This window comes from Xylanibacter muris, assembly GCF_013166605.1.
In the GTDB taxonomy this organism is placed as follows: domain Bacteria; phylum Bacteroidota; class Bacteroidia; order Bacteroidales; family Bacteroidaceae; genus Prevotella; species Prevotella muris.
The window spans coordinates 1-92,804 of the sequence record NZ_JABKKF010000012.1 but is presented as its reverse complement, the minus strand read 5'-3'; the positions used below and the strand labels follow the sequence as shown (position 1 = coordinate 92,804).

The window sequence follows — 92,804 nt, the reverse complement described above, 5'->3', positions numbered from 1 at the left end:
TGCTGACGCTTCCGGTGGGAATTGGACACCGACATAGTGCCGAAGAGCCTGTAGAGGAAAGTAATAATCTTTAATCAGAAAGCCATAGCATCGCCGTGGCTTAGAATGTTATACCTCTTAAGGAAATGTCACCAAATATTTTACTCTGGTAATCAGCCCTTTAACTTGGAAGAGATTTTGGGAAATCTTGACTTTTTAGAGGAAAGTTAGCAAAACTTTATGTAGCCAAAGATTGTAGAAATTTATCAGAAGTTTGGATTTGTTCAAAGACACACAATGTGTATTGTCCATTTGAGTTTTCTGGAAATTCCCGTAACACAGCAATTGCCCATGAATTTTACGATGGAACATTTTCACTAAAAAAAACTTATTTAATCATTATAGTATATTTCGCAAGATTTTCCTTTTGGTTCAAATACTTGGCAGGTTATAATAATCAAAATAATAAAAAGGTGAAAAATCAAAGAGCGTTAAGTAAGGAGGACTTTAATTTTTTAAATTCATAAGAAAATGAATAAAAAAGAATTATTTAAGAAGCTTATTAAGATAATCGATAAAAACAATATTCCTTATGCTTTGGTTGGCAGAACAGAATGTTATCCTGAAAACATTGGAAGTGATATTGATATTATTATACCACGAAGTGAGATTAAGACCTTCAAACAAGTAATTTGGCAGATAGAGGATAACCAAACAAAAATAGTTCAGATGCTTCAGCATGAAATAGTGGCATTTTATTATGTACTGTTTCATTTTGACAATGGGGACATTGTCAGTATACAGCCTGATGTCTGTACGGATTATTATAGGAAAGGCAGAAAATTATTAAGTGCTGATTATCTCTTGGAAGGGAGAAAGGATGCAGTGCAAGGTGGCTTTCACGTCTTGACTCCTGAAAAAGAATTTATATATTATCTTCTGAAAAAGGTTGATAAGAGAAATCTTTCAGAGGAACAATATGAGCATATTCGGACATCATATTTGATTAATAAGGATAAAGCTCTATTGGAAGCAAAAGAGTTTTGGAAAGGTGAGAATCTATTGGTTATTCAAAAATCAATGGATGAAAATAACTTCCTTTTGCTACATAATAATTTGAGAAAATTGCAGCAAGGAATACATTCTTCACATAGTAGAAAGACAACAGATATTCTGAAGAATATTGCACTAAAAATCAAACGTATATTGAATCCTACTGGTTATATAATAACAGTTCTAGGACCAGACGGAAGCGGTAAAACAACAGTTATGGAACAGTTCAAAAAAGATATTAAACCAGCTTTCCGACGTTTGCAACAATTTCATCTTTTCCCAAAACCACATAAGGGAGCAACTAAAGTTGTAGAAGATCCACATGGACAGAAAAAACGAAATCTCATACTCTCGCTGTTAAAACTTATTTACTTACTTTATATTTATATCGGAGGACATCTAAGATATGTTCTACCTATGAAAATAAAAAGTACCTTAACTATTTTTGACAGGTATTACGATGATATTTTAGTGGATCCTATACGATATAGAAATGATACGCCTTGTTGGATTGTTAGGTTCATAAGATGTTTTATTCCAAAGCCTGAACTTTGGGTTATATTGGATTGTCCAACAGAGGTTATTCAAGCTCGCAAAGCTGAAGTTACACCCGCTGAAACAGAACGCCAACGCCAAGCTTATCTATCTTTAGCAAAATCAAAGAAAAATTGCATTGTACTGAATACAAATAGAGATGTCAAAGAAATATCTTACGAACTATGTTTGTTTATTTGTAAGTCTCTTAATGAAAGATCTATTAAAAGATATAAATAATGAAAATTCTTTTTTTAGCTTATGCGTGTGAACCGAATCGAGGTTCTGAGTTGGGAGTTGGTTGGAAATGGCCGCTTTATTTGTCAGAAGATAAAGATAAAGAAATTTTTGTCATTACCAGAACTAATAACAAATCAAAAATAGAAGATTATTGGAAGGATAATATTTGTCCAGAAAATTTACACTTCTTTTATTATGACTTATCTAAAGGAATACTATGGGCAAAGAAGTATGGGATGCCTATAAATATCTATTATGCCTTATGGTTGCAAGGTAGTAGTAGATTTGCACAGAAACTGCATCAACAATTTCATTTTGATATGGCTCATCATATTACATTTGGAGTGTTTCGTGATGCATGTGCTTTATATAAGTTGCATATCCCATACATAATAGGACCTGTAGGAGGAGGAGAAACAACTCCTATAAGTCTATTACCTTTGCTCACTCTTAAAGAACGATTAAAAGAGGCTGTAAGAAGCTTGGCAAACAGTCTCTCATTGACAAGCCCACTTTTACACAAAAACTTCAACAAAGCTTCACTCATTCTTTCAAAAACTAAAGAAACAAAGCGTATTTTAAGAAAATGGAATGATAAAATACTTGTTAGATTAGAGATTGGTATAAATAATGTTTCGGATGAGTTATTTAGAAAAAAAACAAATTCTTTTCTTTATGTTGGCCGTTTTACCTATTGGAAAGGTTATAAATTAGCACTGATGGCTTTCCAACAGTATGCAGAAAAGCATCCCTGTTCAACTTTTACAATGATAGGAAGAGGGAATACAGACGATATTAAGAGTTTTGCAAGTAATAATAATTTAGAAAAACAGATAAAGATTATCCCTTGGATAGAACAATCAGAACTAAAAAAATATTATACTTCAAGTAGTGCCATGCTGTTTCCAAGTATGCATGACAGCAGTGGTAATGTTGTATTGGAAGCCTTATCTTTCGGAATGCCTGTAATTTGTTTAGATTGTGGCGGTCCGTCAAGTATACTTGGCGAGGAACTTGTAGAATTAACTGTGCAAACAAAAGGGAAAAATTACAAAAATATTATAGATGACATTGTTTCTAAAATGGAGAAGTTGACTACAAATAATGATTTCGCTATTAATGTTGGAAATAAATGTATAGACCGCGCAAAGAAAATGCTATGGAAAGAAACAATTTCCAATACTTATAAAGAAATAATAAATAGGCTTTTTGAAATAAAAAAATGACATTGTACAAATTTAAGACTTTCACCACAAGTTATTACTTTCCTAAAATAAAAAAAGAAGAAGAATGGCTATACGGTTTATATTCAACCTACGGAGGGAAACTCTCTCGGGTTTATTGGCTTTTATTTAAAAATATCGCATTTGTAAGATGGCTGAATGTTGTTGATGTAAACAAACTTTCTTTCCCATATAAAGATATTTGCAAACTAATAGGTAAAGATTGTATTATGTCATTTAATATGGGCAGTCCAGGACCATTGCAAAAGATTTCAATAATCGGATATGAATGTTTTTCAGGAAATAAATTCTTTGCTAAATATAGTCAAAAACCCAAGGCTATAGAATTGACAAAAAATGAAATACAGATTTATAAGTTATTGGAAAATAGCGGTTTGGTACCAGTCTTACTTGATAGTAAACTTGATAAGAATTTTGCTTTTCTGAAAGCGGAGTTCTTGAATGGTCATCGACCTCCTCAGACATTTTTCAATGAAGAAATTTTTAAGTTATGCATAAAATTAAAAGAATTTCGTATAGGAAAAGAAAAATATTCAAAGGACAATTTGAAATTGTCTCTAAGTCATGGAGATTTCTGCCCATGGAATATGTTAGAAGAAGGTGATAGGATTAGATTGATTGATTGGGAACAAGCAAAAGACAGACCTTTAGGGTTTGATTTGTTTACTTATATTGCACAAGTAACAAACTTAATTAACCCTAATGTGAATTTGCTTGAAGCGATAGAAAACCATAGACAATATATCGAAAGATATTTTATAAGTTGTGGAATTTCCAATTGGAAACCATATTTGATTGCCTTTGCTGTAGAATCAAAAGCCTTTAAGCTTATGAAAGGGAGTATTGATATAGCACAAAGGTATGATTGTTTAATCAATTTTGAAGACAAGAAGTGAATAAAATAGGTATTTGGGCACCACTTAGATATGCTAATGTGGGTGATGATATGCAAGCGATTGCTTTTGCAAAACATATCCAGAAACAAGGATATGAAGTAAAATTATTTCAGTTAGACGAAGAACTGGCTAAGTTATATCAGTTGGAATCCGTTTCTACAGTTAATGAATTATGTAAAGATGTCAACTTAGTTGTGATTGCAGGTGGGGCTTTGTTGACTCCTTTCAAATGGTATAAACGCATTTTGAATAAGGCAGCACGTGAATATGAAACTGATTTCAAAAATCTATTTCTTGCTACTAATAAATATCCTAATGTAAAATTTTGCGCTATTTCAATGGGAGGCGACGGTCAGGTAAAAAAACCTGAGACCTGGTTTTCTCGTTGGCGTATAAAATTCTTTAGATCTCCTGCTTTTGTAGATGGAACAGTTCGTTTGGTTGGTGATGTAGTACAGATGAAACAGGCGTTTGGAAAAAACTTTATTTACCATGCAGATATGCTTTTCCGTACTCCAGATTTCTTCGAACCTAAACCATTGCCTCCCACTAATAAAATCAGAGTCTGTCTTCAACTAAAGAAAGGCCGTTATTTGGACAAACAATTATTGGCTGATATCCACAGATATGCAGAGGAACATGATGATATGGAATTCCACTTCATTACTACACACATGCTAAAAATCGGTTTGACTTATCAATATATGCCAAATAAAACATCAAAAAATATTTTTTTAGATGCCTATAAAAGTCCTAATCAATTATTAGGTGTGTTAGCATCTTGTGATATAATAATGACGTCTATGCTTCATGTTGGTTTGATGGGATTGACTGTGAAAACACCATTTGTCAGCTATCGCGGGCCAGGTAAGACCAAGAGTTTTTTGAAGTCTATTGGAGGTGAATGGGCTATTCTTCCTGAAAACATCTCTTTTGATGAATTGCGTATGAAGGTTTTCACGAAGAAAAAGGATGATTTATTCGCTCAATATAATATAAAGGTCATAAACGATATGATTAATGACAGTTTGAATCAATATGATTTTTGCAAGAACACTGTAATTAAACTTGGCTAATGAAGAATAACGTTGGTAAAGTGGTTGATGCAGGTCTTTGCATGGGATGTGGGGTGTGTCAAGATGCTTGTGCAAAGAAATGTATTAAAATTCATCATGGCAACGATGTGAATCATCCTGTTGTGGATGAAAGCAATTGTAATGAATGTGGTTTGTGTCTGAAAGTTTGTGCAGGAAAGGGTATTGACATTGACGATTATAGTCGCAAACTTTTTGAGGAGAAAGCTGCGGGCAAAGAGAAATATATTGGATACTATGACAAATGTTTTTCTGGCTATAGTAACAATTATGACATTCGTTTTCATTCAGCATCAGGCGGTTGCCTGAGTCAATTTCTGATTTATCTTTTAGATAAAGGGTATGTTGACGGTGCCGTTGTAGTAGGGTATAAAAAAAATCAGCCTATGACACCTCGTACTTATATCGCGCGCACAAGGGAAGATGTATTGGATGGAAGAAGTTCTAAATATTGTGTTACAAGCTATGAAGGCATTTTAAGTCAAATAAAGCAAGATGGTGGAAAATATGTGATTGTAGGTTTACCTTGTCATATACAATCTTTGCGTAAATTTGTCCATACATTTAAAAAAGTTGGTGAGCAAATAATTGGTTACTTTGCTATTTATTGTTCAAGCAATCGTACTATGCGCTCACAGGACTTTTTACTATATAAATATGGAGTTAACAGAAAGAATGTTGCTCGTTTTGCCTACCGTGATAATGGATGTCTTGGAGAATTGGTTTTTGAGGATAAAAATAGAAAAATTTTGAAATCTATTCCTTATCAAAATTATTGGATTGGCATGAGAGGTTTTTTTAATGTACCTCGTTGCTCAACCTGTATAGATCATTTTGGTGAATTGGCAGATGTTTGTTTTGGCGATATTCATATTGGAGAATATATTAATGACCATATAGGAATTAATTCCTTAATTTCTCGTTCTTCAGACTGGACTTGTATATTAATGAATGCAGTAAAGGATGGCTATTTACATCTTAATGAAATTTCTTACACAATAGTAAAAGATTCGCAAGATTATGCTATACGTCAAAAAAAGGGTTCTGGCGTAACTGCTTCTTTCAAACTTCGTAGTCTTTTAGGCAAGAAAAATCCAAAATACGATCAACCTCTTGTTGTTCCTAATGTAGGATTTAAAGAGATTGTAAAGGTTATAATAAAATGCGGTATGCGATGGATGGGAAGAAAAAAATGGCTATGGCCTATAATTTGTAAAATATAATCTTTATATCTATGAAGATTTTAAAGACATATTGAAAGTATTGGATAATTTCTCCCATAAAGATGGGACTTCATGTATCTTTTTCAAGAGTTATATATCATTGTAGATGAATAGTAATAAAATGAATAGCAATGAAAACGAAGATATTATTTGTCCTGCACATGCCTCCCCCTGTTCATGGGGCTGCTATGGTAGGGAAATACATTCATGACAGTGAACTTGTGAACAATAAGTATATTTGTGAGTATATTAATCTTACTACTGCAAAAGATTTACAAGACATTGGTAAAGGCAGTTGGCGAAAACTATGGAAGTTTATAAAGCTTCTATATCATGTTATAACTGGAATATTGAGATTCAAGCCGACATTGGTCTATATCACGCCCAGTGCTTGTGGAATCGCTTTTTACAAAGACTTCATTATTGTTCAACTTGTCAAAAGCTTAGGATGTAAAGTTGTGATGCATTATCATAACAAAGGAGTGGCAACTCGGCAGGAAAAGAAAATTGATGATTTGTTGTACCGTATGTTTTTCAAAAACATCAAAGTAATTTTACTTGCTGAAGCATTATATCAAGATGTGAAGAAATATGTAAAGCATGATAATGTTTACATTTGTCCGAATGGCATTCCTGATATTGAAGGAGATAAAAGAATAGAGCGACATAATGATATACCGCATTTATTGTTTCTTTCCAATTTGATTGAAAGTAAAGGAGTGTTTGTTTTGCTTGATGCCTTAAAGATATTGAAGGATAGAGGTTTCTCGTTTGTTTGTGATTTTGTTGGTGGAGAAACAGCAGAAATAGATAAAACACGTTTTGAAGAAGAGGTGCATAACCGTTGCTTGGATGAAGTGGCTGTTTATAATGGCAGGAAATACGGAAAAGATAAGGAAGCGTTTTTCAAAAATGCGGATATCTTTGTTTTCCCGACTTTTTATTCGAACGAGTGTTTCCCATTGGTTTTATTGGAGGCAATGCAGTATAGTTTACCATGCGTCTCAACAAAAGAGGGTGGTATTTCCTGTATAGTAGAAAATGGCAATACAGGATGGTTGGTAAACAGACAGTCGGCAGAAGAGTTGGCGGAACGATTATATTGTATGTTGTGCAATGCAGACAAATCCCGTTCTATGGGTAAATATGGAAGAGAAAAGTTTGAGAAAGAGTTTTCTCTGTCCGAATTTGAAATAAGATTAGTTGACATCATTCAAAAAATACTGTCATAGTCTTTTGTTTACGGATAGTAATACTGTCATTGCCGTTTATATTCCAAAACAAGGAAAATAATTTCCGATAGTTCTTTTATATAAGGAGTTTTTATCATGATAGATTGGATTATAGACACTATCGTATATCCTGTTTTTACATGGTTGGGAATATCGAAATAGTTTATACATCGTTTTCGCTATTGTCAAACGAAATAAATATAGATTATAATTTTAATAAAATCATTATAACATGTTACGGTTAAAGAATTTGACCATACTGAAAAGCCATGCAATGTTGAAGCGGCTGCCGGATGGTAAATTGCTGATAAATACAATCAATGCACATTCTTACAACACTGCGCAGAATGACCGTCTGTTTGCCGAGGCACTGATGAATGGCGATGTGCTCATTCCTGACGGGGTGAGCATTGTGAAGGCATGTCAGTGGATAAAGGCGAAGTCGCAGCCCGTGGAGCGTGTTGCCGGATGGGATCTCTTTGCTTTCGAGATGGACAGGCTTGAAAAAAGAAGTGCGGAGCTGATAGAGAAGGACAAGGATGCTTCAAGGCTGAAAGTGATGTTCATGGGAAGCTCACAGAAGGTACTCGGTCTGATAGAAAAGCGCATGACCGTTGAGTATCCTCATCTTGATGTCGCCACTTATTCACCTCCATATAAACCAGAGTTCTCGGTGGAGGACAATGATGCTATAATCAGGGCTATAAACGATGCCAACCCTGATTTGTTATGGATTGGCATGACGGCTCCAAAGCAAGAAAAGTGGACATATTCGCATTGGCATGACCTAAAGATTCATTGCCATGTGGGTACTGTCGGTGCTGTGTTTGACTTCTTTGCAGGAACAGTAGAACGGGCTCCGGCATGGTGGCAAAAGAACGGGCTTGAATGGCTTTACCGTCTGATAAAGGAGCCACAACGCATGTGGCGGAGATATATCATAGGCAACGTGAAGTTTCTGTGGAATGTCTTTACTATAGGATGAGGCTGTATCATAATAAAGATTGTAAGTACTCAAATTATGACTTAAATTAGAAAGGTATACTTTCGCTGCTGAACAAAAATATCAGATTTATGTACAGTAGCGAAGATTTGGAAAATTTTCGATAAGCGAACGTAATGAAAGCTTGCTTTCAAATTGCTGAGCACAGAAAACTTATATAAAGATTCTATTTCCAGTACCAGACTGAGGCAATGCCGAACGGCATCTCCGTAGAGCAGTTTTGCTCACGTAACAAAGTACCTTATAACATATTCAACAAATGGTACAAGGATACACATGGCAAGGTTACTTCCTACATATATATAATAACGTGAAAACCAATGTTCACAAGACTGTATTTTGAAAGGACTGCAAATCCACATTTATTGAATAGAATGTTCTTCATAGTATTATATTGCAGATTTTATGTTTTCCAATAAAAACTCCCGTCTCTTCCTACTTTTATATAGAGTATCAATAAAATAACAGTTTAATATCAATGAAAGGAATTGTATTGGCTGGTGGTAGCGGTACTCGTTTGTATCCTATCACCAAGGGTATCAGTAAGCAACTGATACCTGTTTTCGATAAGCCGATGATTTATTACCCTATTTCGGTGCTAATGCTTGCTGGTATACGTGAGATACTGATAATATCTACACCGGCAGATCTCCCAGGATTCGAGCGTTTACTTGGTGATGGAAGCCGGTTCGGTGTCAGTTTTGAATACGCAGAACAACCGTCACCGGATGGTTTGGCGCAGGCTTTTATCATAGGTGAAAAGTTCATCGGTGACGAATGCGCCTGCCTCGTACTGGGTGATAATATCTTCTATGGTGCTGGCCTGAATCAGATGCTTTCAAAGGCTGTGGAAGATGCCGAGAAAAATCATAAGGCTACGGTGTTCGGCTACCGTGTGAGTGATCCTGAGAGATATGGGGTGGCAGAGTTTGATAGTAAGGGAAACTGCTTGAGTATCGAGGAAAAGCCTGAGCGTCCGAGGAGCAGCTATGCTGTTGTGGGTTTATATTTTTATCCTAATAAGGTAGTGGAAATAGCGAAGAATATCAAACCATCTGCCCGTGGTGAACTGGAAATAACAACAGTCAACCAGGAGTTTTTGAAGTGCAGGGAACTGAGGGTGCAGACCATGGCCCGTGGATTTGCCTGGCTCGATACAGGTACGCACGACTCGCTTTCTGAGGCCTCTACCTTTATTGAGGTACTGGAGAAGCGTCAGGGACTGAAGGTAGCCTGTCTGGAAGGTATTGCTTATCGCCAGGGATGGATTACTGCGGAGGAACTTCGTGAAGCGGCTATGCCAATGATGAAAAATGATTATGGCAGATATCTTATTTCTATCCTTGACGAGGGTATAGATACTTTGAAAAGAAATCTGGAATATTAATAAAAAGGGATGTATAATGGAAGTAATAAAGACAGATATTAATGGGGTGCTGATTGTTGTCCCCCGTATCTTTAAGGATGCCCGTGGGTATTTTTTCGAGAGTTTTTCAGAGAGAGAATTTGAAGAGAAAGCAGCTCCTGTCCTGGGGTATAAGGTGAACTTCTGTCAGGATAATGAAAGCATGAGTTGCTATGGGGTAATGCGCGGGCTACATTTCCAGCGTCCGCCTTTCACTCAAAGTAAGTTGGTGCGCTGTGTGAAGGGTGCGGTGCTTGATGTGGCTGTAGACATACGCAAAGGTTCATCCACATACGGCAGGCATGTTGCCGTGGAGCTGACGGAGGATAATCATCATCAGTTTTTTATCCCACGTGGATTTGCACATGGGTTTGCCGTACTAAGCGAGACGGCAGTATTCCAATACAAATGTGACAATTTCTATCATCCTGAGGCAGACGGAGGAATTTCCATTACAGATGACAGCCTTGGCATTGACTGGAAAATACCTATGGAACATGCCATTCTTTCCGAGAAAGACACCATGCATGATAAACTGGAGGATTTTGTCAGCCCTTTTGACATAAACGTTAATCTATATAAATAATCAGAAATATGAATATACTGGTAACAGGTGCTAACGGCCAGCTTGGCAACGAAATGCGTATCGTCAGCAAGCATACTGCAGACCGTTATATCTTCACGGATGTCAGTCAGGCAGAAGGGGTCGAGACAACATATCTTGACATTACCGACATGGATGCTGTCCGAGGAGCGGTGAGGGAATATGGTGTGAACGTCATCATAAACTGTGCTGCATGGACTAATGTGGATGCCTGTGAGACGGATGAGAAGCTGGCAGCAGTTGCAGAAAGACTGAATGCCGTGGCTCCAGAGAACCTTGCCATGGCAATGAAGGAAGTTGACGGCGTGCTGATCCAAATATCTACAGACTATGTATTCGGCAAGGAGCCTTATAATGTGCCGTGCAGTCCGGACCAGAAGGGTACGCCTACAGGGGTATATGGCGCTACAAAGCTTCGTGGCGAGCTGAATGTAATTGCTACGGGCTGCAAGTATGTCATTATCCGTACTGCATGGCTGTATTCCGAATTTGGCAAGAACTTCTGCAAGACGATGCTCGACCTTACAGCTACCAAGCCTCAGCTGAAAGTGGTGTTAGACCAATGTGGGACTCCTACTTATGCCCTTGACCTTGCGAATGCTATTGTGACTATATTGGATAAGGTGAAGAATGCAACCGGCAGGGATGCGTATGAGGGAATATATCACTATTCAAACGAAGGCGTATGTTCTTGGTATGACTTTACACAGATGATAGTAAGGATTGCCGGCAATACGGCCTGTGATATCCAGCCTTGTTACAGTTCGGAATATCCCTCTCCAGTGACACGTCCCGCATATTCGGTACTTGATAAGCGCACTATCAAGGAAACATTCGGGGTGAAGGTTCCATACTGGGTTGACTCTTTGAAAAAGTGCATTGCAAATCTCAGGCAACAGTGAAAATAAATCAAAATATAGACTTTATGACAAAGAAAAATATAGTAATCACCGGAGGAGCCGGCTTCATAGGCTCACACGTAGTCCGTCTTTTCGTGAACAAATATCCGGAGTACAAGATCATTAACCTTGACAAGCTGACTTACGCAGGCAATCTGGCCAATCTAAAAGATATCGAGGACAGGCCTAACTACAAGTTTGTGAGGATGGATATATGCGACTTTGAGGCGTTCTTCCGGCTGATGCAGGACGAGCATATTGACAGCATCATTCACTTGGCTGCGGAATCACATGTTGATCGGAGCATAAGAGATCCGTTTACTTTTGCACGTACTAATGTGATGGGTACCCTGTCATTGCTCCAGGCTGCCAGGACTTATTGGGAGGGCCTTTCCGAAGGATACGAGGGCAAGCTTTTCTATCATATATCTACCGATGAGGTATATGGAGCACTGCGTATGACACATCCGGATGGAATTTCCGCACCTTTTACCACCAAGGCATCGAGTGACAGCAACCATGAGGCTTATGGGGAAGACTTCTTTCTGGAGACCACCAAGTATAGTCCTCATTCTCCATACTCGGCATCAAAGGCAAGTTCTGACCATTTCGTCCGTGCCTTTCACGACACCTACGGCATGCCTACAATAGTGACGAATTGTTCGAACAACTACGGTCCTTATCAGTTCCCGGAAAAATTGATTCCGCTTTTCATCAACAATATTATCCATCGCAAGTCTTTGCCTGTATACGGTAAGGGTGAAAATGTACGTGACTGGTTGTATGTGGAAGACCATGCAAGAGCCATTGACATTATTTTCCACAAAGGGAAAGTGGCGGAGACTTACAACATCGGTGGCTTCAACGAATGGAAGAACATCGACATCATAAAGGTTGTCATCAAGACTGTAGACCGTTTACTCGGCCGGAAAGAAGGCGAAGACCTCGATCTCATCACATACGTTACAGACCGGAAAGGGCATGATATGCGCTATGCCATTGATTCACGAAAACTCCAAAAAGAACTGGGTTGGGAGCCAAGCCTGCAATTTGAGGAAGGCATAGAGAAGACAGTAAGATGGTATCTTGATAACAAAGAGTGGATGGATAATGTAACATCAGGAGATTATCGGAAATACTATGACGCTATGTATAAGGACAGATAATAGAAGTATACTGTTAATACCCAACTTTCATGCAGAAATTCACTGCATAAAGCGGCACATTAATCATCCAACCCTGATTGGAATAAGGCAACATTGAAAGACGCATACCTTTCAGATTCGGGTACTTCCCAATATATGTCTTCAAGGATTTTGACTTCACATTCTCTTCTGCTTTCACTTCAAGAGGCATTATCTCTGCACCGTTTTGTATCAGAAAATCTATCTCTACACGCGAATCATTAGAACTGTAATAATATATGGGAAGAGACGAAGGAACAATCTGGCTATAAACAAACTGTTCGGTAAACGCACCTTTATATTCACGGAAAATGTTCTCTCCTATAATCACGCTTTCCGCAGGAGCATCAACCATTGCTCCCATTAATCCTACATCAAGAGAAAAAAGTTTAAAAACAGAAAGCTCTTCATAAAACTTCAACGGTAGAACTGGAGTAGTAGCCCTATGAACGCGATAAACCAAACCGGCATCTATCAGCCATTGTATTGCCATCTCAAACTCTGAAGCACGCGCACCTTTTTTTACCGCACCATAAATAAACTTTTTATTCTCTTTTGCCAACTGTGAAGGAATTGAATCCCAAACCATATTGATACGAGGAACTTCTGATGATGGAGCATGTTTTAAGAAATCACGGCGATAATCAAATAACAGCTGTTTCTGAATATCACGTACTGCCTGAAGATTGCCTGAATCAGAATATTCCTTGACCGCAGCAGGCATTCCCCCTACAAAATAATACTGGCGCAAACAATCTATCAGTTTCACAGAAAGAGAATCAATAACAGGATAATCACCGGAACGCAACAACTCAACCAACGGTTCCTCTCCTATTGCATAAAGAAACTCATCGAATGTCATGGGATACATACGTATCATATCCACTTTACCCACAGGAAAAGAGATATTGTCATGCAGCGATACTCCCAAAAGCGAACCGGCCACGGCAATATGGTATTCAGGTGCATTCTCGCAGAAATATTTCAAGGAATTCAATATCACAGGATTTTCCTGTACCTCATCCAAAACAATAAGCGTATCCTCAGGCACTATATGGATATGAAGCAATGCCGATAAAGAACGGACTATACGGGATATATCATAATCTTGCTCAAATATTTTATCCACAAGTATATTCCTGTCACAATTCACATAAGCCACATTTTTATAATTTTCCATTCCAAACTTTTGTAGAATGTATGTCTTACCTACCTGGCGGGCACCATTCAGTATAAGTGGTTTACGATTAGGAGAGTTTTTCCATTCTATCAGGTTTTTCAATACGTTCCTTTTCATTGCTTGCATTTTTTTGCACGAATACTAAGTGCAAATATACATTTTTCTGCACGAATACCAGCACAACAACAACACTTTTTTGCACGAATATTTATATACACCATACATTTTTCCGCACAAACAAGTGATTTATCCGCATGCCTTCTATTTCAATTTCCTGCCGTCGCTGAAGGCATTGCCCACCTTCCGGCCCAACTGTATGTATGAATTATGGACAGGATCAAACGTTATGAGGTTCATACGCTCAACATCCGGCTTACCGTCTTCAGCCAAGAAAGCTTCATCGCATAAGACGGATATTATCTCAGCAATGATAAAGTATCCGGTTTCCGACTCGTCTATCTTCTGCTTGATGCGGCATTCGAGCGTCATCGGAAAATCCGTGAATACGGGTGCGTTCACATTTTCCGATTTTACAACCGTCCATCCGGTTTTCTCCATCTTATCGGGTGTGTTTCTCGCACTCACAATCCCCACGTAGTCAGAAGCCACAAGGGTGTCTGCCGTTGCAAACGCCACTGTGAACTCGCAGTTTATATCCAAATTCTCAGTTGTGGCATGGTTGCCCATTGAAATCATTATCTCGTGCATGTCCCACTGTCCGCCCCATGCCGCATTCATTGCATTAGGACGGCCCTCTTTGTCGTAAGTACCTAAAATCAGTACAGGCTGAGGCAACAGCCACGCCTTTGGTCCGAAACTTTTCATCAGTTTTCCCTTTTTATTATATTCAACAAAATTCATGCCGTAACCGGATTAGCCACAGACTGCCCGATACATCATACGCTTTATGTCATACTTGAAATAACATGCACCAATCAGCATCCAGAACCGTCAATGCTGCATGAAGAGCCGTCGGATCCTGAACGCGGTTTCAGTCCTGCCTCTTCCGGTCTGAAAGTCACAGTGCCGTCTTCAAGCACAAAACACGGAATGCCTATTGTTCCCAAGCGTTTCATTACATCAAACTGCGGTTCGCGGTCGCGGAGCTTAAGAAAAGCCTTAAGGTTTCTTACATGCTCTCCAATATCAATAAGTTCATATTGGCTGTTTCCCCTTACCTGTTCATAAATATATGTGCAATCCTTGCACGTATTCATTACATAAATCTTTACCATAACAATTTATTATTGTTTTAAACTTCGTTTTGAATAAACGCATCGCCTCAGCATAATCAAAATAAATCTTACTTCAGTATACGACTTGCAGTTTATTTTATGCTATTCCCAACAATTCTATCTCAAACACCAGCACCGAGCCTCCGGGTATTCCCGGCTGTGAAACCTTTCCATATCCCATTTCGGCCGGAATGTATACCTCCCACTTGTCGCCCACGCACATCTCTTGAATTGCCACAATCCATCCATCTATAAGCCCGTCCAGGCGAAATGCAGCCGGAGCGCCTCCTCTACTGCTGTCGAACTGCCTCAACAGTGCATCTCCTGCAAGTTCATCTGCGGTCTTGCCGGCTACAGACAGCGATGGAGAAGACAACTCACCGGCACATACCGTCCATCCGGTATAATGCACCGTGACAATGCTCCGCGGTGCCGGATGTCTGCCATTGTCACATCCCTCTGCCAGCACCTTATAGAATATGCCTCCTGACAAAGCCCTGACGCCCTCCTCCAGGGATTTCTTTTCCAGCCAGTGTTTATTGACCTGAATATATTCTCTTTTATTCATAAACGTCCGTATTTACCTTTATCATAATAGAAATACCGGCTGTTTCCTTACACTGAAATTCTCTGCCAGCACCGGCGCGAACGGTGACTGCAACACACGTGCTCCCTGCGGGCATCCTTTCACGCAAGCACAACATTTTATGCAGCGTACCGCATCTGTATTCTCCTCAACTCCAACCTCTATCGCCTCTACAGGACACAATGCCACACACTTGCCGCAATGCACACACGATGCCACATCAGTTACAGGTATTAATTTGCGCGGTTTTTCGGTCTGTTGCTGCCGGTATTCTTGTACAAATACCATGAAATTGGCAAGCGATGCCGCATCTGCCGGACGGTCATGCAATGCAGAAGCGTCAACTGCCGTAAAATCTCCTCTACCGACCTTCTCTCCTGCCGCCACGCCAAACTTATATGCAATGTCAATGTCTTCCCTGTCCGGACGGCCCACGGCAATAGGAGTTGTCTCCGTGCTGTATGAATGCTCACCTACAAACGCTGCTACGGCAACAGGCACAAAGCCATGGCTCACAGCAAAGTTTTCCATGTCCGACAATGACTTTTCAAAAGCCCTGTTTCCATATACGGCAATAAGAACGGCAGGCGTGCCGTCCGCTCTCAGCATGTCCATACGCGCTGCGGCAATCTTCGGCAGACGACCACCGTACACCGGTGCTGCAATGACCACGACATCATCCTTACCGAATGTAATGAAAGGTATCTGATGGTGAGTCGCGTCAAGCACCTCTATATTCGAACCGTCAGAATCGCTTATGCCCAAAGCAACAGCCTCTGCCACTTTGGCCGATGTGCCCGTAGGTGAAAAACACACTATCTTTATTTTTCTTTTCATCCGTATTTTGTAATAAGTATTATAAAATTATACATCAGACACATCGCAAAGCGATGTCCCTACACAGTGTAAGATATGATATGCCACATTGCTCATCTGGCTTATCGAAGATGTCCATCTAATATCATTTCTGTACAAACGTGTTAAGAGAATGCGGTTTCAAAACTGCGCTCAGGTATTTCTTTCCTACCTTTACCGTCATCTTCCTTTCTTCATCATTGAAATTACCTGCCATCACAAGATACTTGTTCTCCGGTGTAAGCAATACCAATACCGGCACATTTGCCTCACCGGCCCCGACATGTGCCACCACCTTGTCACCCTTTTCCACATAATGGCTGTAATGTTTCACAGCATAATATTCATGTGTATATTTAAACGTGGATGACGCGGCATCAACGCGTATCAAAGCATTTTGCTTCCATCCCCATGTACTCATTCCGTCACCGGCAAGCACAGCATTCCAAAAAGTATAGTCCTCACATCCGTTTCCAAGATAATGGCTGATCCGTTCAAAGGTGTGCTCGGCAGCCTTCCAGTCAAACGAACCCCATCCGCATTCACCTTCAGTCTGCACATACTTGTATCCAGGATAATTCTCGCGCAGACGCTGCAGAATCTGTCCGCCTTCCCATTGCAGGCCTATGCCCTTCACGGCATCCGCCATACGGCCGTCAGTCAACACCTTGTCTATCACATCATAACGGTTGGTGTTTATCGTGCCGAAATAAACATCCACGCCCGGGTGTTCCTTCTTCATGAGCGGAGCAAGATATTCGACATTAAACCTCACAATGCCTTCAGGCGTCCATGCGCATCCGGGATACGGAGTATAGCTCCAGGCCTCGTTCTGATACATCACTGCCCCGATGTCTATTCCCTGTTCCGCGTATGCTGATATAAATCGGCTGAAGTATCGGGCGTATGTGGCCAGATAGCGGTCATCCATAATAAAATAGTCGGTGAGCGACAGTTTCGGAGGAAATATTCCCTTGGGAGCCTTATAGTCGTCACGGTTGCCGTCCGGTCCCTCAAACAGGATATAGTCCTTGCGCACATCCATTGTATTATGCTCACTGCTGCGCACCGGATAATCTCCGTTTATTTTCATCCAGCTTGGAGGCGACCACGGTGATGCCCAAAACGTAAGGTCCGGATTGTAGCTTTGCGCCTTATGTATATATGGTATAAGAGTTGTCTTGTCTCTGTCTATATTAAAATACTTCAATCCGAAATCTCCCGCCACCTCGTCACAACTATACCACCCACGGGCGTAATCATTCGCATTCATAGGAATGCGCCCCATAGTAAACCTGAGGTCACCGGATGGAGAGAAAAGATTTCTCATTATCTCTTCACGCCCGGCCTCAGGCAGCATGTTTATCGCATCCCATCCCAACTCGTTGAAACACGTCCCCCAACGGTTGAATGTGACAACGGGCTCTCCAGGCACAACAACATCATGCTCCGCGACTTTCGCCACCGCACTTATCCTGCCTGTCCGCCACTCTTTATCCTTACTGCTCTGCACCCAGGTAAAAGTCTGTGCTTCAATAAACAAAGGAATCAAAAATCCGATTTGAAATACAAATAATAATCTCTTTACATCCATATATATACTTCTTATTGGTTAAGATGACATTACCAAAACAAAAGTACAACATTTTCCACATAAAACAAAGACAATACCGCATAAAAACATCAACAAAAGAATAAGTTCAGTATAGTATACATCGTACACATCGCAAAGCGATGTCCCTACATGGAGCAGGATTCGGCAGAAACACCTGATTTCATCCTGTCTCATGACACATCCTCAGAGTATCTTTCTATCAGAAATATCTGTTATTTACTTTTCTATATGTTTCAAAAAACATTGTTATTTGATTTTACACTGCAAATATTTGATATTTTCATTTTTATTTATCAAAATAAATAACTACCTTTGTACACAAACCGATATAAAAAATAACACATGGAAAGAAAGAAAATCGTTACTGCCGCAATGGTCATGCTCTTGGGAGTATCGGCCATGGCTGCTGAAAAAGACAACCGTACGCAGAATTTTCCTCTCGAAAACATACAGCTTCTTGACGGGAAATTCAAACACGCATGCGACCTCAACATCACCGTATTGCTGAAATATGATACGGACAGACTTTTAGCGCCATTCCTTAAAACCGCCGGACTGCCGGCCAAAGGAGAAAGCTTCGAAAACTGGATAGGACTCGACGGACATGTCGGAGGCCACTATCTAAGCGCACTGGCACTAGCATACTCAGCCACAGGAAACGAAGAGTGCAAGAGAAGAATGGACTATATGGTGGACGAGCTTAAAAAAGCTCAGGATAAAAACGGTGACGGATATGTAGGAGGCGTGCCATACTCTGTCTGGAATTCGCTCGCCAAAGGCGACATCAGAACATTCGGCAAGGCATGGGTGCCATGGTATAACGTTCACAAGGTTTTTGCAGGACTACACGACGCATACGTATACGGACATAATGAGAAAGCAAGGGAAATGTTCATAAAACTGTGCGACTGGGGAATAAACATCACGAGTACGCTTGATGACACACAAATGGAGAGAATGCTCGACATTGAATTCGGCGGCATGAACGAATCGTTTGCCGATGCCTATAAGCTCACAGGCGAGAAAAAATATCTCGAAGCGGCCAAACGTTTCAGCCACAAGATGCTTTTCGACAGCATGAAACAGAGGAAAGACAATCTTGACAACAAACATGCAAACACTCAGGTGCCCAAGGCTGTGGGATATCAGCGCGTGGCCGAACTGACCGGAGACGCGGATTTTGCCACTGCGGCACGATTTTTCTGGCAGACAGTTGTCGACAACCGCTCACTGGCCTTTGGAGGCAACAGCCGCAGAGAGCACTTCCCCACAGCCAAGGCATGCACGGAATATACCGAAGACCGTGAGGGACCTGAATCATGCAATACATACAACATGCTGAAACTGACAGAAGGGTTGTTCCGAATGAGTCCCGATGCGGTATATGCAGACTTCTATGAGCGCGCAATGTTCAACCACATACTTTCCACCCAGAATCCGGAACACGGAGGATATGTTTACTTCACCCCTGCCCGTCCACGGCACTACCGCGTTTATTCACAACCCAACCAAGCCATGTGGTGTTGCGTGGGAACAGGAATGGAGAACCACAGCAAGTATGGCGAGTTTATATATACCCATACAAGTGGTGTGAAGAAGGCCGACGACAAGCTGTACGTAAATCTGTTTGTGGCGTCAAAGCTTGACTGGAAGGAACACGGCCTGCAACTCACCCAGGAAACATCATTCCCATACTCTGAATCCACACGTCTTACGATGAGTATGAAGAAAGCGTCAAAATTCACCATCATGCTCCGTCATCCGGGATGGATTGCAAAGGGAGACTACAAGGTGACTGTCAACGGAGAACCTGTAGACGTATCGGCATCCGAGCCGTCGTCATACCTGCCGGTAAGCCGCAAATGGAAAAATGGTGACGTGGTTGAAATATCACTGCCTAAGAGAATAACAGTGGAAAAAATGCCAAATGTGCCTGATTTCGTGGCAGTGATGTGCGGTCCGATACTTCTCGGGGCTGAGACCGGAACCGCAAACCTCTACGGTTTGCTTGCCGATGAAGGACGATGGGCACACATCGCACACGGTCCTCTCGAACCCATATCATCGGCGCCTCATATCATCGGCACAACAGATGAAATAAAGAACAAGCTTGCAAACATGCGTCCCGTAAACGGACAACCTATGCATTTCACATGCCCGGAACTGTTCAGCCAGAAAGAGTTCGCAAACATTGTATTCAAGCCTTTCGCTGAAATACACGACTGCCGATATATGATATATTGGCCGACAATGACTGCAGATGAATACAACACCGTCATCGCAGAGCAGCAAAGACAGGAGGCGGAAATGCTTCAGCTCGACAAACTCACGATGGATAAGGTGAAACCGGGAGAACAACAACCTGAGGTCGACCATGCCATGCAGTCGGAAAACTCTAAAAAGAGCTATTGGAAAGACAGAAGTGTACGCGATGCATCCAACGGAGGATATTTCAGCTATAACCTCATCACCGGAGGCGAAACTTCGCTGACACTGCGCGTGACATACTGGGGCGATGAGCCGGCCGGCCGCAGTTTCGGAATATACGTTGACGACAAACTGCTTGCCAACGAGAATCTGTCCGGCAAATGGAATAAAAAAGCATTCATGGACGAATGTTACGACATACCTGCAGATATGCTGAAAGGAAAAAGTTCCGTCAGGATAAAATTCCAGTCCGAACAGAACACCACCGCCGGAGGCGTATATTTCATAAGACTGGTAAAAAAGCAATAGGTATCCGACCTGAAGTTCCAATAAGTTTAAATCCCCTGCAGAATATATTTTCTGCGGGGGATTTCTATATATAAATCAGAAAAGACCGAAAGCATCCACCTCTTTCTGCAACAGGTCAAGAAAACGGGACGCATGGGCACCGTCCATCTGAGTATGGTGAAACTGAAAAGATACGGTAAGAGTTGTCCTCAACCACTTTCTGCGATATCTGCCCCATATCATGAAAGGATTGTTGAAGATGCCGCTGTACATACCCACCGCACCGTCGATGTCATACTGCGCCAATGCGGAAGTGCCGATGACCATACTGCCGTACGACAGGTCGTGGCTCTCACACGACTCTGCAACCTGACGGGTAAGGCGCAGATAGTCGGAATTAAAAGCATGCAGGTCTTCCGAGAAAGGGATATCGCAGGAACACACTTCCCCTTCCCTATTCGCTACAATGGTATTGACTGCAATATTGTCATACTGAATAAGCCTGTCACCGACGGGAAGCGTGTAGAACTCCTTTACGTGGCTTGCCGCCTTCCCGATACACCAGCACATCAGCATATTGAACTTCAATTTACGCCAACGGCCAAACAATACAAGACGGGACACATCAAGCGTCTTGAAAAACGTTACCATGGGCATGGGGGCCTTCATCCACATTTCATAAGCGTATGAACGCGACGTCTCACGGGGATTCACTTCTTTTATCATAGTCTTTTTGCTGCAAAATTATGTTGAAACTTTATGCAAATGTACAAAGATTAAATAATATACAATGAAATAAAGTCCGTAAGGGATATAATAAAAGGGACATTCCTGCATATTTTAATCCCAAACTGTATATATGCTATTTTTCATGCTGTGATACCAGTGGTCTCCAATACGCGGATGTCAGGATACTCCCATACTTTCAAATCGCTTTCGGCATATCCGAAATAAACAATATATTAAGGCGAAACTATAAAAACAATACGGCTATAATGAATCCGACATAAGTATTCACACAATATATGTAATAAAAATTCACAACCCGTTTTTATTTCGTAATTTCCATTTTTACAAAACACGTAACAGATTGATATACAACATATTAACCATCACCAAAAAGTATGCCAAAAATGAATGGCCTGTTCATGCTTGATGAATAGGCCATTCACGGCCGATGAACATGCTATTCATTGAGCATGAACAGGCCATTCATCGGAAGAGAATTTTACATCTATCAAAAATGTAAATAGATTTCAATTTTTTACATCGGACGTGTTTTTTTGATCAATTAACGATGCCGCGTCTAAAAAATCCTGAAGAAGATATCCTTTATTTGTCTATTGACAAAACGGAGTAAGATACTTTACAAGCAGGTAGCCGCCTCCGACAAGCCATATATAAAGAAAACCTGCAAGGACGAATGGCTTTGCACCGGCCTGACGGAACTTGTCTATGCTCGTGTCGGTGCCTAATGCCGTCATGGCCATGGTCAGCATAAAGGTGTCTATATACTCTATAGCTCCATTAAGAGGTATGTCTTTCACACTTTCCACCCCAAAGACATACTGAAGCAATGAGTTCAGACATATCACTCCTATAAATCCGAATGCAAACCAAGGAATGGCAATACCGCGTTTTCCGGATACCGCTTCCTGAACACCACGCTTACGGCGGGCAATGGCAAAACTCATAATCACAAGCACAGGAGCCAGCATCATTACACGTATCATCTTTGTTATTGTGGCCGTGCCGGCTATGCCAAGTTCATCTGTAGGATCCATGGCGTTTCCCGCACCTGCCACATGTGCCACTTCATGAAGTGTGCTTCCGGTATACACGGCCACTTCCATATCGCTCAACCCTCCGAGCAAGCCTGCACGATACATGATTGGATACAGAAACATTGACAAGGTACCGAATATGACTACCGTTGAAACGGCTATCGCTGTCTTATGCCCCTCACATTTCACGACAGGCTCTGCACCAAGCACAGCCGCCGCACCGCAGATTGAGCTTCCTGTGGCTGTCATAAGAGCAGTATCACCGTCCATCTTCAACAGTTTTCCAAGCCATACGCCGAGAAATATCGTACCGGCCACGATTATAAAGTCGATGACCACGGCAGGCACACCCACAGCAGCCACCTCTGTAAGGGTCAGCCTGAATCCGTAAAGCACTATACCGGCACGCAACACCTGTTTCGTACAGAACTTTATACCTGGCACCCATGTTTCCGGCAAACGGTTGCGAAGACTGTTGGCATAGAGCATTCCCAGCAATATTCCGACAATCAGAGGACTGAACGACAGGCTTCTGACAAACGGAATCTCAGACAGATAGAATGCAGCAAACGAAAAAAGGGCAATCAACAATATGCCATGCATTGTATTGCCCCTGTTACCTTTATCAAACATAATCCGTTTTTTATCCTTACAGACTTAAAAACATCACCGCCTGTTCTCTTCAAAATCTACGGACCAGAAATCCACCATCTTTATATCAAATACAAGTGTGCTGTATCCCGGTATGACCGGAGAACTTCCCGCTGCGCCATATCCAAGCTGATATGGAATATATACGAGCCAATGGTCTCCACGCCGCATATTCTGTATGGCTGTCGAGAAGCCGTTGACGACATTTGCCACTGCCATCTTCGACGGGATGGCAATATCTTCGTCGAAAGGTTCGGTATAGGAAATGTCAAACACGTATCCGTCCCTATACGAAAGCGAAGGCAGCAGACATCCCTTATAGTGGACAGTGACAGTATCGAGATAGAGCGGCATTTCCGTCTCTGTGGCAGGAGCGGCCTGCAACACCTTGACAAGAATATAATCCGTGTCGACACCGGCCACACTGTCTGACTTGTTCCATGTCTTTATACGTTTCCATTCCGTTTCAAGAGGATTTGCGGCAATGACAGACTTCACAGAGTCGCTCAGGCTATAAAAGAAACCTTCGTTCACCGTTTGCCAATTGGCAAACTCGTCCACCGTATTGTCTTCCTCACTGCATGATACCATTCCCAAAGCAGAGAACAGTATCATGGTAAGGAATAATATTTTTTTTCTGATCATCATTCAATGAAGTTTACGGAGTTTTTTCTCCAATACTTTATTTCTGCAGCTTCTTAAGAAGGCTTGCAATGCTCACCTTGTCTTCTATGATATTGTTAAGCTCGCTGATGCTTACACGCTCCTGTTCCATGGTATCGCGGAAACGCAGCGTCACGGTATTGTCTTTCAGTGAATCATAGTCAACGGTCACACAGTATGGCGTACCTATCGCATCCTGACGACGGTAGCGCTTACCTATTGTATCCTTCTCATCGTACTGGCAGTTGAAATGGAACTTCAGGCTGTCGATAATCTCGCGTGCCTTCTCCGGCAGTCCGTCTTTCTTCACCAAAGGCATCACCGCAAGCTTAACAGGCGCAAGGGCTGCGGGCAACCTGAGCACAGTACGTGTCTCACCGTTTTCAAGCTTCTCTTCCTCGTATGAATGACACATGATGGAAAGGAACATACGGTCGACACCTATTGATGTCTCTATCACATAAGGAGTATAGCTCTCGTTTGTCTGCGGGTCGAAGTATTTTATCGAGCGGCCTGAGAATTTCTCATGCTGGCTGAGATCAAAATTTGTACGGCTGTGGATGCCCTCCACTTCCTTGAATCCGAAGGGCATGCGGAATTCGATGTCCGTGGCGGCATTGGCATAATGAGCCAGCTTGTCATGATCGTGGAAACGGTAGTTCTCCTCACCGAATCCAAGAGCCTGGTGCCATGCCATTCGCGTAGCCTTCCACTTGGGGAACCAGTCAAGCTCCGTTCCCGGCTTTACAAAAAACTGCATCTCCATCTGTTCAAACTCACGCATACGGAAAATAAACTGACGGGCTACAATCTCATTGCGGAATGCCTTTCCTATCTGAGCAATACCGAACGGCACTTTCATACGTCCCGTCTTCTGGACATTCAGATAGTTTACGAAAATTCCCTGTGCCGTCTCCGGACGCAGGTATATCTTGCTTGAGCTGTCGGCAGACGCTCCCATCTCGGTAGAGAACATAAGGTTGAACTGACGCACGTCGGTCCAGTTCTTTGTTCCGGAAATGGGGTCGACAATCTCTTCGTCTATTATTATCTGCTTGAGGGCATCAAGATCCGGCCCCTGCATAGCATCGGCATAGCGTGTATGAAGCGCGTCGCGCTTTTGCTTGATCTCCAGTACACGCGGACTTGTAGCCATATACTGTGCCTCGTCAAATGATTCACCGAAACGCTTTCGGGCCTTAGCCACTTCCTTTTCAATCTTCTCATCATACTTTGCCATCTGGTCTTCGATGAGAACGTCAGCACGGTAGCGTTTTTTCGAGTCGCGGTTGTCTATCAACGGGTCGTTGAACGCGTCTACATGACCGCTGGCCTTCCATATCGTAGGATGCATGAAGATGGCAGAGTCTATTCCGACGATATTCTCGTGCAGCAATACCATGCTCTTCCACCAATACTCCTTAATGTTGTTTTTCAGCTCCACACCGTTCTGTCCGTAATCATAAACGGCTCCCAACCCATCATAGATATCGCTGCTGGGGAATACGAAACCATATTCCTTACAATGGGACACTATCTTCTTGAAAACATCTTCCTGTGCCATTTTTTTATTTTATTTTGTTTATGTTTTTATTCTTTATTAACTACTAATAAGGCGCAAAGTTAGTTCTTTTTTAGCTATTTCCTTTCCATTAATTCGTTAAATGTTATGAAACATCCGTCTGTTGGCAAAAAAAATAGTAATTTTGAAGCTGAAAAATAAACCACCTATGAGCGACGAGACAAGAGACAACGAACCTAAAGACGAAATAATAAGAGACAACGAAACAAACGACAACGAAGACGGAATTGTATCAGAAATCGATATTCCCGAAACACATTCCGACTATGTTCCCGACAGATTTGACGCTTCCGCCGTACATCACCTGAGCGGCATGTATCAAAACTGGTTTCTGGATTACGCGTCATACGTAATCCTGGAACGTGCCGTACCCAATATCGAGGACGGACTTAAGCCTGTACAAAGAAGAATCCTGCATTCCATGAAGCGCATGGACGACGGCAGATACAACAAGGTGGCAAACATCGTGGGACACACTATGCAGTTTCATCCCCACGGTGACGCCTCAATAGGCGATGCACTTGTACAGCTCGGACAAAAAGACCTGCTTGTGGATACACAGGGAAACTGGGGAAACATTCTCACGGGCGACCGTGCAGCAGCACCGCGATACATAGAAGCAAGACTTTCAAAGTTTGCCCTCGACACAGTTTTCAATCCTAAAACCACAGAGTGGCAGCTGAGCTACGACGGCAGAAACAAGGAGCCGGTTTCTCTACCGGTAAAGTTCCCGTTGCTGCTTGCACAGGGCGCAGAGGGCATTGCAGTGGGACTGTCATCGAAAATTCTTCCGCACAATTTCACCGAACTGTGTGACGCCGCTGTCAGCTACCTGCACGGGCAGGAGTTCCACCTCTATCCCGATTTTCCTACCGGAGGAAGCATAGATGTGAGCAAATACAACGACGGACAACGCGGCGGTACGCTCAAAGTAAGGGCAAAGATTGAAAAACAGGACAACAAGACACTCGTCATCAGGGAGATACCTTACGGTAAAACCACATCCACACTCATCGAGTCAATCCTCAAGGCGATCGAGAAAGGAAAGATAAAGGCAAGAAAAGTGGACGACAACACGGCAGCAAATGTTGAGATACAAGTGCATCTTGCTCCCGGCATATCGTCAGACAAGACCCTTGACGCGCTGTATGCCTTCTCCGACTGCGAGGTTAACATATCGGCGAACTGCTGCGTGATTGAAAACAACAAACCTAAGTTCCTTACTGTAAGCGAAGTACTGAAACATTCCGTTGAGAACACAAAAGAGCTTATACGCAAAGAACTTGAGATACGCAAGGGAGAACTGATGGAGCAACTTCATTTCTGCTCGCTTGAAAAGATATTCATAGAGGAACGCATATACAAGGACAAGAAGTTCGAACAGGCACCGGATACCGATACCGTATGCGCGCATATCGACGACAGACTCACGCCATACTACCCGCAGATGGTGCGCGAAGTCACGAAAGAAGACATACTGAAGCTTCTCGAAATAAAGATGCAGCGCATATTGAAATTTAATAAAGACAAGGCTGACGAGCTTATGGCGCGCATAAAGGAGGAAATCGAACGCATAGACCGCGACCTCAGCAACCTTGTGGAAGTAACGGCAAACTGGTTCACATTCCTCAAAGACAAATACGGCAAGGACCATCCGAGACTGACCGAGATACGCAATTTCGACACCATCGAGAGCACTACGGTGGTGGAAGCCAACGAGAAACTGTACATCAACCGTCACGAAGGCTTCATAGGCACATCGCTGAAGAAGGACGAGTATGTGTGCAACTGTTCGGACATCGACGACATTATCATATTCTACAAGGACGGAAAGTTTAAGGTAATACGCGTGGCCGACAAGATATTCGTAGGAAAAAACATCCTGCACATAAACGTATTCAAGAAAAACGACAGACGCACTACATACAACGCTGTATACCGCGACGGCAAACAGGGAGCCTATTATATAAAGAGGTTCAATGTGACGGCCATAACCCGAAACCGCGAGTATGACCTCACAATGGGTACCCCCGGCTCTAAAGTGGTCTATTTTACCGCCAATCCAAACGGTGAGGCTGAGATTATAAAGATTACCCTCGACCCCGTCGACAAGATAAAGCGCATGAACATATTCATGGAAAAGGATTTCTCGAAAATCCTCATTAAGGGACGCGCCAGCAAGGGTAATCTCCTGTCGAAGAAAACCATAAACCGCATAGGACTGAAAAGCCACGGCCACTCAACGCTCGGAGGCAGAAAGGTATGGTTCGACCCTGATGTAAACCGCCTCAATTATGACGACCACGGAACACTGCTCGGCGAGTTCTACGATGAGGATACGATTCTCGTCATACTGAAGAACGGAGAATACTACCAAACCGACTTCAACGTGAACAACCACTATGAAGACAATATCAGCCGAATAGAGAAATTCGATGCCGGCAAGGTATGGACAGCTGTGCTCTTCGATGCAGACAACGACGGATATCCATATATAAAGAGATTCCTCATGGAACCTTCGAAGCGTCATCAGAGTTTCATAGGCGAAAACCCTGCCAGCCGCCTGATATTCCTCACCGACCAATTCTATCCGCGCGCAAAAGTGACCTTCGGAGGAGCGGACGCCACACGTCCTCCATTGGAAATAGACATCGAACAGTTCATAGCCGTAAAGGGCTTCAAGGCAAAAGGCAAGCGCATCACCACATGGAATGTGGAAAGCATAGAGGAGCTTGAACCGGTAAGATGGCCGGAAACCTCAGGAGAAGAAGAAACGGAAGACGGCAACGATGAGAAGAATCCGCAGACACAGGACCTCGACCCGGACGCGGGAAAATCCGAACGCCAGATAATAGACGAGATAACAGGACAGTTAAGCCTGTTTGACGATAATGACACAAATACGTAAAAGATACGTGAGAACCGCATTACGCAAAACGGCAACGACACTGGCCGCAGCATTATGCACAGTGGCCGGAGCACAGCATTGCCGCACACACGATATTCCTGAGCTTTCCCATTGCGAAAGCTCAGGAAAAATAATAACCACATCATACTCCATTGGTATCGGGACCACAGAAATCCTCGACACCTATTTGTCGCAGGAACATTTCAGCGGCACGGGAATAACTTTCCTTGCCACGTCAGACAGAATCAGACCCGGACGGAAATGGTCGACAACAGTACAGCATCAGGCCAACCTCTCCGCCACACACGACCGTGCAGACAACTTCGATGAGTTGGAAGGCTCATACAACTTCTTCTGGGGACGCATGCGCAACTGGTATCTGTGCGACAGCCACCTGAGGCTGCAAGCCGGAGCAACGGGAAACACCGGCATTGGATTCATATACAACATCAGCGGAGGAAACAATCCCGCACAGGCAAGATTCCATATAGACGTTAGACCGGCAGCGTCCGCCGCCTACAGGTTCGACATAGGCCGGTGCCGCATAACGGCCGGATACAGTTTCGACATGGCTTTGGCCGGACTGATGTTCAGCCCGAACTACGGACAGTCCTATTACGAGATATTCTCACGGGGAGACTACGACCGCAACATTGTTCCGACAACAGCGGTGAGCATGCCTTACTTCCGGCAGCAGCTGACCGTAGACATAAACGTAGGCAGAAAGCTAAGTCTGAGGGCCGGATATCTCGGTGACTATCAACAGTCGCACGTGAACAGCCTGAAACAGCACATCTATTCACACCGCTTTATGATAGGATTCATAAAACGCTTCAGAATAACAGGATACCGCCCATGAAAGCCACCTTTTACATTATGTCGCTAATAAGGAACACCATCGTCACATTGACCATAATGATGATTTTCCCGGTCTGCATCACATCATGCATCGAGGAGGAGGAGTTTGATAACAGCCCACACGGGAACTTCGATGCCCTATGGAAAATCATCGACGAGCATTACTGTTTCTTCGAATACAAACATCAAGCATACGGGCTTGACTGGAATGAGGTATATAATAAATATAAGGTGCGGGTGAGCAATGACATGACTTCCGACCAACTGTTTGAGGTAATGGCCGACATGCTCGCCGAACTCCGCGACGGACATGTCAACCTGTCGCGCTCGGCCGACTTCGCACGCTATTGGAAATGGCATGAGAATTATCCGGCCAACTTCAGCGACACCCTTCAGCGCATATATCTCGGAACCGACTATAAGATTGCAGCGGGAATGAAATACAAGATTCTCGACGACAATATAGGATACATATATTACGGAAGCTTTGCAAGCGGGGTCGGAGAAGGCAACATCGATGAGGTTTTGAACAGGCTGATGCTCTGCCGCGGCATCATCATCGACATACGCAACAACTCCGGAGGCTTGCTCACATACGCGGAGAGACTTGCCGCAAGATTTGCACAAGAATCCACACTTGTGGGATATATAAGCCACAAGACGGGCAAGGGGCACGACTGCTTCTCGAAACCGGAGGAGCAACGGCTCTATCCTTCATCTAACATAAGATGGCACAAAAACGCATGCGTACTCACCAACCGCCACGTATACAGCGCGGCAAACGAGTTTGTAAAGTATATGAAATGCTTCGCCAACGTCAGAATTGTAGGAGACAATACCGGAGGCGGAGCCGGATTGCCGTTCAACAGTTCGCTGCCCAACGGATGGGCAGTACGTTTCTCGGCATGCCCAATGTATGACAACAAAGGCAATTCCACCGAGTTCGGCATCGCCCCACATCATAAGGTGGACATCACCGACAGCGATTTCAGGAAAGGAAAAGATACTATAATCGAATACGCAAGGAAACTGTTGAAAGAAAAATAGTTTGACATTACTCATCCGGCTCAACGAAAACGTTCATATTTATGCACCTTTTCTCGCCATGGCAATATTCAAGCAAGCTTGGCATTGCTCATCTGGTTTAACGAAAACGTTCATATTATCGCATTCATCCTCCATGTAGGGACGTGCCTTTGGCACGTGTCAGACAGGAACATCCCTCCAACAAATAAACTCTGTTTGTAGTATACATCGAACACATCGCAAAGCGATGTCCCTACATTGTGGATGAACATTTTCATCTGCATATACACCTGATGCTTCCACATACTCTTCCTTTATCTCCCCCTTTAGGGGAGTCAGAGTGGCATCTTCCCTTTCTTTTTGGGAACCGGAGGGATTCCTTCCACGAGTAGGGACATCGCTTTGCGATGTGTCAGACGTGTTTAATGAATAGGGATATGGAGGCGTTCACGCATGACACATGCCAAAGGCATGTCCCTACACAGTGTAAGATATGCCATGCCACATTGTTCATCCGGCATGACAAAAACATTGGATTTATTGCATGATTATTGATGACGCTCACGGTACTCTGTCGGTGTCATACCCGAAAAGGCTTTGAAAGTTTTATTAAAATGAGAACAGTCATCATAACCTACCTGCATAGCAACATTCTTTATCGGATTATCTGTCGTTACGAGAAGCAACTCTGCCCTTTCCATCTTCTGCTTGATGATGTACGTTTTCGGTGTCTTGCCTGTCTTACTTCTGAACATACGTATGAAATGGTCTTTCGACATGCATGCCATATCAGCCAAAATATCAAGACTTATAGCCTGATTAAGATTCTTACGTATATAGGCCAGAGATTGGCGTATCCGGCAATCCTGAATTTCTATCTTTGGCCTGGCATATTTCATAAACCGTGACAACAGCACGAAAACGATGCCACGGGATTCCATCTTATCACAGAACGGCCTGCGGATATTCATTTCAATATTATTTACAAGCATGGCATTATTGTCATAGACTTTCGGATTTGACGCCGGTAACTTCAGAAAAGGATTAATATACAAAAGCCGCTTCATAAGCTCTATATCGTAAGATGCAGCATTCACCTCTACAGGATAATCCCATTCATCGATGATACTCACCCCGCCATCACATTTTTCATATATATGAAGATAATAATGAGAAAAAGAGGAATTACATAAATAACTATGGGTAATGAACGGAGGAATAAAATACAGATGACCGGGGGTGAGATCGTGAATTCCATCCGGAAGATGTATCTGCGCAGAACCACCGACAACAAGATACAGACGGGCGAACGGGCTTTGCACATTTTTCCAGTTCCAGTCGCTGTCGTGACGGGCAAAGCCTACGTTTAATGTAAATAGATGCAGTTCGTCAATAGGGAAATTCATTTTCTTTAATAAGGTAAGTTTTATACAAAAATACGGTTTAAAATTGACTTTCTTTTATTATATATCGCTTTTTTACTATAAAGCCAGAACAATATTTGTTTTTACACAACAAGAAGTCGATTTTTTCCAAAAGTGCATTCCGAAGACAATACTTCATTGCTTATAAAATTGATAACTTTGCTATTACGTTACCCAATACAAACAATTAAGGAAAAACATAGTAATTATGAGATACAACGAAATCGGAAAAACAGGAATGCGTGTTTCCAACCTTGGATTCGGAGCATCGTCATTAGGAGGAGTGTTCCACGGTATTCTTGAAAGTGAAGCCATTGAAGCTGTTCATGCAGCTGTAGACGGAGGCATCAACTTCATTGACGTGTCACCCTACTACGGCCACCTGAAAGCGGAAAACGTGTTAGGCAAGGCTTTGAAAGAAATCAGACGTGACCGCTATTACCTGTCCACAAAAGTCGGACGCTACGGAAAGGACGGCAAAAACCTGTGGGACTATTCCGCACGCCGCGCCAAGGAAAGCGTCTACGAAAGCATGGAACGGCTGAACATTGACCACATCGACCTCATCAACGTTCACGACGTCGAGTTTGCCGACCTTCATCAGGTAGCGGAAGAAACACTGCCCGCATTGGTCGAGCTTCGGAAAGAGGGTGTTGTAAGCCATGTAGGCATAACGGATCTTCAGCCGGAGAATCTGAAATGGGTTATCGAGCACAGCGAGGAAGGGAGCGTGGAAAGTGTGCTCAACTTCTGTCATTACTGTCTCAACGATGACCTTCTCACAGAGTATTTCGACTTCTTCGAAGAACGCGGAATAGGTGTCATAAACGCCTCTCCTTTCTCGATGGGACTTCTATCCATGCGCGGTGCCCCTGAATGGCATCCGGCTCCGCAGCCATTGAAAGACGCCTGCGCCATGGCAGCACGCCATTGCGAGAAAAAAGGATATCCTATCGACAAGCTCGCAATACAATATTCAACCGGCCTCAACGACCACATTGCGACAACGCTGTTCAGCAGTGCCAATCCGCAAAACGTGATAAAAAACATTGAATATGTCAACGAGCCGGCAGACATGCAACTGATAGAGGAAGTGAAAGCCATAATAGGCAATCAAATACGTGTAAGATGGAAAAACAGCTGATTATCGATGCACACAGCCATCTGTGGCTACGGCAGGATACCGTTGTCGACGGACAGAGGATACGCACTATGGAAGGCAACGGCTCACGCTCACAATTCTTCGGGGAGGAACGGCAGATGCTGCCACCGTTTATGATTGACGGACGCAACACGGCAGAGATATTCCTTTCAAATATGGACTACGCACAAGTGTCCGCGGCTGTGGTAGTGCAGGAAGTGATAGACGGCAACCAGAACAACTATCTCACACAAGTACAGCACCAATGGCCGGAACGTTTTTTCTGCATGGCAATCGCGACAACGGCGGATGAGGCATGCGCGGCACTTAAGACCGGGCTACGCGGCATTGCAGTTCCCAACCACCGTTTAAAGATTCCAACGGCAGAGCTCATGCCTATGTTCAAGTATATGGAACAGAATGGGATGGTTCTGTCAATATGCCTCGATGACGACATGCGTCAAATAGGAGAAATGGGAGAGGCAATAGAGGAATGCCCACGGCTGAAAGTTGCGATAGGACATTTCGGCATGCCCACCACACAGTCATTCGAACAACAAATACGTCTGGCTCTCAAGGGAGACAATATAATGATAGAGTCTGGTGGAATAACATGGCTTTACAACAGCGAGTTCTATCCGTTCAACTCCGCAGTACGGAGCATACGCCGTGCCGCAGACACTGTCGGCATAGACCGTCTGATGTGGGGAAGCGACTACCCCCGCACCATAACAGCCATCACCTACCGCATGTCATACGACTTCATCCTAAAATCCGAAGAGATGACAGACGATGAAAAAGCGGCTTTTCTCGGAGGAAACGCAAAAGATTTTTACAGTCTGAAGACCAAAACAGATTTACCATATATTAAAAACATGTCAGAATGAAAGCAATAAAAATCACAGACGAACGACAGATTGTACTAACAGATATCAACGGTGACAAGGAAATAAAACCGGAAGAGGTTCTTTTGAAAGTAAACTATGTAGGTTTCTGCGGTTCAGACCTCAACACATATCTCGGACGCAATCCAATGGTGAAAATGCCCGTAATACCGGGTCATGAAGTAGGCGCGACAATAGTAAGCACGGGTAGTGATGTACCAGAAGGTCTGAAGCCGGGAATGACGGTGACTGTAAATCCATATACAAACTGCAACAAATGCGCCTCATGCCGCAACGGACGCCCCAATGCATGTAAAGACAACCAGACACTTGGTGTGCAGCGTAACGGAGCCATGCGTGAATTTCTCGTGATGCCATGGGAGAAAGTGATACCGGCAGGGCTGCTGACCCCACGCTCTTGTGCTCTTGTAGAACCCATGAGTGTCGGTTTCCATGCCGTGTCACGGGCTCAGGTGACAGATGTCGACGTGGTATTGGTGATAGGATGTGGAATGGTGGGAATGGGTGCTGTGGTACGCTCCGCAATGCGTGGCTCCACAGTTATTGCAGCAGACATCGATGACGAAAAACTTGCACTGGCCCGCCGCATGGGTGCCTCCTACACCATCAACACCAAAACGGAAAATGTACACACCCGGCTTTTAGAGATGACATCCGGCTTTGGTCCGGACGTGGTGATTGAGGCGGTAGGCAGTGCATCCACATATCAGACAGCTGTTGACGAAGTGGCTTTCACAGGCAGGGTTATATGCATAGGATATGCAAAGACAGACGTGTCATTCCAGACAAAGTATTTCGTGCAGAAAGAACTCGACATACGCGGTTCACGCAATGCCATGCCGTCAGACTTCCGTGCTGTCATACACTATATGGAGCGTGGCACCTGTCCAATAGAAGAACTGATCAGTGCGGAAGTGACGCCTGAGACAACGCCTGAGGCCATGAAACAGTGGGCGGACAATCCAGGCAAGGTGTTCCGCATTCTCGTCAAGTTTTAGAATAGTAATTTATTACGTATGAAAACATACCGCTCACTGTCTATATAATTGCCTGTCGGCTTATCTCATTCCTACGATATGCTTCGCTGTATGCGCATGGTATAGCGATTATATGGCAAACAAAGAAAAAAGTAATATATCATGAATACAAAAGAAACAGGATATATCATTCAAGACTATTCCCAACCCGTCAAACGCTATTGCCAGACACTTGAGCTAAAGGAGGATGCAGCACTCATAGCACAATATGTGACAGCTCATGACAGAAAGCACTCGTGGAGTGATATACGTGAAGGAATACGCTCAGTGGGAATACTCGAAATGGAGATATACATACATGACAACCACCTCTTCATGATTGTTGAGACACCTTTGAACTTCAATTGGCAGGAAGCAATGGCACAACTTGCAAAACTGCCCCGCCAGGAAGAATGGGAGGCCTTCGTGTCACAATTCCAGAAATGTGCGGCCAATGCCGCTTCCGGAGAAAAATGGCAACTAATGAACCGTATGTTTTATCTGTATGAAGATGACGAGAAAGACACCGCCTTGCGACGTGTATAAGACTTATTGGCAATGAATGTATGAGAAAGCAGTGGAGACAAACACAAAATATAACGTTTGTCTCCACTGCTTTTTCATATAGATAAAAAAATATATATAAAAAAAACTTCATCCCATGTCACAAACCCATAACTTATCCGTTTAGTATATGAAAACAAGATGGAATTAGAAGAATTCAATCATAAGATAGTGCCCCTCCGCAAGTCACTGCTCGACATGGCGCGGACATGGACAGAGGCTCACGACTACGCGGAAGACGCCGTACAGGAAGTGATGCTCCGTCTGTGGAGTATGCGCGACAGACTGGACGCTCATCCAAACATCAGGGCACTGGCTTTCACAACCCTGAAAAACATAGAAAGAGACCACTGGAGACACCTGCAGATTGAAAACATCTCCACATCCGGGAAATACCAGGAAACGACAGTTGCAACAAATCCGGAAGACGGAGACGACATGCAACTAATAAGAATGATAATAGAGAAACTTCCACCCCTGCAGTCAAAAATCTTCAGAATGAAAGAAATAGAGGGATATACAAAAGAAGAGATAATAAAAATAACCGGATGCACGGACGAGAGCCTCAGACAGAACCTGTCGAGGGCAAGAAAGAAAATAAGGGCAGAATTTATCAGACTACAAAGCAGATGAACATGGAAGACATAAAATCACTCATCAATAAATACCTCGAAGGCGAAACTTCAGAAGCCGAAGAAAACAGCCTCCGCGAATTCTTCACAGGAAAGGATACTCCCATACCGGAAGAATGGAGGGTATATCAGGCACTGTTCACCTTTGAAACACAGGAAAAAGCCAAACTGGCAGAAGCAGACGAAGGAAAAACTGATGCAGCAACAGCAAAGCAGCAGCGTAAGACGGTAATGAGATGGATATGGGCAGCAACGGCTGCTGCCTCACTAACCATAATCATCGCTGTATCACATACAAGCCGTATGCCGGAAAACTATGTAGTGGCAGACGGAAAGATTATCACGACCAGCAAGGGCAACGTTACAGAAGAGGCAGAAGAAGCACTGAAACTCATAAACACCGGAAACGAAGACGACTTCAGCGCGCTGAAGATGATGATTATGTAAGACATGACATAATAAAAATAAAAATCATGGAAAAAACAAAAAGATACATTATGATACTAAGGCTCATAACAGCCTCAGTGATAATGCTGGCAGGCATCACGACAGCCGGTGCGCAGGAAGACCTGAACATAAACAGGATATTCGAGCGCTACGGACACGAAAAGGGATGCAAACTGGTGGTAATGCACAACACGCGTCTGAAAAAATACAGGCTTGATGTATACAAGGCGTTGGTATACAAAAAAAGGAAGATAGACACAGACACTTACCTGAACGCAGACAGGAAGAATGCCATAAAGATACGCGAGGTGGTGGACAACGGAAAAACCGTCAGCGGCTACTATATGATGAAACCAAAGGAAGAGGGGAAAAACAGATATATCCTCTTCAGCAAAGTATACGAACACGAAGGAGCCGTGATATACATCGAAGGACCGATCTCACCCGACGACATCATGAAACTGTGCTACTCTGCTTTCTGAAAACACCTAATTCGCCGTCAAATCAAACAGTACAAAGATTACACATAAATAAAAATAACAGAAAAACCAAACGTTTTCAATAAGCCAGACGAACAATATCAAACTTTTTGAATATTGTCATGGCGAGAAAAGGTAGATTAAATCCAACTTATATGAAAAGAATCATAATAACCCTAATTGCGGCAATGCCTATGGCGGCATTTGCAGGAACAGAATCGTCCGACACAACGTTTGTCCTCGGCAACAAACAAATAATCGTCAGCGACTCGGCAGGAAAGACAAAAGTCAGAATAAACACCTGCAACGGAGAAAAACTGACAAGAACATACGAGACAGAATATATCGACAACCAGGAAGTGAAGCGCATATACGTGACCTCACCGTTCTTCCCCGAATCATTCATAAAGAAAAAGAGAAATCCACGGACGTACACCCATTATCCTACCCTTCTCTTTGGTACCAACATGCTCGGAGGAAACATAATGTCGCCAGGAGGAAGCACAGCCATGCACTCACGCGACTCCAAATCTTGGGAATGGGCCCTCACCGTGGCACAGATGGCATTCAACACGGGAAGCAACACATCTGTCAACCTGTCAATGAACATAGGACAGGTACACAACCATTTTCAAGGAAATTACGTTCTTGCAACCGAAGACGGAAAAACTTTCATGAGAGAAATCGAGGACGGAGAGGTAAAGAAAAGCTACATCAGCTACACCACGATAAGGGTGCCGATAATATTCGAATGGCAGAGATACAGACTGTTCGCAGGCATTGGAGCATCGCTCGAATACCGCACCAACGACTACGCAAGATATTTCATCGGGAAAAAGAAATATACATCATCCAGAGACATAAACATAGCACCGCTCGGCATCAATATGGAAGCATATATCGGAGTAGGAGCATTCGTTATCTACGGACGGGCCGGCATAACCCCATTGCTAAAAAAAAGCAACGCACCCGAATGCTATACTTTTGCAACAGGAATAGGATTTACAATATAATAACATAGTATGAAAAAAATTACATTTATGCTGCTGCTCGCAGCAACAATCACAGCCAACGCCCAGAAAGACAGCATTTTGACTGTAAACGTCAGCGATAAGACCGTCAGTATAAACTCCGATAAGGAAAAGACAACTGTAAAGGTATACAACAATCAGGGTAACGAGCTCGTGAAGACACGCGAACTGGAATTTGTCGATGGGAAAGAAATAGAACAAGTGTATGTTGGCTCACCGTTCCTCAAGACATCATCGCTCCAAAGAGTGCAATTATTTCCAAAGTATTACTACATAGACGCAGGATGGACGATGGCCAACGCCGGACCGTTCAAAAAACAAAAAGACAGCGACAACCTGTATACAAACGGAGCTTTCTCGATAGGATTCGGCATGAACTGCTTAGCCATACCGTTCGACAAAACATTTACCTCAGGACTTACCGTCGGACTTGGCTTGAAATACATGAAGTTCAACATACAAGACAATATGAAGATAACCAAAATAAGCCGAGGCAACATATCTTTTAACGAAATAGACAACGACGCAAGAAAAAACCATATCGAATATACCGCTCTTACTATCCCTGTAATGTACAACCTTACAAATTCCCGATACAGCAAATGGAATATCGGAATGGGGCTGGCACCGGAAATAAGACTCCACAGCCAATATGTATTCACACCACACAGCGGAAAGACAGAACGTACAAATGGAGTGGTAAACACATTCGGACTCAATGCAGAACTGATGTATAACTTCAACCCATTCACCGTGAGACTGAGCTACGACTTGCTGCCGGCATTCAAAACCGGTGAAGGATTCAATGCACACACATCTTCAATAACCATAGGCATAGACATAATCGGACTCGGCAAGCTTTTTCACAAAAGCAGATAAAAATGCTTTCTCTACACATAATAAGATGCGTGCGTTGCCCGGACTTCCCATTTGAAGTCCGGACAACGCACATTAATGTTTCTCCGGAATAAAGACTATCATCGCACTACAGTCCGTCTTGTTCACATATCCCTCTTTCTCAGGAGTGGTAATCATGATTCGGTCTGCGGCAATACCATACTGGCTCATCAATATCTGACGTATGGCCTCCGACCGTTTTTCCCTCAGCCTGCCATCAAACTCCTTGTCTGAAAGATTATCACTGAACGCCGCTATCCTTATAGAAAAATCACGGTGTTCCTTCATCCAATTGGCGATATTCTGTATGTTCGACCTCTCCTTCTCCGATAAATAGGAACTGAACTCTGAAAAACGTATATAAATATACAGTCTGTTATCGTTAGGCTCTGTATAATATATCTTCCTCAAAGAATCTTCCTCCGCCTTGGCAGCCTGCTCTTTCGCATTGTTCCCAAGAAGCATGTCAAGTTGCTTTCTCATTGTGTTAACCTTGTCATTGAGCGAGTCTATCTCCCGACGGACATCGTCACCGACAACCGCCTTCTCAAACTTTCCTCCGCCAATGTTATAGTTAAGCCCTATCTGAAGCCCCAACAGATTTGTACCACCGCGAACATTATGTGGAAAGACAAAATTGCCGAACACATCACCCCTGAGGCTCAGCTTCATATCGAGATAGCCATTAAGCCTGTATAATGTCTGTAAACCGTATGTAAAGTCCACAGCCTGTTTTTCGTCTATACGTCCGAAAGTGCCTCCTACACCCATAAACGGAAGAAAACGCCATTTACGGTCAGCCCTATATCCATGACGTAATGAGGTTACGTCAACGAGTATTTCCGTTGACAATATATTATACTTCCAATCATACTGCCTGACTTTTCCATGACGGTATGAAGCCTGCAAGGCAACAAATCTGCTGATTTTCTTACCTGCCGCAAAACCATACTGTAATGATCCCTGCTCACTCCATGTACTGTTTTTCGCACCGTTGGGAGAAATGCGCAGTCCAAGGCCAAATCCCTCACTGACATAAATATTATCCCAAAACCTTCCGTTATTCCATACCTCTTTCTGAGCCATACCTGCGTATGCCTGCATGCAAAGAAGCATACATGCGACTATGCGCCTGAATATACAATCATCCATCTCCTGTCTATATTATTTCGTTTAGTTTACTATCACTGTTATCGACTCGGTTTCACGATGGTTTCCACCGCTGTCTTTCACCGTTATCGATGTTACATACATTTTGTCACCGGACTTCAGCCCCCTTATGCGTTCTAACTGCTGTTCGGTAAATCTGCCGCTTCCGGAATGAAGCGAAACAATCTTTCCGTCATTTCCGGTAAACACAGTCTCAAATCCAACCACAACAAAGTTCACAGTCATGTCACCGTCAGAATACTGAGCACCTACATGGCCAATCTCTCCAAGGCGGTTTCTGCCCACCGGCACACCTCCCATGTACTTTATGTCTCCCATCTGAATATAAGGCGTCGGATCCGGAATCCTTCTCACATTAAAACTGAACTTTCCCAAAAGTTTTCCATTCGTTCTCCTAACCGTTATGTTGGCTTTTGAGCTGTTATCCGGAACAATCACCCAACTGTTATTTTTCAATCTCACCTTACCGTTGTCGGTGGTCATTATTAGTTTTTTAGCAGGTATGCCGGGAAACAGATCAAGCTTGTTGCTCATTCCTGTATACAAATCGGTCACAGTTCCGGTGTTTTCCATTCCGCCTTCATCTATATCGCTAACATCTTGTCCGGTTTGCTCTGCGGCAATACGGTTTGCCTCGTTCAGGGCTTTCAGGTCTCCATCTGATGACATCGCCTGCAAGGTAAGGTCTCTCAGAGCCATATTCTCACTGAGAAGGACGCTCTCCTGAATCCTGTTTATCAAAAGTATGCCGCCTATTGCCGGAAGCGAGCTGAAAGATTCTCTTTCCCACGAAAAAGAAGTGCCCATAGAATTCTTCTCAGGCTCAGTATTCAGATAAGTCATCACAATGTTCCTTGCAACTATTTCCTTCATGTTTTCTCCGACAAACGTCCTCATCCTGTCTATATCCTCCCTCAGTTTCCTGCCGTTTCCCTGTGTCGGTGCAAGCATTATATAAGGTACGGATTTCAAGTCTTCCTCCTTTATAAGCTTCCCTTTGACATATTTCTCCTTGTCTGCCTGTTTCGCAATTCTCTCCTTCAGACCGTTTGTGAAGCCTATAAGCCGAAGAGTCATACTGTCAATCTTCAAACCCTTATCATATAAAGAATCTGCTCCGGCTTTCTTAAGGCGGTCAAGCAGTGCCTTGTTTGCCGTCATCCAATGACTGCTCTGCACCACACAGTCTTTATTCAGCACCGAATAGCCGTCCATAACATCATTGGATACATTTATGGCAAGCATGGCCATCAGTATGATGTATATGAGGTTTATCATCTTCTGCCTCGAAGACAAATTATAGTTAGCCATATACCAGAACCGTTATTTACTGCCTGATTTTATGTTCATTGCCTCCAGCATTCTTGAATACTGGCTGTTGAGCGCAGCTATTTTCTCTGCGACATCCTTTGTTTCGCGCTGTATGTAGCCGCTGTTCTCCAATGTTCCGTTGTTTGCAGCCTTGATTTTATCGAATGCCCTGCCCATTTCCGTGACAACATCCATCTGGGCTTTCAACTCACCTACCTGCTTCTCGAAGATCTTGTTCATTGCATCTATGTGCTCTTCCATCTCCTCCAGTTTCTTCCTTATGCCGATGGTTTGTATATCATCCGGCAACAGTCCTCCGTTGTCTGCGGAATCCTTATCTCCCTTGCCCCTGCGGAGCATTGGAAACGCACGCTCCCACTTATATTCCTCAGGCGGAGCATCAAATCCTGTAATGAAAAACACGACAACTTCCGTCACCATTCCTACAAGTAAAAACAGGTCATCATAAGGAAAATGTGAGATCTTAAACACGGCACCCATAATTACAAGGCACGCTCCCCATGAATAAGCTAAATTAAACAATATCTTTCCTTTACGGCTCGACAAGAACTTCGTAAAACTGCCCATTGATAAGATTACTAAAAAATTACACTATACTTTCAGAAGTGCAAAGTTACTACAAAGTATAAAAAAATATCAAAATATTCAGGACAAATTATCCGTATACTTGCCATTTTATCAACATTTGATACAACTGAAAAATATAAAAACAGGAAAACAAATAAAAAAGTATCCCAATATTTGGATATATGATACAAAAACAGTACCTTTGCACCCGCTATCCGCGCCTGTGGCGAAATTGGTAGACGCGCCAGACTTAGGATCTGGTGTTTTGCGACGTGTAGGTTCGAGTCCTATCAGGCGCACAGAATTAAAATCCTGACTACTTTGATTATGAGTAGTCAGGACTTTTTCTTTTATATTTCATCTGGCAACATATTATTTATCAACCAGACTATTACATCATTCTTAACCAAACCCCGAACCGGTAATTGGTTTATGAACGTATATAATCCAATGACCGGTTCGGGGTTAAAGAGCCTGGCTTATATTTAAGCCTGACTAAGTTTAAGAGTCCTATTTGAGATTCTTAAGGAATTCTATCTCGATAATCTTCAAGGCATAGCTTGCCCTCTCTTTCTTGTCATTGTTGCTCTTGTCAAGTTCCTGCACTGCTCCGAAGGCATCACGTGTAGTGCTCGAACCTGTAGACCTTATGGTATAGGTGTCTGCGGCAGGAGCATTCTTTAACGGAATGTGGATGTAGCTCAGCGACTTCGGAGTCCATCCCTCCCATACTTTCACATCACCGGCATATACGGCAATCGGATATGACGTCTGGCGGAAGCCTTTCAGCTTCACGCAGATATCGTCAATCTGTGTCTTCTCTCCGAGTTTGTAGGTTATCCACGCCTTGTCAAGCGAACTGCTGCTGTCCCATGATGTGTTCTCGTAGGTATCGAAGCTGAGGGCAGGATCATTACCGCTTCCGGCCTTTGCCGACACAATCTGCACACCTCTGCGCCACTGCTTGAACGACGGTTCCTGCGGAGTCTCACCTCTGTCGAGCACACTCTTAAGACCGTCAGACGGCATGTACTTTGTGAGTCCGCCTTCCACAGTCACAGGCTTTGTAGTAAACGATATTGATGCGTCAGGCATACCTTCGGCCTTTGCCGTCAATATAACATTCCCCGGCTTAGAAAGCGAACGGAGCATTACGCGGTTCACACCACACTCTACAGGCAGTGTATCACACAGCACATAATTATCCTTACCTTTGGCCACGCCTCCACGCCATTCGGCCGCACCCTTCAGACTGAATTTCACAAGGCGGTTGTCAAGCGGACAACGGCGACCCTTACCGTCTACAATCTCCACCTGTACCAAGGCCACATCATGACCGTCGGCTTTCCATCCCGTAGGATTCTCTATAGCTGTAAGCTTTATCGATGCAGGTTCTCCGGACGTCTCAAGCTCATAGCGCGACTCTTCCTTGCCGTCTGCGCCATACCCTATGGCAGTAAGCTTGTCTGACGTATATTCCACATCCTTGAACACGCTGAGGAAACGGAACTTATGCTCAGACGGAGATATGCGGTGGCCGTTCTGTACCAACTCCACCTTCTCGCTTGTCGACACAACATATATTGTAGGTATACGCTCGCCTTTCTTATAGTTCCAGTGACCTGCTATATAGGTACGCGGCTTTAGATCGTCAACCCATCCGTCCCACATAACCTGATGTGCGAAGAATGCGTCTTTAGGCACACGCATCGGATCTACGACACCGCTCACACGATAGTTGTCAGCAGAACGTCCGTGGGTCTGCGTGTCGCTGAATATAATCTTCACACCACCTGAATTAACCTTTGTCCCGCTTCCCGGACGCTCAAGCCAATACTCATACCAGCGGTTGACAAGCTCTTTCACAAACTCGTCGTTGTTATGGTTGTACGCTCCTGCCGGAGCATTTCTGTAAAGCGGTCCGTCACCCTCCTTATGGAAAGGATAGCTCCATGAGTTCCAATACCAACGCAGAGCCTCGTCGCGGCAATACTCCATCATCCACATCGGTTTCGTATCGCTCTTATTCACATAAAGCATCTCTCCTCCGTACTCCGCCTCCGGACGATCGAGCATCTCGCGGCTTCCGATGGCGCGTCCGCCGTTAGGATCATACTTGTCGCGTATGGCCTTCATCGATATCATATGGTCTTTGGAAATTTTCTGGTTTCCGCACTCATAGAAAATCACGCTCGGATTGTTGCGGTTATATATTATGGCATCGCGCATCACCTCCTCGCGGTGTTCCCAGCGGCGTCCCTCCACATCTTTCTCCGCATCACCGGCCGGCATTGCCTGGATAAGTCCCACGCGGTCGCACGACTCCACATCCTGTTTCCACGGAGCCACGTGCATCCATCTGACAACGTTTCCACCGCTCTTGACAAGAAGATCGTTTGAATAGTCGCTGAGCCATGCCGGGACAGACATTCCAACACCGGGCCACTCGTTGCTCGTACGCTGGGCATAGCCATGGACCATCATTACACGGTCGTTGAGATAAAACATACCGTTCTTGAATTCCGTCTTCCTGAATCCGGTGGTAGTCACCACGGGGTCTGACTCTTTTGAACATTCAGCCTTTTCGACAGACGGCTCGGCTTTGCAGCCACCGTCGCATCCGAGAAGCGTTGTCTTCACATTATACAGATAGCCATAGCCCCAGCTCCAAAAATGCAGGTCGTATGCTCTGGCCTGAGCCTTCAAAATGGCAGAGCTGTGAGCGGGAATCGTCACCTCTTCACCTATGAAGCCACATACGTCTTTTCCATCAGTCTCGTTTACGCTTACCTTCAGACGGCGCTTTACAGGCTTGTCTGTCTCATTCTTCACCTCACTCTCGACACATATTGTAGCCTGACGGTCCTTTATGTTTATGTCTTTGGCATAAACATATACACCGGTGGTCTTCAAGTTGCTGTAAAGAGGCAGTGTCTGGTATACATCATCCATAAAATGAAGTTTCACGTTCTTGGGTATACCACCATAGTTTGCATTGAAATTATTGTTGTTCCATTGGAAAGGAGAACGTGTAGACTTCTCGTGATATGTCCAGCTGTTATCTGTCATCACCTCTATCTTATTCTTTCCTTTTTTCATATATGGTGTAAGTTCGAAGCCGAAAGCCATCACTCCGTTCTCATGCAGTCCCACTTCGCGGCCGTTAACGATTATCGTTGCAGCCTGACGCACTCCCTCAAATTCGATAAACACACGCTTTCCTTCGGCTTCTTTCGGAAGTGTAAAGGTCTTGCGATACCACACAACGCTATCGCTCAAGTCCTTTATCCCCACCTTAAACGCCTCATCCTCATTCCATGCCCGTGGAAGAGTGACTGTTTTTTTAGACTTACCTATAGTCCAGCCGGAATTGAAATTGTAGGTATCGCGCGCACCGGCTGTAACGGCCATTGTTGCTGCACCTGCAATAAAAAGATGTTTTAGTCTCAGTTTCATTATATTTTAATGTTATTATTGATATGTTATTATTGATATGTTCTCACCGAATTCCAAGGGTGTTTTGCCGTATGGTACAGGCAGACCGGAATACGGGAAACACAGTCTCAGCACATACATATATAATATTCCCGTATACACCGTAATGGTTTTCTTTTGCAAATTTACATGAAAAACCATCGTGTATACGGGAATATCGTCCGTTTATCTATAAATTCGTACCATTTTACACCTTAATCATATAGTGTATCATGGATACGCTGCCATATAATCGTCCTGATTTACAGCCGTGCCATCATTCTTTTGTGATTTTTTTCACCACTGTTCCTTCAGACGATACAACTTTCACAAGGTATATGCCTGCGGGAAGCCTGTCAAGTCCTCCAGCCATAATGCTGCCTCCTGCCGGAGCTTTATATGTACGGCCGAACACCTGTGCACCGGCAGCATCATAAACAGCGAGTCTTACTGTCTGTGAGGATTTCATGTTAAGCTTCACGTTTACGCTGCCTCCTATCGCATCACCGGCAATCACTGCCCATGGCTCAGCCATATCGGCCACGTTCTCTATTCCAGAAGGATCAAGAACCTTTATGCGTATAGTGTCTGTGCGCTCTGTATTGTCAACCACAGACTTTCCGCTCCTTATAACAAACTCGTACGTACCCATCTTCTCCGGCTTTCCTTTCAGCTCAAAGTATTTGTTTGTGCCGAGAGACATCACTTTGAACTTGAAGCCTTCCCATTCATTAAACTTGCCGACATTTGACGTTCCGTCCGGAGCGGTGTATTTCACAAGCGATGGTGCGGAACTGTATTTCCATGCGCGCTTGATGTCGGCAATGGTGTCACCGAGAGAGACACTTTGCTCAAACTCTCCGTCGGTGAGTTTGGGATACTGTATCTTGAAACGGTCCGGAAGGCTGTAGCCAAGGTGGGGAGGCTGGTTATAAGCCACATTCTGCCATGCCACACCCATACGGTATACGTGGTCATGCATCAGCGTAGGCACACCGAACTCAGTGGGAACATTCGTTGTGAAGATATTCAGATGGGCCGCATCGCTGCCGTCCCAAAGTATAAGCTCCTCGCGCCAATCACCGAGAATGTCGGCCTGAAGGTTGGGAGTGTTCTTTGTTCCGTTGCATGTCGACGAGCTTGCTATCTCATAGAAATTCTTTCCACCTGCGGGATATACACGGCTGAACCCGCTGCCGTTCCATTCGTCCATCTTGTTGCCGTCAAGAATTTCATCGAACAGCGTTCCGTTCCAATAAATACGGAAGTTCACGCTCGGCTTGCTGTCTGAAACCTGCCTGCCTGTCTCGCAACTGCGCATCTCCCTGTGATTTGAAGACCAGAACTCAAAGCCCTTGGTGCTTGGAATTACGTCTGCGGCAAGACCGCGGCCGTTATCACCGCTTCCTTCAGAACTATGCAATATCATGCCTGTTGCGGCATCGTGAATGTCCCATCCGTATGGAGCACCTTCATGCACCTGGAACACTTCCAGACCGGGATTACTCGGCACAAGATCGCTCATGTGTATGGCGTCACCATGACCATAGCCTGTGGCATAAAGCATCTTTCCGTCGTGGTCGATAGCACATGAACCCCAGATAATCTCATCGCGGCCGTCACCGTTGACATCGCCCACGGAAATATTATGGTTGCCGTTGCCGTATGCTGTTCCGCTGCCAGATGTGTTTCCGGTAGGTGGTAAAGCAGTATACTCTTTTGTCTCCCCGTTTATGTCTGTGACACTGTATTGCTTCTTCGACTTTGAAGAATGAAACCATTTCTGTCTAAGTTGGTTGCCATCGAAATCCACAGCCCAAAGGAATGCGTAGGTATAGTATCCCCTGCACATCACCGCACTCGGACGTTTGGCGGGTCCGTCGAGATGAGCCACCGTTGCGAGATAGCGCTCACCGCGGTTTCCGTATTCTTTGTCTGTCTTTCCGCTGCGGTCATCCCAGTTGAATGTCCACGACGGTGCGCCACCGTACGTCGTGGCGCGGTTGGGATTATAGAATATTGTGTGCACAGCCTCACCGGTAAACCCGTTGAAAACGGTGAGATACTCCTGTCCGCCACGAATCTTTCCACTTGTATTTCTCCAGTCGATGGTGTTGCTTGCCGATTTTATTTCAGGGTCTGTAGCGGCCTGATTGACATAATATCCTTTTCCGTCCTTACTTCCCGGGGCTGTCTTGCAAATCATCTCGGCACGGCCGTCACCGTCGAAATCATATACCATAAACTGTGTATAGTGCGCACCGGCACGGATATTCTTACCTAAGTCTATGCGCCACAGCTTCGTTCCGTCAAGCTTATAGCAATCAAATATCACGTTGCCAGTATATCCTTCGTGTGAATTGTCTTTTGAGTTTGACGGATCCCACTTCAGTATTATCTCATACTCACCGTCACCGTCGACATCACCCACACTACAGTCGTTGGGTGAGTAAGTATATTCTCCGTCATTGGTTTTTCCTCCGGCTGGTCTGTCGAGCGGAAGACTGAGATAAATATTATTCCACGACTTGGCCACCTCAGATGTATCTGCGGCCACACCGTCGTGCCATGTCACTATTTTATATTCGCTGCTTACAGAGCCTTTGTTGTCGACATAGCATGTCGGTTCCGAGATGTCTTTCTTAATAGACAGGCCGTTTCTAAGGATTTCAAACTTTGTATTCTCATCGTCAGTACCAAGCATACGCCAACTAACGAAACGGCCGGTACCACTCTTGGCCGGCACTGAAACGACCCCACGGTTAAGCTTTTCCATCTGGCTTACCGGAGTGTTCTGTGCAAAGCCGCTGTTGAATCCAAGTCCTAATAGAAGAGCCAAGGATAGTTTTGTAGATTTGCTCATATTTCAATCTGTTTAAAGTTGTATTATCTGTTTTTATTTATTTCTGATACAGTCGCTGGAGAACCCACAGAGACCCCCGATTGTTTTTAAGTAGCCCTGCAAAGTTACGCCATTTTATTTAAATCCGATACTTATTTAAATAAAAAGTTGGATTTACCCAACCTTTTCTCGCCATGACAATGCCTAAGCATGCTTGGCATTGCCCATTTGACTTATCGAAAACGTTGGTTTATTGCATTATTATCTTGTCATTCGCATATACGCCTAATGTTTACATTTACCTTTCATATAACAGGGCCAGGGATTTATACTGGAATCCCCGGCCCCACAACACAAAAACCAAAATTATTTCAAAAAGTCCACTACGCTCTTGTCCGGTCCGAGATAGAAACCGGTTTCCGGAGGCTGATTATATCCTACGTTCTCCGTAGCTATGCTTATCCTGTATGGAATGTCTTCCATCAGACAGTTTATCCTGTAATCCGTATATATAGGACTCACATATATTCGCAACTCGCTACTGTCTTCCGTCCTTACGACCACCTCCTCACGCCAGTCACCGAGAATGTCACCGCTGAGACATGGATTTGACTTCGTCCCATTGTTGAACTTACATCCCTCGAACTTCATGATATCATTAACGTATCCTGTGGTCCAGTCATACTTATACACGGTTTCGTGGTCGAGCAGTTCCCTGAGCAGGTCATCATCCCACCAGACGGCGAAATTGGTCGGCACTCTCTTGCCGCGCACGAATAATGCGGTGTTGTCCTCGTTGTCTGTTGGATCCGTATCCTCATTTGCACTCTCAGGTTTCGGAACGACCTTGTCTCCGTGAATATTTCTTATACCGTGGCTGTCTGAGCTCCACATTTCCAGACCAGGGTTTGTCGGGTCTATATCCGCAGCCATGCAACGGCCGACGTCCATACCGCTCTTTATCTGAAAGATAATCTCACCGGTCCTTGCATTCCTAAGCTCGCTTCCGTCGCGGCGGTTCTCATGGCAGTCCCAAAGCTGCAGCTCGTCGGACTTAGGGTCGAAAACCGTCAGATGCAAGGCATCGCCATGCCCCATTCCTGTATTATAAAGTCCCGTTCCGTCATGGTCTACGGCCATGGAGCCGTATGTTATCTCGTCACATCCGTCACCGTCGACATCCGCCACACGCAGATTATGATTTCCCTGACCTGCGTATGACTTCCACTTTGGATTATCTGTATCAAAAGTCCATCTGTTTGTAAGTTTCCTACCGTCCCAGTCCCATGCGGCAATGACAGTACGGGTATAGTATCCGCGACAGAAGAACGCACTTGCACGCTTACCGTCAAAATATCCTAATCCGGCAAGATAACGCTCTGACCTGTTACCATGACCGTCACCCCACGACTGTGGCATTCCGCGCTGTGGAATATACTCCTCTGTGGCCATGGCCGCCCCCGTAAGACCATTGAAAACAGTTATATACTCCGAACCGGAAAGAATACGTCCTGTTTTGTTTGTACCCTGAAAACCGAAACGTCGGGACGGCATCCTCCGGCTTCCGGCACCGCGCCCATTCATCTGTCCGCTACCGGGACGCTTCCCCTGTCTGCGCATCTCTTCCCATTCCTTGCGCATACGGGCCTCCTGTTCTTCCTGAAGCTTTATCTCATCCTTATGATCCTTAAGCCATACTGCGGCCTCAGCGGCATCCTCACGGTAGTCGGCATCAGGATTTCCTATTACTTTTCCAAGCCCGTCGACAGTTCCGTCGGAAGTCTTTACCATAAGTTCGGCACGTCCGTCACCATCGAAATCATATACTATGAACGGAACATAATGGGCACCACTCCGGATGTTACGCCCCAAATCAATGCGCCAAAGCCTCTCCCCTGATATTTTATAGCAGTCGATATATGTGTTTCCGGTAAAGCCTGCATGGGCATTGTCCCTTGCATTTGAGGGATCCCACTTCAGTATTATCTCATACTCTCCGTCACCGTCGACATCTCCCACAGAGGCATCATTTGCCGAATATGTATATTTTCTGCCGTCGGGTGTCACACCGTCAGCCGGCTTGTCAAGCCTCACGGGTATGTATCCTTCAGGAGAATCCGCCTTCAGGGTATAAGAGGCACATTGTTTCCCGCTACGCACCTCATACACTGCGTCTCCCTCCAAAGGCTCGTTATCTATGAAGAATGTGCCTCCCGTAGTAAGAGGGGCGTCGTTTAACTTCGTTCCGTTACGGTAAACATCGAAGGCCTGACCCTTTTTATCAGATAATAACGTTCTCCACGACACGAACACCTTACCGTCATTACGCAGGGCCACCACTCCGCGGCCAAGATTCTCACGCTGTATTCTTTTCATGTCGTAGCGCGGCTGTGCCCACACGGATGTACACAAGAATATTAATGCGGATAAATAAAGTCTTTTCATTTGTTTTTATTAAGATTAGTTGTTCTGATGCAAAGTTATTGTTTTATTTCCATAGTATGACGAAAATCATAACAAAAGGTTTAGCCGGCTTGCATATATCAACGTTATTTGTTAATTTTGTAGCCAATTATTCATATATTAAAGTGCCGATGAAAGAATTTGTAATATCAGAAGCAAAAGCTGAAACAGCAGTGTTGGTCGGACTGATAACACCTTCTCAGGACGAGAACAAGACAAAAGAATATCTTGACGAGCTGGAATTTCTTGCAGACACGGCAGGAGCCGTCACCGTGAAACGTTTCACGCAGAGACTGGGAGGCCCGAGTTCCGTGACATATATAGGCAGCGGAAAATTAGAAGAAATCAGACAATATATCCAAGACGAGGAAGATGCCGAGCGTGAGGTCGGAATGGTAATTTTCGACGATGAGCTTTCGGCAAAACAAATACGCAACATAGAAAAGGCGTTAGGCGTGAAGATTCTCGACCGCACATCGCTCATACTCGATATTTTTGCAATGCGTGCGCAGACAGCAGAGGCAAAGACCCAAGTGGAACTGGCGCAGCACCGTTATATGCTGCCACGCCTGCAAAGACTATGGACCCACCTCGAGAGGCAGGGCGGAGGCTCAGGAAGCGGTGGAGGAAAGGGAAGCGTAGGACTGCGCGGCCCGGGTGAGACACAGCTCGAAATGGACCGCCGTATAATTCTCCAGCGTATCACACTGCTGAAACAGAGGCTCGTGGAGATTGACAGACAGAAAACCACACAACGTAAGAACAGGGGGAGACTCATACGGGTGGCTCTCGTGGGATATACCAACGTGGGAAAATCAACCCTTATGAACCTGTTGTCGAAAAGCGAGGTGTTCGCAGAAAACAAGCTATTCGCCACGCTCGACACCACCGTACGCAAAATGGTAATCGACAATCTGCCATTCCTGCTCGCCGACACAGTGGGATTCATACGCAAGCTGCCGACCGACCTTGTCGACTCATTCAAGTCGACACTCGACGAGGTGCGCGAGGCCGACCTTCTTCTCCATGTTGTGGACATATCTCATCCCGACTTTGAGGATCAGATAAAGGTTGTGGAGAAAACGTTGGCCGAATTGGGATGTGCGGATAAACCGTCGATGATCGTCTTCAACAAAATCGACGCATACACATGGACGGAAAAAGAACCGGACGACCTTACCCCTCCGACAAAGGAAAATATCACCCTCGATGAACTTAAACGCACATGGATGGCACACGAGAACGAAGACTGCATATTCATCTCGGCACGGGAGAAGCAAAACATCGACGAGCTGCGCGACATATTATATAAAAAAGTACGCGAACTGCATGTGCAGAAATATCCGTACAACGATTTCCTTTATCAGGATTACGAATAACCCCAAGCCACACACGGCAAGACACATCACCCAACCTACTGTTTTTACAAAAGATGGACAACTGCAGAAGCCTTACACTTGACGAGATAGAAGCACTCGAACAGAGCGGCTGCACAGCCGAAGACTGGAACAATATCAGCGTGTCGGATGACTTCAATCCGGCATACGTGCGCAACACCTCATTTTGCGGTGAGATAAGCCTCGGAGTATTCGACAAGCATATTGAGATAGAGGAAGGCTTCATGCGGCACTCCGGGATATTCAATGCCACGCTGCACAATGTCGCAATAGGAGACAATTGCCTGATTGAGAACATAGGGAATTATATCTCGGGCTACACCATAGGTGAAGAATGCTACATATCCAATGTCGGACGGATGACCTGTGATGAGACAGCCACTTTCGGTGAAGGCACTCCTGTGGCAGTGCTCAACGAGGCCGGTGACGGAAATGTGATTATCTACGACGGGATAACATCGCAGATGGCGGCATTCATGGTAAATGCCGGACAAGACAAGACCCTGCACGGACTTATCCGGGAAATGGTGAAAAAAGACTGTGCCGCACGCAGGCCGTCATCCGGCACAGTCGGCTACAGGGTGAAAATAGTCAACACACGGGAAATAATCAACACGTCTATAGGCGATGACACAGAGATAAACTGCGCGTCAAGGCTGTACGACAGTACACTGTCGGGCACAGAAGATGCAAGCGTATACATAGGCAACGACGTGATTTGCGAAAACACGATAGTATCGGCCGGAGCGTCTGTCCTGGGCGGAGCAAAGCTCTACAACTGTTTCGTGGGCGAGGCATGCCATGTAGGAAAAGGATTCTCGGCCGAAAGCAGTGTGTTCTTCGCAAACTCATACATGGACAACGGTGAGGCATGCGCGGCGTTCTGCGGTCCGTTCACCGTCAGCCACCATAAGTCAACACTCTTAATCGGAGGGATGTTCTCTTTCTACAACGCCGGCTCGGCAACCAACTACAGCAACCATGCCTACAAGCTCGGGCCTATACACTACGGCACACTTGAACGCGGAGCAAAGACCGCCAGCGGAGCACACATACTCATGCCCGCGACAATCGGTGCGTTTTCAATGTGTATGGGAAAGATACAGAATCACCCAGACACTGCGGACATGCCTTTCTCCTACATCATAGCCACAGCAGACAAGACTTATCTCGTTCCGGGATGCAACCTCACGACAGTAGGCACATACAGGGATACGGCAAAATGGCCAAAACGCGACATGAGGCCGCACACAGGAAGAAAGAGCATCGTAAACTTCAACTGGCTGAGCCCATACACAATACAAAAGGCCATAAGAGGGAAAAAAGTGCTCGAACGGCTGCGCACGGAACAGTGCTGCGACACGGAGGAATACGAATACGGCTCATGTGTGATAAGAAAAAGCTCGCTCGAAAAAGGCATACGAATCTATGACATGGCAATAAAGATGTTTTTCGGGAATGCAGTAAACACACATCCATGCACACTCCCCTACAGTGCTGCCGGAACAGGAGAATGGACCGACCTTGCGGGAATGCTTGTACCGCATGATGAGCTGACACGCCTTGAAGACGACATACGGAGCGGCAATATAAGCACTGTTGCCGGCATCGTGGAAAGGTTTACGGACATGAACGACAATTATTCCGAATGGATGTGGAACTGGACCTACAGCACTATTCTCAACTACTACGGTATAGAGACCATCACCGATGACGATATCCGGCAAATAACCTGCGATGCGGAGAATGCCCGTGCCGCATGGCTCTCCGCCATCGCACGCGATGCGGAAAAAGAGGCCATGCTCGGTGATGTTGACGAAGAGTTGCTCAACGGATTCCTTTCCTCCATGACCGGTAAGGGATAGTTTGGCATACAAACATGCAGGCTCGCTATCATACATTTACAAAACAAGGCTCTATTTTGTTTTTGTTCTGCCATACCCCCGCTTACTGAATCAGGCTAAAGGCTTTTAGCTTTTTAAAGATACAGCATGGCATAACTTATTCTGCCTTTCAAGAATAGGGCTTAAAACAATTCCAAAGATTATTCCCTTAGCTTACGGTGTTCCATAAGTTCGGGGAAATGCCGTTTGATAAATTGCCCCAACGAGCAGTCATTCAGTCCGAAACGTCGGGATATGGATTTCAGGGATTCCGAAGTCGTTTCATACAGATGTATGGCTTCCTTGTATTTCTCCATACTTTTAGGCGATACCATTTTGCCATTCTCCATCTTTTTCATTGCCAAACCGGCATGCAGTTCCGGCTCATGTTCTTTCAAATATCGCCTCAAACACTCAGGATGCAACCCAAATTCTGCCGCGACCTTTGCCGTAGTAAATCCACCTTCTTTCAAACGGGCTATGGCGTCAGCATATTTGGCTGCTGTGGAAGGATTGTATCTCCTCACGGATGACCAGTCCACAGGCTTGCCTTCCTCGTAAGGGATACCTTTACGTCTGCAAATCAAATCCTTGTGCCAGGTTCGCAAGTATTCGTAAAAGCCTTTTACAGATACTCCTGTCTGCTTGGCTATTTTCCGGGCGGACAGCGGTGTAGTACGGTATAGGTGTATGGCTTTCGCATATTTCCCGATTATTTCAGGGGTAGGAGCATGGAGCGTTCCGCGTCCCGTTATTTCTCCTTTACACCGCTGTCTTACCGCTTTCTTACGTATCTTAATACGATTATCCACAAGCTCCTTATGGTAAAATATCAGATGTTGCTCCAGTCCCGAGTATGAGACATTGCAACGCACGGCGACATCCTGTACCGTGATATAACGGTCGGCACGCAAAAGCTCTATAGCCTCTGCATATTGTTCCTTGCACCAGGAGCGTGTACCGCGTGGCAGACCGTCATCCAATCCTGAACGTTTCCTCGCCCGCTCCCGTAATTCCAGTACTTCGGGATAATGCGTCCGCAACTGTCTGCCGAGATTAGTACCGTTCAATCCGAATTCACGGGCAATCTGAGATACATTGTACTCTATGTAGTCCATGCTGTCACAAGCCGCAATAGCCTCCTTGTATTTGGCATGGGTTTCGGGACGCTGCCCGCGCCGTTGGCTTATCTTGATGCTGCCGGCTTCCGCCTCACTGCACCTGATGCCGTTGCGTTCCAGCATCAGATGACGATGATAAGTACTTATATAACGGGAAAATCCGCTGATGGATATTCCGCACTGCCGACAAATCTCAACAGAGGAGAGACGGGTTGTGGTGTACAGTCCCAAAGCCGGGCGATATTTCGCTTCCGTCTCCGGCTTGCACGTTGGCATGCGTTTTCTCGGGTCTCTTTTATTACATGATGTATGCATCGATTGTCAGGACTATTCCTTAATAGGGCGTACCGAACATGCATCCGTGGCAAAGAAAAACTCCCATATATTCACGCCGATATATCCATTGTTTTCCCAATGCGCCTTAAAGAAATTTGAGTTGTTATTTGCGTAATACAGGTCTCCATTAATATAGTTATGTGCTTGCCATACATACAAATGCTTTCCTACATAATAAACTTCACCGGCATCATAGTCACGGTAGCCTGACAGCGGAAAGGTAACGGATATCAATTTTCTTTTACCGTCGACATAGAATTCCATGTTGCCATCTCTGTATTCAGCAAGCATATTATCCTTAGATACGTTATATCCATGCAAATGACTGTCTTTGGTAGCCCCATCGGTAACTGTAAATGCAGTAAAAGCCGATAAAGGAGCCACCTTATATCCGGGAGGACAAGGGTCATAGACGGTCTTCTTGTCATCCAGCCAGAGGTTAGAGTGAATCTCGTCATTAATAAATCCTTCTTTGCCATTGACCAGTATTTCATTGCCGTTTGTATCCGTTTGTTTATCGCCGATATAGAAATCTATACGACGAGGGTTATTCAACTTATGAGGATTCTGTATCATACGATGTAGCGATTCCTTTGAGGTAAGTCTGTCATTAGGATTAATACCCTCTGGATTATCAATGATTTTATCCTTGCCATTTTCTTTGATAGTCTTAAAGAGCGACGGATTCAGGAAATCAGGCTGTGTCGTTCTGTAGACCAGCGATGTGCCGTTAGTACACCACCATGGTTTATTCGCCCAGCTGGCATCCGTACCGACCAAGGGGTCTTTACGTCCCCACTGATAGTAAGTGTTATTGCCGCGTGGCAAGGCGATGTGAGGTTCCTGAAGGATTGTCACAATCTGTTCCGAACCGTAATTGGGAGTTCCGTCAGCATTTCTCGACAATATCTGTCGGAACCTGACATGACACTTATGACGATCATAATATCTGACGTTTTCTTCAGGGAGGGAGCACCATCCCAAATTGACAGGCATCACGTCATATCTTTTATTAAACCAATAGTTTTTGATAGTCCATATCCGGTCGGTGAGTTCTTTGCTTGTTACCCAAATATGCCAGCTCCATATAATAACGCCATCCTTTTTGACGGCAATCACGGCGTTGCCCTGAGCTATATTATCACCGATGGAGAATTTAAGTCCACCCTTTCCTCCGTAAACTGAAGTTTCGTAGGAAATACTACTGATGAGGTTTTCCGAATCCTGCCAGACAATACCGACGGTTATTCCGGTGCGACCGACATCGTCTAAAATGTAAGGGCTCTTTATATCCTCATTCTTATAGTTCCTGAATGTCTGTAACACTCTATCATCTCCTGAAAACCCTGTATAGGAAGATGAGACGATATTACCGTCCTTGCCAACAGCGTTGCCATAGACAAGGGGTAGTGTATAGGTGCCCTTGGCATCTACTATATAGCAATTAGCCGTGCCATTGGCGGCTAAATCGGTAATGCCTGTGTTGGTCCTACTTTTAAGAAGACTATTGATATTTACCTCCTTATAGTCGTTTTTATAGTTAATCTTAAGTATTCTCAAGCCTTGAGCCTTATCATTGGGATATTGATCCGTAACGTCTTCCAACTCTCCGGAAAGCCATGCCGGAACCTTCTTGGAAAATTCTCCGTTCGGGAAATCTTCGTCAACAGAATCCTTGTATTCAATGGTATAGTCAAGCAATTCGCGTTTGCCCCAGACATCTTCGGTATCATAGCGGTAGCTGGAGACTTTGATAGTATTATTTTCATAAAAATTATTCCCTTGGTTGTCAGTTACATTATCTGGCAAGAAATATTTACCTTGATAATTGACATTATAGGGCTGAGAGACTCCGAATTTCGTAACATAGTCGATGCGCCAGTCGGGTTCATCGGCGAATCCCCTGAAATGCAATGTCAGTTTGTAGTGGCAGTTGCGTTTAGCGTTATAATCGGTTGAAACATTCTGCCCCAGCATGAAACGATAGGTGATGTTGCTGATGCCTGGCCGTTGGGGATTTGTCGATTCGTAGTAGGCATCCACCTCAATGTAAGTGCCACACTCCTTTCCTTTAACATACGGTGTGTCCAGAAGGCCGTCCTTGTTTTCATCGGCTGCCGCTGATTTGTCTGGCCCCTCTCCTTGCATATTCTCGTAAAAGAAGAGTGAATTGGGATTGGTTTCGGAATGGGCATCAGCAGCCATCACCCATGACACGGTTCCGTCCTCACCCTGTTTCAGTTCTCTCGGGTAGTAAGGCTGATTCTTTGTAATCAGCGCGGGATAGTTCGTATCGAAATTTGCGGATTCGCTGTACACCACCTCTTCTCCTGTCGGAATAAGATTCTCATTGCTCTCGACGGTATTTTCCGTGCCGAGCTTGCATGATACGGGTATGCTCTTTATGCGCAGGGCCTTGAAATAAATAGAAACGCCATCCGCCAACCCCGAACCATCAAATGCCACAGTCACTTTGGAAGCCGCACGGCGCAGCCACGCGTGGAGTTTCGGGCTGTTCTCATTCAATACAAGAGGCTCGTTGTCTATCGGCAGGGTTGTAGCTCTCGTCATTAAACAGCCTATCATTTGGCCATTGGCTGCCACGTTCTCGGAATCCCATACAAGGGGAATATTCTTGAGACCTTCCACTGTCTTTATGGCTTCTGAATACACCGGGGCTGTAAGCAAATCGGGGATATTCGCCACGGCATACATGTAATATTTGCCAAAGTCTATTCTTTCCGGCAGCTTGAAAGTGGCGCGTTTGGTACTTGTTTCCGCACTGTGCCCGTTTTCCGCATTCTCATCATCACGTTTTTCATCGGACACGGAATATCCCTCTATCTTCCACCTATTTATCAAACTCTTTGTATCGTAGTCATACAACAATACATGCAGGCTGCTGATCTCATTTAACACATCTCCGGCAGCCCGTGTACGGGTCAGAGCCGAGGACATAGGCTTGAAGTCCAACGTGGCGGATATACTTGCCTTGCCTTCGCCTATAGTTTCTTCCGTCATAAAATCATCTTGGCAGCCGGTAACTGCAAAGGTGATCATAGAAACAATTATATATTGTAGAAAACTCTTCTTCATATATTTCTTGTTTATTGTTCTTTAACATCCAATCCGAATATCGGATCAAGGGAGACCTCGCTGTATGGAATCACATCCACTTCGATTTCCATACTATTATACAGTGTTATGTTCACCACGACATGGGTATTGCGGAAAAGAGCCTTCAAATCGGGCAGTTTGCAGACGAAAGGTTCACTTCTTCCGCTTATGTCAATTGTCATTGTATACTCCTGCTCACCGTCTGTGGCTCCCGCCTTTGGGTTCTTGCTCTCGGGCAGGTAGAAAACGGGAATGTTCTTCGCCACACCCGGTTTTGAATTACTCGGGTTATATATATCCACTGTCGGTTTTCCAACGGTAACAGTCCCGTGGGTATAGGTGATTGTCATATCCGCTTGCGGCGGCAGTTCGTAATCTTTCAACCAACCGGCGGCTTCCGTCGTGGCATAATCATCGTTCTCCGATGAAGCATCGGAAACCTCCTTCAGCCAGTTTATCCATGATTTCCCGTTGAAAAGCCGTCGGTTCTGCTCACTGTCATTGACATGCGCCATAAGGAAGTTCCTGTCGGCATGGCTCGCTATAGTGAAATTCCTCACGCACACTTCTTCTCCGCGCCAGTTAAAGAAGTTCACGGTGAACTTTGTTGCGACACGCACCACGTAGACAGTTTCCTCAACGACTCCTTTTTCAGGGATGTCTATCTCGTAAACCGAGGACATAGGGATGTTCTTTCCTCCTGTATAGTCAGGAGCAAAATACAGACTGTTCACGGCTTCTTCGAAATCGGACGAGCCCTCGCCATAACTGTCTAAAAATGCGGACAGCGTACCGCTTCCATCCGCAACTGTCACGCCTTCCGCTTTAGACACACTTTCCTCATTGGCGAAGAGGAATACCTTTTTCCTCTCATCGGGTCTTACTTTGAGTAATATGTATTTCTGTGCTTGCGCCCCGTCCAAAGAATAGAACTTGTTGTGCTCAACAGTCCCGTCAGGATGCAGTATTATGACGCGCACGTTGTTCATTTTCTCATTATCGGGAAGCGTTGCCGTTCCTGCCCTCGTCAGTCCCACAGGCTCTATATTCAAATATAGGGTAGCTCCCGCAGTGTCATCGGACAAGGGTTCCTCCCGACTGCCGCACGCCACCATAAAAGCCAGTGCAAATGCCGACAGACAGACAGAAATACTATGTATAACGCTCGGTTTCATCAGTCCAATCCTTCTTCCTTATCATTTAGACTTCAACATTACTCAGCACCACACGCCATGATAGAATCTGAATAACGGAGCTCACCCATTCGTGATTCTCGTCGAGAAAGAGGGTCATCACACATTCGTCCAAACGGTCGAGGAACTCCCGTTCGTCCATCGGATAATGGTATTCATTCTCGTAATACTCTTTTCCCATCAAAGCGTAGTCTATCACAGGGATCCTGGCCACCGTCCTGCCTTCTTTGGTGGTGACTGAGAGTATCATTTTCTCGTTATGTGTTTCTATCAGGCGACCTACGGTGAAGTCGGCAACAAGTCCTTTCACATTGCTGACAGCACGGTTTGCGTCCTTGCCAATGCCTGCCTCGACATTCTGTATATCCCAAGGGCGGTAGTTGATGTTCTCGTCTGCCATCAATTCGTTGTCGTGTGCCATAAGTCCGTTCTCGTCATCAATACGGAAAGTGAAGTCTGCCTTATTTACATCCTGTTCCGACAAGTGTTGCAGGATGACGCGGATATGATTGGTGTTCTTTGTCAAAGACATGGTATATTCGTAGCTGCCTCCGTCGTTGTTTGTGGGCAGTGACACATCCAGAGTGCCGTGGAAGAGACGGTACAGCCTATCTTTGCTGTAGGCCCCTGTCTCGTCATGCTTGCGGTTGAGCATACACCGCAATTCCTCCATTCGGGTCTCACCAACGCGGGCTTCGGGCACAGAGAAAGACTCTTCACGCCTGCCATCGTTCCGTAGGCCGCACCAGGCAAGCAGCCGATAGTCGCCGGCCGGCAAGTCAAGCGACATCGAATAGTCCTCTGCGGTAGCCGGGGCAATCTGTTCCTCGCACTGCCATACCAGCACGCCAGATTGGTCAAAGGCATATACATGAACCGACGAGACCTCATTGGCGAAAGCGTCCGCCCATTTCAGATTCTTGTCGTAGCGGAACTTGAGGCGGTAGGTTACGGAACAGTCACCTTCGTAGTCATAGACGATACTGTCACATGACATAAAAGCGACCAACGGCAGTACCGCCATCACCGTCATCAATGCATGCAATGCATTTCTCTTTATATAAGTTTTTATTATTTTCATGCCGTTTTTAATCCTATTTGTTTTATATATGTCGTGCGGGATATGATCCGCAAAGAATTTCCTTAACAAGTGGGAGCGCCTCCTTAAAGGACTCCATAGTCGCACACCTCTCTTTACACCGGTGCGGAAGTGCTTTTCTGTATAGTATTTAAAGACGGGGAGAGAATTCCTTCGGGGTTTCTCTCCCCGTCCGATGATTTTATTGGGGTTTTAATAAAGTCCGTATATCGCCCGAATACGTGGACGTCACGCTTATATTTATATTTTTTACCAATCGAGTGTTACATCGCTGTTTACCACACGCCAGGAGAGGATTTTGATTTGAGCCGCGATGAAAGTATCGTTATCGTCTTTCGGTTTCTCAGGATAGATGATTTCTTCCGGATCGTAGACCGGTGTACCAAGACCTGTCAAATTAGTGATATTAGCGTCATAAATGTGGTTACGTACAACACCTTTCTTATTACCGAAGTGACTGATATCGAAATAGTAATAGGTATAACCGTCTTTCCATACCTTGGCAGAGCCGAGACCTTTCAACTGTTTATTGGCTGTGGCAGCAGTAATAGGAGCTGCGTCCTCATTGTTGGAAGCATACCATTTGCCGTCCTTGTCTTCGTCTTCCGCCAGCTGTACGTATGCCTTGTAACGTCCTGCCACGTCTTTACCTGCCTCACCGACTGCGGTAGCGGTTTTGACAGTCAGCTCTTCCGGCTTGATCTTGGTGAATTTTGTCGCTCCATTCAATGTTTCCTTCTTGTAAAGGCCGCAGTTGTTGGCGAACAGTTCCTTCAGGCCCTCTATCGTCGTTCTCGTCGAGCCATACTCGGCAAACTCGAGGGCGTTGCCATCCGCGTCGACAAGCTGTGCCGAGATAATGACCTTGGTCGGAGTACCGGGAGCCGCACCTTCCTGGGCATTGGCATAATCGGTGGCGTTCTCGTTTACATAAACCCATTGCGACTTGTCGAATGCCGTCTTGGCCTGGGCCTGGAACAGGTTGCCGTCAATAGGCTTGCTTTCCGGATCAGGAACAAATGCGCCATACCGGTATGTGACACCGCTCGCATTGACAGCCCAGAAAGAACGGAAGTTCTCCGCCCAGTTCCATGGTGTGGTTCCTAACAAATTGCCGGGCCATGAGGGATTGATATCCTTTACGAGACGTGACTTGTTGGAAACAGCAGTGGTGTTCCAGCCCAGGAACTTGACGTAGATTTCCGTTTCTGTCCCACCGACCGTCACTTTCTGAGAACCGTCTTCGGAAGTCTTGAAAATGTTGGTCTTGCCTTCTATAGGAGTGAGCGAGCTGTTAAGGCGTACTTTGGCTATTGTACGCTCAACGTAAATCTCCACAGGGTCGTTCAACGCCTCACCCGAGGTCTTGTGGATCTTGCCTACTACGCTGACAGCCATTTTCTCCGCACCATTATCAGCATAGGCGGAGTTGCTCATCACAAAGCTGCCGCTTTCGGTGTATGCCTGGTAGTCGTACGCCACAGTGGCCAGACTTGTAAGGGAGCGTTCCTCGTTTGGATTAACTGTGGGGTTGACAACCGCTACGACTTGCGCCGGTGCCGCATCACCCTTGGGAGACTGGATAATAAGAGTGGCGCTGAGGATTTTTTCCACGTTGGGCATTTGATTGTTCTCCTCTAAGACGTCTGTCCACTCCAGATAGTTCTTGAACTGGCCGCCCTCATTTCTCACGTGCGCGGCGTTGCCGCTTGCGTCGAAGAAATAGAAACGCACCTTTGTCACCTTGTTCTCGGGCTCAAGGCCCTCCTCGAATGTGGCGTTGTCGTCACCAGGTGCCTTGGCCTTGGCTGCCAGGGGGGAGCCGGTCGAGTTGGTCACGAGGTTTATCGTCAGGAACTGAGGCTCGCCTGACTCACCGCCGTTGTTGCCGGAAGTGATGTCTTCCTCGCTGGAACAGCCGGCGAGCACCAGACCGGCGAACATTGAAAAAAATAGAGATCTGATTCTCATGTCGTTAAAAATTAAAAGTTATTACTAAGTTTATTGTTTCTTTCGTCTTTCATTCAATTCATTCAGTGTGGCAGCAGCCTGTTCAAGCCCCATGTCCCTCGCTGTCTCAAGATATCGACGCGCCGTTTCATAATCCTCCTTGCGTATGGCAAGGGCAGCACGGGCATATACGGCTTCGGGAGTGCCACCGGCCTTCTCCAGATATCGCTCCGCACGGGCATAATCGTCCCTCCGTATGGCGGCATTGGCGGCATTCAGGTTGGCAATGCTGTCATTCGGGAAGATTCGCACAGCGGTCTCAAACACGTCGGTAAACTCCGCCGTGCCCGGCTCATAGTCCTGCGCCACCAAGTAAAACTCATTCTGGCTCAGCTTTTGCGGATGCTCTGCCATCATTCTCCTTATCTCCTCCACATCGTTGAAGATGCGGATGTTGTATTCTATGCGGTAGTCGGTGCGGCGCAGGTACGGATAACAGTGCTGCAGCAGGAAGCGGTACTCCTTGGGATAGGTGCGCTTGATTTTCGCCTCCTTGGCATCAGGCTCCATGTCGCTGTCTATCATACCCAGAATCTCCTCCCGGTGATCGATGTTCGACTTCTCTACATACTGGCGCAACCCTTCCCAATTCTCCGGCTCGTAGTCGGTGGCGATGATGCCGTCGGCAAAATGGAACAGCTGCCTGATATGTGCCTTAAGGGCTGCGGTACGCCCGATGGCAAGGTCGGTATTGTGCTTGTAGGGACTCTCCGGTGATGCGTAACCTTTCAGCCATACAGAAGTGATGGTCACGTCCGCGTCGTTACGCACGGAGTCTATTGTTCCCTCAATCTTGCCCAATTCCGCCGTGTTGTTGTGGTAGTCTGGATAGATTACCGTTTGATCCACAGGGAAGTCGATGTAGGCAGAGCCGGCCAGCGAACGGGTCTTCTCTGTTTCAGCCTTGGGCTGTACGAACAGAAGCGTCGGGAAGAAAGCCTCGTGATGGCGACCCAATATGCCATCGTACTCCGCCAGTATATCGTGGCAACACCCCCAGTCACTGCGGTGGAACTTGAGCGTGGCACCGTCCATCCATTCACTATACTCTGTCAGATTGTTATAGGCCACGCTGTCAGGCTTCTCCGATACACGGTAAACCTTCTCGTCTTCACCGGAGATCTTGCCTATGCCGTTCCTTACATAATAGTAGTAGCGCCTGCGCCCGTATATGCCCATCGAGGGAAGATCGAGTGAATCCTTCCCGTTGACCAGACGCGGTGTGAGCAACACAGCACGGTTTGAAGACACATCAAGGTCTTTCAAATCTATATCCATCGCCACATTCAGAAATTTGCCCTCGCGGTTCATCGTGAATCTCTCAACGGAGACACCGGGGATGATGCCTCCTGACTCCTGCGCGCAGACTTCCGGCATACAGGCTATGCCCGACAGGGCTGCCAGCATTATATATATTTTTCTCTTCATGTTCGTTGCGTTTTAGAATAGATAAACCAGGTTGACGGCCGCCTTGGTGGGACCAATGTAATGGTGCGGCTTGTCCGTCTCCACCCTCTTGCCGCATCCCGCACAGCGGAACCGGTCATAACGGGTATAGGAATAGCCGAAACCTATTTCCGTCTCCAAATTCCAATGACGATCCAAAATCCACGCATAGCCGTAGGCAATGCCTGCTCCGACAAACCAACCTTGGTAACGGGTGTTTTTCAGCTTACGGGCATCGGTACCGAACAGGTTGAGCCTGCCGTCAAAACCACCTATGTTGTATTGCCCGCCATGAAGGTGAAATCCAAAAAAATGCGCGCCAAAACGGTCACATAGCCAGTAACGGATTTCAGGCTGTGCAGCCCAGTGCTTCCAACGCCTGTTATTCGATAGTTCCCAGGCATTGAACTGTCCGGAAACATCCAGCGTCCACTTTGGAGCCAGACCAACTTCAATTCCAAGATTAGGGTTCAACACCGCATCCGAGAGCAGATTGGTCTTTACCGCTACATTTTGCCCCCTGACAGAATGTGAGACTCCGACAAAGATGACCGCAAGAAGTAAAATGATTCGTTTCATTATACATTAATATTGTTTTCTTTTTATATAAATCGTTCATTTTCCACAACCTTCTCTTCGCAAGAGAAGTTGTTTTGCAAACTTTGATAATTAATGTGTTGAAAAACAAAGGGTATTTTGTTCTGGAAATTATATTTACTCAACAAAAAACGGGTAAATTCTTTAGAAAAATAAAAATATTTATGTTTTTATGCTATTGTTTTAAAAAAATATGTGTAATTTTGTATCCATAATACTTCTCTTGCGAAGAGAGTTACCTAAAACCTGTTGATTCCATCGTATTTCATAGTTTCTGAAAATCATAAGGCCGTTTATCTCAGCGTGATATGATATCTATGAAAATATTATCCTATCCTTATTCACACATCGCCAAGCGATGTCCCTACATGAGTCACAAACACCCACAAGTAGGGACGTGCCTTTGGCACGTGTCAAGCGGAAAACGACCGCACACATATTTATTATATACACATGCACATAGCAAAGCGAAAGAAGCCACTACTCAGAAAACAGCCATATATATTAAGGTGTATCATTAGAGGATTTTTACGCTTGACACGTGCCAAAGGCACGTCCATACATGGGGAAGACCATTTGCTTGAAAAATATTATCTTATCCTTATTCACAGTGATTTCAATATAATGCTGTTCGCCTTATCTACTAATGAGGTGTCAAGCGATGCAAGATATATACGCGTGGTATTCTCAGAATCATGCCCCATAGCCTCGCTGATGGTCGAGAGCGGAATATTCTTGCTTCTGGCAATAGAGGCCCATGCGTGGCGCGCTACGTATGTTGTCAGCGGCACGCCAAGTCCCAACAACCCGCCAAGTTTTTTCAGTTTGGCATTGACAAGGTGTGCGACATTCTTGTACTGACTGCGTGCATCCGTATCAATATTTTTTATTATCGGCAACAAGTAAGGCATTTTGGAGGTGTCGTACTTTCCGACTATGTCCTGCATCGGTTTTTCCCATTTAATAAAGAGCGGTTGCCCTGTTTTCTTACGACGATAGGAAAGAACCCCGTTCTGCAAATCTTTCTTTTTCAAATAGGCCATGTCTACAAATGACATTCCACGGGTATAAAAGGAAAACATAAAGAGGTCTCTCGCATAATCCATTGCCGGACAGAACGACAAATCCATATCCCGTATCTGCCGGATAACTTTCAGCGGAACGGCCCTTTTAACAGTTTTGCCCACACCGGTATAGACATACTTGAACGGTGCATTCTGCTCGGTCAGTTTCTTTTCTACAGCACGGTTGTAAATGGCTCGCAGGTTGCGCATGTAAAAAGAGGATGAATTCTGACATACACTTTTATCTTTCAAATAGGTTTCATATTTCAACATCAGGTTTGAGTCCATCTCTTCGAACAGCAGGTCACATTCCCCATGAAAGCGCACGAAACTGTTCAGCGCGGTAGTATATGTCTCGGCCGTGCGTCCTTTACCTGACTGTTTCAGTTCCTCTATTAATGCCCTTGAAAAGGAGATGAAGCCTCCACAGTCTGTTGGTGAAGAATATAGCTCCACCACCCTGTCAACGGTATAAGGCTGGCCTGCATGTTCAAGCCGCGCGATTATATTCTTGAAACGGGAAAGCCCAATCGCCAAAACATTCTTCACTGACAGCAGATACCCCCTACGCCTATCTTCAACAACGGATGAAAGAATAACACAGGAGCAAGCCGCATCCCATTCCGAGGGATACAGCCTGCAACCGGAATGAACCTGTCTTGCCTGACGGCCGTGAATCACCTGATAGTAAAGCACTCCTTCCTTAGTCTGTACTGAAGAAGCACGGAATTTCACTTTTACTGTTGCCATAATTATTATATATATATTAAAAATAGGTATATTATAATATGATTTCACTCATCCATATCCATACGGGAACAATCCACTGCCCTATGCCCCACAAGCTGAGGAAAACAGTTTAAAATGTAATGAAAATTCATAGGTCGTTTTCATTACCGGTTGCATACATGCCGACTTTACTCACAACTGTCTGAAACACACCACTTTAACTACAAACAAAAAGTATACCAAAAATGAATGGCACATTCACGCTCAATGAACATGCCATTCACGACCGATGAACATGCTATTCATGCTTGATGAATAGCATGTTCATCGCAAAAGGATTTTACGTCACCGCAATATGTAAATAGATTTCAAAACAAATCCCGCACACCGTCCGCAAGTTGTTTTGCTCATGCACATTTATATATCCTGCACTCACCAGGAAATCGGGAAAGATTCTGCAAACAACACATCAGGGAGAAAACATCCCTATAGTTATGGACACGAATCAATCGGTATATATAAAGCACAAGTGGCATCAATTTGCATAAAATCGCGATATCAGCATAAATTAAAGAATGCCAGACATTATAAAATGACTGTTTTACTTGTCAATACGGCAAAAAAAAATTAACTTTGCAGCATTACTTCACATTATTAATATAATGTATGTGAAAACAACTCAAAAAACAGCATAATGAAATTAAAATCAATCGTTACAGCTTGTATTGTTGCCGCCACAGCAACAACAATACAGGCCAAAGACTACAAGTATGAAAGCGTGAAGGGAGATATGATGCAGACACGCATCTATACGCTTGACAACGGCTTGAAAGTTTACATGTCTGTAAACAACGAAAAGCCACGTATCCAGACATATATCGCAGTGCGCACAGGAAGCAGGAACGATCCGGCTGAAACAACCGGACTGGCACACTACCTGGAACACATCATGTTCAAGGGCACAAAGAAATTCGGCACGTCAAACTATGACGCAGAAGCCCCGTACCTGAAACAAATAGAGGAATTATACGAAGTATATAGGAAAATGACCGATCCGGAGGAACGAAAGGCGTGCTATCACAAGATAGACAGCATTTCGCAACTCGCGGCCAAATACAATATACCCAACGAATATGACAAGCTCATGTCGTCTATAGGCGCGTCGGGAACCAATGCCTATACAAGCAACGACGTAACATGCTACACAGAGAATATTCCGTCAAACGAGATGGAGAACTGGGCAAAAATACAGTCGGACCGCTTCCAGAACATGGTAATCAGGGGATTCCATACCGAGCTTGAGGCCGTATACGAGGAGTTCAACATCAGCCTCACCAAAGACAGCCGGAAAATGTGGGCGGCAATGTTCTCGAAGCTGTATCCCAACCATCCGTACGGCACACAGACAACCATCGGTACACAGGAACACCTGAAGAATCCGTCGATAGTGAACATTAAGAACTATTTCAATCGCTACTACGTGCCTAACAACACTGCGATATGCATGGCCGGAGATTTCGACCCGGACAAAGCCATTGCAATAATCGACAAATATTTCGGTTCATGGAAGAAATCGGACAACCTGTCGTATCCGCAGTACGCACCCGTGCCCGACCGCACCACACCGACAGACACGACCGTAATAGGCCAGGAGGCGGAAAACATCGTACTGGGATGGAAACTTGACGGTGCCGGCACAATGCAGAACGACACACTCCAACTCGTGGCAAGCATGCTGGCAAACGGCAAGGCCGGACTCTTCGACCTGGATGTAAACCAGAAGATGACATGCCAGTATGCAAGCGCTTTCACATACGACCTCAATGAATATACCGGCTTTATCCTCTACGGAACGCCAAACAAGGGACAGACACTCGATGAAGTGAAGAGAATAATGCTCGACGAGGTGGAGAAATTCAAGAGAGGCGAGTTCGACGAAAACCTGCTGACATCGGTGGTCAACAACATGAAGCTCGACGAATATACGTCAATGGAAAGCAACGACAACCGCGCCGACAAGTTCGTACAGGCATTCATCAACGGTGTGGAATGGGAGAAGGAAGTGACAAAGCTCGACCGCATATCGAAAATGACAAAGAAAGAGCTTGTAGACTTTGCCAACCGCCACTTCAGAAACAACTACGTTACCGTTTACAAACGCACAGGAGAGGACCACACACAAAAGAAAATAGACAAGCCGCAAATAACCGCCATACCGGCAAACCGCGATCTGCAGAGCAGCTTCGTGACGGAAATCATCAACACAAAGCCGGAGCCCATACGCCCTGTATTCCTTGATTTCGACAAAGACCTCGACCGGTACAAGAGTAAGAAAGGTATACCGGTATACTATATCCGCAACAAGGAAAACGGCCGCTTCACACTATCATACTTCTTTGATTTCGGTGAGGAAAGCGACAAATGGCTGCCGTTCGCTGCACAGTATTTCGACTACCTCGGCACAGACAAGCTCACACCGGAACAGCTGAAACAGAAGTTCTACAGCCTGGCATGCAACTTCAGTGTAAATGTAGGCACAGGGACAATGGGCATCAGCCTCAGCGGACTCGACGAGAACATGCCGGAGGCAATGAGACTCATGGAAAACGTACTGGCAAACGCCAAGGTGGACAAAGAGGCATGGGACAAATACGTACAGACCGAGCTTAAAGGCCGCAGAGACAGCAAACTGAGCCAAAACTCTAACTTCCGGGCACTCATGCAGTATGGAATGTACGGCCCATACAACTCTTTGAGGAACGTGCCGGACAGCGTATCACTCACAAACCGCAACCCGCAGGAACTTATCGACATGATTGCAGGCCTGACAAAATATGAGCACGACATAAGATACTACGGCCCTACGGATGCCAAGAAGCTGCTCGCAATAATAAACAAGGAACACAAGACACCTAAAAAGCTGCTTCCGAAACCCGAGAACAGGGAATACACCGAACAGCTCACAGAAAAGAACGAGATATGGCTGGCTCCATACAAGGCAAAGAACATCAACATGATTCAGTTCAACAACTCCGGACGCCGGTGGAATCCGGAAAGGGAACCGGTGGCAAGCCTCTTCAACGAATATTTCGGAGGCGGAATGAACACTGTCGTATTCCAGGAACTGCGCGAAAGCCGTGCACTCGCATACAGCGCATCGGCATACTATTCCACACCAAGCCGAAAGAACCACCCCGAATGGTCATACACATACATCATATCTCAGAACGACAAGATGATGGACTGTATAAACACCTTCAACAGTATACTCGACACCGTTCCGCAGTCGGAAAAGGCATTCGAGCTTTCCAAACAGGCTCTTGAAAAACGTATCGCATCAAGAAGAGTGACAAAAGGCGCGATATTCAACGCATATTTCCAGGCCAGACGTCTCGGACTCGACTACGACATCAACGAAAAGATATACAAAGCCCTGCCGGAGATTAAACTTGCCGACGTGGTAAGGTTCGAGCAGGAGACAATGGCACGCCAGCCGCGGCGCTACCTCATCCTCGGAGACGAGGAAAACCTCGACATCAAGGCTCTTGAGAAAATAGCCCCGGTAAGGAGAATACCGACAAGCGAGATATTCGGATATTAAACAAAACTTTAAATACTATTAATAACAACTGTTTATTATGGCAACAACACCAGAATTCAAGTATGCGCCCATGTTCCAGACGGGAAAGGACGACACCGAGTATTACCTGCTTTCAAAAGAAGGCGTCTCCACGAGCGAGTTTGAAGGCAACGAGATTCTGAAAGTTTCTCCGGAAGCTCTCACCATGCTCGCCAACCAGGCTTTCCGCGACGTAAACTTCCTGCTGCGCCGAGCACACAACGAACAGGTGGCAAAGATACTCAGCGACCCTGAGGCTTCAGACAACGACAAATATGTGGCACTGACATTCCTCCGCAACGCAGAGGTGGCATGCAAGGGAAAACTGCCTTTCTGCCAGGACACCGGCACGGCCATCATCCACGGAGAGAAAGGCCAGCACGTATGGACAGGATTCTGCGACGAGGAGGCTCTCTCGCTCGGAGTATACAATACATACACGGAAGAGAACCTGCGGTACTCACAGAACGCCCCGCTGACAATGTACGATGAGGTGAACACACGCTGCAACCTGCCGGCACAGATAGACATCGAGGCAACAGAAGGCGCGGAATATAAGTTCCTGTGCGTGGTAAAGGGCGGAGGCTCCGCAAACAAGACCTACTTCTATCAGGAGACAAAAGCACGTATCCAGAACCCGGGCACACTCGTTCCTTTCCTCGTGGAAAAGATGAAGACCCTCGGCACCGCGGCATGTCCTCCATACCACATCGCATTCGTTATCGGCGGAACAAGCGCGGAGAAGAACCTTCTGACAGTGAAGCTCGCGTCCACACACTACTATGACAACCTGCCGACAACAGGCGATGAAACAGGACGGGCTTTCCGCGATGTGGAACTTGAAAAGCAACTGCTCGACGAGGCACACAAAATCGGGCTCGGAGCACAGTTCGGAGGCAAATACTTCGCACACGACATACGCGTGATACGACTGCCGCGACATGGCGCATCATGCCCGATAGGATTAGGTGTGAGCTGCTCCGCAGACCGCAACATAAAGGCAAAGATCAACAAGGACGGTATATGGATCGAGAAACTCGACGACAATCCCGGAGAACTGATACCCGAAGAACTGCGCAAAGCCGGCGAAGGCAACGCCGTGACGATAGACCTCAACCAGCCGATGGACAAGATACGCGAGATACTCGGCAAATATCCTGTTTCCACACGTCTGAGCCTCAACGGGACAATAATCGTGGCACGCGACATCGCACACGCAAAACTAAAGGCGCGCCTCGATGCGGGCGAAGGACTGCCGCAGTACTTCAAGGACCATCCTGTGCTGTATGCCGGACCGGCAAAGACTCCAGAGGGAATGCCCTGCGGCTCCATGGGACCGACAACGGCAAACCGCATGGACCCGTATGTGGACGAGTTCCAGGCCAACGGAGGATCGATGGTGATGATTGCGAAAGGCAACCGCACACAGGTCGTCACAGATGCCTGCAAGAAGCACGGAGGATTCTATCTCGGAAGTATCGGAGGACCGGCGGCGGTGCTGTCGATGAACTCCATCAAGAGCATCGAGTGCGTGGAGTTCCCGGAGATCGGAATGGAGGCTGTATGGAAGATTGAAGTGGAGAACTTCCCTGCATTCATACTTGTAGACGACAAGGGCAACGACTTCTTCAAGCAGCTTAAGCCGTGGACACCGTCATGCAACAAATAAAAAACATATATCATTTAAACGCTTTGCCTGGCAGGCAAAGCGTTTAAGTTTTACGAATATAAAAACTTCATAACACAATGAGAGTTATCATAGAACCTACATACCAGCTCATGTCGCAATGGGCAGCCAACCACGTGATAGGACTTATAAACGCCGCCTCCCCCACCGCGGAGAAACCGTTTATCATCGGCCTTCCGACAGGCTCCTCGCCATTGGGAATGTACAAGGCCCTCATCAAGGCATACGAAGAAGGGATTGTGTCTTTCCGCAATGTGGTGACTTTCAACATGGACGAATATGTCAGCCTGCCTGAAACTCATCCCGAAAGCTACCACTCTTTCATGTATGAGAACTTCTTCAACCACATCGACTGTCCGAAAGAGAACATACACATACTGAACGGAAACGCGGACGACCTCGATGCCGAATGCCGCAACTATGAGAAAATGATACTCGGATACGGCGGCATCGACCTGTTCATCGGCGGGATAGGCGCCGACGGGCATATCGCTTTCAACGAGCCGGGCTCATCACTGTCGAGCCGCACAAGAATGAAGACGCTGACCAGCGACACACGCATTGCCAACAGCAGGTTTTTCGGAGGCGACCCGGCAAACGTGCCGCAGTATGCCTTGACAGTAGGCGTAGGCACAGTGATGGACGCACGCGAGGTGATGGTGCTTTGCTGCGGCCATAACAAGACACATGCACTGCAGGCGGCCATAGAAGGCCCTGTCACCCACATGTGGACAGTAAGCGCACTGCAGATGCACCCCCACGGAATAATTGTATGCGACGATGCGTCGTGCGATGAGCTGAAAGTCGGCACATACCGCTATTTCAAAGAGAAAGAGCGCAACAACATCCTTTAGCCAAAAGCCATCAGACAGAGAAAAGGATTAATCGGATGAAAATCCGTGTATATTAACTTCCGGATAGACATAACAAATACGGTGGCAATTCACATTGCCACCGTATCTCACAACTTTCCTTTTTAAGAAATACTATTTACCTCATTGTCTGTTTCTTTATTTCTTCTTTTGCTTTGTCACAATCTTCTTCACCCCTTTCTGCACAGGTGCGTCAAGGTCTCTGATATTCCAGTTCACAACATCGTCAAGCATTACGGCAGGACGGTAATCGGGCCTGACGGTCGAGAAAGTGACGTTGTCCACATCAAGTCCGTCGACATGACGTGCAAAAAGCCCGTACGCCGGTGTGGCCTTGGCAAACTTCGGCTCAGGATAATTCGTTCCCTGCTCGCGGTATTCGCGTCCGGCAAGCTCCGCACCGCCTCCTCCACGATACTGTATGCGTATATTGCTCAACGCGATATTCCGCAACGGATGTCCGGGCATTCCCGTCACTATTATTCCGGCAAGCGAGTCTACGTCATTGGCCACCACATTGCTTATCATTATATCCGCTCCGGAAGAAACGCCGGTGCGCTCTTTCGGGCCGCGGTTGCGGCATCCCGTTGTTATATAAATGGGATAATGATGCACATGGTTCATTGTGATATTATTCACCACTATATTCTCCATCAGTCCCTGGTCGACCTCCTCGAAGGCGAGGCCGCTGCTATACATGAACGTACAGTTGCTGAGGGCGATGTTTCTGTAGCCGCCGTTCGACTCAGTGCCGAGCTTGAAACGTCCGCAAACCCATCCGACCTTCTCCGGCACGTATGTCCCGTCGAGGAATGTGCCCTCCTTGTATCCGGTGATCAGACAGTTTGTTACGGCTATATGCTCCGTTATGACAGGTTTCTTCAGCGCGTATGAGCTTTTCAGCACCAGCGCATCGTCATGCGGAGTGTTTATCTTACAGTTGCTTACCGTGAGATACTTGCAACAGTCGATGTCAAAACCGTCACGGTTGGTGTCGATAAGAACATTGTCAACTGTTCCGACCTCACAGCCCGTGAGTATTATTGCAAAATGTCCGCCACGGTATATCGTTACGTCACGTATAAGAATATTGCGGCAGTTCTTCAATGCGATGGCCTTGTCGCCAGTACCTATATTTCCTCCCTGCAGATTTCCTCCACGTTCGGTATCCTTGCGCGTCAGTCCCTTTCCGTCAATCATGCCGCGACCGGTGATGGATATATTGTCATGCCCTACGGCATATATGAGGCTGTTATGGAAATATGTGTGTCCGCCGTCCTGATAGGCCGGTCCCTCCCACGGCTCTGCCTCGTCGTATGCCTTCATCGATGCCGGAGCGGCAAGAATGGTGGCACCGGCCGAGATATGCAGCTCGACATTGCTTTTCATGCGTATGCTGCCGCAGAGATAAACTCCGGCAGGAAGAACTACCCTTCCGCCACCGGCACTCACACATGAGTCTATGGCCGCATTGATGGCGCTATGGTCGAGTGTCTTACCGTCGCCCTTGGCACCGAAGTCCCTCACATTGAAATCAGCCGCGGCCTCGGAGCAAAGCGATACAAATACAAAAACAAAAAGCAATATATGCCTCATATAATTATCCGTTTGGTTTTCAATCACGATGCAAAATAACTGCTTTTTATGATAATATGATATGTATTTTCGTACAAAAACGAGTACTTTCGTACATATAATGGATAAAAATACGTATCTTTGTGGATAGAAACTAATCATATCATCATGTCAAGGCTACTATTATCTGCACTGTTTACACTTGCCGTCATCACAACGACAGCAACAGGCATGGAACAGACCATATTGAACAGCCGGAGGATCTCAACCGCCGACGGACTGTCAAGCAACACCGTTTACGACATCATACAGGACAACAGCGGATTTATATGGATGGGAGCGGCACCGGGACTGTGCCGCTACGACGGTTATGACTTCGTAAACTATTACAACCTGGGCAACGGCGGAAACGGAAACACCGATTCTAACATCGGAAACATATACAACGACAGCAAGAACGGACTGATATGGGTCCACACATCCACGTTCACATTCGCATGCTACAACCAGAAGACAGGCAAATTCACCGACTATACCGGACGGAATGACGAGAATAAGTCCTTTCAGAAAACACTTCGGACAGAAACGCACCTGTGGATGTACGACATCAGGAACGGAGTGAGAAGCGTGACCTGCGACAACGGGAAATTCACATGCAACGATTACAACACCCGTAACTCAAAACTCAAGAGCAACTATGTGGTAAGACTGATAGAAGACAGAAAGAAGAACGTATGGGTGCTCACAGACAAGGAACTGGCATTCATCTCGCCTGACGGACATGTAAACAAAGTGAGAGAAGGGAAATACATAACAGGCAGCTCCTTAGACAGAGGCGTCATCTGCCTCGCAGAGGGAAACAGGGTGGAAATATACGGTGACGGTGGAAAGCAGAACCGCACGGTCAGGATTCCGGCATCAATGGGCAACGTGAAAACAATACGCAGCCAGATTGTATGGCAGGGCAAATGGCTGTTGTTCGGAAGCGAGACCGTATGTGTCGACATTGCCACGGGAAAGGTGACAAAGCCTGACGACATGCAGGTGAGAAACGGATACCTCATGGATACCGTCGACGGATATTACTTCGAAGCAAACCAGAGCGGAAATCTGTATATATTCCCGCCAAAAGGCAAGATGAGGACACTCAACCTCATTCCCGACACAAGATACACCGCCGAAAGAAACAGACGTTTCTCCGTGGCAAGAAACAGCAGAGGCATATTTTATATAGCCACCTACGGCAACGGACTCTTCGCACTCGACATGAAGACCGGCAGGATGCGCCACTTCACGGCGAAGGATCCCCAACCTGTCATAGACACAGACTTCCTGTCTGACATCATGATAGACCGCAACGACAATATATGGGTATGCCAGGAAACTGCGGGAGTGACATGCATCTTTCCGTCCGACCATTCGTTTGAAACGCAGATACTGCCGGCACCGACACACCGCGGCGACTGGACAAACTATGTCAGGATGATCGCAAAGGACAAGGACGGGAAACTAATGGTAAGCACACGTGACAACAAGATATACTCTCTCGACCCCAACACGCTCGACATCCATCCCGTGGCCGAGACAAACGCATGCGCCTACTCGGGACTGACAGACAGACACGGACGCAAATGGATAACCACATACGGAGACGGACTCTACATCGACAATACGCACTACAACAAGGCCGGCACAGAATTCCACATACCAGGAAACAAACTGCAGGACATCGTTGAAGACTGCTACGGACGCATCTGGATCGCATCATACGAGGACGGACTTATCGTGGCCGAGCCCGATGCCGAAGGCAACATCACTTTCAGACAGCTCCTCAACAGAAGCACGAACGAGGGACGCACATACATGATAGAGATTGACAGGAAAAACAGGATATGGGTGGCATCCAACAACGGACTGTATGTCGCAAAGCTGAGCGACAGACCCATGACCGACAACGACTTCACCGTATTCAACACCGCTGACGGAAAGATGCCATTCAACGAGGCAAGGACCGTCGTATGTGCGTCAGACGGAAGGATATGGACAGGAGGAAGGGGAAGCGGTGTGGTGGTATGCACCGTGTCCGACGACCTGAAAAGCATCACGGCCGTCACGCTGAACAGCACAAACGGAATTGCCGACAACAACATCAGCTCTATCGCGGAAGACCGCTACGGCAACATCTGGGCAGCAACGGAAAACGGACTGTCGCGGATCTCTCCAAAGAATCTTGCCGTGAAGACATACGTCTTCGGAAAAAACAGCGAAAGAAACATCTATTCGAACTGCCGCCCGATGACTCTCGCAAACGGAAACATCATGTTCTCCACACGCTACGGCATCACCATGATAAAGCCCAAAAGGAAATACGGCTCCGACAACAGGCCGGGAAAAGAAGTGTTCATCACCGACATGAGGATAAACGGAACACCGGTGAAAGACTGCCCCGACATAGGATTCGCGCCATGTCACACTAAGGAGATAAGTCTGCCGCACAACCTGAACACACTATGGATATCGTTTTCGAATTTCGATTTCGCCGATGCCAAGTCAGCACGCTACCAGTACCGTATGGACGGGGTGGAGAGCAAATGGTGCACGGCAACGAACATCAACCATGTGGAATACCGCAACCTGCCGCCGGGGACATACCGCTTCCGGCTGCGTTCCGCAAGCGGCAACCGCAAAGGAGCGGAAAGCATCCTGACAATACACATCGCACAGCCTTGGTACAACACATGGTGGGCATGGATGATATACCTCTGCACCGCAACGGCGGCAGGACTGTACATCTGCAACAACGCAAGAGAGAGACTGCGCCTACATCAGCAGATGGCGGTGGAAAAACAGCTCACAGAATTCAGGATGAGTTTCTTCACAAACATTACGCACGAATTCAGAACGCCTCTCGCCATAATACAGGGAGCGGCGGACAAACTGACAAAGGGAGGGGCAACGGCAGGAAAACCGGCCGTCGTAACGATAAGACGCGGAGTGGACCGTCTGTTGAAACTCGTCAACCAATTGATGGAATTCCGGAAGATAAGCACGGAAAACATGAAGCTCGCAGTGGAGGAAGGCGACATAATTGAAACCGTAAAGGAGATTTGCAACGACTTCTGGCACATAGCCGAACAGAAAAGGATAAACCTGACATTCACACCGTTTGAAAGACATCATAAAATGGTGTTCGACAGCCACATGACCGACACAATGGTTTACAACCTGCTGAGCAACGCAATAAAATACACACCGGAGAAAGGCAGCGTAGACGTAAGGGTAAAAGCCGGAGACGGCAACATCATGATAACCGTAGAGGACAGCGGCCCGGGAATAAGCAAGGAGCAGCAAGACGTTCTCTTTCAGCCTTTCATGCATGGCTATGTATCGAAAGGCGGCATGGGAATAGGACTGTATGTGGCACATTCAATGGCACGCATACACAAGGGGTCGCTCACATACAGCAAAAAAGAAAACGGAGACGGCTCTGTGTTCACCGTCACACTGCCGGCCAATGCCGATGTATATGCACCCGAAGAATACAAAAGGCAGACTGCCGTGAACATCACCGATAAAGAACAGGATGAAGCACAGGCAGTGGAAATGATACGCGAGCTGAAACCGGAGGCACTCAACAACATAACCATTGCCGTCATAGAGGACGACCCCGACATGATGGAACAGATAAAAGGCGGCCTCAACAAATATTTCAACGTCACAGGATACACATGCGGCAAAACGGCGCTCGACGGGATTGCCGGACAGCAGCCGGCACTCGTGATATGCGATATCATGCTGCCCGATATATGCGGCTACGACATAGTAAAACAGCTCAAGGTCAACGACGACACCGCACTCATACCGGTGATAATGCTCACGGCGCTCGATGATGACACCCATCACCTGAAAGGACTGAAAACCGGAGCGGACGACTATATGGTGAAGCCATGCAACTTCAATCTGCTCGTGGCCCGAAGCATACAGCTGATACGCAACACACGTAAGATACAGTCGCTCGCACAGAAACGGACGGCAGACAGCGGTGCAAAACAATCACCGTCAGACGGAAACTCCGGCAACCACGGTATAATAACCTCTGTGGCCGACAAGAACTTCATACAGAAGATGCAACTTATCATCGCGCAGAACATAAGCAATCCCGACTTCACCGTCGACATGCTCGCACAGATGATGAACATGGGGCGCACAAAGTTCTTCAACAAGACAAAAGAACTTCTCGGAATATCGCCAAACAAGTATCTGCAGAATGAACGTATGAGAATCGCCGCCGATCTTCTTGCCGAAGGAGAGCTTACCGTGGCCGAGATAAGCTACAGGATAGGAATACAGGACGCCTCATATTTCAACAAATGTTTCAAAAGCAGATACGGGGTGGCACCGAGCAAATATAAAAGGGAGGCGGATTCCTGAAGAAAAACAGAATAAAAGGCCATAGATACCGCCAACCGGATAATAATCATCCGCATAAACACCTGACGCCACCACATCCTCTTCCTTTTTTCCTGGTAATCCAAAGGCACGTCCCTACATGGGGAAGGGTTCCTGACAGTCAACCAAAATCAGGAAAATACCGGGTCATACTATCCTACTGATACTTCCACATACTATCCATTTCTCTCCCCTTCGGGGAGTCAGATCTGGCCAGCACAATTTTACTTTAAGGACACTTGCAAAAATATCAGTTGTCCTTGGTGAAGATTTAATTCAAATTTCAAAGTAATTTTCAAGTCAAATCAATCTCAGCGGTGGGTTCGACAAAACCTGCCGCTGATTTATTGTAATCACACTTGGGTATAGCCAACCACAAGCCAACAGAAATCCTTTCAGGAATGGATAAATGCCGGTGGCGGGAGAAGACAACTATTTCAAAAGCATCCAGAATACCTTGAAGAGTTTGACGCCATTGCAAAAGACCATACGGCAGGACTTCCCCAGAATTTGTCCGTAAGGTGGCTGAATCTGACCATTCCTCAAATCAGGGGAAAACTCAAAGACCACAATGTCGATGTCTCAGATTACCATGTCCGCCAGATAGTAGAATTGCGAGGCTTCAAAAAGCGTTCTTTCGTCAAGTTCAAGACGTTCAAGGACCTAAAGGACAGAGACGCACAATATCGTAAGACTGAGAGGATTGTAAGCCAGTGCCTTGACCAAGGAATCCACGTACTCAGTATTGACACCAAGAAAAAGGAAATGATTGGTAATTTTAGGCGTAGTAGCCAAGTCCTGTGTCAAGGTACGCCCAGGTCTTTTGACCATGATTTTCAATCTTATTCAGAAGGGATGATTGTTCCTCACGGTATTTATGATGTTGGAGTAAATACGGTTTATATGCCTATCGGAGTCTGCTACTAATGTTTTTATAATCCCAATCCGTAGGCCAATCAACTTACAGATTGGGATTTTTATGCTTTATGTCCTTTGCTTATAACAAAGTCAAGTTCCTTAAAAAGTGTATCAATGGTTTTATAAGCCCATTCCTGTATTCTTGTTTCATCCCATACTTTTTCATAAGAATCAGAAGCTATATTGTAGTCCATTGTCAGATGCATATCGGTAATGTCAATCCTTTCTTTTTTCTCTTCTTCATCCAAAGTATTCAAGAAACCGCTTTGCAATGTATCCTCAAATCTCTTATACTGCTTTTTTTCCTTTGCTCCACTTTGTGAGTAAGGATGAAAATGCCAATGAGGTTGGGGATGTGGCATGTCTTCTTTAGGCTTTTCTGTCCATTCCGCCCTAAACAACAGCCTTTCCATATCAAACACTTGAAATGAAACGCTCGAAACAACTGGCTTTTTCTGCTTTCCATTGATAGTGTATCCAATAGAAGCATACAAATTAAATCCTTCTCGTATAGCTATTATCGGAACATATTTATCATGAGTGCCTACCATTTGGAATGTAGCGGAAGCAGCATTGTAGTCCATGAATGTATAGGAAACAGAATCATTACCGTATGTCTCACTCGCATTCAAGTTGCAATATTGCCCGATTTTCACCTTTAGTTTTTGGAGGACGCCCCTAACAAAGGGTGGTGTGTTTTGTTTAGCAGCCATAGAGTCCCCTTACTAAGTGTTCACATTTATAGTAGTCGAATCTAACTCCTGCAGCTATCTTCTTGCCATATCCTGCCAGAAGCTGTAGCGTAAAGTCCTCATTGTCTGAAAATATTGGCAACGGAATCTGATCGACAAATTTCTTTTCCAAGTTAAACCAATTTCCGCCAGCCAATTGTTTGGAATATATTGCAAGCAGAGTGTTAAAATACCCTGATGATAATATCGCAAGATAGGCATAGAGATTATCTATTGGCATTTGCTTGTCTTTGGGCAACCATGCCAAACCTCTTTCTACAACGAATCGACCGGACTCATCAATCGAGAAATTGGATGAGTTACCAAATTCTGCAGACACTAATCTTATCCCCGGTGTAAATTGCCAATCACGTGGACGTGTCAACGCCCACCATTGTCTAACACCACCAGCACGAGAGGCTAGGGATTCTTTTGAACCTATTATTTTCTGATAATACGTAGGAACTTTATCTTTGAGTTCTTCTTCGCTAAGAATATTCAACCCGTTCTCATTATATGGGAAGAACACGTATGACTCATCTTGAAGAATGTTGTTTTGCAAACTGTCACTGTCAACGGACGGTCTAAAATAAACCCTTTCTGCCTCTTCCATTGCCAAGAACTCTTGCTTCTTTATCTTGAACAGACTGTTGTTTCCTGTGCGACAGCCCTGTTTTACGCTAAATACATCCTTGACACATTCCATCACGCCACAAGCGAGCAACCCGTCCAATGTGTTTTTTACCTTCATCTCTTTATAAGACAGAGGCATCCAAACTTCTTTGTTCAATACATTTTTGGCTTCTTGCTGATAGATGCTTACATTCTCCATGTTCAATGGAAAGGTTGCACCGTAATCTATCATGCGCAACTTTCGCAAGGCATCAGGCACAAGCTTTCCCTTATTGTCTGTCCACAACATGGTTATGTTTCCATCAATATCAGCTCTAACCTTTGCCATCACGACAGATACATCAACAAATGCTCTTTGGAAAACGAAACTTCCCAAACGACCGATATAGAACGGCATAGCTTTTTCTTTGGAAATCTTTCTGAGTTCTTTAGTCGAGTCATTTATCAAGAAAGAGGTCGGCATAACGCATCCGATGATACCATTTTCTTTCAAAGCATTTACCGCTTTCAAATAGAACACACCAGACAGATTTGGCTTTCCCTTTGGCATCAATTCCTTGACAGACTCACGCTGTTCTTCATTCAACTGCTCCCAAGAACTATATGGAGGGTTCATGAGGATGATGTCCACGTCAGGCCAATTGCATACTACAGAATCATGTTCCTCAATATGCAATTCCAAACAATCATTCCACTCTTCCTTTTCAAATTGGAGTACAAAATTAGCAATATTGATAGCCACGGAAGACACGTCCCATCCGTAAACTTTTACCTTGCCCGCAAATCCGAGAGTCTTCAATTGGCGCAAGGCTTCAACCAAGAACTCTCCAGAACCACAAGCTGGATCCAAGATGGATATTTCCTCCTTGTCTTCAATATGACTTTCTTTTATAACTTTCTCAACCATGGAGCGTGCCAAATAAGTTGGGGTATAGAATGCCCCCAACTTCTGAGGGTCATAGGCATACTTAATATCATAATTTGTAAACAAGCTCAACTGCGGATTGAATTTTGCAATATAATTTGCTTCTTCAAAAAGTTGACCTGCCGCATGACGTAGAAGTAAAGATACATCTGGAAAGAAACCATTCATACCTTCTTTTAGGTGCTGAAGCTGTTCTTCCATAGACGGAAGTCCACTGACAATATCCAGAGTATTATCAGGCAATCCCATTATTGCAAGTTGATTTGTATCCAAGTTACCTTTCACTCTCATTGAAGCCAACAGGTACAACAATGCCGTCATAGAGTGCTCTGCGCTATTCTCTTCACGCAACCAATTCCTGAGGCCACGAAATTCTCTCATGACAAAGGGTACGATGCCTTCAACAGTTGGTACGTCCTGCTTCGGAGAAATGTACTGATAGAATTTCTCCATGTTATTTAGCACAAGGCTTTTGGAAATACGCTCAGGAGAGCTTTTTCCTACACTATACAACATAACATCATCCCCTGCTACACGTATGTAATTACGCATATTTGACGACCAAGCCAGTTGTCTGTAACCATCGGCATCCATGTCCTGACTATTGGAATAGTCAAGACAGAAATTGTTGATGTCACCATCCAACATAGCGTATTTAAGTACACCCGCATTCTGACAGTGAAGCAGATTCACTGGCAAAACACCTGTTTGCTTAGCCCAAAGAGATATATGTTCGTCCATTATCGATATATGTATAGTTTCTTTCAAAGATAAGAAAAATTATCGAAAGAAGACATAAGATTGCTATATTTTTAGAATATATTAAGAACGGAAGACACGTGGCGGACGACCGTAAACAAACGAACAAATTGTACCAACTTATTCTTTAAGCGTTACTAAAATATCATTGACCAAAGGGGCAGGGTTCTGTATATCCTACTGATACTTCCACATACTATCCCTTTTTCTCCCCTTCGGGGAGTCGGAGGGGCTCCTCAGAGAGTCGGAGGGGGCTCATTCCGTACTTGCATTCCTCAATTTAGTATACCATAATAGATACTGACGATAAGTATTGTTACCCTCCTCCATTCCATAAATATAGTCTTCGCTAAACCAGATTTTCTTAGTCTTCATAAAACAGCCGCAGACATTTCTTTTCCTATGGCAATAATGCCTTTCTTGATTTTCTCTATTGTTTCGGTAGAAGGGGTCCAAACACCATATCTGAAACGGGCAAGTTTAGTCCAGTGCATGCCCAGATATTCTGCAAAATTTTTCATATCAAGATAAGGAAAACGGGACAGAAGGCGATTTACTTCATTGTCATAATTTACAGATTCTTGTTTGAAAAAACTGGAGATATGAATATCCTCGTCCAAATCTTCCCAACGTATACTTCTGCCGTCATCCCATATATAATATTTTTCACGTTGAGATTGGGTCGCACAGAACAACGATGGAAAAACTTCAAGACGCTGGCTGTATTCCTCTCCCTTGTCAGTCAAAATGCAGATACGGTCATCTTCAAACCTTAATTTTTTAATACTGCCATTCATAAATCAATCTTATTTGTAGTTAAACACTTCGTGCCATGCGGCAATAATATCTTCCTTATAAAAAACTACAGTATCAACAGCTTTCTTTATAGTTTGGGCTTTGAGCCCGTTATTCTCAACAACAATCACGTCCGGTTCTACTTGAATCTTGGCTGATTTCCCTTGATATTCTATATGAATATGTATTGGCTCATGATCATTGGGATAAAAGAAAAAACGGATTCCAAATATAAATAACACTGTCGGCATACCTCATGTTGTTTTTATTACTTTACAAAAGTAGATATTATTTTCGATACCTGCAAATATACCCCGCTTTTTCTTTAGGGAATGCAAGATGTTTATATCGTTGCAACATGCAGAAGTTACAAGCGGTATGATGCCGCACCTTCAAAGGGTGCGTTTATTGTATCCACAAAAGTACATAAAAAGCATGAGTTTTTACACCGGCATAATAAAGAAATCATTTTTCTTTAGAGGAAATTTATAAAATAAAGGTATAACAATTATACCGTGTTACGTTGCATGATAAATGGTAATATCATCACGGATTTGCTTGTAAAATCAGGACAGCATGCAATACGTTTTTTATATCCAAAAACTATAATATGCAAGAAATCAAATCTATCTCTTCGGGGCGGAAGGACTTCCACATTCTTTCTATGCTAACAACCAACGGAAAAAGACTGTTTAACATAGAAAGCATGGGGAAGGGTTCATGACAGTCAACCAAAATCAGGAAAATACAGTCTTTTAAGACAGGTAGGGACGAAAGTTTCCTCCTCCGGAGGTCAGTTCTTCCTTCATACAACAAAGGTAAGAAACTGACCTTGTTTATCAAAGAAATATATTTTTTTAATGACGCAAAGTTAGAGCGTTTTTATGCTCCGCGTCGAGGATATGGAGGCTCTCTTTTCCTGCAAGGAGGGCTTTCATATCCGAGTGAACAATTTTCGCCATGTAGCTATCTTATTCGATGCGCTTCTCGAAAAATCGCAGATGACAAAAGGATTGAAACTGTTAATTCGGTGCATTCCGAGTTTGACAGACCTCCAATACAGACCTGTTTTAGCCCGAAAAGTGACCTAAAATAATAAAGCTTACTGCGAGCAGGTCACTTTTCGGATTATTTTTATTGTCTCAATGAGAAAAAAATGAGTACCTTTGTACATAAAATTATAAAGTATGAAACCAGTTTTAATAGCCAGGCAACGGGAATGTGAACAATTGGCGGAAAGTCTGAAATCCAGTCGTTCCGAATTTGTCATTGTATGTGGACGAAGAAGAATCGGGAAGACTTTTCTCATAGACCAGTTTTTCAACAATGAATATGATTTTACATTTGTGGGTGTACACAAGGCAAAGACCGTTGTCCAGCTACGTAATTTTGCCAAGGCAATCAGGCAATACTCCGGAAAAAAGCCGGCACGTTTCTCAGATTGGTATGATGCTTTTGATGCGTTGGAAGAATATCTTGAAACTTTGCCGGCAGAACGGAAAAAGGTCATATTCATAGACGAAATGCCTTGGATTGACACGAGCAGGTCAACTTTTGTGGAGGCACTGGAAAACTTCTGGAACGGTTGGGCGAACCGCCGCTATGATATTGTGCTGATTGCATCCGGATCAGCCACATCATGGATGGCAGACAACCTGATAGAAAACCAGGGAGGACTTCACAACCGCATCACACGGCGTATATATCTTGAACCGTTTACACTCGGAGAGACAGAAGAGTATTTTAAGAATCAGGACTTTTACTGGACAAGGTATGACATCTTGCAATGCTATATGCTGACAGGCGGAGTGCCTTATTATCTGAACCTGCTTAACCCGAAACTCAGCGTCGCCCAGAATATAGATGTGTTGTGCTTTGACGAGAATGGGCCGATGCGCAAAGAGTTCAACGAACTGTACCCGGCTCTGTTCTGCCATGCTGAAAACTATATTAATATTGTGACATTGCTATATCAGCATAAATCCGGAATGACACGAAAAGAGATAGCCCGGAACACCAAAATAAATGGCACAGTCTTGAACACTGTTCTGGAGAATCTTGAGCAATGTGACTTTATCGACAAAATGGAAATTTTCGGGCGGGAAAGCAATATGGTTTACCGTCTCGTGGATTTTTACACTCTGTTCTATTTCAAGTTTATTGCCGATAAGCACAAACTTGACGAACAATGGTGGAGTCATCATCTCGACGATGCAGGCATCCGTTCATGGCAGGGCTTGTGCTTCGAGTTGATTTGCATGAGACATCACAGGCAGATAAAAAAGGCATTGGGAATTTCCGGCATGGCGACATCCGTTTCCACCTGGCGGTGTTCTCCCGACGAAAAGGAAAACCTTCCCGGAGCACAAATAGATATGATAATCGAAAGAGCTGACAGGTTGATACATCTCTGTGAAATGAAGTTCTCACAAAAGGCATATAACATTTCAGCGGATTATGAAAAGAAATTGCGTGACCGCATGTGGCTTTTTGATTTGAGGACAAAGAACAGGAAACCTCTTGTTCATACTTTTGTGACAACATTCGGATTAGGCGAAGGCAAACACCACAGCATCGTCCACAGTGAGGTGACGATGGATGACCTTTTCAATTCCTGACGATTATAAGAATACAACCGACAGCCCGAAACATTGCAGACCAATAATGCGCTGTTCCTGCAGGTACTGTTCCGTGAGGACGGCTATCTTGACACGGACTTCAGGCCGCTGATGAAAAATGATGATGACGAAATCAACCAGACACTGTCATACATATCCTAATGATACTTCCACATACTATCCCTTTCTCTCCCCCTTCGGGGAGTCGGAGGGGCTTTTTGGGGAGTCGGAGGGGCTCTCTTCGGTTTGGAGGGCCTCATTAAAGAAATGGGGACCTGCGTTACCGCAAGTCCCCATTTTAATATCTGAACCGTATATCGGAAAACCGATATGACGTTTATTTACCAATCGGTATCGTCCCAAAGGCTGTTGCCGCCATTGTGCTTGGCATCAGCGTCACCACCTGTCACAGGGTCACCGCCAGGAGTAATACCATCACCTTCCGGTTTACCTTCCTGTGAGAAAGTGTTTAACAGAGATTCTATTTCCATCTCAACTACTGTGATAGACGGCTTAATATAATTCTTATTCATAATTTCTTTGTTTTAAAGGATTCTTATTTTACAACTACTTTATTACCGTTCACGATATACATACCGGCAGAAACGGGGAGTGATGTAGCACCTGCCTCAACGTCTGCGCTCTTAACGAGGGCACCGCCTACGGTGTAAACCTTCACTGTCTGAGCCTTGTCGGCATTGATGCTGATGGCACCGTTGCCACCGTTTACAGTAAACTCGCCTGCCGCATTCTCTACAGAGCTGATGCCAGTAACATCGTTGTCGTTCTCGTCAAGGATGCCCATCTTGTAAGATTTTGCTGCATTAGGAGCTTTCGGGTCTGTCCATGTGTTGCTTCTTACATAAGCACGTGTAGCCTTAAAGTTAACGGCTTCGGTCATTCTTACAAACTCACCGTTCTGGAAACCATAGATGCTGTATTTTGCGCCATTCTCAAGCTCAGAAGCTGTTCTCTTCTCAAATGTACCGTAGAGAGAAGCACCGGCAGCCTCATCAGCCTGTGCCAAGGCATCAAGTCTCTTGTCTGCACCTGTGGCGGCGAATGTCACATTTTCCAAACCATCGAAAATAGCCGAAGAAACACTTTCACCGAACTTCAATACATAGGGCTGGTTTGCCTCCATGCCGCCTGTTACATATTTAAACCAGTATGTCTTTCCGTTTTCGTCAATCTTATTGAACTGCAAAAGTTTTCCGTTCACACCCAACATTGTATTAAGTGCAGATTCGCTAACAGCGAAAGGCAGACAGATTGTTGAAGCGCTTGCTGCAGCTACATTAAATACACGCTTGTAGTTCACATTAGCTGCCGTAAATGCACGGGGAACATAAATAGAATTGTTACCGTCCGATACCTCAGCTAACTTACATTCCCAGTTGTTGCCATCGTGAGTATAAACCACATTCTTTTTTACATTACCAATTGCAGCATTATCAAAGATTGTAGCAGCATCAGTATTGGAAACATAATAGAATTCACCTATGTTTTCTCCGTTACTCCAATTTCTATTTATTAATATAGAACCATCAGATTCTATATTTGCAAGACGAGTCTCGCCATCCTTATTCTTTGCAGAATACTGCTTAACTTCATAAAGCTTATTTTGAGAACCTTCTGTTACTGTACCGGCTTTAACATTAACACCAAACTCTTCACGAAGGGTTGCATTGCTATAGATATTGTTGAAAGTAGCAACTTTATTACTAATTACAGAAGCGAAAGAACCATCACTACCATAAACAGTATATGAGTTGTATTTTTCGTTAGTCTCTTTTTCTGTAAGCGCCAACACATCCATACTACTAACTATATGGCTACCTGTACCTTTATTTATAACAACGCGCCCGTTTTTAACATTAACTTCTAAAATATCTTTATTATTCCTATTTACAACGTTACAATTTTGGGCTACTACATCAGAAATTGTACCCTCATTTGTACCAACAAGTGGAACCCCTTCTACTACTACATCAGAAATTGTACCCTCATTTGTACCAATAAGATTAGCAGCAGCAAAACCTTCTTTACATTTAATTATATTATTATTACCATTAAATGTCGCACCTTTAGCCAAAGTTGGAAGAGTAAACGCCTCGTCTATTGTCAATTCGCTAACAACGTTCAACTGATTATAAGTTTTAACAGCATCTATTTTCTTTTTCAACTCATCATTTAAACTGATAAGTTTATTTATTTCGAGTTGCATAGTTGCAATAGCAGGATTTACCACATCTTTTCCAGGCTCCGTTGATTCTTTGTCTGCTGGTAAGTCTAATTTACTAACACTACCCGCAAATAACTTCACAAAATCATAATCAACACTTATAGATGTTTCAATAAGTTTAGAGTCAAGTTTTGAATTATAACCTATTATTTCTTTATCTACAGTATTACCCGATGCATCTATTTCTCTTTTATATTTCTTATCAATATAATAAAGTCGTACAGAAGATATATTCGTATTCTCTCCTACAAACAATTTTGATTCTTCTGTCACATCATATCCCCTAACTTTTACAAAAGTTAAAGACTTTTCTGTATTAGACAACATATCCTTAAGGGATTCATCATAAAGAACAATGAGAGAAGCCTTACGTGCAACAGCCTTATTACCTATTTTAGAAGCAGGAACTAATGCCTTTCCGTCTTTTACAGCAAACCATAAATACTTATCTTTCACACTCTCGCCGTCATTTTCATCTGCATGCACACTATTATCAAAATCCACTAATGCGCTTTTAAGACCTTCAGCAAACTTCACTACAACCAACTCATCTTTACCAACAACAGTTGGTGCAAGCTTGTTCTTCTCAATTTCATAATCTCGTATTGCCAACTGTCTATCATCATACTCTTTTTGCCAGTCAGAAAGATTTTCGAGACCTGCTTTTACTTCTTTCAAATCATCTAAACTTGCAATATTCTTCTGTGCATAACCTGAGGCTACACCAAAGAGCAATGTAAGTCCGAGAAAGTAACTTTTCTTCATTTTACACATCTTTTTTTATTAATACTTAAATATTTTATTTTGTTTCTATCTATATCAAAAAGCGGGTGCAAAGTTACAACAAATATCACATCCGCTACCCATTCAACCGTTAATTAAACATAATAAACGTTTATACCACCGTCAAACGATGTATAATCCGACATATAGCCTCCACATACAATAAATAAAATGCAAGCCACCGCTCCGCCATGTTTCCAATATGCCGGACACATTCCGCGACATGCGCTGCAAATATACAAACAAAAAACGTAACTGCCAACGCCTCACCACGTTTTTTATCAGAAAACAGGCACAAGACTTGACAAATATCAATTTCACGGTCTGTAATTCTCTAAACCTGCCTTCGGCATCCGTCCACAAAAGCAAACAGAAGAACAGGGCGTGCCGGCGGACCTTTCATACCTCAGGCAAAGAGAGCAAGTATTCCGGAGCGAAATCCGCTCCATTCTTCCACTCTATGGTATTATACATCACTGTGAACTGCCTAAAGAGTTCCAGGTCTTTCTGCAGTTCGAAGACCCTGCCTTTCAACGACTTAAACTCCTTGTTTTTCCTACTTTCCATGTCAAGGACGAGGATATGGTCTTCACCTACCCCCTCCTCCAGCAGATGCTGCCGAAATAGTTTCTTCAGAAGGAACGACTTACCCGATCGTCGCAGTCCTGTAATAATCTTGATGAGCCACGGCTCAACTGGTCTATATAGCTGCTTCTACCTACTATCATGTTTTACGAAAATATGTCACTTGTGACATATTTTCGTAAACAAAGATATGTGTTTTCTTTCAAACAAGAGAGGAAAATCAAGAAAAAGTGTTCAGAATCAATGATTTTATTCCTCACAAACAGCACATATATAGCCCTCTAATGGCTTCTCATCGTTGTTTTCTTATTTTCCCAAATGCGATATTTTATAGATGTACACGATTCTTGGTCGGTAAGTCGAAAAAAAATAGAGTTACCGACAAAGAATCGAAAGATTTTGCTTACCTTTGCATAAACTTAAATGATTGGGGTATGAGTGATATTATCATAGGAAGAAAGGCTGAGCAGGAAATTTTGCGTCAGCGGATTGAATCAAAGTCTCCAGAGCTTATTGCTATTTATGGAAGACGCCGTATCGGTAAGACTTACTTAGTAAGACAATATTTCAATGATACGTTTAGTTTTTACTCCACTGGTATTTATCAAGGTACAAAAAAGGAACAACTTGGCGAGTTCACTCGTCAGTTAGAGCATTATTCGGGTCGCAAATGGAAAGTTGCAAAGGATTGGTTTGATGCGTTTGCTCAGTTGCGTGAATATCTTGAGTCTATTGATGGCGATAGCCCCATTGTTGTATTTCTTGATGAGTTGCCTTGGATGGACACCCAAAAGAGCCGATTCATTAAAGCCTTTGAGTACTTTTGGAACTCTTGGGGTGCTACTAACAGTCGCTTGAAACTTATCGTTTGTGGTAGTGCTACCACTTGGATGCGAGAGAATGTTCTTTCGGACAAAGGTGGTTTGTATAATAGAACCACTCGAAGTATCTATCTCGCTCCATTTTCATTATATGAGACGGAGCAGTACCTTATATCACGCGGAATAAACTGGAATCGCTACCAGATAGCAGAATGTTATATGATACTTGGTGGTACTCCATTGTACCTTCAGATGCTTGAACGAGACAAGAGCCTGACACAAAATGTGGATAATCTTTTTTTTGTGCAAAATGCTCCACTTTCGCGAGAGTATAACTTCTTGTTCCGTTCGCTATTCAACGAGGCTACATTACATAAACAAATTATCGAAGTGTTGGCAAACAAGGCATCTGGACTGACTCGTACAGAAATTATGGCAGCCACTAAAATTGAAGATGGTGGAGCTCTGACAAAAGCACTCCGTAACCTCTGTGATTGCGACTTTATTCGTCAGTACACAGCATTCGGAAAAAGTGAGCGTGGCACAATATATCAATTGACGGATTTATTCACACTATTCCACCTTCGCTATGTAAAGGGCTATCGTGGCCAAGATGAAAACCATTGGCAAAACATGATAGACTCTCCATCTCGTAGAGCATGGAGTGGTTATTCATTCGAGCAGTTGAGTTTACATCATATTCGACAGATAAAGCAAAAGTTGGGTATCAATGGTGTGCAAAGCGATATATGTGGTTGGAAAGGTGATGGTGCACAAATTAACTTGCTCATTGACCGCAGAGACCAAACCATAAACTTATGTGAAATGAAGTTCTCACAATGTGAGTTTGAAATTACCAAGCAGTATGATGAACGCCTGAGGGAACGTGCTGAGATTTTCCGTTCAGCAACCAAGACACGTAAAGCTATACATCAAACATTCGTAACCACCTACGGCTTAAAAAAGAATATGTATAGTGGAACTATACAAAGCGAAGTTGTGCTTGATGATTTGTTTTTAGAGTAGCTGAATAATAAAGCTATAACCTCATACATTGTAAGCAAAAAAGCTAAGATAGTTGTTAGCCTCGGCATCAATCACGATTTCTCCATTCTTGATATTTATATAGCCGCGCTTATTTGGGATGGCATATACTGTCAAAGAGTCATTGGCAGGACTATCGGCAACCCAATTAACTTTCGGCGTTGTATATTTACCTGTACAGTAGTTATATACACGAACCTTATCGTCCCGGAAACCGTGAACCTCTACATTCTTTGATAGGTAATTATCTTTCCAATACCATCTGCCATACTCGCTATCATAATAGGCATAAGCAATAAGTGCCACAAAACCTACAGGAATCAGAATGAGAATTGTTGCAATTGAGCGGCGTACCCATTTTGCGCGTTTTTTCCACCAATTACGGATTTTACGCCAAGCAAGGCGACCTGCGGCAATCAATGCCGTGAGAACCAAGGCTGCTACACCGAGCAGCGCCTGAAAGATTTGAGTCAGTCGTTTCATCGTGATTCTGTTTAATATGTTCTTTTTGCTAATACCTTCAGACGCTCTACCTCTTGCTCATCATATTCAAGCATACCCTTCTGTCCAAAGTAATCATACATTCCCCAGAGTGCATTGGCATATTTGGGAATAAGTATACCATGTGCATCAGCCTTGTAGTAACATTCGATAGCTTTTTGAATATAGGAGAAGTCCTCACATTCACCATACTTCTTGACATACGATTCTCCAAGCATCAGATTAAAAAACGGATATTTCTCAGCAATACGTATCAGACACTCTTCCTGACCGGTTTTGTCTTTTGCCTCGTCATAGTATATTGCTTGAAATATTACAGCCAGTTCACTTCCTTCAGCTTCTGCTTCTCTGAAAATATTCATAGCAGTTGTGGCATCTTCCATGGAGAAAGATCTTATTGCCGTTTCATAGGCCAAATACTCTAAATAGGCTTCAGGCCTGACTTTCTATCATGGCTTTGCGGCATGACCGGAGGAGACCCAAACAATGTATTGTCTTTTAAGACAGGTAGGAACGAAAGTTTCCTCCTCCGGAGGTCAGTTCTTCCTTCATACAACAAAGGTAAGAAACTGACCTTGTTTATCAAAGAAATATATTTTTTTAATGACGCAAAGTTAGAG

General features: G+C 44.8%; 70 protein-coding genes, 1 tRNA gene and 1 pseudogene. 35 read left to right on the top strand and 37 right to left on the bottom strand.

Going from position 1 to position 92,804, the window contains the following annotated elements; translation table 11 throughout:
• Positions 1–510 precede the first annotated feature (510 nt).
• From HPS56_RS11360 to HPS56_RS11310, 11 genes are all read left to right on the top strand, one after another.
• Positions 511–1,806, top strand: coding sequence for a hypothetical protein (locus tag HPS56_RS11360; protein ID WP_172276633.1), 1,296 nt, complete (start codon positions 511–513; stop codon positions 1,804–1,806).
• The gene (locus tag HPS56_RS11355) at positions 1,806–3,032 is read left to right on the top strand and encodes a glycosyltransferase (RefSeq protein WP_172276630.1); all 1,227 of its coding nucleotides are present in this window, start codon (positions 1,806–1,808) and stop codon (positions 3,030–3,032) included. Before HPS56_RS11360 ends, HPS56_RS11355 begins: the two co-directional genes overlap by 1 nt.
• Entirely contained in the window at positions 3,029–3,946 is a 918-nt protein-coding gene (locus HPS56_RS11350; RefSeq protein WP_172276627.1) for a phosphotransferase, read from the top strand. Before HPS56_RS11355 ends, HPS56_RS11350 begins: the two co-directional genes overlap by 4 nt.
• Positions 3,943–5,022 carry a polysaccharide pyruvyl transferase family protein gene (locus HPS56_RS13565; protein ID WP_172276624.1) on the top strand — a complete coding sequence of 360 codons (1,080 nt, stop codon included), beginning with the start codon at positions 3,943–3,945 and terminating at the stop codon, positions 5,020–5,022. The genes HPS56_RS11350 and HPS56_RS13565 overlap by 4 nt, the downstream gene beginning before the upstream one ends.
• The gene (locus HPS56_RS11340; RefSeq protein WP_172276621.1) at positions 5,022–6,263 is read left to right on the top strand and encodes a Coenzyme F420 hydrogenase/dehydrogenase, beta subunit C-terminal domain; all 1,242 of its coding nucleotides are present in this window, start codon (positions 5,022–5,024) and stop codon (positions 6,261–6,263) included. The genes HPS56_RS13565 and HPS56_RS11340 overlap by 1 nt, the downstream gene beginning before the upstream one ends.
• 131 nt (positions 6,264–6,394) lie before the next feature.
• The gene (locus tag HPS56_RS11335) at positions 6,395–7,495 is read left to right on the top strand and encodes a glycosyltransferase family 4 protein (RefSeq protein WP_172276618.1); all 1,101 of its coding nucleotides are present in this window, start codon (positions 6,395–6,397) and stop codon (positions 7,493–7,495) included.
• Between the two features lie 232 nt (positions 7,496–7,727).
• Positions 7,728–8,480: a WecB/TagA/CpsF family glycosyltransferase gene (locus tag HPS56_RS11330; RefSeq protein ID WP_172276615.1), complete on the top strand. Its 753-nt coding sequence runs from the start codon at positions 7,728–7,730 to the stop codon at positions 8,478–8,480.
• Positions 8,481–8,976: 496 nt separating this feature from the next.
• Positions 8,977–9,885 carry a glucose-1-phosphate thymidylyltransferase RfbA gene (rfbA, locus tag HPS56_RS11325; RefSeq protein WP_172276612.1) on the top strand — a complete coding sequence of 303 codons (909 nt, stop codon included), beginning with the start codon at positions 8,977–8,979 and terminating at the stop codon, positions 9,883–9,885.
• A 16-nt stretch (positions 9,886–9,901) separates the two neighbouring features.
• Entirely contained in the window at positions 9,902–10,489 is a 588-nt protein-coding gene (rfbC, locus tag HPS56_RS11320; RefSeq protein ID WP_172276609.1) for a dTDP-4-dehydrorhamnose 3,5-epimerase, read from the top strand.
• Between the two features lie 8 nt (positions 10,490–10,497).
• The gene (rfbD, locus tag HPS56_RS11315; protein WP_172276606.1) at positions 10,498–11,409 is read left to right on the top strand and encodes a dTDP-4-dehydrorhamnose reductase; all 912 of its coding nucleotides are present in this window, start codon (positions 10,498–10,500) and stop codon (positions 11,407–11,409) included.
• Between the two features lie 23 nt (positions 11,410–11,432).
• Positions 11,433–12,572: a dTDP-glucose 4,6-dehydratase gene (locus HPS56_RS11310; protein WP_172276604.1), complete on the top strand. Its 1,140-nt coding sequence runs from the start codon at positions 11,433–11,435 to the stop codon at positions 12,570–12,572.
• A 13-nt stretch (positions 12,573–12,585) separates the two neighbouring features.
• Here the strand turns inward: HPS56_RS11310 and HPS56_RS11305 are convergent, their stop codons facing one another.
• The 6 genes from HPS56_RS11305 to HPS56_RS11280 all read right to left on the bottom strand — a co-directional run bounded on the left by HPS56_RS11305 (position 12,586) and on the right by HPS56_RS11280 (position 18,040).
• The gene (locus tag HPS56_RS11305; RefSeq protein ID WP_172276601.1) at positions 12,586–13,887 is read right to left on the bottom strand and encodes an ATP-binding protein; all 1,302 of its coding nucleotides are present in this window, start codon (positions 13,885–13,887) and stop codon (positions 12,586–12,588) included.
• A 144-nt stretch (positions 13,888–14,031) separates the two neighbouring features.
• Complete coding sequence (locus HPS56_RS11300; protein WP_172276598.1) at positions 14,032–14,595, bottom strand: flavin reductase family protein; 564 nt, start codon at positions 14,593–14,595, stop codon at positions 14,032–14,034.
• A gap of 110 nt (positions 14,596–14,705) precedes the next feature.
• Complete coding sequence (locus tag HPS56_RS11295) at positions 14,706–15,005, bottom strand: glutaredoxin-related protein (protein ID WP_172276596.1); 300 nt, start codon at positions 15,003–15,005, stop codon at positions 14,706–14,708.
• Between the two features lie 97 nt (positions 15,006–15,102).
• Positions 15,103–15,573, bottom strand: coding sequence for an FKBP-type peptidyl-prolyl cis-trans isomerase (locus tag HPS56_RS11290; RefSeq protein ID WP_172276593.1), 471 nt, complete (start codon positions 15,571–15,573; stop codon positions 15,103–15,105).
• Between the two features lie 21 nt (positions 15,574–15,594).
• Positions 15,595–16,428 (bottom strand): 4Fe-4S binding protein, encoded by an 834-nt coding sequence (locus HPS56_RS11285; RefSeq protein ID WP_172276590.1) that lies wholly within the window; start codon positions 16,426–16,428, stop codon positions 15,595–15,597.
• Positions 16,429–16,552: 124 nt separating this feature from the next.
• A complete protein-coding gene (locus HPS56_RS11280) occupies positions 16,553–18,040 on the bottom strand; it encodes a glycoside hydrolase family 30 protein (RefSeq protein WP_172276588.1) in 1,488 nt (495 codons plus the stop codon).
• A gap of 363 nt (positions 18,041–18,403) precedes the next feature.
• Between HPS56_RS11280 and HPS56_RS11275 the strand changes: the two genes are divergently transcribed.
• The gene (locus HPS56_RS11275; RefSeq protein WP_172276586.1) at positions 18,404–20,797 is read left to right on the top strand and encodes a glycoside hydrolase family 127 protein; all 2,394 of its coding nucleotides are present in this window, start codon (positions 18,404–18,406) and stop codon (positions 20,795–20,797) included.
• Between the two features lie 75 nt (positions 20,798–20,872).
• On the opposite strand, the gene HPS56_RS11270 is transcribed toward HPS56_RS11275, so the two are convergent.
• The 4 genes from HPS56_RS11270 to HPS56_RS11255 all read right to left on the bottom strand — a co-directional run bounded on the left by HPS56_RS11270 (position 20,873) and on the right by HPS56_RS11255 (position 25,438).
• The gene (locus tag HPS56_RS11270; RefSeq protein WP_172276647.1) at positions 20,873–21,499 is read right to left on the bottom strand and encodes a CatA-like O-acetyltransferase, family 2; all 627 of its coding nucleotides are present in this window, start codon (positions 21,497–21,499) and stop codon (positions 20,873–20,875) included.
• Positions 21,500–22,116: 617 nt separating this feature from the next.
• Positions 22,117–23,193: a YeiH family protein gene (locus tag HPS56_RS11265; protein WP_172276583.1), complete on the bottom strand. Its 1,077-nt coding sequence runs from the start codon at positions 23,191–23,193 to the stop codon at positions 22,117–22,119.
• Between the two features lie 33 nt (positions 23,194–23,226).
• Entirely contained in the window at positions 23,227–23,859 is a 633-nt protein-coding gene (gene bamJ, locus HPS56_RS11260) for a BamJ family beta-barrel-assembly machinery protein (protein ID WP_253952455.1), read from the bottom strand.
• Positions 23,860–23,893: 34 nt separating this feature from the next.
• Positions 23,894–25,438, bottom strand: a complete 1,545-nt coding sequence (locus HPS56_RS11255) for a glycine--tRNA ligase (RefSeq protein WP_172276581.1) — start codon at positions 25,436–25,438, stop codon at positions 23,894–23,896.
• Positions 25,439–25,604: 166 nt separating this feature from the next.
• On the opposite strand from HPS56_RS11255, the gene HPS56_RS11250 reads away from it, so the two are divergent.
• The 3 genes from HPS56_RS11250 to HPS56_RS11240 are packed head-to-tail and all read left to right on the top strand — an operon-like array spanning position 25,605 to position 30,269.
• On the top strand, positions 25,605–28,364 hold the full coding sequence (locus HPS56_RS11250) for a DNA gyrase/topoisomerase IV subunit A (protein ID WP_172276578.1): 2,760 nt from the start codon (positions 25,605–25,607) through the stop codon (positions 28,362–28,364).
• Positions 28,348–29,223, top strand: coding sequence for a DUF3316 domain-containing protein (locus tag HPS56_RS11245; RefSeq protein WP_172276575.1), 876 nt, complete (start codon positions 28,348–28,350; stop codon positions 29,221–29,223). The genes HPS56_RS11250 and HPS56_RS11245 overlap by 17 nt, the downstream gene beginning before the upstream one ends.
• A gap of 17 nt (positions 29,224–29,240) precedes the next feature.
• Positions 29,241–30,269 carry a S41 family peptidase gene (locus tag HPS56_RS11240; RefSeq protein WP_253952454.1) on the top strand — a complete coding sequence of 343 codons (1,029 nt, stop codon included), beginning with the start codon at positions 29,241–29,243 and terminating at the stop codon, positions 30,267–30,269.
• A gap of 527 nt (positions 30,270–30,796) precedes the next feature.
• Here the strand turns inward: HPS56_RS11240 and HPS56_RS11235 are convergent.
• Entirely contained in the window at positions 30,797–31,654 is an 858-nt protein-coding gene (locus HPS56_RS11235; protein WP_172276571.1) for an AraC family transcriptional regulator, read from the bottom strand.
• Positions 31,655–31,880: 226 nt separating this feature from the next.
• Here HPS56_RS11235 and HPS56_RS11230 point away from each other — a divergent pair, with 226 nt between their 5' ends.
• From HPS56_RS11230 to HPS56_RS11190, 9 genes are all read left to right on the top strand, one after another.
• The gene (locus tag HPS56_RS11230) at positions 31,881–32,816 is read left to right on the top strand and encodes an aldo/keto reductase (protein WP_172276568.1); all 936 of its coding nucleotides are present in this window, start codon (positions 31,881–31,883) and stop codon (positions 32,814–32,816) included.
• Entirely contained in the window at positions 32,801–33,700 is a 900-nt protein-coding gene (locus tag HPS56_RS11225) for an amidohydrolase family protein (RefSeq protein ID WP_172276566.1), read from the top strand. Before HPS56_RS11230 ends, HPS56_RS11225 begins: the two co-directional genes overlap by 16 nt.
• The gene (locus HPS56_RS11220; protein WP_172276563.1) at positions 33,697–34,716 is read left to right on the top strand and encodes a zinc-binding alcohol dehydrogenase family protein; all 1,020 of its coding nucleotides are present in this window, start codon (positions 33,697–33,699) and stop codon (positions 34,714–34,716) included. The genes HPS56_RS11225 and HPS56_RS11220 overlap by 4 nt, the downstream gene beginning before the upstream one ends.
• A 141-nt stretch (positions 34,717–34,857) precedes the next feature.
• Entirely contained in the window at positions 34,858–35,280 is a 423-nt protein-coding gene (locus tag HPS56_RS11215) for an L-rhamnose mutarotase (protein ID WP_172276561.1), read from the top strand.
• Positions 35,281–35,439: 159 nt separating this feature from the next.
• Positions 35,440–35,931: a GFO_1088 family ECF-type sigma factor gene (locus tag HPS56_RS11210; protein ID WP_172276559.1), complete on the top strand. Its 492-nt coding sequence runs from the start codon at positions 35,440–35,442 to the stop codon at positions 35,929–35,931.
• The gene (locus tag HPS56_RS11205) at positions 35,928–36,377 is read left to right on the top strand and encodes a PG0215 family putative anti-sigma factor (protein ID WP_172276556.1); all 450 of its coding nucleotides are present in this window, start codon (positions 35,928–35,930) and stop codon (positions 36,375–36,377) included. Before HPS56_RS11210 ends, HPS56_RS11205 begins: the two co-directional genes overlap by 4 nt.
• 26 nt (positions 36,378–36,403) lie before the next feature.
• Complete coding sequence (locus HPS56_RS11200; protein WP_253952453.1) at positions 36,404–36,859, top strand: DUF6108 family protein; 456 nt, start codon at positions 36,404–36,406, stop codon at positions 36,857–36,859.
• Between the two features lie 152 nt (positions 36,860–37,011).
• Positions 37,012–37,869: a hypothetical protein gene (locus HPS56_RS11195; protein ID WP_172276554.1), complete on the top strand. Its 858-nt coding sequence runs from the start codon at positions 37,012–37,014 to the stop codon at positions 37,867–37,869.
• A 9-nt stretch (positions 37,870–37,878) separates the two neighbouring features.
• Complete coding sequence (locus tag HPS56_RS11190) at positions 37,879–38,766, top strand: hypothetical protein (RefSeq protein ID WP_172276552.1); 888 nt, start codon at positions 37,879–37,881, stop codon at positions 38,764–38,766.
• A 72-nt stretch (positions 38,767–38,838) separates the two neighbouring features.
• Here HPS56_RS11190 and HPS56_RS11185 read toward each other — a convergent pair whose 3' ends face one another.
• The 3 genes from HPS56_RS11185 to porL are packed head-to-tail and all read right to left on the bottom strand — an operon-like array spanning position 38,839 to position 41,853.
• Positions 38,839–39,936, bottom strand: a complete 1,098-nt coding sequence (locus HPS56_RS11185; RefSeq protein WP_172276549.1) for an OmpA family protein — start codon at positions 39,934–39,936, stop codon at positions 38,839–38,841.
• 21 nt (positions 39,937–39,957) lie between these two features.
• Entirely contained in the window at positions 39,958–41,265 is a 1,308-nt protein-coding gene (gene porM, locus HPS56_RS11180) for a type IX secretion system motor protein PorM/GldM (RefSeq protein ID WP_172276546.1), read from the bottom strand.
• Between the two features lie 12 nt (positions 41,266–41,277).
• Entirely contained in the window at positions 41,278–41,853 is a 576-nt protein-coding gene (gene porL, locus HPS56_RS11175; RefSeq protein ID WP_172276543.1) for a type IX secretion system motor protein PorL/GldL, read from the bottom strand.
• 217 nt (positions 41,854–42,070) lie between these two features.
• Between porL and HPS56_RS11170 the strand changes: the two genes are divergently transcribed.
• Positions 42,071–42,152 (top strand) — tRNA-Leu (locus HPS56_RS11170).
• Positions 42,153–42,363: 211 nt separating this feature from the next.
• Here HPS56_RS11170 and HPS56_RS11165 read toward each other — a convergent pair.
• The 3 genes from HPS56_RS11165 to HPS56_RS11155 all read right to left on the bottom strand — a co-directional run bounded on the left by HPS56_RS11165 (position 42,364) and on the right by HPS56_RS11155 (position 50,614).
• Positions 42,364–45,309, bottom strand: a complete 2,946-nt coding sequence (locus tag HPS56_RS11165; RefSeq protein WP_172276540.1) for a glycoside hydrolase family 2 protein — start codon at positions 45,307–45,309, stop codon at positions 42,364–42,366.
• Positions 45,310–45,604: 295 nt separating this feature from the next.
• Positions 45,605–48,190, bottom strand: coding sequence for a rhamnogalacturonan lyase family protein (locus tag HPS56_RS11160; protein ID WP_172276537.1), 2,586 nt, complete (start codon positions 48,188–48,190; stop codon positions 45,605–45,607).
• Between the two features lie 345 nt (positions 48,191–48,535).
• A complete protein-coding gene (locus tag HPS56_RS11155) occupies positions 48,536–50,614 on the bottom strand; it encodes a rhamnogalacturonan lyase (RefSeq protein WP_172276534.1) in 2,079 nt (692 codons plus the stop codon).
• 149 nt (positions 50,615–50,763) lie between these two features.
• Between HPS56_RS11155 and hflX the strand changes: the two genes are divergently transcribed.
• On the top strand, positions 50,764–52,011 hold the full coding sequence (gene hflX, locus HPS56_RS11150) for a GTPase HflX (RefSeq protein WP_172276531.1): 1,248 nt from the start codon (positions 50,764–50,766) through the stop codon (positions 52,009–52,011).
• A 53-nt stretch (positions 52,012–52,064) separates the two neighbouring features.
• The gene (locus tag HPS56_RS11145) at positions 52,065–53,894 is read left to right on the top strand and encodes a DUF4954 family protein (protein ID WP_172276528.1); all 1,830 of its coding nucleotides are present in this window, start codon (positions 52,065–52,067) and stop codon (positions 53,892–53,894) included.
• 179 nt (positions 53,895–54,073) lie between these two features.
• On the opposite strand, the gene HPS56_RS11140 is transcribed toward HPS56_RS11145, so the two are convergent.
• The 8 genes from HPS56_RS11140 to HPS56_RS11105 form a co-directional block, all read right to left on the bottom strand.
• Complete coding sequence (locus tag HPS56_RS11140) at positions 54,074–55,309, bottom strand: hypothetical protein (protein WP_172276525.1); 1,236 nt, start codon at positions 55,307–55,309, stop codon at positions 54,074–54,076.
• Positions 55,310–55,360: 51 nt separating this feature from the next.
• Positions 55,361–58,390: a DUF4906 domain-containing protein gene (locus HPS56_RS11135; protein WP_172276522.1), complete on the bottom strand. Its 3,030-nt coding sequence runs from the start codon at positions 58,388–58,390 to the stop codon at positions 55,361–55,363.
• A gap of 86 nt (positions 58,391–58,476) precedes the next feature.
• Positions 58,477–59,661 (bottom strand): hypothetical protein, encoded by a 1,185-nt coding sequence (locus HPS56_RS11130; protein WP_172276519.1) that lies wholly within the window; start codon positions 59,659–59,661, stop codon positions 58,477–58,479.
• A gap of 25 nt (positions 59,662–59,686) precedes the next feature.
• Positions 59,687–60,760, bottom strand: a complete 1,074-nt coding sequence (locus tag HPS56_RS11125; RefSeq protein WP_172276516.1) for a FimB/Mfa2 family fimbrial subunit — start codon at positions 60,758–60,760, stop codon at positions 59,687–59,689.
• A gap of 267 nt (positions 60,761–61,027) precedes the next feature.
• On the bottom strand, positions 61,028–62,749 hold the full coding sequence (locus HPS56_RS11120) for an Mfa1 family fimbria major subunit (RefSeq protein ID WP_172276513.1): 1,722 nt from the start codon (positions 62,747–62,749) through the stop codon (positions 61,028–61,030).
• Positions 62,750–62,779: 30 nt separating this feature from the next.
• Positions 62,780–64,216, bottom strand: coding sequence for a DUF3868 domain-containing protein (locus HPS56_RS11115; RefSeq protein ID WP_172276510.1), 1,437 nt, complete (start codon positions 64,214–64,216; stop codon positions 62,780–62,782).
• Between the two features lie 12 nt (positions 64,217–64,228).
• Entirely contained in the window at positions 64,229–64,813 is a 585-nt protein-coding gene (locus tag HPS56_RS11110) for a DUF3575 domain-containing protein (RefSeq protein WP_172276507.1), read from the bottom strand.
• Positions 64,814–65,436: 623 nt separating this feature from the next.
• Entirely contained in the window at positions 65,437–66,645 is a 1,209-nt protein-coding gene (locus tag HPS56_RS11105; protein WP_172276504.1) for a site-specific integrase, read from the bottom strand.
• Positions 66,646–67,318: 673 nt separating this feature from the next.
• Between HPS56_RS11105 and HPS56_RS11100 the strand changes: the two genes are divergently transcribed.
• The 3 genes from HPS56_RS11100 to nagB all read left to right on the top strand — a co-directional run bounded on the left by HPS56_RS11100 (position 67,319) and on the right by nagB (position 72,784).
• Positions 67,319–70,225, top strand: coding sequence for a M16 family metallopeptidase (locus tag HPS56_RS11100; RefSeq protein ID WP_172276501.1), 2,907 nt, complete (start codon positions 67,319–67,321; stop codon positions 70,223–70,225).
• Between the two features lie 37 nt (positions 70,226–70,262).
• Positions 70,263–71,912, top strand: a complete 1,650-nt coding sequence (locus HPS56_RS11095; RefSeq protein ID WP_172276498.1) for a fumarate hydratase — start codon at positions 70,263–70,265, stop codon at positions 71,910–71,912.
• A gap of 77 nt (positions 71,913–71,989) precedes the next feature.
• A complete protein-coding gene (gene nagB, locus HPS56_RS11090) occupies positions 71,990–72,784 on the top strand; it encodes a glucosamine-6-phosphate deaminase (protein WP_172276495.1) in 795 nt (264 codons plus the stop codon).
• A gap of 156 nt (positions 72,785–72,940) precedes the next feature.
• Here nagB and HPS56_RS11085 read toward each other — a convergent pair whose 3' ends face one another.
• The gene (locus tag HPS56_RS11085; protein ID WP_172276492.1) at positions 72,941–74,398 is read right to left on the bottom strand and encodes a rhamnogalacturonidase; all 1,458 of its coding nucleotides are present in this window, start codon (positions 74,396–74,398) and stop codon (positions 72,941–72,943) included.
• Between the two features lie 147 nt (positions 74,399–74,545).
• On the opposite strand from HPS56_RS11085, the gene HPS56_RS11080 reads away from it, so the two are divergent.
• A complete protein-coding gene (locus tag HPS56_RS11080; protein ID WP_172276489.1) occupies positions 74,546–78,808 on the top strand; it encodes a hybrid sensor histidine kinase/response regulator transcription factor in 4,263 nt (1,420 codons plus the stop codon).
• Positions 78,809–79,231: 423 nt separating this feature from the next.
• Positions 79,232–79,753, top strand: a complete 522-nt coding sequence (locus tag HPS56_RS13560) for an ISAzo13-like element transposase-related protein (RefSeq protein ID WP_172276638.1) — start codon at positions 79,232–79,234, stop codon at positions 79,751–79,753.
• A gap of 50 nt (positions 79,754–79,803) precedes the next feature.
• Here the strand turns inward: HPS56_RS13560 and HPS56_RS11070 are convergent, their stop codons facing one another.
• The 4 genes from HPS56_RS11070 to HPS56_RS11055 all read right to left on the bottom strand — a co-directional run bounded on the left by HPS56_RS11070 (position 79,804) and on the right by HPS56_RS11055 (position 83,838).
• Positions 79,804–80,457, bottom strand: a complete 654-nt coding sequence (locus tag HPS56_RS11070) for a hypothetical protein (RefSeq protein ID WP_172276486.1) — start codon at positions 80,455–80,457, stop codon at positions 79,804–79,806.
• Positions 80,447–82,774: an HsdM family class I SAM-dependent methyltransferase gene (locus HPS56_RS11065; protein WP_172276483.1), complete on the bottom strand. Its 2,328-nt coding sequence runs from the start codon at positions 82,772–82,774 to the stop codon at positions 80,447–80,449. Before HPS56_RS11065 ends, HPS56_RS11070 begins: the two co-directional genes overlap by 11 nt.
• Positions 82,775–83,163: 389 nt before the next feature.
• Complete coding sequence (locus HPS56_RS11060) at positions 83,164–83,589, bottom strand: DUF2442 domain-containing protein (protein ID WP_172276480.1); 426 nt, start codon at positions 83,587–83,589, stop codon at positions 83,164–83,166.
• Positions 83,590–83,598: 9 nt separating this feature from the next.
• A complete protein-coding gene (locus HPS56_RS11055) occupies positions 83,599–83,838 on the bottom strand; it encodes a DUF4160 domain-containing protein (RefSeq protein WP_172276478.1) in 240 nt (79 codons plus the stop codon).
• A 936-nt stretch (positions 83,839–84,774) separates the two neighbouring features.
• Here HPS56_RS11055 and HPS56_RS11050 point away from each other — a divergent pair.
• Together HPS56_RS11050 and HPS56_RS13475 are read left to right on the top strand one after the other, a co-directional pair.
• Positions 84,775–86,205 carry an AAA family ATPase gene (locus tag HPS56_RS11050; protein WP_172276476.1) on the top strand — a complete coding sequence of 477 codons (1,431 nt, stop codon included), beginning with the start codon at positions 84,775–84,777 and terminating at the stop codon, positions 86,203–86,205.
• A 33-nt stretch (positions 86,206–86,238) separates the two neighbouring features.
• Complete coding sequence (locus tag HPS56_RS13475; protein ID WP_256372622.1) at positions 86,239–86,367, top strand: hypothetical protein; 129 nt, start codon at positions 86,239–86,241, stop codon at positions 86,365–86,367.
• A 179-nt stretch (positions 86,368–86,546) separates the two neighbouring features.
• Here HPS56_RS13475 and HPS56_RS11045 read toward each other — a convergent pair whose 3' ends face one another.
• From HPS56_RS11045 to HPS56_RS13395, 4 genes and pseudogenes are all read right to left on the bottom strand, one after another.
• Positions 86,547–86,738, bottom strand: a complete 192-nt coding sequence (locus tag HPS56_RS11045) for a hypothetical protein (RefSeq protein WP_172276474.1) — start codon at positions 86,736–86,738, stop codon at positions 86,547–86,549.
• Positions 86,739–86,761: 23 nt separating this feature from the next.
• Positions 86,762–89,215, bottom strand: coding sequence for a hypothetical protein (locus HPS56_RS11040; protein ID WP_172276472.1), 2,454 nt, complete (start codon positions 89,213–89,215; stop codon positions 86,762–86,764).
• A gap of 417 nt (positions 89,216–89,632) precedes the next feature.
• A complete protein-coding gene (locus HPS56_RS13400; RefSeq protein WP_253952452.1) occupies positions 89,633–89,800 on the bottom strand; it encodes a DUF2442 domain-containing protein in 168 nt (55 codons plus the stop codon).
• A 21-nt stretch (positions 89,801–89,821) separates the two neighbouring features.
• Positions 89,822–89,869: pseudogene (locus HPS56_RS13395) on the bottom strand (hypothetical protein); the annotation flags it as partial.
• Between the two features lie 383 nt (positions 89,870–90,252).
• On the opposite strand from HPS56_RS13395, the gene HPS56_RS11030 reads away from it, so the two are divergent.
• Positions 90,253–91,665, top strand: coding sequence for an AAA family ATPase (locus HPS56_RS11030; protein ID WP_172276470.1), 1,413 nt, complete (start codon positions 90,253–90,255; stop codon positions 91,663–91,665).
• A 21-nt stretch (positions 91,666–91,686) separates the two neighbouring features.
• On the opposite strand, the gene HPS56_RS11025 is transcribed toward HPS56_RS11030, so the two are convergent.
• From HPS56_RS11025 to HPS56_RS13215, 3 genes are all read right to left on the bottom strand, one after another.
• On the bottom strand, positions 91,687–92,166 hold the full coding sequence (locus tag HPS56_RS11025) for a hypothetical protein (RefSeq protein ID WP_172276468.1): 480 nt from the start codon (positions 92,164–92,166) through the stop codon (positions 91,687–91,689).
• A gap of 11 nt (positions 92,167–92,177) precedes the next feature.
• Positions 92,178–92,546: a hypothetical protein gene (locus HPS56_RS11020; protein WP_172276466.1), complete on the bottom strand. Its 369-nt coding sequence runs from the start codon at positions 92,544–92,546 to the stop codon at positions 92,178–92,180.
• Between the two features lie 59 nt (positions 92,547–92,605).
• A partial coding sequence (locus HPS56_RS13215; RefSeq protein ID WP_216655795.1) for a hypothetical protein occupies positions 92,606–92,804 on the bottom strand: 199 nt, incomplete at its 5' end.

Bases quoted from the DNA above. Each gene is read 5' to 3' on its own strand.
- HPS56_RS11145 (WP_172276528.1), top strand. From the start codon at position 52,065: ATGGACAACTGCAGAAGCCTTACACTTGACGAGATAGAAGCACTCGAA.
- HPS56_RS11245 (WP_172276575.1), top strand. From the start codon at position 28,348: ATGACACAAATACGTAAAAGATACGTGAGAACCGCATTACGCAAAACG.
- HPS56_RS11360 (WP_172276633.1), top strand. From the start codon at position 511: ATGAATAAAAAAGAATTATTTAAGAAGCTTATTAAGATAATCGATAAA.
- HPS56_RS11025 (WP_172276468.1), bottom strand. From the start codon at position 92,166: ATGAAACGACTGACTCAAATCTTTCAGGCGCTGCTCGGTGTAGCAGCC.
- HPS56_RS11120 (WP_172276513.1), bottom strand. From the start codon at position 62,749: ATGAGAATCAGATCTCTATTTTTTTCAATGTTCGCCGGTCTGGTGCTC.
- HPS56_RS11290 (WP_172276593.1), bottom strand. From the start codon at position 15,573: ATGAATAAAAGAGAATATATTCAGGTCAATAAACACTGGCTGGAAAAG.
- HPS56_RS11305 (WP_172276601.1), bottom strand. From the start codon at position 13,887: ATGAAAAGGAACGTATTGAAAAACCTGATAGAATGGAAAAACTCTCCT.
- HPS56_RS11210 (WP_172276559.1), top strand. From the start codon at position 35,440: ATGGAATTAGAAGAATTCAATCATAAGATAGTGCCCCTCCGCAAGTCA.
- HPS56_RS11230 (WP_172276568.1), top strand. From the start codon at position 31,881: ATGAGATACAACGAAATCGGAAAAACAGGAATGCGTGTTTCCAACCTT.
- bamJ (WP_253952455.1), bottom strand. From the start codon at position 23,859: ATGATGATCAGAAAAAAAATATTATTCCTTACCATGATACTGTTCTCT.
- HPS56_RS11265 (WP_172276583.1), bottom strand. From the start codon at position 23,193: ATGTTTGATAAAGGTAACAGGGGCAATACAATGCATGGCATATTGTTG.
- porM (WP_172276546.1), bottom strand. From the start codon at position 41,265: ATGGCTAACTATAATTTGTCTTCGAGGCAGAAGATGATAAACCTCATA.
- HPS56_RS11185 (WP_172276549.1), bottom strand. From the start codon at position 39,936: ATGGATGATTGTATATTCAGGCGCATAGTCGCATGTATGCTTCTTTGC.
- HPS56_RS11205 (WP_172276556.1), top strand. From the start codon at position 35,928: ATGAACATGGAAGACATAAAATCACTCATCAATAAATACCTCGAAGGC.
- HPS56_RS11165 (WP_172276540.1), bottom strand. From the start codon at position 45,309: ATGAAACTGAGACTAAAACATCTTTTTATTGCAGGTGCAGCAACAATG.
- HPS56_RS11065 (WP_172276483.1), bottom strand. From the start codon at position 82,774: ATGGACGAACATATATCTCTTTGGGCTAAGCAAACAGGTGTTTTGCCA.
- HPS56_RS11160 (WP_172276537.1), bottom strand. From the start codon at position 48,190: ATGAGCAAATCTACAAAACTATCCTTGGCTCTTCTATTAGGACTTGGA.
- HPS56_RS11335 (WP_172276618.1), top strand. From the start codon at position 6,395: ATGAAAACGAAGATATTATTTGTCCTGCACATGCCTCCCCCTGTTCAT.
- HPS56_RS11200 (WP_253952453.1), top strand. From the start codon at position 36,404: ATGGAAAAAACAAAAAGATACATTATGATACTAAGGCTCATAACAGCC.
- rfbC (WP_172276609.1), top strand. From the start codon at position 9,902: ATGGAAGTAATAAAGACAGATATTAATGGGGTGCTGATTGTTGTCCCC.
- HPS56_RS11125 (WP_172276516.1), bottom strand. From the start codon at position 60,760: ATGAAAATAATAAAAACTTATATAAAGAGAAATGCATTGCATGCATTG.
- HPS56_RS11295 (WP_172276596.1), bottom strand. From the start codon at position 15,005: ATGGTAAAGATTTATGTAATGAATACGTGCAAGGATTGCACATATATT.
- rfbA (WP_172276612.1), top strand. From the start codon at position 8,977: ATGAAAGGAATTGTATTGGCTGGTGGTAGCGGTACTCGTTTGTATCCT.
- HPS56_RS11080 (WP_172276489.1), top strand. From the start codon at position 74,546: ATGTCAAGGCTACTATTATCTGCACTGTTTACACTTGCCGTCATCACA.
- HPS56_RS11350 (WP_172276627.1), top strand. From the start codon at position 3,029: ATGACATTGTACAAATTTAAGACTTTCACCACAAGTTATTACTTTCCT.
- HPS56_RS11225 (WP_172276566.1), top strand. From the start codon at position 32,801: ATGGAAAAACAGCTGATTATCGATGCACACAGCCATCTGTGGCTACGG.
- HPS56_RS11255 (WP_172276581.1), bottom strand. From the start codon at position 25,438: ATGGCACAGGAAGATGTTTTCAAGAAGATAGTGTCCCATTGTAAGGAA.
- HPS56_RS11040 (WP_172276472.1), bottom strand. From the start codon at position 89,215: ATGAAGAAAAGTTACTTTCTCGGACTTACATTGCTCTTTGGTGTAGCC.
- HPS56_RS11330 (WP_172276615.1), top strand. From the start codon at position 7,728: ATGTTACGGTTAAAGAATTTGACCATACTGAAAAGCCATGCAATGTTG.
- HPS56_RS11155 (WP_172276534.1), bottom strand. From the start codon at position 50,614: ATGAAAAGACTTTATTTATCCGCATTAATATTCTTGTGTACATCCGTG.
- HPS56_RS11050 (WP_172276476.1), top strand. From the start codon at position 84,775: ATGAAACCAGTTTTAATAGCCAGGCAACGGGAATGTGAACAATTGGCG.
- HPS56_RS11085 (WP_172276492.1), bottom strand. From the start codon at position 74,398: ATGAGGCATATATTGCTTTTTGTTTTTGTATTTGTATCGCTTTGCTCC.
- HPS56_RS11250 (WP_172276578.1), top strand. From the start codon at position 25,605: ATGAGCGACGAGACAAGAGACAACGAACCTAAAGACGAAATAATAAGA.
- HPS56_RS11190 (WP_172276552.1), top strand. From the start codon at position 37,879: ATGAAAAAAATTACATTTATGCTGCTGCTCGCAGCAACAATCACAGCC.
- rfbD (WP_172276606.1), top strand. From the start codon at position 10,498: ATGAATATACTGGTAACAGGTGCTAACGGCCAGCTTGGCAACGAAATG.
- HPS56_RS11215 (WP_172276561.1), top strand. From the start codon at position 34,858: ATGAATACAAAAGAAACAGGATATATCATTCAAGACTATTCCCAACCC.
- HPS56_RS11220 (WP_172276563.1), top strand. From the start codon at position 33,697: ATGAAAGCAATAAAAATCACAGACGAACGACAGATTGTACTAACAGAT.
- HPS56_RS11115 (WP_172276510.1), bottom strand. From the start codon at position 64,216: ATGAAGAGAAAAATATATATAATGCTGGCAGCCCTGTCGGGCATAGCC.
- HPS56_RS11130 (WP_172276519.1), bottom strand. From the start codon at position 59,661: ATGAAACCGAGCGTTATACATAGTATTTCTGTCTGTCTGTCGGCATTT.
- HPS56_RS11020 (WP_172276466.1), bottom strand. From the start codon at position 92,546: ATGAATATTTTCAGAGAAGCAGAAGCTGAAGGAAGTGAACTGGCTGTA.
- HPS56_RS11060 (WP_172276480.1), bottom strand. From the start codon at position 83,589: ATGAATGGCAGTATTAAAAAATTAAGGTTTGAAGATGACCGTATCTGC.
- HPS56_RS11235 (WP_172276571.1), bottom strand. From the start codon at position 31,654: ATGAATTTCCCTATTGACGAACTGCATCTATTTACATTAAACGTAGGC.
- HPS56_RS11240 (WP_253952454.1), top strand. From the start codon at position 29,241: ATGTCGCTAATAAGGAACACCATCGTCACATTGACCATAATGATGATT.
- HPS56_RS11310 (WP_172276604.1), top strand. From the start codon at position 11,433: ATGACAAAGAAAAATATAGTAATCACCGGAGGAGCCGGCTTCATAGGC.
- HPS56_RS13400 (WP_253952452.1), bottom strand. From the start codon at position 89,800: ATGGAAAGTAGGAAAAACAAGGAGTTTAAGTCGTTGAAAGGCAGGGTC.
- hflX (WP_172276531.1), top strand. From the start codon at position 50,764: ATGAAAGAATTTGTAATATCAGAAGCAAAAGCTGAAACAGCAGTGTTG.
- HPS56_RS11355 (WP_172276630.1), top strand. From the start codon at position 1,806: ATGAAAATTCTTTTTTTAGCTTATGCGTGTGAACCGAATCGAGGTTCT.
- HPS56_RS11105 (WP_172276504.1), bottom strand. From the start codon at position 66,645: ATGGCAACAGTAAAAGTGAAATTCCGTGCTTCTTCAGTACAGACTAAG.
- HPS56_RS11110 (WP_172276507.1), bottom strand. From the start codon at position 64,813: ATGAAACGAATCATTTTACTTCTTGCGGTCATCTTTGTCGGAGTCTCA.
- HPS56_RS11300 (WP_172276598.1), bottom strand. From the start codon at position 14,595: ATGAAAAGTTTCGGACCAAAGGCGTGGCTGTTGCCTCAGCCTGTACTG.
- HPS56_RS11070 (WP_172276486.1), bottom strand. From the start codon at position 80,457: ATGGCTGCTAAACAAAACACACCACCCTTTGTTAGGGGCGTCCTCCAA.
- HPS56_RS11340 (WP_172276621.1), top strand. From the start codon at position 5,022: ATGAAGAATAACGTTGGTAAAGTGGTTGATGCAGGTCTTTGCATGGGA.
- HPS56_RS11275 (WP_172276586.1), top strand. From the start codon at position 18,404: ATGGAAAGAAAGAAAATCGTTACTGCCGCAATGGTCATGCTCTTGGGA.
- HPS56_RS11055 (WP_172276478.1), bottom strand. From the start codon at position 83,838: ATGCCGACAGTGTTATTTATATTTGGAATCCGTTTTTTCTTTTATCCC.
- nagB (WP_172276495.1), top strand. From the start codon at position 71,990: ATGAGAGTTATCATAGAACCTACATACCAGCTCATGTCGCAATGGGCA.
- HPS56_RS11095 (WP_172276498.1), top strand. From the start codon at position 70,263: ATGGCAACAACACCAGAATTCAAGTATGCGCCCATGTTCCAGACGGGA.
- HPS56_RS11045 (WP_172276474.1), bottom strand. From the start codon at position 86,738: ATGAATAAGAATTATATTAAGCCGTCTATCACAGTAGTTGAGATGGAA.
- porL (WP_172276543.1), bottom strand. From the start codon at position 41,853: ATGGGCAGTTTTACGAAGTTCTTGTCGAGCCGTAAAGGAAAGATATTG.
- HPS56_RS11030 (WP_172276470.1), top strand. From the start codon at position 90,253: ATGAGTGATATTATCATAGGAAGAAAGGCTGAGCAGGAAATTTTGCGT.
- HPS56_RS11280 (WP_172276588.1), bottom strand. From the start codon at position 18,040: ATGGATGTAAAGAGATTATTATTTGTATTTCAAATCGGATTTTTGATT.
- HPS56_RS11100 (WP_172276501.1), top strand. From the start codon at position 67,319: ATGAAATTAAAATCAATCGTTACAGCTTGTATTGTTGCCGCCACAGCA.
- HPS56_RS11195 (WP_172276554.1), top strand. From the start codon at position 37,012: ATGAAAAGAATCATAATAACCCTAATTGCGGCAATGCCTATGGCGGCA.
- HPS56_RS11135 (WP_172276522.1), bottom strand. From the start codon at position 58,390: ATGACGGAAGAAACTATAGGCGAAGGCAAGGCAAGTATATCCGCCACG.
- HPS56_RS11285 (WP_172276590.1), bottom strand. From the start codon at position 16,428: ATGAAAAGAAAAATAAAGATAGTGTGTTTTTCACCTACGGGCACATCG.
- HPS56_RS11140 (WP_172276525.1), bottom strand. From the start codon at position 55,309: ATGCCAACGTGCAAGCCGGAGACGGAAGCGAAATATCGCCCGGCTTTG.